The sequence below is a fragment of the Nocardioides ungokensis genome (genome assembly GCF_013466985.1).
Classification (GTDB): domain Bacteria; phylum Actinomycetota; class Actinomycetes; order Propionibacteriales; family Nocardioidaceae; genus Nocardioides; species Nocardioides ungokensis.
Genome location: NZ_CP059164.1, coordinates 1,992,877 through 2,105,981, shown reverse-complemented (window position 1 = coordinate 2,105,981; position 113,105 = coordinate 1,992,877). Strand labels below are relative to the sequence as shown.

Annotated in this window: 113 protein-coding genes and 5 pseudogenes (2 of these 118 only partly in view); 67 read left to right on the top strand and 51 right to left on the bottom strand. The window is 71.2% G+C overall.

Features of this window, described 5'->3' with window-relative positions; all coding sequences use genetic code 11:
* The 17 genes from H0S67_RS10405 to H0S67_RS10330 all read left to right on the top strand — a co-directional run.
* Positions 1-630, top strand: partial view of an ABC transporter permease subunit gene (locus tag H0S67_RS10405; RefSeq protein WP_180936516.1) — the 3' portion only. The gene continues 114 nt to the left of window position 1, outside the view; 630 of the gene's 744 nt are visible here — the last part of the coding sequence; its start codon lies off the left edge, out of view; the stop codon is at positions 628-630.
* Between the two features lie 110 nt (positions 631-740).
* Entirely contained in the window at positions 741-1,640 is a 900-nt protein-coding gene (locus H0S67_RS23530; RefSeq protein WP_219635626.1) for a serine/threonine-protein kinase, read from the top strand.
* Positions 1,637-2,329 (top strand): hypothetical protein, encoded by a 693-nt coding sequence (locus H0S67_RS23525; protein ID WP_219635625.1) that lies wholly within the window; start codon positions 1,637-1,639, stop codon positions 2,327-2,329. The genes H0S67_RS23530 and H0S67_RS23525 overlap by 4 nt, the downstream gene beginning before the upstream one ends.
* Before the next feature lie 147 nt (positions 2,330-2,476).
* Positions 2,477-2,794 carry a hypothetical protein gene (locus H0S67_RS23520; protein WP_219635624.1) on the top strand — a complete coding sequence of 106 codons (318 nt, stop codon included), beginning with the start codon at positions 2,477-2,479 and terminating at the stop codon, positions 2,792-2,794.
* Positions 2,795-3,260: 466 nt separating this feature from the next.
* On the top strand, positions 3,261-3,542 hold the full coding sequence (locus tag H0S67_RS10395; protein ID WP_180936515.1) for a pyrophosphorylase: 282 nt from the start codon (positions 3,261-3,263) through the stop codon (positions 3,540-3,542).
* 115 nt (positions 3,543-3,657) lie between these two features.
* Entirely contained in the window at positions 3,658-4,605 is a 948-nt protein-coding gene (locus H0S67_RS24965) for a hypothetical protein (protein ID WP_180936514.1), read from the top strand.
* Complete coding sequence (locus H0S67_RS23515; RefSeq protein ID WP_246355356.1) at positions 4,551-5,072, top strand: DUF6531 domain-containing protein; 522 nt, start codon at positions 4,551-4,553, stop codon at positions 5,070-5,072. The genes H0S67_RS24965 and H0S67_RS23515 overlap by 55 nt, the downstream gene beginning before the upstream one ends.
* A 589-nt stretch (positions 5,073-5,661) precedes the next feature.
* Positions 5,662-6,081 carry an RHS repeat domain-containing protein gene (locus H0S67_RS10380; protein ID WP_180936512.1) on the top strand — a complete coding sequence of 140 codons (420 nt, stop codon included), beginning with the start codon at positions 5,662-5,664 and terminating at the stop codon, positions 6,079-6,081.
* Between the two features lie 235 nt (positions 6,082-6,316).
* On the top strand, positions 6,317-8,359 hold the full coding sequence (locus H0S67_RS10370) for an RHS repeat protein (protein ID WP_180936511.1): 2,043 nt from the start codon (positions 6,317-6,319) through the stop codon (positions 8,357-8,359).
* A complete protein-coding gene (locus H0S67_RS10365; protein WP_180936510.1) occupies positions 8,302-9,033 on the top strand; it encodes a hypothetical protein in 732 nt (243 codons plus the stop codon). Before H0S67_RS10370 ends, H0S67_RS10365 begins: the two co-directional genes overlap by 58 nt.
* A 77-nt stretch (positions 9,034-9,110) precedes the next feature.
* The gene (locus H0S67_RS10360) at positions 9,111-9,275 is read left to right on the top strand and encodes a hypothetical protein (RefSeq protein ID WP_180936509.1); all 165 of its coding nucleotides are present in this window, start codon (positions 9,111-9,113) and stop codon (positions 9,273-9,275) included.
* Positions 9,276-9,694: 419 nt separating this feature from the next.
* Complete coding sequence (locus H0S67_RS24950; RefSeq protein ID WP_246355276.1) at positions 9,695-9,832, top strand: hypothetical protein; 138 nt, start codon at positions 9,695-9,697, stop codon at positions 9,830-9,832.
* A gap of 329 nt (positions 9,833-10,161) precedes the next feature.
* Positions 10,162-11,349, top strand: coding sequence for a DUF6531 domain-containing protein (locus tag H0S67_RS24945; RefSeq protein ID WP_425489910.1), 1,188 nt, complete (start codon positions 10,162-10,164; stop codon positions 11,347-11,349).
* On the top strand, positions 11,268-11,759 hold the full coding sequence (locus H0S67_RS28070; RefSeq protein WP_219635621.1) for a hypothetical protein: 492 nt from the start codon (positions 11,268-11,270) through the stop codon (positions 11,757-11,759). Before H0S67_RS24945 ends, H0S67_RS28070 begins: the two co-directional genes overlap by 82 nt.
* A gap of 1,023 nt (positions 11,760-12,782) precedes the next feature.
* Positions 12,783-13,448, top strand: coding sequence for an RHS repeat domain-containing protein (locus H0S67_RS10340; protein ID WP_180936506.1), 666 nt, complete (start codon positions 12,783-12,785; stop codon positions 13,446-13,448).
* A complete protein-coding gene (locus H0S67_RS10335) occupies positions 13,445-15,346 on the top strand; it encodes an RHS repeat-associated core domain-containing protein (RefSeq protein ID WP_180936505.1) in 1,902 nt (633 codons plus the stop codon). The genes H0S67_RS10340 and H0S67_RS10335 overlap by 4 nt, the downstream gene beginning before the upstream one ends.
* The gene (locus tag H0S67_RS10330) at positions 15,346-15,615 is read left to right on the top strand and encodes a hypothetical protein (protein ID WP_180936504.1); all 270 of its coding nucleotides are present in this window, start codon (positions 15,346-15,348) and stop codon (positions 15,613-15,615) included. The genes H0S67_RS10335 and H0S67_RS10330 overlap by 1 nt, the downstream gene beginning before the upstream one ends.
* A gap of 22 nt (positions 15,616-15,637) precedes the next feature.
* Here the strand turns inward: H0S67_RS10330 and H0S67_RS24940 are convergent, their stop codons facing one another.
* The 5 genes from H0S67_RS24940 to H0S67_RS10310 form a co-directional block, all read right to left on the bottom strand.
* Positions 15,638-16,135: a hypothetical protein gene (locus H0S67_RS24940; RefSeq protein ID WP_246355460.1), complete on the bottom strand. Its 498-nt coding sequence runs from the start codon at positions 16,133-16,135 to the stop codon at positions 15,638-15,640.
* Positions 16,017-19,910, bottom strand: coding sequence for a type VII secretion EssC family protein (locus H0S67_RS10325; RefSeq protein ID WP_246355275.1), 3,894 nt, complete (start codon positions 19,908-19,910; stop codon positions 16,017-16,019). The genes H0S67_RS24940 and H0S67_RS10325 overlap by 119 nt, the downstream gene beginning before the upstream one ends.
* An 80-nt stretch (positions 19,911-19,990) precedes the next feature.
* The gene (locus H0S67_RS10320) at positions 19,991-21,286 is read right to left on the bottom strand and encodes an ABC transporter substrate-binding protein (protein WP_180936503.1); all 1,296 of its coding nucleotides are present in this window, start codon (positions 21,284-21,286) and stop codon (positions 19,991-19,993) included.
* Positions 21,283-23,052, bottom strand: a complete 1,770-nt coding sequence (locus tag H0S67_RS10315; RefSeq protein ID WP_180936502.1) for a hypothetical protein — start codon at positions 23,050-23,052, stop codon at positions 21,283-21,285. Before H0S67_RS10315 ends, H0S67_RS10320 begins: the two co-directional genes overlap by 4 nt.
* Positions 23,049-24,023, bottom strand: coding sequence for a hypothetical protein (locus H0S67_RS10310; RefSeq protein WP_180936501.1), 975 nt, complete (start codon positions 24,021-24,023; stop codon positions 23,049-23,051). Before H0S67_RS10310 ends, H0S67_RS10315 begins: the two co-directional genes overlap by 4 nt.
* A 181-nt stretch (positions 24,024-24,204) precedes the next feature.
* On the opposite strand from H0S67_RS10310, the gene lipA reads away from it, so the two are divergent.
* Together lipA and H0S67_RS10300 are read left to right on the top strand one after the other, a co-directional pair.
* Entirely contained in the window at positions 24,205-25,146 is a 942-nt protein-coding gene (lipA, locus tag H0S67_RS10305; RefSeq protein ID WP_180936500.1) for a lipoyl synthase, read from the top strand.
* 53 nt (positions 25,147-25,199) lie between these two features.
* Complete coding sequence (locus H0S67_RS10300) at positions 25,200-25,916, top strand: DUF4191 domain-containing protein (protein WP_180936499.1); 717 nt, start codon at positions 25,200-25,202, stop codon at positions 25,914-25,916.
* A 79-nt stretch (positions 25,917-25,995) separates the two neighbouring features.
* Here H0S67_RS10300 and H0S67_RS10295 read toward each other — a convergent pair whose 3' ends face one another.
* A complete protein-coding gene (locus tag H0S67_RS10295; RefSeq protein ID WP_180936498.1) occupies positions 25,996-26,832 on the bottom strand; it encodes an SCO4651 family lipoprotein in 837 nt (278 codons plus the stop codon).
* A gap of 45 nt (positions 26,833-26,877) precedes the next feature.
* Positions 26,878-27,300 (bottom strand): RDD family protein, encoded by a 423-nt coding sequence (locus tag H0S67_RS10290; protein WP_180936497.1) that lies wholly within the window; start codon positions 27,298-27,300, stop codon positions 26,878-26,880.
* A 191-nt stretch (positions 27,301-27,491) separates the two neighbouring features.
* On the opposite strand from H0S67_RS10290, the pseudogene glnA reads away from it, so the two are divergent.
* Positions 27,492-28,914 (top strand): annotated as a pseudogene (gene glnA, locus H0S67_RS10285) (type I glutamate--ammonia ligase).
* Between the two features lie 129 nt (positions 28,915-29,043).
* On the opposite strand, the gene H0S67_RS10280 reads toward glnA, so the two are convergent.
* Positions 29,044-30,105, bottom strand: coding sequence for an AI-2E family transporter (locus tag H0S67_RS10280; protein WP_180936496.1), 1,062 nt, complete (start codon positions 30,103-30,105; stop codon positions 29,044-29,046).
* A 601-nt stretch (positions 30,106-30,706) separates the two neighbouring features.
* On the opposite strand from H0S67_RS10280, the gene H0S67_RS10275 reads away from it, so the two are divergent.
* The 8 genes and pseudogenes from H0S67_RS10275 (at position 30,707) to H0S67_RS23490 (ending at position 40,120) form a co-directional block, all read left to right on the top strand.
* The gene (locus H0S67_RS10275) at positions 30,707-31,330 is read left to right on the top strand and encodes a phosphatase PAP2 family protein (protein ID WP_180936495.1); all 624 of its coding nucleotides are present in this window, start codon (positions 30,707-30,709) and stop codon (positions 31,328-31,330) included.
* 544 nt (positions 31,331-31,874) lie between these two features.
* A complete protein-coding gene (locus H0S67_RS10270; RefSeq protein ID WP_180936494.1) occupies positions 31,875-32,198 on the top strand; it encodes a three-helix bundle dimerization domain-containing protein in 324 nt (107 codons plus the stop codon).
* 290 nt (positions 32,199-32,488) lie between these two features.
* The gene (locus H0S67_RS10265) at positions 32,489-34,114 is read left to right on the top strand and encodes a YfcC family protein (RefSeq protein WP_281369001.1); all 1,626 of its coding nucleotides are present in this window, start codon (positions 32,489-32,491) and stop codon (positions 34,112-34,114) included.
* A gap of 80 nt (positions 34,115-34,194) precedes the next feature.
* A complete protein-coding gene (locus H0S67_RS10260) occupies positions 34,195-35,364 on the top strand; it encodes an arginine deiminase (RefSeq protein WP_425489930.1) in 1,170 nt (389 codons plus the stop codon).
* A gap of 22 nt (positions 35,365-35,386) precedes the next feature.
* Positions 35,387-36,380 (top strand): annotated as a pseudogene (gene argF / locus H0S67_RS10255) (ornithine carbamoyltransferase).
* Between the two features lies 1 nt (position 36,381).
* Positions 36,382-37,338: a carbamate kinase gene (gene arcC / locus H0S67_RS10250; RefSeq protein WP_180936491.1), complete on the top strand. Its 957-nt coding sequence runs from the start codon at positions 36,382-36,384 to the stop codon at positions 37,336-37,338.
* Positions 37,335-38,558, top strand: a complete 1,224-nt coding sequence (locus H0S67_RS23495) for an HAD-IC family P-type ATPase (RefSeq protein ID WP_219635620.1) — start codon at positions 37,335-37,337, stop codon at positions 38,556-38,558. The genes arcC and H0S67_RS23495 overlap by 4 nt, the downstream gene beginning before the upstream one ends.
* Complete coding sequence (locus tag H0S67_RS23490) at positions 38,555-40,120, top strand: HAD-IC family P-type ATPase (RefSeq protein WP_219635619.1); 1,566 nt, start codon at positions 38,555-38,557, stop codon at positions 40,118-40,120. The genes H0S67_RS23495 and H0S67_RS23490 overlap by 4 nt, the downstream gene beginning before the upstream one ends.
* Here H0S67_RS23490 and H0S67_RS10240 read toward each other — a convergent pair.
* The 3 genes from H0S67_RS10240 to H0S67_RS10230 all read right to left on the bottom strand — a co-directional run bounded on the left by H0S67_RS10240 (position 40,117) and on the right by H0S67_RS10230 (position 43,293).
* The gene (locus H0S67_RS10240; RefSeq protein ID WP_246355353.1) at positions 40,117-41,271 is read right to left on the bottom strand and encodes an APC family permease; all 1,155 of its coding nucleotides are present in this window, start codon (positions 41,269-41,271) and stop codon (positions 40,117-40,119) included. The two genes, H0S67_RS23490 and H0S67_RS10240, sit on opposite strands and share 4 nt — an antisense overlap.
* 302 nt (positions 41,272-41,573) lie before the next feature.
* Positions 41,574-42,941, bottom strand: a complete 1,368-nt coding sequence (locus tag H0S67_RS10235; RefSeq protein WP_180936490.1) for a cation:proton antiporter domain-containing protein — start codon at positions 42,939-42,941, stop codon at positions 41,574-41,576.
* Positions 42,892-43,293, bottom strand: coding sequence for a SulP family inorganic anion transporter (locus tag H0S67_RS10230; protein ID WP_180936489.1), 402 nt, complete (start codon positions 43,291-43,293; stop codon positions 42,892-42,894). Before H0S67_RS10230 ends, H0S67_RS10235 begins: the two co-directional genes overlap by 50 nt.
* Before the next feature lie 178 nt (positions 43,294-43,471).
* On the opposite strand from H0S67_RS10230, the gene H0S67_RS10225 reads away from it, so the two are divergent.
* Positions 43,472-46,120, top strand: a complete 2,649-nt coding sequence (locus tag H0S67_RS10225) for a winged helix-turn-helix domain-containing protein (RefSeq protein WP_180936488.1) — start codon at positions 43,472-43,474, stop codon at positions 46,118-46,120.
* On the opposite strand, the gene H0S67_RS10220 is transcribed toward H0S67_RS10225, so the two are convergent.
* The 11 genes and pseudogenes from H0S67_RS10220 to H0S67_RS10185 form a co-directional block, all read right to left on the bottom strand.
* The gene (locus tag H0S67_RS10220; RefSeq protein ID WP_180936487.1) at positions 46,090-46,293 is read right to left on the bottom strand and encodes an SHOCT domain-containing protein; all 204 of its coding nucleotides are present in this window, start codon (positions 46,291-46,293) and stop codon (positions 46,090-46,092) included. The genes H0S67_RS10225 and H0S67_RS10220 overlap by 31 nt on opposite strands.
* 9 nt (positions 46,294-46,302) lie before the next feature.
* Positions 46,303-46,800 carry a DUF6325 family protein gene (locus tag H0S67_RS10215; protein WP_180936486.1) on the bottom strand — a complete coding sequence of 166 codons (498 nt, stop codon included), beginning with the start codon at positions 46,798-46,800 and terminating at the stop codon, positions 46,303-46,305.
* Positions 46,801-46,830: 30 nt separating this feature from the next.
* Positions 46,831-47,226, bottom strand: a complete 396-nt coding sequence (locus H0S67_RS10210; RefSeq protein ID WP_180936485.1) for an SHOCT domain-containing protein — start codon at positions 47,224-47,226, stop codon at positions 46,831-46,833.
* A gap of 810 nt (positions 47,227-48,036) precedes the next feature.
* Positions 48,037-48,615, bottom strand: coding sequence for an FAD-dependent monooxygenase (locus tag H0S67_RS26620; RefSeq protein ID WP_281369000.1), 579 nt, complete (start codon positions 48,613-48,615; stop codon positions 48,037-48,039).
* Positions 48,616-48,662: 47 nt separating this feature from the next.
* Positions 48,663-49,571, bottom strand: coding sequence for a bifunctional 3-(3-hydroxy-phenyl)propionate/3-hydroxycinnamic acid hydroxylase (locus H0S67_RS26615; RefSeq protein WP_281368999.1), 909 nt, complete (start codon positions 49,569-49,571; stop codon positions 48,663-48,665).
* A 46-nt stretch (positions 49,572-49,617) separates the two neighbouring features.
* Positions 49,618-49,920: pseudogene (locus H0S67_RS28065) on the bottom strand (DoxX family protein); the annotation flags it as partial.
* On the bottom strand, positions 49,917-50,561 hold the full coding sequence (locus H0S67_RS26610) for an AMP-binding enzyme (RefSeq protein ID WP_219635616.1): 645 nt from the start codon (positions 50,559-50,561) through the stop codon (positions 49,917-49,919). The gene H0S67_RS26610 and the pseudogene H0S67_RS28065, both read right to left, overlap by 4 nt.
* A gap of 58 nt (positions 50,562-50,619) precedes the next feature.
* Positions 50,620-51,075: an AMP-binding protein gene (locus tag H0S67_RS23470; RefSeq protein WP_281368998.1), complete on the bottom strand. Its 456-nt coding sequence runs from the start codon at positions 51,073-51,075 to the stop codon at positions 50,620-50,622.
* On the bottom strand, positions 51,072-51,794 hold the full coding sequence (locus H0S67_RS24930) for a hypothetical protein (protein WP_246355274.1): 723 nt from the start codon (positions 51,792-51,794) through the stop codon (positions 51,072-51,074). Before H0S67_RS24930 ends, H0S67_RS23470 begins: the two co-directional genes overlap by 4 nt.
* On the bottom strand, positions 51,794-52,732 hold the full coding sequence (locus H0S67_RS10190) for a fumarylacetoacetate hydrolase family protein (protein ID WP_180936484.1): 939 nt from the start codon (positions 52,730-52,732) through the stop codon (positions 51,794-51,796). The genes H0S67_RS24930 and H0S67_RS10190 overlap by 1 nt, the downstream gene beginning before the upstream one ends.
* Positions 52,729-53,862: a VOC family protein gene (locus H0S67_RS10185; protein ID WP_180936483.1), complete on the bottom strand. Its 1,134-nt coding sequence runs from the start codon at positions 53,860-53,862 to the stop codon at positions 52,729-52,731. The genes H0S67_RS10190 and H0S67_RS10185 overlap by 4 nt, the downstream gene beginning before the upstream one ends.
* Positions 53,863-54,006: 144 nt before the next feature.
* Between H0S67_RS10185 and H0S67_RS10180 the strand changes: the two genes are divergently transcribed.
* From H0S67_RS10180 to H0S67_RS26605, 9 genes and pseudogenes are all read left to right on the top strand, one after another.
* Positions 54,007-54,657, top strand: coding sequence for a TetR/AcrR family transcriptional regulator (locus H0S67_RS10180; RefSeq protein ID WP_180936482.1), 651 nt, complete (start codon positions 54,007-54,009; stop codon positions 54,655-54,657).
* Between the two features lie 207 nt (positions 54,658-54,864).
* A pseudogene (locus tag H0S67_RS24925) lies at positions 54,865-55,581 on the top strand (hypothetical protein); the annotation flags it as partial.
* Positions 55,582-55,658: 77 nt separating this feature from the next.
* Positions 55,659-56,549, top strand: coding sequence for a PHA/PHB synthase family protein (locus H0S67_RS23460; protein WP_246355273.1), 891 nt, complete (start codon positions 55,659-55,661; stop codon positions 56,547-56,549).
* On the top strand, positions 56,546-57,070 hold the full coding sequence (locus tag H0S67_RS23455; RefSeq protein ID WP_219635613.1) for an alpha/beta fold hydrolase: 525 nt from the start codon (positions 56,546-56,548) through the stop codon (positions 57,068-57,070). The genes H0S67_RS23460 and H0S67_RS23455 overlap by 4 nt, the downstream gene beginning before the upstream one ends.
* Positions 57,070-57,375 carry an alpha/beta fold hydrolase gene (locus H0S67_RS23450; RefSeq protein WP_343050496.1) on the top strand — a complete coding sequence of 102 codons (306 nt, stop codon included), beginning with the start codon at positions 57,070-57,072 and terminating at the stop codon, positions 57,373-57,375. Before H0S67_RS23455 ends, H0S67_RS23450 begins: the two co-directional genes overlap by 1 nt.
* A gap of 278 nt (positions 57,376-57,653) precedes the next feature.
* Complete coding sequence (locus H0S67_RS10165; protein WP_180936481.1) at positions 57,654-58,028, top strand: hypothetical protein; 375 nt, start codon at positions 57,654-57,656, stop codon at positions 58,026-58,028.
* A gap of 113 nt (positions 58,029-58,141) precedes the next feature.
* Complete coding sequence (locus tag H0S67_RS10160) at positions 58,142-58,501, top strand: DUF308 domain-containing protein (protein ID WP_180936480.1); 360 nt, start codon at positions 58,142-58,144, stop codon at positions 58,499-58,501.
* Positions 58,498-58,725, top strand: coding sequence for a DUF308 domain-containing protein (locus H0S67_RS10155; protein WP_180936479.1), 228 nt, complete (start codon positions 58,498-58,500; stop codon positions 58,723-58,725). The genes H0S67_RS10160 and H0S67_RS10155 overlap by 4 nt, the downstream gene beginning before the upstream one ends.
* Positions 58,726-58,829: 104 nt before the next feature.
* A complete protein-coding gene (locus tag H0S67_RS26605; protein WP_281368996.1) occupies positions 58,830-58,955 on the top strand; it encodes a hypothetical protein in 126 nt (41 codons plus the stop codon).
* Between the two features lie 4 nt (positions 58,956-58,959).
* Here H0S67_RS26605 and H0S67_RS10150 read toward each other — a convergent pair whose 3' ends face one another.
* The 3 genes from H0S67_RS10150 to H0S67_RS10140 form a co-directional block, all read right to left on the bottom strand.
* Positions 58,960-59,904, bottom strand: a complete 945-nt coding sequence (locus H0S67_RS10150; RefSeq protein WP_180936478.1) for a diacylglycerol/lipid kinase family protein — start codon at positions 59,902-59,904, stop codon at positions 58,960-58,962.
* Between the two features lie 367 nt (positions 59,905-60,271).
* Positions 60,272-60,979, bottom strand: a complete 708-nt coding sequence (locus H0S67_RS10145; protein WP_246355272.1) for an ABC transporter permease subunit — start codon at positions 60,977-60,979, stop codon at positions 60,272-60,274.
* Between the two features lie 101 nt (positions 60,980-61,080).
* Positions 61,081-61,980, bottom strand: coding sequence for an ABC transporter ATP-binding protein (locus H0S67_RS10140; RefSeq protein WP_180936476.1), 900 nt, complete (start codon positions 61,978-61,980; stop codon positions 61,081-61,083).
* Between the two features lie 131 nt (positions 61,981-62,111).
* Here H0S67_RS10140 and H0S67_RS10135 point away from each other — a divergent pair, with 131 nt between their 5' ends.
* The gene (locus H0S67_RS10135; protein ID WP_180936475.1) at positions 62,112-63,254 is read left to right on the top strand and encodes a sensor histidine kinase; all 1,143 of its coding nucleotides are present in this window, start codon (positions 62,112-62,114) and stop codon (positions 63,252-63,254) included.
* On the top strand, positions 63,251-63,907 hold the full coding sequence (locus H0S67_RS10130; RefSeq protein ID WP_180936474.1) for a response regulator: 657 nt from the start codon (positions 63,251-63,253) through the stop codon (positions 63,905-63,907). Before H0S67_RS10135 ends, H0S67_RS10130 begins: the two co-directional genes overlap by 4 nt.
* Before the next feature lie 122 nt (positions 63,908-64,029).
* On the opposite strand, the gene H0S67_RS10125 is transcribed toward H0S67_RS10130, so the two are convergent.
* Positions 64,030-64,836: a helix-turn-helix transcriptional regulator gene (locus tag H0S67_RS10125; RefSeq protein ID WP_246355271.1), complete on the bottom strand. Its 807-nt coding sequence runs from the start codon at positions 64,834-64,836 to the stop codon at positions 64,030-64,032.
* Between the two features lie 138 nt (positions 64,837-64,974).
* On the opposite strand from H0S67_RS10125, the gene H0S67_RS10120 reads away from it, so the two are divergent.
* On the top strand, positions 64,975-65,298 hold the full coding sequence (locus H0S67_RS10120; protein WP_180936473.1) for a hypothetical protein: 324 nt from the start codon (positions 64,975-64,977) through the stop codon (positions 65,296-65,298).
* Positions 65,299-65,307: 9 nt separating this feature from the next.
* Here H0S67_RS10120 and H0S67_RS10115 read toward each other — a convergent pair whose 3' ends face one another.
* The 4 genes from H0S67_RS10115 to H0S67_RS10100 are packed head-to-tail and all read right to left on the bottom strand — an operon-like array spanning position 65,308 to position 70,159.
* The gene (locus H0S67_RS10115) at positions 65,308-66,654 is read right to left on the bottom strand and encodes a DUF2254 domain-containing protein (protein WP_180936472.1); all 1,347 of its coding nucleotides are present in this window, start codon (positions 66,652-66,654) and stop codon (positions 65,308-65,310) included.
* Positions 66,655-66,665: 11 nt separating this feature from the next.
* Positions 66,666-67,469 carry a trimeric intracellular cation channel family protein gene (locus tag H0S67_RS10110; protein ID WP_219635611.1) on the bottom strand — a complete coding sequence of 268 codons (804 nt, stop codon included), beginning with the start codon at positions 67,467-67,469 and terminating at the stop codon, positions 66,666-66,668.
* 27 nt (positions 67,470-67,496) lie between these two features.
* The gene (locus H0S67_RS10105; protein WP_180936471.1) at positions 67,497-68,597 is read right to left on the bottom strand and encodes a hypothetical protein; all 1,101 of its coding nucleotides are present in this window, start codon (positions 68,595-68,597) and stop codon (positions 67,497-67,499) included.
* Positions 68,594-70,159, bottom strand: a complete 1,566-nt coding sequence (locus tag H0S67_RS10100; RefSeq protein WP_180936470.1) for a sulfatase-like hydrolase/transferase — start codon at positions 70,157-70,159, stop codon at positions 68,594-68,596. The genes H0S67_RS10105 and H0S67_RS10100 overlap by 4 nt, the downstream gene beginning before the upstream one ends.
* 139 nt (positions 70,160-70,298) lie before the next feature.
* Here H0S67_RS10100 and H0S67_RS10095 point away from each other — a divergent pair, with 139 nt between their 5' ends.
* On the top strand, positions 70,299-71,207 hold the full coding sequence (locus H0S67_RS10095; RefSeq protein WP_246355270.1) for a formylglycine-generating enzyme family protein: 909 nt from the start codon (positions 70,299-70,301) through the stop codon (positions 71,205-71,207).
* 41 nt (positions 71,208-71,248) lie between these two features.
* Here H0S67_RS10095 and H0S67_RS10090 read toward each other — a convergent pair whose 3' ends face one another.
* Together H0S67_RS10090 and H0S67_RS10085 are read right to left on the bottom strand one after the other, a co-directional pair.
* Positions 71,249-71,752, bottom strand: coding sequence for a hypothetical protein (locus tag H0S67_RS10090; protein ID WP_180936469.1), 504 nt, complete (start codon positions 71,750-71,752; stop codon positions 71,249-71,251).
* A complete protein-coding gene (locus H0S67_RS10085) occupies positions 71,722-72,042 on the bottom strand; it encodes a hypothetical protein (protein ID WP_180936468.1) in 321 nt (106 codons plus the stop codon). The genes H0S67_RS10090 and H0S67_RS10085 overlap by 31 nt, the downstream gene beginning before the upstream one ends.
* Positions 72,043-72,332: 290 nt before the next feature.
* Between H0S67_RS10085 and H0S67_RS28060 the strand changes: the two are divergent.
* The 7 genes and pseudogenes from H0S67_RS28060 (at position 72,333) to H0S67_RS23440 (ending at position 79,597) form a co-directional block, all read left to right on the top strand.
* A pseudogene (locus tag H0S67_RS28060) lies at positions 72,333-72,748 on the top strand (cytochrome ubiquinol oxidase subunit I).
* Positions 72,664-73,695: a cytochrome ubiquinol oxidase subunit I gene (locus H0S67_RS10080; RefSeq protein WP_219635610.1), complete on the top strand. Its 1,032-nt coding sequence runs from the start codon at positions 72,664-72,666 to the stop codon at positions 73,693-73,695. The pseudogene H0S67_RS28060 and the gene H0S67_RS10080 overlap by 85 nt, the downstream one beginning before the upstream one ends.
* A complete protein-coding gene (locus H0S67_RS10075; RefSeq protein ID WP_180936467.1) occupies positions 73,692-74,735 on the top strand; it encodes a cytochrome d ubiquinol oxidase subunit II in 1,044 nt (347 codons plus the stop codon). Before H0S67_RS10080 ends, H0S67_RS10075 begins: the two co-directional genes overlap by 4 nt.
* Positions 74,736-74,845: 110 nt before the next feature.
* Positions 74,846-76,711: a glycoside hydrolase family 15 protein gene (locus H0S67_RS10070; protein ID WP_219635609.1), complete on the top strand. Its 1,866-nt coding sequence runs from the start codon at positions 74,846-74,848 to the stop codon at positions 76,709-76,711.
* Positions 76,708-78,051 (top strand): NAD(P)/FAD-dependent oxidoreductase, encoded by a 1,344-nt coding sequence (locus H0S67_RS10065; RefSeq protein WP_180936465.1) that lies wholly within the window; start codon positions 76,708-76,710, stop codon positions 78,049-78,051. The genes H0S67_RS10070 and H0S67_RS10065 overlap by 4 nt, the downstream gene beginning before the upstream one ends.
* A complete protein-coding gene (locus tag H0S67_RS23445) occupies positions 78,044-78,334 on the top strand; it encodes an NAD(P)-binding protein (RefSeq protein ID WP_219635608.1) in 291 nt (96 codons plus the stop codon). The genes H0S67_RS10065 and H0S67_RS23445 overlap by 8 nt, the downstream gene beginning before the upstream one ends.
* A gap of 498 nt (positions 78,335-78,832) precedes the next feature.
* Positions 78,833-79,597 carry a GMC oxidoreductase gene (locus H0S67_RS23440; protein WP_219635607.1) on the top strand — a complete coding sequence of 255 codons (765 nt, stop codon included), beginning with the start codon at positions 78,833-78,835 and terminating at the stop codon, positions 79,595-79,597.
* A 38-nt stretch (positions 79,598-79,635) separates the two neighbouring features.
* Here the strand turns inward: H0S67_RS23440 and H0S67_RS26600 are convergent, their stop codons facing one another.
* Both H0S67_RS26600 and zwf read right to left on the bottom strand, forming a co-directional pair.
* Positions 79,636-81,750, bottom strand: a complete 2,115-nt coding sequence (locus tag H0S67_RS26600; protein WP_281368995.1) for a winged helix-turn-helix domain-containing protein — start codon at positions 81,748-81,750, stop codon at positions 79,636-79,638.
* 223 nt (positions 81,751-81,973) lie between these two features.
* Positions 81,974-83,383 (bottom strand): glucose-6-phosphate dehydrogenase, encoded by a 1,410-nt coding sequence (gene zwf, locus H0S67_RS10050; RefSeq protein WP_180936464.1) that lies wholly within the window; start codon positions 83,381-83,383, stop codon positions 81,974-81,976.
* A gap of 173 nt (positions 83,384-83,556) precedes the next feature.
* Here zwf and H0S67_RS10045 point away from each other — a divergent pair, with 173 nt between their 5' ends.
* The 4 genes from H0S67_RS10045 to H0S67_RS10030 all read left to right on the top strand — a co-directional run bounded on the left by H0S67_RS10045 (position 83,557) and on the right by H0S67_RS10030 (position 86,441).
* Positions 83,557-83,949: a hypothetical protein gene (locus H0S67_RS10045; RefSeq protein WP_180936463.1), complete on the top strand. Its 393-nt coding sequence runs from the start codon at positions 83,557-83,559 to the stop codon at positions 83,947-83,949.
* 91 nt (positions 83,950-84,040) lie between these two features.
* Positions 84,041-84,943, top strand: a complete 903-nt coding sequence (locus tag H0S67_RS10040) for a helix-turn-helix transcriptional regulator (protein ID WP_180936462.1) — start codon at positions 84,041-84,043, stop codon at positions 84,941-84,943.
* Positions 84,927-85,337: a (R)-mandelonitrile lyase gene (locus tag H0S67_RS10035; protein ID WP_180936461.1), complete on the top strand. Its 411-nt coding sequence runs from the start codon at positions 84,927-84,929 to the stop codon at positions 85,335-85,337. Before H0S67_RS10040 ends, H0S67_RS10035 begins: the two co-directional genes overlap by 17 nt.
* 63 nt (positions 85,338-85,400) lie before the next feature.
* Positions 85,401-86,441, top strand: coding sequence for an NAD(P)-dependent alcohol dehydrogenase (locus H0S67_RS10030; RefSeq protein ID WP_180936460.1), 1,041 nt, complete (start codon positions 85,401-85,403; stop codon positions 86,439-86,441).
* A 76-nt stretch (positions 86,442-86,517) separates the two neighbouring features.
* Here the strand turns inward: H0S67_RS10030 and H0S67_RS10025 are convergent, their stop codons facing one another.
* Both H0S67_RS10025 and ctlX read right to left on the bottom strand, forming a co-directional pair.
* Positions 86,518-87,276, bottom strand: a complete 759-nt coding sequence (locus H0S67_RS10025; protein WP_180936459.1) for a GH12 family glycosyl hydrolase domain-containing protein — start codon at positions 87,274-87,276, stop codon at positions 86,518-86,520.
* A gap of 193 nt (positions 87,277-87,469) precedes the next feature.
* Entirely contained in the window at positions 87,470-88,507 is a 1,038-nt protein-coding gene (ctlX, locus tag H0S67_RS10020) for a citrulline utilization hydrolase CtlX (RefSeq protein WP_180936458.1), read from the bottom strand.
* Between the two features lie 400 nt (positions 88,508-88,907).
* Between ctlX and H0S67_RS10015 the strand changes: the two genes are divergently transcribed.
* From H0S67_RS10015 to H0S67_RS09995, 5 genes are all read left to right on the top strand, one after another.
* The gene (locus H0S67_RS10015; RefSeq protein WP_180936457.1) at positions 88,908-89,627 is read left to right on the top strand and encodes a hypothetical protein; all 720 of its coding nucleotides are present in this window, start codon (positions 88,908-88,910) and stop codon (positions 89,625-89,627) included.
* Positions 89,628-89,712: 85 nt separating this feature from the next.
* Complete coding sequence (locus H0S67_RS10010; protein ID WP_180936456.1) at positions 89,713-89,871, top strand: hypothetical protein; 159 nt, start codon at positions 89,713-89,715, stop codon at positions 89,869-89,871.
* Positions 89,868-90,572: an aspartate/glutamate racemase family protein gene (locus H0S67_RS10005; RefSeq protein WP_180936455.1), complete on the top strand. Its 705-nt coding sequence runs from the start codon at positions 89,868-89,870 to the stop codon at positions 90,570-90,572. The genes H0S67_RS10010 and H0S67_RS10005 overlap by 4 nt, the downstream gene beginning before the upstream one ends.
* Positions 90,573-90,632: 60 nt before the next feature.
* Complete coding sequence (locus H0S67_RS10000) at positions 90,633-92,312, top strand: formate--tetrahydrofolate ligase (protein WP_180936454.1); 1,680 nt, start codon at positions 90,633-90,635, stop codon at positions 92,310-92,312.
* A 93-nt stretch (positions 92,313-92,405) separates the two neighbouring features.
* On the top strand, positions 92,406-93,812 hold the full coding sequence (locus H0S67_RS09995; protein ID WP_180936453.1) for a DUF2252 domain-containing protein: 1,407 nt from the start codon (positions 92,406-92,408) through the stop codon (positions 93,810-93,812).
* A 30-nt stretch (positions 93,813-93,842) separates the two neighbouring features.
* On the opposite strand, the gene H0S67_RS09990 is transcribed toward H0S67_RS09995, so the two are convergent.
* Positions 93,843-95,057 (bottom strand): hypothetical protein, encoded by a 1,215-nt coding sequence (locus tag H0S67_RS09990; RefSeq protein WP_219635606.1) that lies wholly within the window; start codon positions 95,055-95,057, stop codon positions 93,843-93,845.
* 355 nt (positions 95,058-95,412) lie between these two features.
* Between H0S67_RS09990 and speB the strand changes: the two genes are divergently transcribed.
* Positions 95,413-96,381 carry an agmatinase gene (gene speB / locus H0S67_RS09985; RefSeq protein WP_180936452.1) on the top strand — a complete coding sequence of 323 codons (969 nt, stop codon included), beginning with the start codon at positions 95,413-95,415 and terminating at the stop codon, positions 96,379-96,381.
* A gap of 68 nt (positions 96,382-96,449) precedes the next feature.
* Complete coding sequence (locus tag H0S67_RS09980) at positions 96,450-96,974, top strand: RDD family protein (protein WP_180936451.1); 525 nt, start codon at positions 96,450-96,452, stop codon at positions 96,972-96,974.
* Here H0S67_RS09980 and H0S67_RS09975 read toward each other — a convergent pair.
* Positions 96,890-97,504 carry a hypothetical protein gene (locus tag H0S67_RS09975; RefSeq protein ID WP_180936450.1) on the bottom strand — a complete coding sequence of 205 codons (615 nt, stop codon included), beginning with the start codon at positions 97,502-97,504 and terminating at the stop codon, positions 96,890-96,892. The two genes, H0S67_RS09980 and H0S67_RS09975, sit on opposite strands and share 85 nt — an antisense overlap.
* Before the next feature lie 107 nt (positions 97,505-97,611).
* On the opposite strand from H0S67_RS09975, the gene H0S67_RS09970 reads away from it, so the two are divergent.
* Together H0S67_RS09970 and H0S67_RS24910 are read left to right on the top strand one after the other, a co-directional pair.
* Positions 97,612-98,631, top strand: a complete 1,020-nt coding sequence (locus H0S67_RS09970; protein WP_180936449.1) for a 5'-3' exonuclease — start codon at positions 97,612-97,614, stop codon at positions 98,629-98,631.
* 197 nt (positions 98,632-98,828) lie between these two features.
* Positions 98,829-99,386, top strand: coding sequence for a helix-turn-helix transcriptional regulator (locus H0S67_RS24910; protein WP_180936448.1), 558 nt, complete (start codon positions 98,829-98,831; stop codon positions 99,384-99,386).
* Here H0S67_RS24910 and H0S67_RS09960 read toward each other — a convergent pair.
* The 6 genes from H0S67_RS09960 to H0S67_RS09935 all read right to left on the bottom strand — a co-directional run bounded on the left by H0S67_RS09960 (position 99,367) and on the right by H0S67_RS09935 (position 104,599).
* Positions 99,367-100,779, bottom strand: coding sequence for a toll/interleukin-1 receptor domain-containing protein (locus H0S67_RS09960; RefSeq protein WP_180936447.1), 1,413 nt, complete (start codon positions 100,777-100,779; stop codon positions 99,367-99,369). The two genes, H0S67_RS24910 and H0S67_RS09960, sit on opposite strands and share 20 nt — an antisense overlap.
* Positions 100,780-100,789: 10 nt before the next feature.
* On the bottom strand, positions 100,790-101,680 hold the full coding sequence (locus H0S67_RS09955; RefSeq protein ID WP_180936446.1) for a DUF4231 domain-containing protein: 891 nt from the start codon (positions 101,678-101,680) through the stop codon (positions 100,790-100,792).
* Between the two features lie 90 nt (positions 101,681-101,770).
* Positions 101,771-102,751, bottom strand: coding sequence for a patatin-like phospholipase family protein (locus tag H0S67_RS09950; RefSeq protein ID WP_180936445.1), 981 nt, complete (start codon positions 102,749-102,751; stop codon positions 101,771-101,773).
* Positions 102,748-103,341, bottom strand: a complete 594-nt coding sequence (locus H0S67_RS09945) for a GAF domain-containing protein (RefSeq protein WP_180936444.1) — start codon at positions 103,339-103,341, stop codon at positions 102,748-102,750. The genes H0S67_RS09950 and H0S67_RS09945 overlap by 4 nt, the downstream gene beginning before the upstream one ends.
* Before the next feature lie 157 nt (positions 103,342-103,498).
* Positions 103,499-104,026 (bottom strand): COG4315 family predicted lipoprotein, encoded by a 528-nt coding sequence (locus H0S67_RS09940; RefSeq protein ID WP_180936443.1) that lies wholly within the window; start codon positions 104,024-104,026, stop codon positions 103,499-103,501.
* Between the two features lie 99 nt (positions 104,027-104,125).
* Entirely contained in the window at positions 104,126-104,599 is a 474-nt protein-coding gene (locus H0S67_RS09935; RefSeq protein ID WP_180936442.1) for a hypothetical protein, read from the bottom strand.
* Positions 104,600-104,984: 385 nt separating this feature from the next.
* Here H0S67_RS09935 and H0S67_RS09930 point away from each other — a divergent pair, with 385 nt between their 5' ends.
* Positions 104,985-105,713, top strand: coding sequence for a response regulator transcription factor (locus tag H0S67_RS09930; protein ID WP_180936441.1), 729 nt, complete (start codon positions 104,985-104,987; stop codon positions 105,711-105,713).
* Between the two features lie 46 nt (positions 105,714-105,759).
* Here the strand turns inward: H0S67_RS09930 and H0S67_RS09925 are convergent, their stop codons facing one another.
* Positions 105,760-106,113 carry a hypothetical protein gene (locus H0S67_RS09925; protein ID WP_180936440.1) on the bottom strand — a complete coding sequence of 118 codons (354 nt, stop codon included), beginning with the start codon at positions 106,111-106,113 and terminating at the stop codon, positions 105,760-105,762.
* A 175-nt stretch (positions 106,114-106,288) separates the two neighbouring features.
* Between H0S67_RS09925 and H0S67_RS09920 the strand changes: the two genes are divergently transcribed.
* Genes H0S67_RS09920 through H0S67_RS09910 form a run of 4 tightly spaced genes read left to right on the top strand, consistent with a single transcriptional unit; the run spans position 106,289 to position 108,838 of the window.
* Positions 106,289-106,816 carry a DUF2231 domain-containing protein gene (locus H0S67_RS09920; protein WP_180936439.1) on the top strand — a complete coding sequence of 176 codons (528 nt, stop codon included), beginning with the start codon at positions 106,289-106,291 and terminating at the stop codon, positions 106,814-106,816.
* A gap of 39 nt (positions 106,817-106,855) precedes the next feature.
* Positions 106,856-107,413, top strand: coding sequence for a response regulator transcription factor (locus H0S67_RS09915; RefSeq protein ID WP_246355269.1), 558 nt, complete (start codon positions 106,856-106,858; stop codon positions 107,411-107,413).
* Positions 107,322-107,519: a helix-turn-helix domain-containing protein gene (locus tag H0S67_RS24905; protein ID WP_246355268.1), complete on the top strand. Its 198-nt coding sequence runs from the start codon at positions 107,322-107,324 to the stop codon at positions 107,517-107,519. Before H0S67_RS09915 ends, H0S67_RS24905 begins: the two co-directional genes overlap by 92 nt.
* Complete coding sequence (locus tag H0S67_RS09910; RefSeq protein WP_180936438.1) at positions 107,516-108,838, top strand: sensor histidine kinase; 1,323 nt, start codon at positions 107,516-107,518, stop codon at positions 108,836-108,838. Before H0S67_RS24905 ends, H0S67_RS09910 begins: the two co-directional genes overlap by 4 nt.
* Positions 108,839-108,856: 18 nt before the next feature.
* Here H0S67_RS09910 and H0S67_RS09905 read toward each other — a convergent pair whose 3' ends face one another.
* The 6 genes from H0S67_RS09905 to H0S67_RS09880 all read right to left on the bottom strand — a co-directional run.
* Positions 108,857-109,639, bottom strand: a complete 783-nt coding sequence (locus H0S67_RS09905) for an isocitrate lyase/PEP mutase family protein (protein ID WP_180936437.1) — start codon at positions 109,637-109,639, stop codon at positions 108,857-108,859.
* 34 nt (positions 109,640-109,673) lie between these two features.
* Positions 109,674-110,567 carry a hypothetical protein gene (locus H0S67_RS09900; protein WP_246355267.1) on the bottom strand — a complete coding sequence of 298 codons (894 nt, stop codon included), beginning with the start codon at positions 110,565-110,567 and terminating at the stop codon, positions 109,674-109,676.
* A gap of 45 nt (positions 110,568-110,612) precedes the next feature.
* On the bottom strand, positions 110,613-111,035 hold the full coding sequence (locus H0S67_RS09895) for an ATP-binding protein (protein WP_219635605.1): 423 nt from the start codon (positions 111,033-111,035) through the stop codon (positions 110,613-110,615).
* Positions 111,032-111,319 (bottom strand): methanogen output domain 1-containing protein, encoded by a 288-nt coding sequence (locus H0S67_RS09890; RefSeq protein ID WP_180936436.1) that lies wholly within the window; start codon positions 111,317-111,319, stop codon positions 111,032-111,034. Before H0S67_RS09890 ends, H0S67_RS09895 begins: the two co-directional genes overlap by 4 nt.
* On the bottom strand, positions 111,316-111,921 hold the full coding sequence (locus H0S67_RS09885; protein WP_180936435.1) for a hypothetical protein: 606 nt from the start codon (positions 111,919-111,921) through the stop codon (positions 111,316-111,318). Before H0S67_RS09885 ends, H0S67_RS09890 begins: the two co-directional genes overlap by 4 nt.
* Before the next feature lie 144 nt (positions 111,922-112,065).
* Positions 112,066-113,105, bottom strand: partial view of a bifunctional [glutamine synthetase] adenylyltransferase/[glutamine synthetase]-adenylyl-L-tyrosine phosphorylase gene (locus H0S67_RS09880; RefSeq protein ID WP_246355266.1) — the end only. The gene runs 1,951 nt beyond the window's last position; the window shows 1,040 of its 2,991 coding nt (coding positions 1,952-2,991); its start codon lies off the right edge, out of view; its stop codon occupies positions 112,066-112,068.

Sequence of the window (113,105 nt, the reverse complement as noted above, 5' to 3'; positions counted from 1 at the left end):
GTCGGTGTCGCGATCGTGCTCACCATGCTGATGCTGCTCCTCGGCACGACCTTCGTCGGCCACGACTGGAACAGCGGGTCGATGAGCAACCAGCTGCTCTTCGACCCACGCCGGGTGCGGGTGTGGGCCGCCAAGGGGCTGGTCGTGCTGTTGGCCGGGCTGGTCGTCGCCGGGGCGGTGCTGGCGGCGTACTGGACGGGTCTGTGGGCGCTCGCCGAGCATCGGGACGTCCCCATCCGCGACGGCGTCCTCTCCGACATCTATCGGCAGGCCTGGCGTGCCACCCTGGTCGCGGGCTTCGCCGGGCTGGGCGGCTACGCGATGACCATGCTGTTCCGCAGCACGGTCGCGACGCTCGGCGTCCTGTTCGCGGTCGCGATCGCGGGTCCGCTGCTCATCACCCTGCTCGGCTTCCCGGGCAACGAGCGCCTGATGCCGCAGAACAACTACGCGGCGATCGTGCTCGACGGGTTCAACTACTTCGTCCCTCCCGACACCTGCGCGCCGGACGCCTGCAACGCGGTCCACAAGCACCTCGGCGCGGTCGACGGGGCGACGTACTACGGGTTCCTGCTGCTCCTCGCGGCGATTCCGTCGGTGCTCTCCTTCCGCCGTCGCGACGTGCCGTAGGTCGGGTAGCCTTCGCACGGTCGCCGCGGACCGGGCTCTCGACGAGCCCCCGCGGCGCCCGTGCCAGGGATGTGACAGACCATCCCCACCAACGCCGATCGGGAGTCATCGTGGTGCAGACGGAGGGCTTCGAGGACGCCCTCGGCGCCGGCTACCGCCTCCTGGACCGACGCGGGCGGGGGGCCGCCGGCGAGGTCTGGCGAGCCGTCGACCGGCGTACGGACGAGGTCGTCGCAGCCAAGCTGCTGCGCAGCGAGCACGTCGCCGACCGCGACCTGGTCGGGCGCTTCATCCGTGAGCGCTCGATCCTCACGACGCTGCGCCACCCCAACATCGTCGCCGTCCGGGACCTGGTGGTCGAGGGCGAACGGCTCGCGATCGTCATGGACTTCGTCGACGGTGGCTCGTTGCGCGACGTGCTCCGCGAGGACGGACCGCTACCCCCCGCGCTCGCGGTCGGTGTCGCCGCCGCGGTCCTCGACGGCCTCGCGAACGCGCACGGCCAGGGCGTCCTGCACCGCGACATCAAGCCCGACAACGTCCTGCTGACCGAGCAGTGGCGCCAGCTGCGCCCCGGCGACCTCAGGCTGACCGACTTCGGCATCGCCCGCATCGTGGCCGACGGCGCCGGTACGACGACGGGGCTGCTCGGCACCCCCGAGTACATGTCGCCGGAGCTGCTCACCACCGGTGAGTGCGATCTCTCCACCGACGTCTACGGCGTGGGCATCCTGCTCTACGAGCTCCTCGCCGGACGGACACCGTTCGCCGGGCCGGGCACCGACTACACCGTCGCCCACCGCCACGTCTCCAGCGAGCCGCCCCGGCTTCCGGTGCCCGACGCACTGTGGGCCGTCCTCGAGTCCCTGCTGGCCAAGGACCCGTCCGCCCGTCCGTCCGCGGCCCGGGCCGCCGCGTCCCTGCGGGGCCTGGCCGACCAGCTCGCCGACCTGCCGGCCCTCGCTCCCCAGAACGCCCCGGGCGACTTCGCCTCGGCACGCGGCCCGTGACGATGGTCAAGGGCATGCCGCTGGTCGAACCGACTGCGGACGACGGGCGCGCCGCCGACGGGTCCGACCCGATGCCGGTCGAGGAGATCGACCTCGGCCCGGCGGGGCCCGAGACGACGCTGCGGCCCATGCAGCGGGTCCCCATCACCGAGCGGTCCGCCACGACCGATCGGACCGCGACCCCCGCCGCCGGACCGCGGCCCTGGTGGCGCGACCCCCGGGTCCTCGCCGTCGTCGCCGGTGCCGCGCTGCTGGTGGTCGGTGCGGTGGTGTTCGGCACCCGGGGCAGCGGCAACGACCAGGCACCCACCGGGGACACGCAGGCGGTGGCGGCCACGGTCACCCAACAGGACCCGCCCGCCCCCACCGGTCTCACCATCAGCCGGGCGGCCGACTACGACCCGCAGTCGCAGACCGTCGAGCTGACCATCACGTACGCCGCGCAGAACGCGGCGCTGGCCGGGCCCTTCCTCGAGGTCATCCCGGGCAATGGCGGCACCTGCCCGACCCCGCAGTGGGACGGCGTGGAGCAGGAGCCGAACCTCCCGTCCTCGACCGGCGTGACCACCGCGTGTGCCTGGAGCGTCGACCCCGGCCGGTGCCCGCACAGGGCAACGTCTCGGTCACGGCCCGGGTGCCGCTGTCCCTCGACGGCTCGGACCCGAGCACCGCCCTCCAGTCGTGGCTGAACGAGGCAGCCGACAGGACGAAGTCGGCCGTGCAGGACCCTCAGCTCACAGCACGGCCTACCCCGTGCAGCGCCTGCAGGGCATCGACATCGTGGCCCCGGCCCGCACGGTCACGCCAAGACGCTGCACCTCGGGGTCTTCCACGGTGTGGCCCAGTGGCGAGGACGCCCTCAACCCGCTCTACGCAGCCCGTCCGTCGGCGACGCGTCGAGCCTGCTGACCGCGGTCGCCGGCGGCGAGAAGGGCGTCCGGTTCAGCGACGGATGCGGCTCCCTCAACGTCTCGCAGGACGGGCTGCTCGTGACGGCTCTGACGGTCACTCCCGAGTGCCACGTCGCGGCCCAGATCGGCAACTTCACCAACCTGTCGAGCAACTCGTTCGCGATCGTGACCGCGGCGGCTGAGCCCTCGATCTTCGGCTGGGCTCAGCAGGACTGCGTGAACTTCTGGAAGTCCTTGTGCTGAAGATGTTGCCGCCACCCTTGCTCTCGCGGATCGTGTCGCCCGGGACGGCGTACCACCTGTCGTCGTAGCTGCGTACGTCGCCCCACTCGGGCACTGCTCCGGGCTGAAGACCGCGACCGAGCTGCCCTTGATGACGCAGCCCTCGTAGTCCTTCGGCAGCGTCTGGCCGGCCTGCCACACCGTGTCGCAGGACGGCCACGTCTCCGCCGGTCCGCTGGGCTGAGGTGTGCTGTCGGAGCTGGAGGAGTCGCCGCCCCCGCAACCGGTGACTGAGATGGCCAGGAGCGTGGCTGTGAAGATCACCGAGATTTCATGCGCGCATGGTAGTTCCGCATCCGGCCGACCTGATGACGGCATCGGTCTGGACAGGGTAGTTTCGGCGCGACTGCTCGGGGTAGTCCCTCGGCGGTTGTACGTATCCATCGTTACGGCCGGTCGCTCGACCGGCGATTCGAGGGGGACCTGAATGTCTCGAGTTCTTTCCACCGAGCAGGCGAAGTCGTCGATCCAGCAGATGCAGGCGATCATCAACGGTGGTTTCACCGACCAGATCAGCCAGCTGGACTCCCAGGGCCGCACCCTGTCGGACCCGAATGTGTGGGACGGGCCGTTGGCCGAGAAGTTCCGGGGCTCGACCTGGCCCGAGACCCGGGCCGCGCTGGAGAAGGCCAAGGCCGAGCTGGAGGACCTGCGGGGCCAGCTGAACCAGATCTCGCAGAACATCTTCAGCGCCGGCGGCGGCGCCTGAGCCGGGTGTCTCTTCACTGATCACCCACCCGTGCGGGTGGGTGGTCGGTGTGGTGACGCGCGTGCGCCAGGGCCGGCAGTGGTGAACACAGCGGTGAACACAAGGGGGAAGTCTCGTGGGTGATCTGGGGGCGATCGAGGAGGATGTCCCGTTCGACAACGGGGTGGCCGATCGGTTGATCGCGGTGTGTGACGGTGCGGCCTCGACGGTCTCGGGGCAGTCGGGATCGCGGGCCTCGTGGCAGGCCACCGCCGCGAAGGACTTCAAGGGACACTTCGCGGACCTGTTCCGCGACAACCAGTCCACCGCCCGAGCCGATGCCGCCGAGCTCGCCGCCCGGCTGCGTGAGGTCGCCACCGGGGCGCGCCGGCTCAAGGAGGAGGCCGCCAAGGAGCAGCAGCGCCGCGAGGTCGCCCGCGCCTGGAAGAAGGAGCACGACGACCGCAACCTGCTGGAGAAGGGCTGGGACTCGGTCTTCGGCGAGGACGCACCCCCGGTCGGCCCACCGGCCGAACCGGTGCACATCCCGGTCTCCCCGCCCCAGTCCGGACACCGACAGACCCCCGCCCCCGGCTCGGGTGGGGGTGGCGGCGGGGGCACGTCCTCGGCCCGGCCCGAGGACCTGCGCAGCTTCGCCACCGGCTCCCGCGGCGCCAACGACGTCCTGCGCTCCAAGCCCGGCACGCTGCGCTCGGCCTACCACGACTTCCAGGCCTCCTGCCGCTGGGGCACCCTCGCGGCCGAGGGCGTGTTCACCGGCTTCGACAAGTACCTCGCCGCCAACGACGAGGACGTCCGCTGGGCCGACACCGTGGCCGCGGCTTCGAGAAGGCCGGCGGCTCCGGTGCGGTCTCCACCCTGGCCAACTCCGCGATCCTGGCCGCGCTGCGCGCCGCCGGCGTGGACGCCACCCGCGACGACATCGTCATCGACCCGCCCACCGCCTACGGCAACCCACCCACCACCGGCTACGCCGACGACCCGGTCAACACCGCCACCGGCAACTTCCTGGAGAACGAGTCCGACCTCGCCTTCACCGACGCCACCAGCCACCTCGCCCTGACCCGCACCTACAACTCCTTCAACCCCGACACCGGCGCCTTCGGCCCCGGCTGGTCCTCCATCACCGAGGCCCGCCTCGACCTCACCGACGACGCCGCCCGCCTCACCCACCCCGACGGCCGCGTCACCCTCTTCCCCCGCCTCGGCAACGGCTGGGACCGCGCCACCGGCCAGAACATGTGGCTCGAGCAGACGACCGGCGAGGGGCTCGGTGGGCCGACGGCGTTCTCCGGGTCACGGACAACGACGGCCGGTGGTGGGACCACTCCCCCGCCGGCGACCTGCTCGCCTTCGGCGCCGGAGCGGGCACCACCGTCCGGCTCACTCATCTGGACGGCCGACTCGCTCGACTCGAGCACGAGCGCGGCCGCAGCGTCGACCTCGTCTGGGACGGGGACCGGGTCACCGTTGCTCGTGCCTCGGACGGCCGCGAGGTCACCTATGCCTACGACGACGCCGGACGCCTGACCGGGGCAACCGGCCCGCTGGGCACCCGCAGCTACCACTGGAACGACGCCGGCCTGGTCACCGCCGTCATCGACGCCGACGGCGTGGTCGAGGTCGAGAACACCTACGACCAGCACGCCCGCGTCACCACCCAACGCTCCCCTTCGGCCGCACCACCCGCTACGCCTACCCCCCGGCCGCGTCACCGTCGTCTCGGATCCCGACGGCACCCGCTCCAACACCTGGCTCCACGACCCCCAGGGCCGCCTCATCGGCATCGTCGACGCCCACGAACACCGCCAGTCCACCAGCTACGACACCCACGGCAACCCCGTCCTCATCACCGAACGCGACGGCGCCACCACCATCCACGAGTACGACGCCCGTGGCCGGCTGGTGCGCACAGTCACCCCCACCGGTGCCGACCTCGCGCGCACCTACGACGAGTCGGACCGGCTGCTGAGTGTGGCCACCTCCGAGGGGGCCACGACGACGTACACCTACGAGGGCGCCAGCCGGCACCCGGCGGTCATCGTGGACCCAGAGGGCGGCCGCACCGAGCTGACCTGGACCGACGGCCTGCTCACCCGCGTCGTCGACCCCACCCGGCGTGACCGTGCGGTTCACCCACGACGCCCATGGGGACCTGGTCGCCACCACCGACGCCGAGGGCAACACCGCACGGCTCGAGCGCGACCACACCGGCCGCGTGGTCGCCGCGATCACCCCCTCCGGGCACCGCACCACCTACACCTACGACCCGGTCACCGGCCTGCTCGCCTCCCGCCGCGACCCCGACGGCGCAACCTGGCGCTACGAGCACACCACCGCCGGCCGCCTCGCCGCACCACCGACCCCACCGGCGCCCTCACCGAGATCGAACACGGCACCCACGGCCACGAGACCCGCACCATCGACCCGCTGGGCCGATCCATCACCCGACACCTCGACGACCTCGGCAACCTCGCCACCGTCGAGCTCCCCGACGGCACCACCTGGCGCTTCACCCACGACGCCCTCTCCCGCCTGACCGTCACCACCACGCCCGACGGCGCCACCTGGACCCGCGACTACGACGAGAACGGAGACCTGGTCGCCACGACCGACCCCACCGGGGTGCGCGTCGGCGTGGCTGCGGACCCGATCACCGGCATGGTCACCGTCGACGACGGTGACTCTCCGGTCTCCACCCGCCTCGACCCACTTGGCCGCGTCACGTCTGCGGGACTGGCCGACGGCTCGTCGGTCATGGCGTCCTACGACCGTTGCGGACGGCCGGTCGAGCTGCTCGACGCCGAAGGCAGTCTGACCCGGATCGTCCGCGACGCCGCCGGACGGCCGGTGTCCGTCACCTCCCCACGGGCGCCACCACCACCCGCGAGTACGACGCCTGCGGCCGGCTCGCCGCCGTCACCGACGCCACCGGCACGCGCACCACCAACACCTACGACGCCGACGGCCGGCTGGTCCGCCAGACCCTGCCCACCGGCGAGACCGCCTGGACCGAGTACGACCCCTGCGGCCGAGTCACCGCCCACCACCAGCCCGGCTCGGGCACCGCCCGCTACGCCTACGACCCCGCGGGACGCCTCAAGGAGTCCAGCGACACCTGGTACGGCCGACGCAGCTACCGCTACGACGCCGCCGGCCAGCTCGTCGAGGTCACCAACGGCAACGGCGGCACCACCCGCTACGACTACGACGGCAACGGCCGGATGGTCGCGGTCACCGATCCACTGGGCCACACGACCCGACGGGCGTTCAGCGCGATCGACCGCTGCGTCGCCGAGGTCGATCCGCTCGGTCGCACCACCCGGGCGGGCTACGACGCAGCCGGCCGGCAGACGTGGCAGGAGGACCCTGAGGGCCACCGCACCGAGTGGACGTACGACGCCGCCGGTCGACTCGCGACCATGGCCGTCGACGGCCGCACCGTCTCCTCGATCGAGCGCAACCTGCGAGCCCGCCGCATGCGGGTCGAGGACCAGGTCGCGGACCGACCTGTCACGCACGAGATGGAGTGGAACCGACGCGGCCAGCTGGTCCGCCGCGCCCGCGACGGACAGGTCGTCGCGTGGGAGTACGACGCCGACGGCCGCCGCACCGCCATGACGACACCCGACGGCACCCGCACGACGTACACGTGGGATGCCGCCGGACGCCTGAGCGCGTTGGACCACCCGCTGCTGGGCCGCGCCGCCTTCGAGCGCGACGCCTCCGGCCGCCTGGTCGGCGCCACCGCCGACGGGATCATCCAGACCTGGGAGCACCGCGACGGCTGGGTCGTCGCCCACACCGTGGGCGACAGCGACGGGTTCACCCGCACCACCATCGACCGCGACGACGAGGGCCGCGTGGTCCGCGTCGACCGCGACGGTGCCACCACCGGCTACGCCTACGACGAGGCCCGCCAGCTCATCGAGGCCCACACCGGCAGCTCGACCACTCGGTGGCGCTACGACGCCGCAGGCCGGCTCGTGGCCGAGTCAACGGACACCACCAGCATCGAGCACACCTACGACGAGGCGGGCCAGCTCGTCACCAGCACCGCGACGGACGGTCGCGCGCTGACCTACGGCTACGACCGGCTGGGGCGGCGCACCCGGGTGGACAACGCGGACGGCTCGTCGCGCGAGCTCGAGTGGGGCCCGACCGGCTGGCTGGCGCGTTCACCGAGTCCGACGCCCGCGGCACCCGGCGCACCGCCGTGCACGTGGACGCCCTGGGCGAGCTGGCACACCTCGACGACACCGAGGTGTTCTGGGACTCCGCCGCTGCCTACGGCGCCACCCCCGTGCAGGCCGGCCCAGTGTCGGTGCTGGCGGCCGGCCCGGTCACCGGGATCGGCTCGGCCTGGACCGCCCCGGGCTGGCGCACCGCCCGGTCCGCGGACGGCGCAGCCGCGGACCCGTGGACCGTCGGCGCCGCCACCGACCTCCCCGGCACCCTCGCCATCGGCGCCGCCGGAGAGCTCACCGTCGGCGGCCTGGAATGGCTCGGCGCCCGCGTCTACGACCCCACCACCCGCGGCTTCCTCTCCGTCGACCCCCTCGACCCCGTCCCGGCGCCGGCTGGGCCGGCAACCCCTACTCCTACGCCGGCAACGACCCCCTCCACGCCCTCGACCCACTCGGCCTGCGCCCCGTCACCGACGCCGAGCTCAAGGCCTACGCCGCCGCCCCACCAAGGCGCACTCCACGCCGCCGGCGACTGGCTCCACGACAACTGGGAGTACGTCGCCGGCGGCGCCATGGTCATCGCCGGCGGCGTCCTCATCGCCACCGGCGTCGGCGGACCCGCCGGCATGATGCTCGTCTCCGCAGGCGCCGACACCATCATCCAGAAGGCCACCACCGGCCACGTCAACTGGGGCGAGGTCGCGGTGAGCGGCGCCCTGGGTGCCGTGGGCGGCGCCGCGGGCATGTGGGCGAGCAGGGCCAGCACGGCCGGGACGGCTGCCCTGCGCACCACGATGCTCGTCAACGCCGGCGTCGGCGCGAGCGGCCAGCGAGGCGACGTACCTGATCAAGAACCACGACCACCTGTCGGTGCAGGGCGCCTGGGTGCTGCGGCCGGCGGCGGTGTCGGTGGGGCGATCGGCGGGGCGGCCGGGCCCATGGGCGGCACCATCGCCAGGCAGCTCGGCCAGAAGGCCACCGGCCTCCTGGCGACCAGCGTCACCGGGGGCATCAACTTCGCCGGCGGCTTCGGCGGATCCGTCGTGGCGAGCACCGTCGCGGGTCAGCCGGTGAGCCTCTCCGGTGCTGCGTTGTCCGGCACCGTCAATGCGGGCGGTGGCTACGTCGGCGGCCACTTCTTCCCCGGGCGTGGTCAGACGACCCTGAGCCAGATGTCGTACTTCGGGACGCGCACCGGCGGCGGTGTCATGAACCTCGGCGCCGTGAACACCCAGGCGCTGTACGGCTCGGCGTTCACGGGTGCCGCCATCGGCGGCACCGCGGACCTGACTGTGATGCCCTAGGGTCGCGTGGTGACGACTCCTCACGAGAAGGCGACGCGCAACCGTCCCGCCGAACGCGTCGCCGCCCCGAACCCGTCATGGACGTGCTGCTTTCTGCCGCCGCCATCGGCCTCGGTCTGGTGCTGCCGCTGGTCAGGGGCAGCAGCCCGCTGGCGGTGGTGGGAACCTTCGTGGTCGGTGCGGCACTGCCCGTGCTCGGGTACCTGCTGCCGCCGCGGCCACGCTGGATCCTGCTACTGTAGCGGCCTTCGCCGGCATCGTCGTGCTGTCGGCCTTCGCGTCGGACACCTACCTGTTGTACGCGTGGTTCATGTCGTTGCTGCTCGGCGCCATCGTGCTCCTGCGACTGCTCTACCGGAGCCAGCAGCGGCCCGCCCGCTGACTTCGGACGCGTCAGTGCCGGATCGGGCAGGCCTGCGGTAGTTTGCGGGGTGGCTGCTCGGGTAGTCCCCTGATCGGTTGACCCATTTTTCATCCGTGCACAGTCCCGGCCCTCCGGGGCCGATGAGGGGGATTCAGATGTCTCGAGTTCTTTCCACCGAGCAGGCGAAGTCGTCGATCCAGCAGATGCAGGCGATCATCAACGGTGGTTTCACCGACCAGATCAGCCAGCTGGACTCCCAGGGCCGCACCCTGTCGGACCCGAATGTGGGACGGGCCGTTGGCCGAGAAGTTCCGGGGCTCGACCTGGCCCGAGACCCGGGCCGCGCTGGAGAAGGCCAAGGCCGAGCTGGAGGACCTGCGGGGCCAGCTGAACCAGATCTCGCAGAACATCTTCAGCGCCGGCGGCGGCGCCTGAGCCGGGTGTCTCTTCACTGATCACCCACCCGTGCGGGTGGGTGGTCGGTGTGGTGACGCGCGTGCACCAGGGCCGGCAGCGGTGAACACAGCCGTGAACACAGCGGTGAACACAAGGGGGAAGTCTCGTGGGTGATCTGGGGGCGATCGAGGAGGATGTCCCGTTCGACAACGGGGTGGCCGATCGGTTGATCGCGGTGTGTGACGGTGCGGCCTCGACGGTCTCGGGGCAGTCGGGATCGCGGGCCTCGTGGCAGGCCACCGCCGCGAAGGACTTCAGGGGACACTTCGCGGACCTGTTCCGCGACAACCAGTCCACCGCCCGGGCCGATGCCGCCGAGCTCTCCGCCCGGCTGCGTGAGGTCGCCACCGGCGCGCGCCGGCTCAAGGAGGAGGCCGCCAAGGAGCAGCAGCGCCCGAGGTCGCCCGCGCCTGGAAGAAGGAGCACGACGACCGCAACCTGCTGGAGAAGGGCTGGGGACTCGGTCTTCGGCGAGGACGCACCCCCGGTCGGCCCACCGGCCGAACCGGTGCACATCCCGGTCTCCCCGCCCCAGTCCGGACACCGGCAGACCCCCGCCCCCGGCACCGGTGGGGGTGGCGGCGGGGGCACGTCCTCGGCCCGGCCCGAGGACCTGCGCAGCTTCGCCACCGGCTCCCGCGGCGCCAACGACGTCCTGCGCTCCAAGCCCGGCACGCTGCGCTCGGCCTACCACGACTTCCAGGCCTCCTGCCGCTGGGGCACCCTCGCGGCCGAGGGCGTGTTCACCGGCTTCGACAAGTACCTCGCCGCCAACGACGAGGACGTCCGCTGGGCCGACACCGTGGCCGCGGCGTTCGAGAAGGCCGGCGGCTCCGGTGCGGTCTCCACCCTGGCCAACTCCGCGATCCTGGCCGCGCTGCGCGCCGCCGGCGTGGACGCCACCCGCGACGACATCGTCATCGACCCGCCCACCGCCTACGGCAACCCACCCACCACCGGCTACGCCGACGACCCGGTCAACACGCCACCGGCAACTTCCTGGAGAACGAGTCCGACCTCGCCTTCACCGACGCCACCAGCCACCTCGCCTGACCCGCACCTACAACTCCTTCAACCCCGACACCGGCGCCTTCGGCCCCGGCTGGTCCTCCATCACCGAGGCCCGCCTCGACCTCACCGACGACGCCGCCCGCCTCACCCACCCCGACGGCCGCGTCACCCTCTTCCCCCGCCTCGGCAACGGCTGGGACCGCGCCACCGGCCAGAACAGCTGGCTGAGCCGCACGGACGACGGCTACCGCGTCACCTCCAACGACGGCCGCCGGTGGGACTACGCCCACGACGGCAGCCTCACCGGGCAGTGCACCTCCCCCGGTGCCACGCTCCAGTTCGTCCGCGACGAGGGACGCCTGATCCGGGTGGAGCACGAGCGAGGCCGCTCGATCGACCTGGAGTGGCACGACGACCGGGTGGTGGCCGCGGTCGCTCGGACGGTCGCCGCATCTCCTACTCCTACGACGACGCCGGACGCCTGACCGGGGCCACCGGCCCGCTGGGCACCCGCAGCTACCACTGGAACGACGCCGGCCCGGTCACCGCCGTCATCGACGCCGACGGCGTGGTCGAGGTCGAGAACACCTACGACCAGCACGCCCGCGTCACCACCCAACGCTCCCCCTTCGGCCGCACCACCCGCTACGCCTACCTCCCCGGCCGCGTCACCGTCGTCTCCGACACCGACGGCACCCGCTCCAACACCTGGCTCCACGACCCCCAGGGCCGCCTCATCGGCATCGTCGACGCCCACGAACACCGCCAGTCCACCAGCTACGACACCCACGGCAACCCCGTCCTCATCACCGAACGCGACGGCGCCACCACCATCCACAAGTACGACGCCGTGGCAGGCGCACCCACACCGTCACCCCGACGGGGGCGGACCTGACCTTCGGCTACGACGACGCCGACCGGCTGACCACGGTCGTCGCCGAGGCCGGCGCGGTCACCGAGTACGCCTATCCGGAGGGCGACACCGCGGCCGGCACCCGGCGGTCATCGTGGACCCAGAGGGCGGCCGCACCGAGCTGACCTGGACCGACGGCCTGCTCACCCGCGTCGTCGACCCCACCGGCGTGACCGTCCGGTTCACCCACGACGCCCACGGCGACCTGGTCGCAACCACCGACGCCGAGGGCAACACCGCACGGCTCGAGCGCGACCACACCGGCCGCGTGGTCGCCGCGATCACCCCCTCCGGGCACCGCACCACCTACACCTACGACCCGGTCACCGGCCTGCTCGCCTCCCGCCGCGACCCCGACGGCGCAACCTGGCGCTACGAGCACACCACCGCCGGCCGCCTCGCCGCCACCACCGACCCCCACCGGCGCCCGCACCGAGATCGAACACGGCACCCACGGCCACGAGACCCGCACCATCGACCCGCTGGGCCGATCCATCACCCGCCACCTCGACGACCTCGGCAACCTCGCCACCGTCGAGCTCCCCGACGGCACCACCTGGCGCTTCACCCACGACGCCCCTCCCGCCTGACCGCCACCACCACCCCGACGGCGCCACCTGGACGCAGGACCACGACGAGAACGGCCACGTCGTCGCGACCACCGACCCGACCGGGCTGCGCCGTACCCTCGCCGCCGACCGGTCGCTCGGACGGCCCGGGCCGAGGACGGGCTGTCGAGCGCGGCCACCCGCTTCGACCGCCTCGGTCGCCTGATCGCCTCCGAGCAGGCCGACGGTGCGGAGTCGCTGATCACCTACGACCGCTGCGGCCGCCCGGTCGAGCACGTCGACGCCACGGGGGCCCTGACGACCGTGCGTCGCGACGCCGCCGGTCGTGTCGTCGAGGTGATCCGCCCCTCGGGCGCGACCGTCCGCCACGAGTACGACGCCTGCGGCCGGCTCGCCGCCGTCGTCGACGCCACCGGTGCTCGCACCACCAACACCTATGACGCGACGGCCGGCTGGTCCGCCAGACCCTGCCCACCGGCGAGACCGCCTGGACCGAGTACGACCCCTGCGGCCGGGTCACCGCCCACCACCAGCCCGGCTCGGGCACCGCCCGCTACGCCTACGACCCCGCGGGACGCCTCAAGGAGTCCAGCGACACCTGGTACGGCCGACGCAGTTCCGCTACGACGCCGCCGGCCAGCTCGTCGAGGTCACCAACGCCAACGGCGGCACCACCCGCTACGACTACGACGACAACGGCCGGGTCACCACCATCACCGACCCGCTCGGCGGCGCCACCGGCGCGAGTACGACGCCCGGAACCACGTGGTCGCCGAGACCGACCCCTCGGCCGGACGACCCGCGCCGGCTACGACCGGCCGGGCGCCAGACCTCGCAGACCGATGCGACCGGTCGCACCACGACGTGGGCCTTCGACACCTCCGGCCGTGTCGAGTCGGTCAGCGTCGACGGCGCCGTCGTCTCCTCGATCGAGCGAAACATCCGGGCGCGTCGGGTGATCATCTCCGACCACACCCGGACGGGAAGCCCCGCCCGCGAGCACGTCCTGGAGTGGAACCCCCGTGGGCAGCTGGTCCGCCGAGCCCGGACGGCCGAGCCGTCTCGTGGGAGTACGACGCCGACGGCCGCCGCACCGCCATGACCACCCCCGACGGCACCCGCACGACGTACACGTGGGATGCCGCCGGACGCCTGAGCGCGTTGGACCACCCGCTGCTGGGCCGCGCCGCCTTCGAGCGCGACGCGTCCGGCCGCCTGGTCGGCGCCACCGCCGACGGCGTCATCCAGACCTGGGAGCACCGCGAGGGCTGGGTCGTCGCCCACACCGTGGGCGACAGCGACGGGTTCACCCGCACCACCATCGACCGCGACGACGTCGGCCGGGTGCTGCGTGTCGACCGCGACGGCGTCACCACGTCCTACGCCTACGACGAGGCCTGCCAGCTCATCGAGGCCCGCAGCGGCGGTGCGGCCGTCCGATGGCGCTACGACACCGCCGGCCGCCTGGTCAGCGAGTCCTCGGACGCCACCACAACCGAGCACACCTACGACGCCGCCGGGCAGCTGGTGTCGAGCACCGGCGCTGGCGGACAGACCCTGGCCTACACCTACGACCCCCTCGGCCGGCGCACCCGCGTCGACGGCGACGACGGAACGTCTCGCGAGCTGGAGTGGAGCCCCACCGGCTGGCTCGGGTCGGTCACCGACCGTGACGCCCGCGGCACCCGACGTACGGCCCTGCACGTGGACGCCCTCGCCGAGCTCGAGGACGTCGACGGCACCGAGGTGTTTTGGGACACCGCCGCTGCCTACGGCGCCACCCCCGTCCAGGCCGGCGACGTCTCCGTCCTGGCCGCCGGCCCCGTCACCGGGATCGGCTCCTCGTGGACCGCCCCGGGCTGGCGCACCGCCCGGTCCACCGACGGCGCAGCCGCGGACCCGTGGACCGTCGGCGCCGCCACCGACCTCCCCGGCACCCTCGCCATCGGCGCCGCCGGAGAGCTCACCGTCGGCGGCCTGGAATGGCTCGGCGCCCGCGTCTACGACCCCACCACCCGCGGCTTCCTCTCCGTCGACCCCCTCGACCCCGTCCCCGGCGCCGGCTGGGCCGGCAACCCCTACTCCTACGCCGGCAACGACCCCCTCCACGCCCTCGACCCACTCGGCCTGCGCCCCGTCACCGACGCCGAGCTCAAGGCCTACGCCGCCGCCCACCAAGGCGCACTCCACGCCGCCGGCGACTGGCTCCACGACAACTGGGAGTACGTCGCCGGCGGCGCCATGGTCATCGCCGGCGGCGTCCTCATCGCCACCGGCGTCGGCGGACCCGCCGGCATGATGCTCGTCAGCGCCGGCGCCGACACCATCATCCAGAAAGCCACCACCGGCCACGTCGACTGGGTCCAGGTCGGCATCAGCGGCGCCCTGGGCGGCTTCGGCGGGGCCGGCATCGCCGCTCGGGCAGGCCTGACGGGCACCCGCGCGGCGGTGGTGGCCGGGATGTCCTCGGGTGGCATCAGCGGAGGCATCCAGGGCGGCTATTCCTACGCGAGCGGGCCCGGCCCCCACACAGCCGGCGGCCTCCTGCAGGCCACGGCCATCGGCGCAGGAACAGGAACGGTGTTCGGTGCGGGCGGCGGCGCAGCGGGCCACGCGATCGGCGGACGCGTCATGGGGACGCTGACCACGAACCCCTCGTCGGACACCATGGTCATGGGACGGATCATGGGATCGCGGGTCATCCCCTACGCGGAAGCACACGGCGGTGGTTACTACAACGGGACCCCGACGTTCCTCCACGACGGGTTGGAGCGCGTGCCCGGGTTGCAGCAGAAGGTCGATGTCTGGGTCAACAAGAAGTGGATCAACTACCAGATGATGGAGGGCAAGAACCTCTTCGACGTCGGAGGGCCGGGCTCTCTGCCGCCCAGCGACTTCTACAACATGGAGCTCAACCAGGTGGCGAGCTACCCGCACTACTCACAGGCCGGTCCCGACATCCAGAGCTCCTTCGACCTGAGTGGAGGCGTGCCCCACTGATGACAAGTGCCGGAGACCTCGGCTGGCCCAGGATCCGCGTGCGGCGGCTGCCGGACAGCGGCCTGCTCGGCTGGCGTCACAACTACGAGGTCGAGTTCACCGAAGTGGGCGCGAGCTCGCCCACGTGGACGAAGACGACCCGCACGCCCCGCCCGCTGATCGAGCCGTACCTCGGCTGGGACGAGGCGCCGACGGTCATCCAGGCTGCCGACCGGGCATGGGACGGTGGCGTCGGGCCATGGGCGACCTTGTTCCCGGGCGACGCCTGAAGGGCTGCGCGACCGGGGCCGCTCAGCCCACCGGCGTCTTCGGACCGGCGGCCTGCAGGAACTCCATGTTGCCGCCGGCGACGACGTACCCACGCCCGACCGTCAGCGCCACCGGTGCGCGGCGCGGCAGGGTGACCCCGAGCAGCTCGCCGTCGTAGTCGATGTTGGGCTGGAGCAGCACCCCGCTGCGTGACTTGCGGACCGTCCTGGTCCAGTGGCTGTAGAGCCCACGCAGGTCGTCGGAGCGGCCGGACGCGATCACCTTCAGGTCGGTGGTCCGGGACGCCAGCAGACCGGTGAAGGCCTGGTCGGAGTCCTCGAACTGCTCCGCGTCGTCGACCAGCAGCACCAGCCGACCGCGGTGCACGCGGGCGGAGGCCAGCAGGGCAGCCAGCCCGTCGTCACCGATGACGCAGCGGTCGAGTCCCGCCTCGCCGAGCGGTGAGCGGCGGCCACCGACGCCCCAGACGGCCAGGTCCACGCCGTCGGCGGCGGCCCCCGCGCGCAGGGTCTCGGCCATGGCGATCAGCAGCGTGGACCTGCCCGAGCGGGCCGGGGCCGGCCACCAGCACGTGCTCCCCGTCGTAGGTCTCGAGCACGGCAGGCGCCAGGTCGGACTCGCGAATGCCGACCGGGATCCGCCACGGCTCCCCCGCCACCTGGGCGTCGACGCCCAGCTCGGCCACCGTCACGGACTCCGGCAGCTGGCCGACCACGGTCGCCTTCGGCTGCAACGGTCCCCAACGGTCCGCCACCTGCGAGACCGCCTCGGTGAGCGAGGTCGACGGTGTCGCGACGTGCGCCTGCAGCCGGGTCTCGGCCAGCACGCAGCGCCCGGCGACCGCCGCCGGCGCGAACTTGGCCGGCACCCCGGCGGCCGCGTAGTCGTAGGCGTCGGCCAACCGGAAGAGCCACTTCTGCGTGGTCACCTCGTCGATCGCCGACGGCACCGCCTTCGCGCGCGTGGTCGTCGCCGCGCACCACAGCCCCACCTCGGGCCCGTCGGACCAGGCCCGGTAGAGGCCCTCGAGGAGCTTGATGCCCTCGAAGTCGTCGTACTCGTCCTTGAGCGTCGCCAGGCCGTCGATGAGGACCACGGTCTCCCGGTGCGGGCCGGGGTCGGCCCGGCGCCGGTCGAGCTCGGCGCGCAGGTACTTCAGCAGCCGAACCTGCTGTTCGCGGGAGGCCGAGCCGGAGCCGACGTACGCCGCGGTGTGCGGCAGCCCGGTCAGCGGTGCGAGGTCGCGGGACCCGAGGTCGAGGACCAGCAGGTCGAGGTCCTCGGGGGGGTGCTCCGCCGCCAGGGTCAGGGCGAGGCTGGCCAAGGTGGTGCTGGTGCCGCTCCCGGGGATGCCCATCAGCAGCAGGTTGCCTCGCTCGAGGTCCCAGCCGGCGGGGATCTGCCGCTGCCGGTCGGGGTCGTCCGCGAGTGCGACCTGGATCGTCGAGCCGGCGACCCGGCCGACCGATGGCTGCTCGTTGCTTGATGCTTCGGACGTCGCGGCCAGCGCCACCCGCTCGCCGAGCGGCTCGGGCCAGACGGGCCTCGGCGGGGCGTAGCCCGCGTCGTCGTTGGCCGCCACGATCGCGTCGATGAGGAGGTCGAGGTCGGCAGGGGCGTCATCGTCGACGACGGCCGCGCGCCGCTGGGCGTCCTGCCCGAAGACGACCGGGTGGAGGTCGACGAGCAGCGACGACTGGGCTTCCGAGCGCCCGGTCACCAGCGCGGTCTGCACCGGGGTGATGTCGTCCTGGCCGAGCTTCACGAACGCGCGGCCCATCTGGGTGCGCCCGATGGCCGCGGCCGCGGGCACGCCGACGACGTTGACCGAGTCGTCGCGGCTCTGCACGCGCAGCGCGACCCGGAGGTTGGTGTTGGCGAGGATGTCCTCGTTGACGACTCCGGCCGGCCGTTGGGTCGCCAGGATCATGTGCACGCCGAGGGTCCGTCCGACCGCAGCGACGCTGACCAGCGACGACAGGACGTCGGGGTACTCCTTCGCCAGCATCGCGAACTCGTCGACCACGAGCAGCAGGCGCGGCATCGGCACCTCGGGATTGGTCGCCAGGTAGGCGTCGAGGTTGTCGATCCCCTCGCCCGCCGCGGCGAAGACCCGCTGGCGGTAGTCCATCTCGGCCTCGAGCGCCCGCAGGGCGCGGTCGGCGAGCTGCTCGTCGAGGTTGCTGACCGTGCCGATCGTGTGCGGCAGCCGCTCGCAGGTCGCGAACGCCGCCCCGCCCTTGAAGTCGATGAGGATGAAGGTCAGCCGCGTGGGGTCGTTGCGGGCCGCGAGGCCGGCGACCAGGGACCGCAGGAACTCGCTCTTGCCGGAGCCGGTGGTGCCGCCGACGAGGCCGTGCGGCCCGTCCCGCACGAGGTCGAGCGCGAAGGCCCCGTGCTCCCCCACGCCCACGGGCGTGGAGATGCCGGTGGCCGAGGACCAGCTCTTGCGGATCGCCTCGGGCGTCATCTCGTCGATGCCCAGGAGCCCGGGCAGGCGGACCAGGCCCGGCAGCGCCGCCCCGGGGACGATCAGCTCCGGGTCGTCGAAGCGGGCCAGGTCGGTGGCGCAGCGACGCGCCGTGTCGACGTCGAGCCCGGCCAGCACGACGTCGTCGACGGTCGTGAGGTCGTCGGGGCGGGTCACGGTGCCCTCGGCGTCGTTGCGGACCCGCACGATCACCGTGCACGCTGCCGGCAGCTGCTCCTCGTTGGCGGCGATCACGATGCCGGAGACCCGGGTCACCGGCTTGGAGAGCGACGACTCGCCCAGCGGGCGGCCGTGGCCGAGCAGGCTGCGCGCCGGGGCGTCGCGACCCTCGGTGAGCACGTCGGAGTCCAGGACCAGCAGCACCGCCGGCGTCGGGTGCCCGTCGATGCCGTCGCGAAGGCCGCGCAGCAGTCCCTCGCTGCGGGCCCGGGTGGCCGACACCCACTGGCCGTTGGAGCCGTCGCCGAGGCGCCGGACGTGCGGCAGCCACGTCGTCCACGACCAGGCCTCGTCGCGGCCGGGGTCGCAGAAGACGCCCACGGTCAGGTCGGCCGGGCCGCAGTGGACGGCGGCCTGGCAGACGAGGCTCCTGGCCACCGCCAGGGCGCCCTCACGCTCGCCGACGATGCCGACGACGCCGGCGCCGGTGAGGTCGACCTCGACCGGCGCGGAGGGCATGTGCGCGGACGCGATGATCTCCTTGACGGCGCCGTCGAGCCGGGCGCCGGACTGGCTCTCCACCGGCGGGGTCCACGGCACGTCGCCGACGCCGGCGTGCAGCGCCAGGAAGTCGGCTGCGCCGGGGCGTCGCTGCCACAGCCGGGTCGTCGGCAGCGCGGCACGGCGCAGCGCGGTCGCCGGGTCCGGTACGTCGTCGCGCCGACGGGCCCGCTCGGCGGCCGCCGCCTCCCCGAGGTCGTCGCGCAGGGTGTCCTGGGCGTTGGCGAAGCGCACGTCCTCCTCGGCCATGTCCTGCTTGCGGCGGCGCTTCTGCTCCCACCACGTGCCGACGCCGAGGACCGGGCTCAGGGCGGCGAGCAGGGCGTACTGGGCGCTGTGCATCACCACGACCATGACCGCGGCCAGCACGAGCGGACCGACGATCGTCGCGAGGCTGAAGCGGGAGGGCGGCGGCGGGTCCTTGCGCACGGGCGGCTGGATGGACTCCGGCCCCGGCGGTCGCCCGGGGCGCGGCGGCCGGTTGAAGGGCGCGGTGCCGGCGGGGGTCAGGTTGTGCAGCGAGCCGGGTGCGGGTGCGGGCGTCTCGGCGAGGTCGCGGCGCAGCGTGATCGACGTACCGCCCGCGAGGACGACCGCCTCGTCGGTGACGAGGACGCCCTCTTCAGGGACCTCCACGCCGTCGACGAGGGTGCCGTTGGTGGACCCGGCGTCCTTGACCCGGACACCCTCCTCCTCCCGCTCGACCGTCACGTGGCTCCACGAGGCGCTCGGGGAGTCGAGGGTCAGGTCGGCCTGCGGCGAGCGGCCCACCGCGAGCGGGCGGGACGCGGGCACCGCAACGGTGCGCCCGGCGTGGAGGCCGCCGGAGACGGTGGCCGACCAGCCGCGCACCGGCTCGGGACGGACCAGGCTCTCCCGACCCACCCGTGACCCCTCGAGCAGGGTGACCGCCCGTAGCTGCTCACCGGCCTCGTGCCGGCGCTGGTCGACCCACAGGGTCTCGTCGTCCGCGAGCGTGACGCCGACCGCGGCCGTGACGAGGTCACCCAGCGTCGCGACCTCGGCGAACTGCGCGACCTCGACCTCGCACGGGTTGTCGTCCACGTCGATGACGAGCCGCACGGCCGTCTCCTTCTCTCGTCGCTTCGATACGGTCCGGCGAGACCCGACCAGACGGGCACGCTACCCGTCGCGTGGGCCGCTCAGCTGCTGGGCGCCGTGAACCAGAACAGCTGCGGAGCCGGTGGCCCCGGCGTCGCGGCGACCGGGCGCAGCCCGGGGCTCTGCGTCGAGGCCTGCAGGACGGCCACCTCGTCGTCGGCGAGCGCGTCGGGCGAGCTGAAGTCCAGGCTCGGGCCGGCCAGTCCGTCGGCATGGGTCACCTGGAGCCCCGCGAGGGCGTCGGCCACGTCCGCCGGATCCACGCTGCCGGCCTTCGCCGCGGCGGCGACCAGGGCGACGACCGCGTCGTGGCTCCTGGTGTCGGCGTCGTCGCTCACGGTGGCGAACGGCTGCCCGTCGAAGAAGTCGGTGACCTTGCTGTCCCCCGCGGTCGCGCGCAGCGCCGCGAAGTACGCCGACAGCGCCTGGCCGTCGTCACCGGAGCCCATGGCCGCGACGTCGCCCGCGTCCGGACCGACGGTGGTGAGGCTGCCGGAGAGCGTCCCGTCCAGCCCCGCGAGGGTGGTGGCGAAGGCCGGGCTCAGGGCGTCGGGGGTGAGGAAGACCGGGAGGGTGACGTTCGCACCCTGCAGGGCCTGCACCACCGTCGCCTGGAGCTGCGCCGGACCCGAGACGAGCACCGAGTCGGGCCCCTTGCCCGCGCCGGCCTGCTTCGCGATCGCGTCGGCCAGCTTCGTCGGGTCGTCACCGGCGTGGAACCGGTAGGAGGCGGACGGTGACATGCCGTCCGGCTTGCCCCCGCCGGCGTCGACCAGGGCCGGTCGGCTCACGCCGCGGTCCGAGAGCGCCGAGGTGAGCGCGGAGGCGACCTGCGCACGGTCCGGGCCGGTGACCCAGGCGTGGTCGGGCAGGCCGGCCGCGTCGGTCTCGTAGGGCAGCAGCACGGGGATGCCGGCCTTCGAGGCGGCGTCCACCGCCGCCCGGACGTGGTCGCCCTCGCTGGCGACGACGATGCCCGAGACCCCGTCGGAGGCGAGCCGCTGGACCGCGGCCGCAGCCCCCTTCGAGGTGCCCTTGTCGTCCATCGGACGCAGGGTCACGGAGACGTCGCCCAGGCCGAAGCGGTACGCCGCGACCCGGGCACCCTCGGCGGCCTTGCTCCAGTCCGAGCCCTCGCCGGGGGCAGAGGTCAGGCTGACCAGGACGCCGACCTTCACCTCGTCGGGTGCCTGCACCGCGTCGAGCGCCACGGGGGCGGGTCGGGCGGGCGCACCCTGCGCCTCCTCGGAGGCCGAGGACGAGCAGGCCGTCAGGCCCGCGGCCAGGGCCAGGGTGGCCAGTCCGGCGACGGGCAGACGGACGCCGGGGCGGGTCACGAGGCGCCTCCGATGTGGAAGGTGTAGACGGTCCGGTGCGCGGTGCCGCTGGGCAGGTCCATCCCGAAGGCGGGGAGCTCGGCCTCCATCTTCAGCGCCGCGTCGCTCTGCGCCTGGCGCAGGAGGATGCCGCCGATGTCGGCGCTGCGGACGTTGGCGTAGGACGTCGTCTTGTCCGTGGCCAGCGCCAGCTGGTAATCGGCCGACCGGGCGGTGGCCGCCCCGGTGGTCATCGCACCGAGCAGGCCGGAGCCGTGGACCTTGCGGCTGCCGAGGTCGAGCAGCACCCGGTTGAGGTCCTGGGTCAGCAGCGCGCCGGCGGCCTCCATGTCGCGCGTCGAGGACGACACGCCCTGCGAGATCGAGGCGAGGCCGTCCTGGACCTGCGCCGTGATCTGGGCGCCCGCCGCCTGCTGCTCGCGGGCGAAGCTCGCCTTCTGCTCGTTCAGCGTCTTCGCACCGTTCGACGCGATCGACCCTGCGGACGAGGCCAGCCCCGAGGCCGACTTGTCGAACATCCGGCCGAGCGCCTCACGGCTGTCCTCGGAGTTCTTGGTGACCTGGCGGATCTGCGGGTCGACCGTGCCGGCGACCTGGGTCGTGGCGTCGTCCGCGGCGGCCTTCAGCGCGTCCTTCACGCCCGCGATGGCAGCCGCCTGCTGCTCCTTGACGTTGGCGATGCGCTCCTTGACGGCCGCGCGTGCCTTCTGCAGGTCCTTCACGGCACCGTCGAGGGTGCCGACGGACGTGCGAGTGTCGCGCGAGTCGTCGTCGACGCCGACGCGGAGCAGGTCGATCTGGTCCTGAACGCCCGTGACCGATGAGGTGAGCGAGGCGGTCGCCTGGTCGTCGCTGGCTGCCGCGACAGCGGCCCACGCCTGGCCCTGCTCGTCGATCAGGGCCGACATGGGGGTGGTCGCGCCGCCGATGGGGTGGGTGTTGCCGTTCGCGTCGGGGCACGACGTCGGAACCAGGTAGGAGCGCAGCTCGTCGACCTTCTGCGGGGAGAGGGTGTCCGGCTGGGAGCCGTCGCCGACCATGTTGCACAGCTGGGCCGCCAGCGCGACGTTCTGGCTGGTCATGGTGCCGACGCGACCCTGCGCGGCCACCGCGTTGTCGTGGATCCCGCCCAGGACGGTGCCGAGGTTCCCGGAGGTCGCCTTGACGCTGTCCAGCGCGCTCTGCAGGTCGTGGAGCTTCAGGTGGATGCGGTTGTACGGCGTCGCGGACACCAGGCTCTGCGTCGCGGTCGTGACGGTGTCGACCTCGGCCGAGAGCGCGTCGCTGGCCGCGACGGCGTCGTCGATCTTCATCGGGTCGAGCGCGGAGAGGGCAGCATCGCCGTCGGTCACCAGCTTGGTGGCGATGTCACTGAAGCTCGTGCGCGCCCCCAGGAGTGCACAGGTCACCGACTCGCTGTCGACGCAGCTCTTCGCGGTGGGGTTCTCGGGGCCCACGCTCTTCAGGATCGAGGCCTGGAGGGCGGTCTTGCAGGCGCCCGTGGCCTTGGCGTAGCCGTCGAGCTGGCCGGCGACCTGGATCAGGTTGCCGTAGACGCTCGAGGCGTTCTGCGGCGGAGCCACGGTGGTGTCGCAGCCCTCGCCCCTGACCGTGGCCGGCTGCGGCTTGACCGAGGTGTCGCCCAGCATCTGGTCGAGCGCGTCCACCGTCTGGAGGAGCTGCTGCACGGCCGCGGACCGGGTCGACTCCAGTGAGGTGGACAGGTCCTGGCCCAGCGACTTGACCGAGCCGTCGAGGCCCTTCATCGACGCCGCCACCCCGGTGGCGCTGGCCTGCAGGTCAGACGCGGCTTGGTGCCGAGGGTGTCGGCCGAGGAGTCGAGGGTGGTGCGGACCTTCGAGATGGTCTCGCCGGCGCGGGCGAGCACGGTGTTGACCTCGCCGACGAGGCCGATCGTGCGAGCCTGCAGCTTCAGCTCCGAGGAGCTGCCGGGCTGGAAGGCGGCGTCGACGAGCGCGCCGACGGACGGGTCGGTGACGAGACCGGGCTGGACGCTGAGGTCGAAGGCCGGGGCCTTGAAGTCCTTGGCATCGAGCACCAGCTTCAGCGTCGCGCTCGGGCCGATCTGCGGCGGCGCGAGGATGGTGGCCCACTGGACCTGGGTGGTGCCGTCGAGGCTCTGGCTGAGCACGCCGTTGGTCGCCGCGTCGTGGTTCGCCGAGTCGGGGGTCACGACCGACGACGCGTCGATGCCGTCGAGGGCCGTCGAGGCGACCACGGTCAGCGGGGCGCCGACGAGGGCCGCCTGGGAGCGCGAGCTCCCGTCGACGTCGTAGCTCAGGTTCTGCGGCTGGATGGTGAGGTTCTGCACCGTCAGGTCGATCTCGACGCGCCCGGTGTAGCCGGAGAGGTCCGAGAGGTCGGTGCCCGTGCCGTCCTCGGTGCGGTACGCCGTGAGGACACGCACCGGCAGGTCAGAGACGGCGTCCTGCGGGGAGTAGGACTTGCTGCTCGACGTGGCGTCGTCGGAGCCCCCGTTGGTCGAGACCGTCGTCCCCTTGACCGCGGTGAAGGTCCCGTCCGGGGCCATGTCGACCTGGACCGACTGGAGGACGCGCTGCCCTGCCGTCGTGTCAGCCGTGGCGATCCCGGTCCCGGCCGTTGCCAGCCCTGGGGCCGCCGCAGCCGTGACGAGCGCACCGACTGCGGTCATCGCGGTGGCGGCCAGTGCTCGCCGGTGGGCGTGCAGCAGCGTCCATGGTGCCGACCTGATCATGTGAGTCCCCCTTGTGAGCATGGGGGTGACCCGATCTCGACCCCCATCGCAGCGCACATACTAGAAGGGGCCCGTCGATAGCACCACCCGTGGCCCGTGTCCCTTCTTTCGGGGAAGCAGCCGCCGAGGGCGGTCGGGAGCGAATTGGGTGGCCCCCGCCCCGCGCGTACAGTTGGGCGACGTGACTCAAGCGCCCGCACCCGAAGGACGAAAGCTCCTCCGCCTCGAGGTCCGCAACGCCGAGACCCCCATCGAGCGCAAGCCGGAGTGGATCAAGACCCGGGCGAAGATGGGCCCGGAGTACAAGCACCTCCAGAACCTCGTGAAGTCCGAGGGCCTGCACACCGTCTGCCAGGAAGCCGGCTGTCCCAACATCTTCGAGTGCTGGGAGGACCGCGAGGCCACCTTCCTCATCGGAGGTGACCAGTGCACCCGCCGCTGCGACTTCTGCCAGATCGACACCGGCAAGCCGCAGCCGCTGGACCGCGACGAGCCCCGCCGCGTCGCCGAGTCCGTGCAGAAGATGGACCTGCGCTACGCGACCATCACCGGTGTCGCCCGAGACGACCTCGAGGACGGCGGCGCCTGGCTGTACGCCGAGACCGTGCGCGCCATCCACGACCTCAACCCCGACACGGGCGTGGAGAACCTCATCCCCGACTTCAACGGGAAGCCCGACCTGCTCCGCGAGGTCTTCGAGTCCCGTCCCGAGGTGCTGGCCCACAACGTCGAGACCGTGCCGCGGATCTTCAAGCGGATCCGGCCCGCGTTCCGCTACGAGCGCTCGCTGGACGTCATCACCCAGGCCCGCGACTTCGGGCTGGTCACCAAGTCCAACCTGATCCTCGGCATGGGCGAGACCCGTGAGGAGGTCAGCCAGGCGCTGCGCGACCTGCACGCAGCCGGCTGCGAGCTGATCACGATCACCCAGTACCTCCGCCCCTCGGCGCGGCACCACCCCGTCGAGCGCTGGGTGAAGCCGGAGGAGTTCGTGGAGCTCAAGGACGAGGCGGACCAGATCGGCTTCTCGGGGGTCATGTCGGGACCGCTGGTGCGTTCGTCCTACCGGGCCGGTCGGTTGTACCGTCAGGCCATGGACGCCCGCGAGGCCTCCCCCGCCTGATCCACCCCGCACCACCCACCCGAGTCACGTCGCGAAGAAGGCAGCAGACCGCCATGGCCAAGGCCCCGAAGACCCCGGACCCCGAGAAGACGAGCCGCCGCACGCAGTTCGTCGAGACCTACCGGATGGCCAAGAAGTCCGACCCGAGCATCGGGCTGTGGATCGGCGGCGCCTTCGTGCTCGCCGCCCTCGTCGGCTTCCTGCTGTTCTGGCTGCTGCCCGGCGAGGGCACCCTGGGCACGATCATCTCGATCGTCGGCGCCCTGCTCTTCGGCTCGCTCGCCGCGATGATCGTGTTCGGCAGGCGCGCCCAGAAGGCGGCGTACGCGCAGATGGAGGGCCAGCCCGGAGCTGCGGCCGCCGCCCTGCGGATGCTGCGCCGCGGCTGGAAGACCGACCCGGTGATCGCGTTCAACAAGCAGCAGGACGTGGTGCACCGCGTGGTCGGCCCGCCCGGCATCGTCCTGATCGGCGAGGGCAACGCCAACCGCCTGCGCCAGCTGATGACCAGCGAGCGCCGCAAGCACGAGCGGGTCGTCGCCGACGCGCCGATCCACGAGATCGTCTGCGGCAACGGCGAGGGCCAGGTCCCGCTGCCGAAGCTCGTGCGCCACGTCAGCAAGCTCAAGCGTCAGGTCAAGCCCGCCGAGATCACCGACATCCTCGGTCGGCTCCGCGCGCTCGATGCCAACCGCTCCAACATCCCGCTGCCCAAGGGTCCGATCCCGACCAGCATGAAGGGCATGCGCCAGAACATGCGCGGTCGGTGAGCGAGGACGCGTCAGCGGACCCTCTCGTACGACAAGGGCCCGGTCCCCCTGGTGGGGCCGGGCCCTTGTCGACGGCGAGTCAGCTCATCGGGGTGGGGCTGCCCATGCCGGGCATCTGGGTGACCTGGCTGGACGGCGGCGCCTCGACGCTCACGTCCTGGCCGAAGTCGGAGAGCGTCATGTCCATGGTGCCGGTCTTGCCGAGGTCGATCTCCATCTTGTTGACCCGGTCCTCGCTGTCGAGCCAGGCGTCGTAGGTCAAGGTGGCGGGCATCCCGGCTGCCGAGGCCGCGGAGCCGGTCTGGCCCATCTTGGCGAGCATCTTCTTGGTGTCGACGGTGACCTGGTAGTGGTCGAGGCCGTCCTCGGCGCCGACGTAGGTCACCGACTTGATCCCGGCCTCGAAGGACTTGAAGGCCTCCTGCGGGTCGAGCTGGGTGGCCAGCGAGCCGAACGGGCTGTTGGGGTCGTTGAGGTCGAACTTCACGAACTTGCCGCCGGCCATCCCCGGGATGGTCATGTACATGACCCCGTCGACCAGGCGCATCTCGATGCTGCCCGTGGCGCCGGTCATGTCGGTCTTCATGGTCATCTGCATGGCGGGGCTGTCACTGCTGTAGTCGACGTCTCCCTCCCCGGTCAGCGTGCCGGTGGTCCCCATCGACATCTTCAGGGTCTCGTGAGCCGTCGTGGTCTTGGTGAACCCGGACTCGAACCGGTCCACGAAGTCGGCCGGGGCGACGGTGTCCCCGGCGCTCGGGGTGTCAGCGGACGAGGAGCTGCTGGAGGACGACGAGCCGGACGAGGGGTCCTGGGCCTTGGCGTCGTCGTTGGAGCCGCACGCGCTCAGCGAGGTCAGGGCCAGCGGCAGGGCCGCGGCGGCGAGGGCACGGCGTACCGTGACGGGTCGGGACATGGGCTGGGCCTTCCGAGTCGTGGGGGTGCTGACCCCCAGCATCTCCTACGTGTCCAGATCAGAGACCCGACGCATCCCGCGTGCGGTCTCGAGGGTCACCGTCGCGGTGCCGGTCATCATGTCGTGCAGCCCGCGGCCGTCGGGGCGGAAGATGAGCGGCGGGATGACCACCGCGACCAGGATGCTGCGCGCCAGCGACGGCAGCAGCCCGACGGGGCGTCCACTGCCGTCCGCGCGTACGACGCGGAGGCGGGTCGCGACCTTGCCGAACGAGCCGCCCGAGAACGCCGTCAGCACGGCGGTCTCGAGCACGAAGACCAGCAGCACCCACCACTGGCCGGTCTGGTTGCCGACGCCGTACACGGGGACGAACAGCGACACCGCGGCCGTGCACGCGAACCAGTCCACGAACAGCGCCAGGATGCGGCGGGCCCACGACGCGGTCTCGAGTGCGGGCGTGCCAGTCACGCGCAAAGCGTAGACAGCCGGCCCGGACGCCCGTGGACCGGCCACCTGTTACATGGCCGAAACAAACCGGATACGGTCAAGAAACTGCCTCTGCCTACGTTGGCGGGCAGGTCCGAGGCAGCGTCGCCCCGGTTCCCTCGTTTCGCACGACTTTGCCCGGTTGCCCCCCGTGCGGCAGCCAAGGAGGACGAATGTTCCAGAACAGCGACGAGCTGCTCGCGTACATCAAGGACGAGGGCGTCGAGATGGTCGACGTCCGCTTCTGCGACCTGCCCGGCGTGATGCAGCACTTCACGGTCCCGGTGTCGTCGTTCGACCAGTCCGTCTTCGACGACGGCCTCAACTTCGACGGCTCCTCGATCCGTGGCTTCCAGGCCATCCACGAGTCCGACATGTCGCTGTTCCCGGACCCGACCACGGCGTACCTCGACCCGTTCCGCGCCGCCAAGACGCTGGTCGTGAACTTCTTCATCCACGACCCGCTGACCGGTGAGGCCTACTCCCGCGACCCGCGCAACATCGCCCGCAAGGCGATGGCCTACCTCGCCAGCACCGGTGTCGGCGACAAGGCGTTCTTCGCCCCCGAGGCGGAGTTCTACGTCTTCGACAACGTGCGCTTCGAGACCAAGGCCAACGCGGGCTACTACAGATCGACTCGCAGGCCGGCGCCTGGAACACCGGTGCGGCGTTCGAGAACGACAACCGCGGCTACAAGGTGAAGTACAAGGGTGGCTACTTCCCCGTCGCCCCGACCGACCACTTCGGCGAGCTCCGCGACGAGATGGTGATCGAGCTCGAGAAGGCCAACCTCCAGGTCGAGCGCGCCCACCACGAAGTCGGCACCGCCGGCCAGGCCGAGATCAACTACCGCTTCGACGAGCTGCTCAAGGCCGCCGACGACGTGATGAAGTTCAAGTACATCATCAAGAACGTCGCCTGGCGCAACGGCAAGACCGCCACCTTCATGCCGAAGCCGATCTTCGGCGACAACGGCTCGGGCATGCACGTGCACCAGTCGATCTGGAACGAGGGCGAGCCCCTGTTCTACGACGAGACCGGCTACGGCGGGCTCTCCGACATGGCGCGCTACTACATCGGCGGCATCCTCAAGCACGCCCCGTCGCTGCTGGCGTTCACCAACCCGACGGTGAACTCCTACCACCGTCTGGTGCCCGGCTTCGAGGCCCCGATCTCGCTGGTCTACTCCCAGCGCAACCGCTCGGCCTGCGTCCGCATCCCGATCACCGGCTCGAACCCGAAGGCCAAGCGCATCGAGTTCCGCTGCCCCGACCCGTCGGCCAACCCGTACCTCGCTTCTCGGCGCTGCTGCTCGCCGGCCTCGACGGCATCAAGAACAAGATCGAGCCCGCTGCCCCGATCGACAAGGACATCTACGAGCTCCCGCCGGACGAGATGGCCGACATCGACCAGGTCCCGACGTCGCTGGGCGCCGTGCTCGACTCCCTCGAGTCCGACCACGACTTCCTCACCCAGGGCAACGTCTTCACGCCGGACCTGATCGAGACCTGGATCGACTACAAGCGCCAGAACGAGATCCTGCCGGTGCAGATGCGCCCGCACCCGCACGAGTTCGAGCTCTACTACGACATCTGAGTTTCGGGCCCCATTGCGGGTCTGACCTGCACGAACGCACGGCCCCTGGCCGGTTTCCCCGGGTTCCCCCCGGCGGTGACCGGGCGGGGGCCGCTGCGGTGCCCGTGGCCTGGGTTCGACCGGACTTGACTAGCCGCGGGGGGCGCCGGCGAGGAGGGGGTCGAGCCAGCGCAGGCGCGCGTCGGAGTCGACGAGCAGGGCCTTGACGAGCAGGGTGAGCGGCACCGCCATCAGGGCCCCGATCGCACCGAGGGTGAAGGCCCAGAAGACCAGGGAGATCATCGTCAGCGTTGCGGAGAGGCCCACGCTGTCGCCGACTATCTTGGGCTGGATGACCGACTGGATGACGAAGTTGATCACGCTGTATGAGATCACCACGGCGAGGGCCATCTTGGGTCCACCCTCGAGGAGTCCGATGACGGCTGGGGGCACGACCCCGATGATGAAGCCGATGTTCGGGATGTAGTTGGTGATGAACGACAGCAGGCCCCACAGCAGCGCGACCGGGACACCGATGACCAGCAGGGCGCCTACGTCGGCGATGGCGACGATGAGTCCGAAGACCGTGGAGACGATCAGGTACTTGCGGGTGGTGGATGCGAAGTCGCTGAGGGCGCCGACCAGGAGCTGGCGCTCGGGCGGGAGGTGGGTGAGCTTGCTCGGGATGTGCACCGCGTCCATCACCATGAACAGCACCAGCGTGACGACGAAGAAGAAGCTGGAGATGACGCCGATCAGGGCGTTGATGAAGCTGCCGGCGAGGGTGACCAGCTTGTCGGGGCTGAGGCTGGCCTCGATCGAGTCGATCTGTTTCCGGTCGATGCCCATGTGGCTCAGCCAGTTGGTCAGGTTGGCCAGCTGGTCGTCAATCTGGGACTTGTAGTGCGGCACCAGGGTCGCGAACCGGGCCACGGCCACGATCAGGGCTACGGTGAGCGCAATCAGCACCAGGTAGATCAAGACGATGCCGAGGACACCGCCGACCCAGGCGGGCAGCCCCTTGCGTTCGGTCCAGCCCCGCAGCGGATGCACCGCGACGGTGAAGACCAGCGCCAGGAACGTGCCGCCGATCAGGCCGGACATGCTCCGCATCCCGAACACGGCGACGAACGCGCCCGCAAGCCCCAAGAGGAGCACCACCACACGGGGAAGGATCACGACCGGGTCTGCCTGCGTACTCTCGCTGCTCATGGTGCGGCCTCCCGTCCGTCCTTTCCATGCTGGCCACCTGCACCGCCGCGTGCCTCATCCCCCGGGCTGAGCCGGGCCGGTCGACCGCACGCCCGTTCGAAAATGCAGCCCCGCCCGTGGCGGCCACGGCGTGAGCGGGGCGGGTGCAGCCGACCGCCTCGGGGTTGACGCCGCCACCCGGGGGGTTGGCTGCTGTGCGTGGTCGCGGTCATCTCGGTGAACTTTCTCGGCTCCGGAGTTTGGCTCGTCAAGGAGTGGTCGCGGCCCACGAAACGCAGGAGACCGGAGTGGGCACGACGGCTCTGATCTGAGACTTCTCCGCGCCGGGCTCCGAGGTGCACTCAACTGCCGCATTGAGTTCGTGTGCGGTGAGCCCTCAGGTCCCTGAGGCCATGTACGACGCCAGGACGAGGATGGGTGTCGGTCCAGGCTTTCCCAGCGCGGTCTTAACGCATGGTGCTCCTCGATTCGGCATGTCGCCGGGCCGCGTCCTTCGCGCGTAGGCTCTGGAGACATGGCCGTGGATGGTGGTAACCCGGCGAGCACTACGCCCGATCACTTCCCCGAACGGCCCAAACGCCCCCGACCCATCATCGCCGTCATGCTGGGCGGACTGGCACTGGTCGTGATCGTGGTGACGGCCTGGCTCGCGGTGCAGCCCGGGGCAATGACGGCACAGACCGACCTTGTTCTGTGGTTCAACCACCCCCCGCAGCCGTTCGCCGCGGTCTTCGCCGCCGTGAACCCGCTGCTCCGACCGGCTCCTCTGGCCGTAGTCACGCTCGTGCTCGCGGGCTCCGTCGTGTTGACGGCCCATGGGGCGCAGCGCCTGGAGGTCGTGCGCGCACTGTTCATCTCGCTCACCCTTGGCGAACTCGTGGCGCAGGTCATCAAACGAGTGGCCGACCAGCCGCGCCCTCTGGCGGTGATACCGGGCCTGGACACCCACGCTTACCCAGTCAGCCCGCACGGCAACGCCTACCCCTCCGCCCACACGGCTCTGGTCGTCGCCGCGGTTTCGGCACTGTGGCCCTGGATGCACTGGCCCCACCGCATCGTCGGTCTGGTGTTCGCGGTGCTCGTCGCGTCCAACAGGGTCTACATCGGAGCCCACTGGCCCATCGACGTCTTGGGCGGGGCCGCCATCGGCCTGCTCTGCGGAGCCCTCACCTGGCTGCTCGCGACGCGATGGCCTCTCCGTCGAGCAACTCCCGCCATCTGCTGATTGCCTGCGCCACAGCACGATTCCTGCCTGTCCTCGAACACACACACTCATGCGACGCGTCGTGTGCGGTCTTGCTGATGAGGGGATGCCCTGTCGACCCTCAGTCGACCCCCACCCCATTGGCGTGACTCGTATCCTCGCCCAGTGTTGCGCTGTCTCTCGCGCTGTCTCGGACCGGCCGATGAAGAACCAAAGCAGCCCGCCGGCGCCTGGCCAGTGTTGCGACCCTGATCACCGGGACCGTCCGTGCCCCCGGGTCCGGTGAGCCGATCGGGACCCTGGGGCGCAGCCGGCAGGCACCCCGTGCGCTGGTTCGACCGCGGAAGCCCTGGCCGCCCCACGCGGGTCATCTTCCGCGGAGGATGTGCCCGGCCGGGCGCCGGCCCCACGCTGGCGCGATACGCCAGGAAGTGAACCGCACGCGGCATCGGGAGCACTTGCTTCCCCGCCGGGAACCCGGTCCGTGACCTCAGCACGCGCGGCAGGCAGGGCTTGCCGACGGCAGAGCAGCTCGGACATCGTCACCTCCGAGAGGGGCCGGCTGATGGATCCGACGTCGGACGAGGCACGGCTGGTCGGCCAGGTCGAGCGCGACCTCCGCGACGAGTTCCCGCAGGTCCCGCCGAACCAGATCGAGACGCTGGTCGAGTGCCTGTGGGCCCACTATGACGGCGCTCGCATCCGGGACTTCGTGCCCCAGTTGGTGTTCAGACAGGTGCGGGAGGAGCTGCTCGAGGACGTCGGCGCCACGCAGCCGGCCCCGCCGACAGCACCCCCGGAAGCGACCCTCGCGACGTCCAGCAGGTGGTCGAACGACGCGAACACCTCGGGCAAGTCGGGCGCCGGGATGGTGACGCCCACGATCTGAAACCAGGTGGCCGCAGACAGACACAGCCATGGCTCTCATCTCGGCGTCCACCGCGGCGGGCCAACCGCCCCACGACGTGCGGGTGGGCCGTGCTCTCGAGTCGGTCCGAGCCGACCTGGAGCAGCCGCGCCCGGCGGTGCTGGACGGTGACGAAGCCATCCAGCGGCAGAGGTGCTGACCGAGGGCCGCTGCTCGCATGGACAAGGGCTGACCCACCCCGGCCGGGGTGGTTACAAGCCACCCCGCGCCGAGCGACTGTCGAGCTGCCGCGCTAGTGGAAGGTGAGGGGCATGCCGTCCGAGGAACCACACCGCAAGTTCAGGTTCCCGACAGCGTTCACTGTCTTGGCCGGCGTGCTCCTGCTGGTCTGGCTGCTGTCGTTCGTTGTGGCCGCGGGCCGCTACCAGCTCGACAAGAGTGGAGCGCCGATCCCCGGCACGTACGAACAACTCCCGTCGTGCTCCGCGCCGGCCGCGACTGCCCCGTCCCTCCAGGTCGAGTCGCCCACCGAGAGCGGGCAGGCCCCCGCGGACGCCTTGAACGCTCCTGGTGCGACGGTGGCCGACCTCGGCATCCCCTGTGTGGACGACTCGCTGTCGTTCCGCTTCAAGCAACTGTGGGACTCGCCTGCGAACGGCCTGTACGGCGTCGAGAACGCACAAGGCTTCGTGGGTCCGTGGGAGGAGGGCTTCATGTACGGCTCGGCGGCGATCTTCCTGTTCGTCCTCGCCGTCGGCGCCTTCATCACCGTGACCATGAAGACAGAGGCGATCCAGACCGGGATCGGCCGGCTCGCGCTGCGGTTCAAGAACAGCGGATCGGTCCTGGTCGCACTGCTGATGGCCGTCTTCGCCCTCGGCGGGACGAGCTACGGGATGTGGGAGGAAACGCTGGGGTTCTTCGTCCTCCTGGTGCCGCTGGCGCTGGCCCTGGGCTTCGACCGCATGGTGGCGGCCGCGGTGATCTTCCTCGGGGCCGGCTCCGGGGTGATCGCCTCCACGGTCAACCCCTTCGCGACCGGCGTGGCGTCCGACGCGGCTGGCATCAGCATCGGCGACGGGATCGCGCTCCGGATCGCCATGTGGGTCGTGATCGTCAGCATGGCGATCGCGTACGTGCTCTGGTACGCGCGCCGCGTCCGGCGTGATCCGACCAAGTCGGTGGTGGGCGTGTCCGAAGCCGACGCCACAGACGCTCAGCGGCTTGTCACCGACGTACCCGCCCTGACGGGGCGCCAGGCCATCATCCTGGTGCTGTTCGGCGGGACCTTCCTGCTGATGATCTACGGATTCATCCCGTGGAACGACATCTGGCAGGAGTCGTTCAGCACCGACTTTCCCCTGCCCACGTTCTACGACTTCTACTTCCCCGAGGCGGCGACTCTCTTCCTCGTGATGGCCGTCGTCATCGGCCTGATCGCGAGGCTCGGCGAGGAGGGCACCGTGACCACGATCGTCGCGGGCGCGTCGGACTTCCTCGGCGCGGGCCTCATCATCGTGGTCGCCCGCGGGATCACGGTCGTGATGAAGAACGCGTACATGACCGACACGATCCTGCACAAGATGGAGAGCGCCGTCTCCGGCACCAGCAGCGGAACGTTCGCGATCGTCGCCTTCGCCGTCAACATCCCGATCGCCTTCCTGGTCCCGTCCTCCTCCGGTCATGCGGCGCTCGTGATGCCGATCCTGGCGCCGCTGGCGGACTTCGCGGGGGTCTCACGCTCGATAGCGGTGACCTGCTTCCAGTCGGCATCCGGGTTGGTGAACCTGCTGACCCCCACCTCCGCCGTGATCATGGGCGGACTTGCGCTGTCGAAGATCGGCTACGACCAGTACCTGAAGTTCGTGCTGCCATTTGTCGTGGCCGTCTTCGTCGTCATCTGCGCGTTCGTAGGGATCGCGGCCGCAGTCGGTTGAGCACAAGGAGTTAAGCCATGACCAGTGCGACATCTCTCGCCCCGGGTGCCAACTCGGAGACCGGGAAGCTCCGGACCGTGATGGTCCACCGCCCGGACCTCGCGCACGAGCGCCTGTCGCCCTCCAACTGTCACGAGCTGCTGTTCGACGACGTGATCTGGGTGCGCAGGGCGCGCCAGGAGTTCGACGCCTTCGTGGACCTGATGCAGTCCCGGGAGGTCGAGGTGCTGCTCGTGCACGACCTGCTCACGACGACCCTGGAGGATCACGAGGCGCGCGACTGGCTCCTCACCCGACGGGTCCGGCCCGAGAACGTGACGGTGATGTTCTCGGATCCGCTCAGGGACTGGCTCGGGGCGATGGCTGCCGATGAGCTCGCGACCAGCATGACCGGGGGCGTCACCGTGCGTGAGCTGCCGACGGAGATCAACGCCGCCATCGGCAGCGCCCTCAAGCAGACCGACTTCGTCCTGCCGCCCCTTCCCAACCAGCTGTTCACCCGGGACACCAGCGCCTGGATCTACGGCGGCGTGTCACTCAACCCGATGTACTGGCCGGCCCGGCAGCTGGAGACGCTCAACGTCGAGGCCATCTACCGCTTCCACCCGCGCTTCCGCGACGCGGACTTCAAGATCTGGTTCGGTGGCGCCGACCACGACTGGGGCCTCGCCCGGATGGAGGGCGGCGACATCATGCCGATCGGTGACGGCGTCGTGCTCGTCGGCCTGGGCGAGCGCAGCACCGCCCGGGCCGTCAGCATCCTCGCCAAGAACCTCTTCGAGGCGGGGGCCGCACGCCTGGTCATCGGGGCGCAGATGCCGCGCGAGCGGGCCGCGATGCACCTCGACACCGTCTTCACGTTCTGCGATCGCTCGGTCGTCACGCTGTACGAGCCGGTCGTCTCCCAGATCCTCCCGATCCTGTTCACACCGGGAGGCCCCACGGGGGTCCGGGCAACGCTGTCGGAGCGCACCTTCGTCGACGAGGTCAAGGACGCCCTGGGCCTCAGCGACCTGACGATCGTGACGACGGGCGGCGACGAGTTCGAGGCGGAGCGCAACCAGTGGGACGACGGCAACAACGTCGTCGCGCTGGGACCCGGTGTCGTCGTCGGCTACGAACGCAACGAGGCGACCAACGCCAAGCTCGCCAAGGCCGGCATCGAGGTGCTGGCGATCGCCGGTCAGGAGCTCGGCCGGGGCCGGGGCGGCGGCCACTGCATGACCTGTCCGATCGTTCGTGACGCCTGAGGAGGCCGACGTGACCCAGACCATCGACCTGAGGGGTCGGCACCTGCTGCGGCTGGCCGACTTCGCCCCGGACGAGATCCGCTACCTGCTCGATCTCGCCGCCGAGCTGAAGGCCGCCAAGAAGGATGGCCGCGAGGAGGAGCGCCTGCGCGGCAAGGAGATCGCGTTGATCTTCGAGAAGGACTCGACGCGCACCCGGTGCGCCTTCGAGGTCGCGGCGCACGACCAGGGCGCCCACGTCACGTTCATCGGTCCCTCCGGCTCGCACATGGGCCACAAGGAGACGGTGAAGGACACCGCGCGCGTGCTCGGTCGGATGTTCGACGCGATCGAGTTCCGCGGCTTCGAGCAGCGAGCGGCCGAGGAGCTCGCGGAGTGGGCCGGGGTGCCGGTCTACAACGGGCTGACAGACGAGTGGCACCCCACCCAGATCCTCGCCGACTTCCTGACCTTCCGCGAGCACGTCCGGAAGCCACTGGAGGAGGTGGTCTTCTGCTACCTCGGTGATGCCCGGTTCAACATGGCCGACTCCTACCTGGTCGGTGCCGCCAAGCTCGGCATGGACGTCCGGATCTGCGCCCCGCGGGCGCTGTGGCCGCGGAGCGAGATCGTGGACCTTGCTCGCGAGACGGCTGCTGGTACCGGCGCCTCCATCACGCTGACCGACGACGTCGCGGAGGGCGTCGGGCTGCGACGTCCTGCTCACCGACGTCTGGGTGTCGATGGGCGAGCCCGACGAGGTATGGGCGGAGCGGATCAGGCTGCTCGGGCCGTACCAGGTCAACGCCGAGGCGATGGCCGCGACCGGCAACCCCGACGTCATGTTCATGCACTGCCTGCCCGCCTTCCACAACGCCGATACCCAGGTCGGACGCGAGATCGCGGACAAGTTCGGCAGGCAGGCGCTCGAGGTCACCGAAGAGGTCTTCGAGTCCCCCGCCTCGCTCGTCTTCGACGAGGCCGAGAACCGCCTGCACACCATCAAGGCGGTCCTCGTCGCAACGCTGGCCGGCTGAGATGAAGGTCGTCGTCGCGCTCGGCGGCAACGCCTTGCTGCGTCGGGGCGAGCCGATGACAGCGCAGAACCAGCGGGCCAACGTCCGCGCCGCCTGCCGGTCGATCGCGCCGCTCGCCGCGGACCACGACCTGGTGATCTCGCACGGGAACGGCCCGCAGGTCGGGCTACTGGCGCTCCAGGGTGCGGCCTACAAGGGGGTCGACCCCTACCCGCTCGACATCCTGGGTGCGCAAACAGAGGGGATGATCGGCTACCTCATCCAGCAGGAGCTCGGCAACCTGCTGCCGGCCGGCCGGCGCATCGCCTCGCTGCTCACGATGGTCGAGGTGGACCGGGAGGACCCTGCCTTCGCGAACCCGACCAAGCCGATCGGGCCGATCTACACGGCCGCTGAGGCCGAGGCGCTCGCGCGGGACAAGGGCTGGGTGCTCAAGCCGGACGGCGAGCACATGCGGCGGGTCGTCCCCTCCCCCGTCCCCCGGCAGATCTTCGGGGTGCAGCCGATCGAGTGGTTGCTCGAGCACCGGGCGGTGGTGACCTGTGCGGGCGGGGGCGGCATGCCGGTCATGTACACCGACCACGAGGTGCCCGCGGGGCGAGAGCTCGTCGGTGTCGAGGCAGTCATCGACAAGGACCTCGCCAGCGCACTGCTCGCGATCGACCTCGGCGCCGATGTGCTGCTGATCGTGACCGACGTGGACGCGGTCTACCTCGACTGGGGAACGCCACAGCGTCGAGCGGTCCGCCGGGCGACACCGCAGGCCTTGGCCGCGACCGGGTTCGCCGAGGGTTCGATGGGACCGAAGGTGGGCGCGGCGTGCTGGTTCGTGGAGCAGACGGGACGACCCGCCTCGATCGGGTCGATCGACGACACGGCCGCGATGCTGCGAGGCGATGCAGGCACCACGATCACGACGAAGGCGACAGGACTCGAGGCGGAGGGAGACAACCCGTGACCGAGAAGAACGTCGGCGGGCCGTCAGCGACCGAGGTCCAGACGCCTCCGTATGCGCTCCCCGCCGACCAGGTCGTCGCCGCAGCCGGGTCTGACCAGCTGCAGGGCCTCGCCGGCACGGAGGCGGCGGCCCGGCTCTCGTCGCACGGCCCCAACGAGATCGCGGCGGAGCCGCCGCCGTCCATGTGGGTCGTCGCCTCCCAGCAGCTGCGCGACCCGATGAACATCATGCTGGTCGCAGTCGTGCTTGTGAGCCTGCTGATCGGCGAGATCTCGACGGGCATCATCGTCGCCCTGCTCATCCTGCTGAACGTCGGACTCGGTACCCGCCAGGAGCTGACCGCCCGGGCGAGCGTCGATGCCCTCGCCAAGATGCAGGTGCCGCAGGCGCGGGTGGTCCGTGACGGGGACGTGATGCTGGTCCCGGCCACCGAGGTGGTGCCGGGCGACATCGTCCAGCTCGAGGCGGGCGACATCGTGCCCGCGGACGGGCGCATCATCCAGTCCGCCACGCTCGAGGCACAGGAGGCGGCGCTCACCGGGGAGAGCGCCCCGATCCCGAAGGACCCCGGAATGCTGGGCCCTGCCGACGTGGCCCTGGGCGACCGGACCAACATGCTGTTCCAGAACACCTCGGTGACCCGCGGCACCGGCACGGTCGTGGTGACGGCGACCGGGATGCAGACGCAGATGGGCCAGATCGCGACGATGCTCACCTCGGTGACGCGCACCCGGTCGCCGCTGCAGCGGGAGCTGGACTCGCTGACGAAGGTCCTGGGGGTGATCGCCTGGGGAGCGGTCGCGGTGATCGTGGTGGCGGGCCTGATCCGCGGGACGCCGGCCAAGGACCTCTTGCTGCTCGGCACCGCGATGGCCATCTCGGCCATACCGACCGGCATGCCCGCGTTCGTCTCGGGCCTGCTGTCACTCGGCGCCAAGCAGCTCGCCGACGCGAAGGCGGTGGTGAAGAACCTGACTGACGTCGAGACCCTCGGCGCGACGAGCGCGATCAACACCGACAAGACGGGGACGCTCACGCTGAACCAGATGATGGTCTCGACGCTCTACGCGGGCGGGTCGTGGTTCGCCGTCGAGGGAGAGGGCTATCGCAAGAGCGGCGCGATCCGTTCGGTGGCCGGCGTGCCGGTCCCGGACTTCACCCGTCTGGGCTGGGGCTGTCCCTCGACAGCGACGCTGTGGTCGGTGACGACGGGACCGTGATCGGCGACCCGACCGAGGCGGCCCTGGTGGTGCTGGCCGCGAAGCTCGGGGTCGACGCCGAGGAGACGCGACGTGCCTACCCGCGGCTGTCGGAGGTCCCCTTCGACTCCGAGTACAAGTTCATGGCGACGTTCCACCGGGTCACGGTCGACGGCGTCGAGCAAGTCATCGAGCTGGTCAAGGGAGCGCCGGACGTGGTCATCGCACGATGCAGCCAGGCGGGAGGACCGCTCAGCGGCTCGCAGGTCCCGATCGCGGACGCACGCGCCGGGATCGAGGAGGCCAACGAGCGGATGGGGCAGAAGGGCCTACGCGTCCTGGCGTTCGCGGCCCGCCTCGTCGCGGACGACGAGCTGGCGACGATGACGGAGGACCCGATGGTCCTGACCCAGGGGCTGTCGTTCGTCGGGATGTCCGGAATCATCGACCCGCTGCGGAACGAGGCGCGCAGCGCGGTCAGTACGGCGCTCACGGCCGGCATCGACGTCCGGATGATCACCGGTGACCACGCCGTCACGGCGCACGCGATCGGCGAGGAACTCGGTCTCGGTCCGGGCGCGATCAGCGGAGCGGAGCTGCAGGCGCTCACCGACGCGCAGCTCAAGGAGCGGTTGCCGCAGCTGCACGTGTTCGGACGGGTGACGCCCGAGGACAAGCTGCGGTTGGCCCGGGCCATGCAGGAGGAGGGCATGATCGTCGCGATGACCGGCGACGCCGTCAACGACGCAGCTGCCTTGAAGCAGGCCGACATCGGGGTGGCGATGGGAAGCGGGAGCGAGGTCACCAAGCAGGCCGCGCGCATGGTGCTGACCGACGACAACTTCGGCACGCTGGTCCACGCCGTGGAGATCGGCCGCCGGGTCTACGACAAGGTGGTCGCCTACGTGCGATACCAGATGACCCAGCTGCTGGCCCTGGTCTTCCTCTTCCTCACCGCCACCCTGTTCGACATCAACCAGGGCGTGGCCATGACGCCGTCCATGGTGCTGTTCCTGCTGTTCTTCGCGACGGCGGTCGGCGTCATCATCATCGCGGTGGACCCCGGTGACCCCGACGTCATGCACCGTCCACCACGGGACCCCGCCGTCACGATCACCAACCGGACCGCGGTGGTCATGTGGGTCACCTACGCCCTCGTGCTGTTCCTCGCAGCGCTCGCACCGCTGATCGCAGGACCGGACGAGCCGAGCACCGAGCACGCCAGCGTGTCGATGACGATGACGTTCGCCGTCATGGGGCTGGGCACGGCGTTCAACGCACTGGTCAACCGGCGCGACCCCACCAGTGGCCTGGTTCCCCCGATCGGGAAGGCCCTGCTGATCGCCCTGGTGCCGGTGGCCATGCTCTTCCTCGCGACCCAGCTCCCGACCCTCCAGAAGGGCCTGCTCACCGTCCCGCTCACTCCGCACGAGTGGTTCGTCTGCACCGGCCTGGCTGCCTTGCTCCCGATCGCCGTCGAGCTGGGGAAGGTTCTCAGGAGGCGCCGGCAACCCGAGCAGACGACCGTGAGCGCGGAGTACGCCGTCGCACCGGCTCGCGCCAGGACAGCCCCTCAGGACTAGCGGCCGGCCGACTCGTCAGGCCGGCCCCCGACCGGTGTTCCGGTCCGCCGGGCTCGCCACCACCACAGCTCGAGGCCGAGGCTCAGGGCGAAGATGACGACCAACGCGACCGCCGATGTCGGCTCGTCGACCAATGTCGTGGTGACGAAGGTCAGGAAGGCGATCCCGGCGGTGCCGATGGCAAGGATCAACAGCCACAGGTGGGCACCTGTCTCGGACCGGACCCGCAGGTGGGCCGCCGTCACGAGCATGAAGATGAGCAGCGCGACCGCACTGCCGATCGACGCGATCGCCGTGAGGTTGAAGCCCAGCACCAGGACGACGCCGGCGGCCGCCATGATCAGCAGCCCCATCGGCATCCGGCCACCCACACGTCGGGCCATGACCGGCGGGAACTGACCGGTCTCCGCCAGTCGGTCGCACAGGCCCGTCGCCGGGTACAGACCCGCGTTGGTGGCCCCGGCCGTGGAGAACAGCGCGGTGACCGACATCATCCAGTAACCCACCCGGCCGAGGACGGGCTGAGCCGCGACCGCGAGGGCGGTCGGGCCCGAGGACACGACCTTCTCGACGGACAGAGTGCCGAACACGCCGAGCGCGATCGCGACGTAGACGACCGTCGCAATGCCGAGGGCCAGGAACATCGCCTTCGGGAGCTGGGTCGACGGCGACGGCAGGTCCTTGGCGGTGAACGTGACGACTCCGAAGCCGAGGAACGCAAAGAACGTGAGCGCCACGCTCGACGTGATCTCGCGCCGCGACGGGTACCCCGAAGGATCGAGCAGGGACGGGTCCATGTTGAGCAGCGTGGCGATGGCAAAGACCACCAGGGTGGTCAGGACGACGTACACGATGACGCTCTGGGCGCGTGCCACGTACGTCGAGCCGCTCACGTTGAGCAGGGTCATCGCCACGATCAGCAGGGCGGCGAAGATCTTCACCCACACGGCCGAGTCGTCGGTGAACATCGTGCTGGCGTAGCTCCCGAACGACACCGCCACCATGGCGGTGACCAGGAGGTTGGCCGAGTACGTGAGCCACGCGGTCAGGCCGGTCACCATGCCCAGGCCGAAGCCAGCTGCCACGTACTCGAGGAGACCGCCCGCGGAGGGGTACCTGGCCCCGAACTTGGCGAAGGAGTAGCCCTGCAGAAGGGCGATGCACCCCGCGCGCGAACGACAGCCAGACCGCGGCGCCGGCGACCTCGCCCGCCGCCCCGAGCAGGGAGAAGATGCCGGCCCCGACCATCGCGCCCACGCCGATGAAGGCTGCCTGGCGCACCGTCAGGCGGGCGGGGGAATCGTGGTCAGGGCGCTCCGCCATCTCGTGTCCGCCTCGGGGAACAGTGCCGTTGCTTCGGGCAACTGTCGCAGTCCACGAGGTGGGCAGGAATCACCCCGCGCGGGGTGGTTCTGTGAGCGCGTGGGCGCGCCCCGTGACGGCTGCCTCGCCATCACGTCGACCCTGTCCGGTCGTGGTGCACGAGTCCGAGCCGGCGGCGCCTCGGCGGGGCATCAGCGGAGACTGCGTGCGGGCCCGCGCGCCGCTCCGGAGACGCCTCGGTCCGCGCGAACCAGGCGCTCATCGGCCCGGCGCTCACCCCGTGCAGGAGGACCGACAGGGCGATCGTCCAGATGACGGTCTGCACCGCCAGGCCGCCGACGTCCTCGCGGCTCAGGTGCAGGTCGTCCGCGGCCAGGATGAGGAAGACCACGGATGCGAGCCCACGCGGTCCGAACCAGCCGATGAAGACGGTGCCGGACCGGCCGAGGCCCGAGCCCAGCAGCGCCAGTGCGACGGGGAGCATGCGGATCACGGTCAACGAAGCCACTGCGTACCAGATCGCACGCAGGTCGGCTCCGTTCCGGAGCACCGGACCCAACAGCACCGCACCGAACATGGCCCAGACGCCGTACGACATGAACAGCCCCGTGGACTCGGTGTAGTCCGTGGCGGCGGCCACCTCGTGCCGGGTGACCGCGCCGAAGGCCAGACCGGCGACGAAGCTGGAGACGAAACCGTTGCCGCCCATCCAGACCGCACCTCCGAAGCTGACGAGCGCGAGCGTCAGCACCACCAGCTGGTCCGACAAGGGTGTCGTCCAGCCCCGCCGCCGCGCCCACGCGGCGAGCCAACCGCCACCGCCGCCGAGGACAAGTGCCACCGCGACGGCGATACCGAGCGCCTTGACCGCGCTGGCCACCCACCCGTGACTCAGGGACTCCTCGCTGGCGACGACCGCGATGAGGACCGTGATGACGGGCGTCGCGATGCCGTCGTTGAGGCCGCTCTCCACGTTCAGGGTCGTCCGCACCAGGGATGGCACCGACGGGTTGGTCACCACGGGCAGGCTCAACGCGGCGTCGGTGGGGGCGAGGATGGTCGCCACGAGCGCCGCCAACGCCCAGGTTGCCGCGGGCTGCACGAGGTGGAAGACCACGGTGCCCAGGATCATCGTCGACGGGAGCCCGACCGCGAGCAGGCGGAGCGGGAGCCCCGCGTGGCGGCGCAGCTCGCCGAGACCGATGGTCGAGGCGTCGGCGAACAGCAGCAGCGCCAGCGTCAGCTCGGCCAGGACCCGGACGTCGAACCCCTCGGGTTGAGGGTCGAACACGTCGAGAGCGAACGGCCCGAGGAGCAGGCCGGCGACGGTGAAGACGAAAGGACCCCCCAACGAGTCGCGCTCCAGCCTCCCCGCGACGAGCGCGTACCCGATGGCCACGAGTCCCAGGAGCACCAGCCCATCGGTGTGCATGTCCCAGCGCCCTCCCCTACCGCTCGAGGTGCGCCGCGACGGCTCGGTGCACGTTCCCGTGAACACGGTCCGGTCCGAGGCGCTCGACAAGGCCGATGTCGGCCTGCCCCGTGAGCCCCGCGGTGGCGACCGCGCTTCCGGCGACCGCCGCAAGGCCCGAGCTCGGTCCCATCGAGATCTGCCGGCAGCTGCCGAAGACTGCGTACAGGAAGGCGCCAGATGCCGCGGCGTAGAGCCCGTTCTGCAGCGGGATGCCGGCATACCCGAGGTTCTTCGACACGATCAGAGCGGCCACGGTGACGCCGGCGATCAGGTTGCCACACAGCCAGGCTCGGTCGTGTGTCCTCAGCCATCCGACGATGGGCAGCAGTCGTTCGACCCGCCCTGGTGACCCACCCGGCTCGACCGCGGTCGTCATCGCCCAACCACCACCGTCCGTGCGGCCCGCGCGCCTCGTTGACCATGACGCTGTCAGAGAGCGGGGTGGTTGGAAATCACCCCCGCTGGGGTAGGTCCGCAGAAAGACCCTGTGGTGGTCTGGGTTCATTCGTCGTGGACACTCGGATGCTCGCGACTCACCGCTGTAGGAGGCGGCCATGTCCTCGATCCCGGACACGTCTCGCGACGTTCGCCGGGCACCCGCGGTCTCGCCGTACTTCCGCTCCAAGCTGCGCAAGCCCAAGCCCTCCGCCCGTCACGTGCGACGGGCCCGGCTGGTCGACCTGCTGGACCATCTGGGCGAGCTTCCGGTGACCCTGGTCGTGGCACCGGCCGGATCCGGCAAGACGTCACTCGTCGCGGACTGGCTTGCGCAGGCACCCGGGCCGGCGGCCTGGTTGTCCGTGGACGACGCCGACCGGGACATCGTGCGGTTCTGGACCGGCTTGGTCAGCGCACTCGAGGAATGCGTACCGGGATGCGGTGCGAAGTCCCTGTCGCTGCTGAAGCGCACGCACGGGGTGACCGACGCCGTCCACTGCCTCCTGGCCGGGTTCGCGGACGCCCGACCAGGCCCGGTTCGGCTGGTGGTGGACGACCTGCACCGAATCGACTCCACGCCTGACGTCGTCGACTCGATCGGCACCCTTGTCGAGCACCTGCCACCGGACCTGCACCTGGTCCTGGTCAGCCGTCGTGTGCCGGGCCTTCCCGTGGAACGCCTGCAGGCATCCGGTCGGCTGGCCGAGGTCCGCTTCCCGCAGCTGCGGTTCTCGCAGGCCGAAGCCATCGAGATGCTGGGCCGGCTGACACCGTCGATGGCCCCGGCCGACGTCGAGGCGGCAGCCGAGCACGCCGGCGGGTGGGCCGCGGCGCTGCAGCTCAACGCACTGGCCGCGCGGGTCGTCCATGCCCAGCCGGTGGCGACCTCGGACCGGGTCGAGCAGGACCGACTGGTCGACGACTACCTGTGGCGCGACGTGCTCCGCGCCGAGGACCCACGGGTGATCGACGTGCTGCTCGACATCGCCACTGTCGTACGTGTCAACCCGAGCCTCGCGGAGGCCCTCACCGGCCGACCCGACGCCCTGGACAGGCTGCTCGAGGCCGAGGCGCGCGGGCTGTTCGTCCACCGGCTCGACGCGGCCCCGTGGTTCGAGGTGCATGCCCTCGTCCGCCAGTCGCTGCTCAACGAGCTGGGCAAGCGTGGTGGCGACCGACTCCTCGAGCAGCACGCCCGAGCCGCACGCTGGTTCGAGGAGGCGGGCGACTGCACGATGAGCATCGAGCACTGGCTCGCCGCAGACAGGCCGCGCGATGCGCTGCGCGTGCTGGCCGCTACCACCACAGCCCTGTACGACACCGGTCGGGGAGCGACCATCGTCCAAGTCCTGGAGCAGATCCCGTTGAGCGTCGCGACCAGCGACCTCGAGGCGATGATGGAGCTCGCGTGGTGCCATCTGCTGGTCGACCTCGACCAGTTCGTCGAGTCGGTGAAGCACACCGCGGTCGCGGCAGCACGGATGGAGGTCGGGCCAGCACCGGGGGCGCGGCTGAGGATGCTCGAAGCGATCTCCTCGGTGGTCACCGGCGACTGGGACCGTGGCCGGGCGCAGGCGCCGGAGGCGCTCGCGGCGTTGGGCGACGCCTTCTCGACGGATCCCGTCGTCCGCTTCGGACGGGACATGATCGCTCGCGGCCACGCACTGTCGGAGTCGTGGAACGAGCTCGGACCCGACATCGACGAGCTACGCCGGTCGTCGACCCTCGACCCGGAGCGCCACGTCGCGTTCGAAGGCACGCGCGCTCTCGGCCTCGCGCTCGCCGGACAGCCGGTTGACGCGCTACGCGTCGCAGCCGGCGTCCGCCGGACCGCGGATGTGGGGAACCTGACGATCCTGCGGGCCGAGCTCGCGATCGCCGAGGCAGTGGCTCTCCGCGAGCTGGGCGACCGCCCGCGCGCGGATGAGGCGCTGGCCACTCTCGCGACGACGTCGGCCGGACCGGTTGCGTACTCACCGATCCTCGCCCGCATGGCTGTGGTCGAGCAGCACCTGGGTCACGGCGATCTGGACCCGGCGAGGACTCGGTTCGCAGAACTGGAGAGCGCGGTTCGCCGGCAGTTCCCCGGTCGGGGCGCGCAGTCCTGGCTGGCACGCGTCGGGACCCGGGTAGCGCTTGCCGACGGGCAGGTCGAGCAGGCCCGTGCGTGGGCCGAGCGGGTCGACGATGCGTTCTGGGGGCCAGTGAGCCTGGCTCGCATCGACTTCGAGAGCGGCGATCCGGAGTCGGCCACGGCCCGGCTGGAGGGCGCCGAGCCACGGTGCGTTCGTCACCAGGTCGTCCGCGACCTCCTCTTGGCGCGCGCCGCGGCATCGACGGCCGTTTCGGACAAGCTCGTTGCTGCGGCGATCGGCACGGCGGCGGCGTACGGGCTCGTGCAGACGGTCACCGACGAAGGCCTCGACGTCCTGGAGATGGTGGAGCGCGCGGCCTGGAGCGCGCCCCAGGAGTGGCTCGACCGGCTGCGGCGGCTGGCGACGAGCGAGGCGGCGTTGCCGCGCCGGGTCAGTGGGCTGGTCGAGGTGCTGACGGAGCGCGAGCGCGAGGTGCTGCGACTGCTGCCGAGCCGGCTGACCCTGCGTGAGATCGCCGACGAGCTCTTTGTCTCGCGCAACACGCTGAAGTTCCACCTTCGGGTCATCTACCGCAAGCTCGGCGTCAACTCGCGGGCCGAGGCGGTCTCAGCCGCGCGGGCGCTGCGCTCCTCACCCGCTCACGGCGACACGTTCACCTTCGCCCACTGACGCTCGAGATCCTCACGAGACAGCAGCCCACGGTCGTACAGGTCGATGAGCTCGCGCAGCTGGTCGACCGGGTTGACCCCGGGGCTGGGATCGGCGGCGAAGCTGCGGTCGATCCACGGCCTCCGCGCCAACAGGTCCGGGCTGTACTCGCGCGTGTGTGCCACACGCTTCATCTGTACCTCCTACGTCGACTCCCCCGCCGACCTTCCCGGACGCCCGTGCCGCCGGGTCGCGTTGAACGTCGCCTCGATCCGGTACCGGGGAATGCGCTCCCCTCCGACGATACGACCGCCGGACTTGCGGGCGGCACCGGCCAGGATGTCGGCCCAGCGGTCCTCCGCGACGAGGATGACTGCGGCCGTGCCCGCCGGCAGGTCGCCGCACGCCATCGCGATGTCGTCCTCGCTGAGCAGCCCGCCGACCTCGCCCTTGACGTCCCTGAGCACGGCCATGCCGGCGACGGCCTCAGGCTCGACGGCGACGTGGGCGCCGTCGGCCGAGATGACGACCGCCACCAGGTCGAGGATCCGCATCCGGTCCGTCCGCACCAGACGTCGAATCGCCTCGGCGATGTCCCCGACGCTGGCCAGGTCCGGTACCGCGATCACTAGGTACTCGACCAGGTCGAAGTCGATCTCATGGTGCTCCGCGTCCGGACGCTCTGGCCGTTCCGTGGCCATGATGCGCTCCTGCCTGCGCCGCTGCCGGCGTCAGGCCAGGAGCTTCGCCTTGGCCTGCTGGTACTCCTCTGGGGTGATGGCGCCCTGCTCCTGCAGGTCGTGCAGACGTTGGATCTCGTCCGAAACGTTCGAGGAGCCGGTCACGCTCTGCACGTACTGCCTCATCTGCGCATCCTGTGCCTGGGCCTGCTGCGCCGCGTGCTCGCTCATCTTGTGGCCGCGCGCGATGACGTACACGAGCACACCGAGGTACGGAAGAACCACCACGAAGATCGTCCAGAGTGCCTTGCCCCAGCCCGAGAGGTCCCGGCTCCGGAAGATGTCGCTGAAGACGACGATCAGCAACCAGAACCAGATGACCCACAGAAAGAACCAGAGGAGCGACCAGAAGACCTGGGCGGTCCCGAACTCCCACACAGAGACCACGACTCAACCTCCTACGTTGCCCGGTATCTGCCGATACCGCTGCCGAGCACGCCCCGGTCGGACGAGCACCAGCAGCCTCTCGACAACCCGGGTGGTTCGTCCCCACCCTGAAAGGGGTGGACCACGCCGGCGCACGATGCGTCGCGGCATTCGCAACCGCTCGGCGCGCCCCTGCTGGCATCCGGGGATGCGCAGCCGGGCAACGTCATCGAGAATCTCGTCACAGCTCGGCAACCGGTTCTCTGAGAGCGCGGACCCGTCCGAGGTCCACTCCACCTTGCTCGCTGCGATCAGGGCGGCCGTGAGCACGACGCCGGCCCACAGGATCGGCCGCTGGGTGAGCCACACGGCTGACTGCGGACTCGCATGGCGGCCGAAGGTGATCACGATGAACGTTCGGCCCGTCGCTCAGCTGCATGTCGGCTCACGTCCTTCCGATTGCGACGCTCCCAGCACGCCAGCCGGTGCTCGCGCATGAGAAACTGCGGCCATGAAGCCCCGCCTCGACTCGCTCGTGCTGCGAGCGCGCACGCTGCTCGTCGGCGCGTTGGCGTTCGGGCTCGGGTGATCGGTCACGTGACGGCCGACGGGCCTCTGCCATTCATGACGGGCAATCGCACCTGCGGAGCCCCCTCGGGGGGGCCCGGCGGTCTGGCTGGACGCTCCAGCCACGGCAACCGGGGTCGGGCCTGGGCGGGACACTCCCCCACGAACTGGTGACCGGGACGCCGGGTGCCATGAGACGAGGGTCAGCCCCTCCCAGCGCCCAGGCCGCGCCGGTAGCGGCCGTCGTTGGGGCGCGGACCCGTCTCAGGCAACCTGGAAGCTCGGTGTCGCCGCACAGAGCTGGGCGACGTCGCGGCCGGCCCGCATCACCGTGAAGTCCGGCCGCACGAGCGCGGCAGCAGCCTTGCCGTCGGCGAGCCAGCTGTGCAGCGGCGAGCCGGGTTTCGCCTCAAGCACCTGGGTCCCGCGGACCGCCAGCATGGCTCGTTGTTCGGGCGAGGGTGGTACGCCGGTCACGAGCACGAACCCGCCTCGAGTCGCGTCGTCGTACCGGATTTCGTCCGTCAGGAGAGCGTTCGGGCACAGCCGTCCGTTGAGGGACTTGCGTGGTCCCCGGCCCTCCACCAGTGCGGATCGAGACAGCGGTGGTGTCTCGCCATCGAGGAGGCGGTCGCGCAGGGTGGGGATCCAGTGCAGTCGCGGTGCGAGGGCCTTGCGGAGCAGGTCACCGGCCCTGCCGCCCTGCGTCATGGAGACCCCGATGAGCTTGGCGAGCCGGATCATGGCTCGTGCGTGTGGCTTGCGCTCCACCTCATAGGTGTCGAGCACCGAGGGGGGAAGGTCGCCGGAGAGAACTCCTGCAATCTTCCAGCTGAGGTTCATGGAGTCGCGAACGCCGGCGCAGAGCCCCTGTCCGATGAAGGGTGGCGTCAGGTGGGCGGCTCGCCGAGCAGGAACAGGTTGCGATCGCGCCAGCGGTCCGCCAGCTGCGCCCGGAAGGTGTACTCCGCGACCCGGACCAGCTCCAGCTGGTCGCAGGAGATTCCCTCGATCCACGGTCGAATGAGGGGCTGGAGGGTCTCGATCGACTCGAAGTCCGCTGCGGTCTCGCCGTCGAGGAGGCGGAACTCCCAGCGGTAGCGGGTGTCCCCGATGCGCATGTACGTCGCGGCGCGGTCGGGGTCGCAGACCTGGTGCACGCCTTCCCACTGTTCGAGCTCGACCGGGCTGGCCACGTCGATCACCAGCCAGCGTTGCTCGAACTCGAGGTCCTCCATAGTGGATCCGATTGCGGTGCGGACCACGCTGTTGGCCCCGTCGCAACCCAGGACGTAGGTGGCCAGGACGGACTCCTGCTCGCCGGTGAGCCGGTCGGTGAAGTCCACCAGTACGCGACCCTGGCCGTCCTGGGCGACGTCGGTGACCTCGACGTTGCCGCGCAGGCTGACCGTGGTCTGGTCCTTGAGGTTGGTGCGCAGCAGGTGCTCGAGCTCGGGCTGGTCGAACAGGTTGGCCTGTGGGTGCCCGTGACGGCCGTGGGTGCTGCGCCGGTCGAACACCGCGAAGACCCGGTGGTTGCGGTCGAGCAGCTGCAGGCCGCTGGTGGGTCGGGTCACGGCGGCAAACTGCTCACCGATGCCGAGGCGTACGAGGATCCGGTAGATCTCGTCGTCGAGGTGCACCGCCCGGGGCTGGTGGTAGACGCCGTCCCAGCGGTCCAGGACGAGGCACTCGACGCCGTACTGCCCGAGGAGGGTGGCGGCGGTGACGCCGACGGGGCCGGCCCCCACGATGACGACGGGGACAGGGTCGTCGTGCGGGCGATGCGAACCGTTCATCGAGGTCTCCGAGCACGAGGAGGAGGAAGCTCAGGGTCGCCAGACCTAGAACGAGGGCCGGGGCGACCTCGCGCACGCCGTCCCCGCTGCGACGGTGGGCGACGATCGCCCCACCGAGCAGGATCAGCAGTCCCGCGGCGGCCAGGGCGCCGATCGCCGGGACGAACGCGCCGACGAGCAGCCCGAGGACGGCGGTGACCTCGAGCAGGCCGATCCGCCGGTACGCCGCGACGCTGAAGCCGACGTGTTCGGCTCGGGCGCGCATGGTGGGCACGGCCGCCAGCTTGGCCGAGCCGGCGGCCGCGAACGCGACGACCAGAAGGCCCGCGAGAATCGGTGTTGGGGTCATGACAGTTCCAATCTCCAGGTGATGGCGAAGCGGTTGAGCGCCTCCTTGACCGCGCTCTCGTCGGCGCCACGGGCCAGGCTGACGATCGCGACGACGACCCCCTCATCGAGCTCTCCCCGCACACCCGTGATCGCGGGCATGTCCCGGAGGGCGTCGGCGATGGCTTCACCGGTGGCCGCAGCGCGCAGGGCGGGTTTGAACGGCTTGCCCACCGGGGTGACGGGAAGCGCGTCCAGCACGGTGACTGCCCTGGGTGCCGCGGCCTGCTCGGGCACGCGATCGCACGCCCAGGCCCGCAGGTCCACGGGGCGCACGTCGGCGCCGGGGGCGAGAGTGACGAACGCGACCGGCACCTCTCCGGCGTGGACGTCGGGACGACCCACGGCCTGCGCGGCCGTGACCGCCGGGTGTGTCATCAACGCGTTCTCGATCACGGCCGGGTCGATGTTGTGACCGCCTCGAATGATCAGGTCCTTGGCGCGGCCGGTGAGGTGGACGAACCCGTCACCGTCGATCCGGGCGAGGTCGCCGGTGTCCAACCAGCCCTGGCGCAGCTTGCCCAGCCCGTCCAGCACCGGCCCGTCGGGACCCCGGTCGACCACGTAGCCGGGGAAGACGGTCGGCCCGCCGATCGCGAGCACCCCGATCTCACCGGTCGGCAGGTCGACCCATTCCCCTCTGCAGTGACCTCGATGGTCTTCACCTGCTGGTAGGGCAGACGCTGGCCGCCGTCCCGGGGACGGGGTGCTCCACGAAGCTGCGGGCGCTCGCGCAGGTCGCCTCGGTCAGGCCGTAGCCCTCCAGGAGAGGCACCCCGGTAGCTGACTCGAACCGCTCGCGGACCGCCTTCGGCAGGGCGGACGCGCCGACGAGGGCGAATCGCAGGCTGGCGATGTCGGCATCGACGGGGCGGTCGGCGAGGACCCCGTAGATCGTCGGGACGCCGCTCATGAAGCTGATGCCGTACCGCTCGACCACCTTCCAGAAGCTGGCGAACAGCGACGTGTCGCGGTACCCGAGGGGTCCCGCCCACACCCCCCGCTGCCCCTTGAACAGCGGCGCGAGCAGGGTGACGACGAGGGCGTTCACGTGAAAGAGGGGCAACGCGGCAAAGGCCACGGACTCAACGTCCAGGACCCCGATCGCCGCGATCATCCAGGCGTCGGCGACCTCGTTGGCGTGGGTGTGCGCCGCGAGCTTCGGCGTGCCGTCGTACCACCGGTGTGGAAGAGGGCGGCGAGGTCGGTGGCCGAGGGCGGCTCCCCCACGAAGCACTCGTGCGGCTGCTCCGCCGCCAGCGCCGACAGGTGGCCGACCCGGACGCCGTCGAGCGGGGGCAGTCCCGCTCCCCCGCGCCGCCCCCGGTCGGACACAGGGCGAGCAGCGTCTCGATGCCGGCCTCGCGGGCGATCCCCCGGGCCTTGGTCCAGACCTCGGGTGCGAGGTCGGGGCCTGCAGCGACGAGGACCCGCGCGCCCGACCTGCGCAGCAGTTCGACGATGTGCTGCCCGGCAGGCCACCGTTGATCGGCGCGGCGATGCCGGCGAGCTCGGCCGCGAGGGTCGCGGTGATGAGCTCGTCACAGTTCGGAGCCAGCAGGCGACCCCGTCCGTGCGGCGCACATCGAGTGCGTGGAACGCGTTGGCGTAGCGGTGCACGTCGGCCAGCAGCTCGGCGAACGTACGTTCCGTCGGCTGCTCCCACCGCTCGCCGTCCGGCAGCACGGACAGGGCGACCCGGTCCGGCCACAGACGGGCGGCCCGCACCAGCAGGTCGTACGTCGTGCCGGGCAGGCCACGGTCGGTCAGGGCCACCTCCTCGATGGCGGCGAGGTGGCGTGGGCCGTCGTACGTTGGCCACAGCAGGTCATTCATCAGGCGCTCCTGACGACGGTGCGCTGGCGGCCGAGGTCGATGGCGCCGTCGTCGGTCCCGATCGCGAGCTCGACGAGGTCGCCGGCCTTGAGGTACTTGGGGTTCCGTTCCTGGCGCTGGAAGAAGAGCTTCCACTTCAGCGCGGGCGGCAGCAGCGCGGCGATGATCTCGACGGGCTTCGGCGGCGCGCTCAGGGCGGTCCCTTCCGGGGTCCCGGTCAGGAGCAGGTCGCCCACGTCGAGTCGCTGGAACCGGCTCAGCGCCTGCAAAGCCACCACCGGGGGGTAGATCATGTCGTCATCGACCAGGGAGTCCTGGCGCAGCTCGCCGTTGACCCACAGGCGGAGGCGCAGGTCACCGAACCGCTTCAGCTCGTCCTGGTCCAGCAGCACGAGCGAAGGTCCGACGGGGGTGAAGGTCGGGTAGGACTTGGACTCGAAGAACTGGGTCTTCGGCAGCTGCACGTCGCGGGCCGACACGTCGTTGGTCACCACGAGGCCGGCGACGAACGAGGTCCAGTTCTCCTCGGTGACGTGCGTGCCGACGGGCAGCTCTCGGCCGAGCACCAGGCCGATCTCGACCTCGTAGTCCAGGCAGCGGACGTGGTCCGGGCGGACGATGTGGTCGAGCGGGCCGCTGATCGAGCCCGAGGTCTTGCGGAAGAAGGTCAGCGGGATGGTCTCGGGGTCGAGACCTGAGTCCTTGACGTGGCTGGCGAAGTTCGTCATCTGGGCCACCAGGCGGCAGGGTGCCGTCACGGGAGACTGCAGAGCGAGCGTGGCCTCGTCGACGGTCGTCGGGCTGCTCGACGCCGTGTGGATCTTCTCCGGTGCGGCGAGGAGCTCGCGGGTGGTCCTGGCGTCGGTCTCGACGCGGGCCGCGCCGCGGGGCGTGCGGACCCACCAGGCGTCGGCGGTCCGAAGGAGGGTGATGCTCATGAGGTGGCTACTTTCAGGAGGCCGCGAAGGCGGGTCAGATCGAACTCGTTGTCGTCGCGCAGCGCGTGAGCCATGGACACCAGCTCGCGCAGGGCCTCGGGTCCGGGGGCGAGGCCGAGGAAGTCCTTGGTGACTGGCGGTCCCCACTGCGCCAGCCCCGAAGCCGTCATCGGGGACCAGCCGGGCTCCAGGGTGGAGTCGAACAGGTCGCCGTCGGCAAAGTGCTCGACCAGGAGGCCGTCCGGGTCGCGCCAGTAGTCGAAGATCTGGCTGCCCTCGATGTGCCGGCCGATGCCCCAGGAGTGTTGGAAGCCCCGCTCGCGGAGGTACTCCCCGCCGGCCGCCAAGGCGTCGAGGTCGCCCACTTGGTAGGCCGAGTGCACGTACCGGTTCCGCGGGCCGAGCGTCATCGCCAGGGTGTGATGGTCGGTCGCGGTCGCGCCACGGTCACAGCGGATGAAGCCCATCGTGGGCCCCCGTTCACGCTGGCCCTCGTAGTACTTGAAGTCGCTGACGATGAGACCCAGGTGCTGCAGGTACCAGTTCAGGGTCTCCATGTAGGCCGTGGTCTGGAGCACCACGTGCCCGAGTCGCTGGATCCTCGCGGGCTCGCGGGGCGGGCGCTGCGGGCGATTCGCCCGGGGCGTCTCGTCGCCGAAGTTGAACACCTGCGTCGGCTGGTCCGGCAGGGCGGCGAGCTCATGGGTGTCGGCGACCACCCGTGCCAGCAGGCCGGTCGGGTCGGTCAGGTCCACGGCGAGCCCGCCGATGCTCTCCGGCAACTTCTCGACCTTCGCCCCCGTGGCGTCGGCGAGCCGGACCACGTCGGCGGAGTCCGCGGCTCTGAAGGCCGCACCCAAGTACCTCGAGCGCGGTCCACGGCGGACGATCACGCACGCCGCTCCGGTGCCGGTCCCGCGCAGCTGCAGCTCGTCCGCGGTCCGGCTCACGGTGGTGAAGCCGAACGCCTGCGCGAACCGCTCCGAGGCCGCAAGGTCGGGCTTGGTGAACTCGAGCCAGGCCAGGTCGAGCACCTTGATGACGGGGTTCTTCGCGCGTCCCGGGTGCTCGCCGCGCCGCGCGCCCTGCTCGCTGTGCAGGTCGTTGTGGGTCCCGTGGTGACTGGTCATCTGTCGCTCCTCGAAGTGCGTTAGTGACGAGATCGTCACTTACGAATATATGTTCAGTCAAGAGTTTTTGAGGAAATCGTCATTGCTGACTGCGCTGCGCTAGAATGCACGCGCACCATCCACCGAGGACACCGAGGAGCGGTCATGAGCAACGCAACAACCCAGGAGCCCAACCGGCTGGACCGCCGCAAGGCCCAGACCCGGGCAGCTCTCATCCGGGCTGCTCAACTGCTCATCGCCGAGGGCCGGACGAACGCGCCGATCCTGGAGATCACCCAGGCCGCCGACGTCGGGATGGGCTCCTTCTACAACCACTTCGCGACGAAGGAAGAGCTCTTCGAGGCCGCCGTCGAGGCAGTGATGGACGGTTACGGCCAACTGCTCGACCAGTTGACCAAGGACATCGAGGACCCCGCAGAGGTGTTCGCCTGCAGCTTCCGCCTCACCGGACGGCTGCAACGCAGGGAGCCCGAGCTCAGCCGGGTCTTCCTCAACAACGTGCTCCGGTTGCTCAGCGCAGACAACGGTCTGGCGCCACGAGCCCGGCGCGACATCAAGGCCGCCATGGATGCCGGCCGCTTCCACGTCGAGGACCTCGAGGTCGCGGTGACGATGGCCGCCGGAGCCCTCATCGCCCTTGGCCAGCTGCTGCAGGACCAGCCGGAGCGCGATGCCGAGGAGACCACCGACCGGGTGACCGAAGAGCTTCTGCGCATGTTCGGCATGCGGGCCACGACGGCTCGGCGCATCTGCAACCTCCCGCTACCCGACCTCACCGTCCCCACAGCTTCCTGACCACGGCCGCGCCGACCCGGGTCGGAGGTCGGCGACGGCCATGCCCGGCGCTCTGGTGCCCCGTGACGTTGCCAACGTTTCTGCCTCAGGAGTGGTCTCACCCTCATACTGACGTTATCGTCAGACATGAGGCTTTCCTCAGCCACGCGGCTGGACCGGGAGGCCCGGCTCGACTTCGCCGCCCCCCAACCATGAGGAGCTCCTCCCATGACCGCCACCACCCCCCTCCCCGAGAGGGCCGCTCCCCTCGATGTCCTGCTGGTCGACTCGGCGCTCGGCCCGGTCCGACGTTTCGTACCCGACAGGTCGACGGCGAAGTGGGCGGTCTCCCTTGCCCGCAGACCGGGTATCACGGCGCGACGGCTGGGCGGGTTGGGCGCCGAAGCCGGGCGCATCCTGACCGGCACTTCCACGGTCGCACCGCTGCGCGGGGACCGCCGGTTCACCGACGTCGCGTGGACCTCGAACCCCCTGCTGAAGCGGCTGGTCCAGCTCTACCTGGCCAGCGGCCGGACCCTCGAGCAGCTGGTGCTCGATGCCGACATCGCGCCACGCGACCGAAAGCGGGTGCAGTTCTGCCTGGAGAACCTCATCGAGGCGACCGCTCCCAGCAACGTCCCGCTGGTCAACCCGGCCTCGGCGAAGGCGGCGGTCGACTCCGCGGGGCTGAGCCTGGCGCGCGGAGGCAGGCAGCTGGTCAAGGACCTGACCTCGGCACCGCGCATCCCCGAGATGGTCGACGGCACCGGGTTCGCGGTGGGCGACAACGTCGCTGCGACGCCGGGCGGGGTCGTGTTTCGCAACGACGTGCTGGAGCTGATCCAGTACGCGCCGCAGACCGACGAGGTCTACGAGGTTCCCGCGTTGGTGGTCCCGCCCACGATCAACAAGTTCTACGCGATCGATCTCGCCCCGGAGCGCAGCCTCGTGGAGTTCGGCGTCCGGCAGGGCAGACAGATGTTCGTCATCTCCTGGCGCAACCCCGACGCTCGACACGCCTCATGGACTTCGACACCTACGTTCGTGCGGTGCTCGAGGCCCTGGACGCCGTTGAGGAGATCACGGGCAGCCACCGGACGGTGCTCGGCGGCGTGTGCTCCGGTGGCATCCTCGCGAGCATGGCAGCGGCGTACCTCGCCGGCACCGGCCGGCAGGACCGGCTGGCCGCGCTCTGCCTGGCCGTGACGGTCATCGACAACCACGATGCCGGGTCGGTCTCCGCCCTCGTCGACGAGCAGCTGGCGGGCCGGGCCAAGGCGAAGTCCGCGCGCAAGGGCTACCTCGACGGCCGGGCGCTGGCCGAGGTGTTCGCGTGGCTCCGGCCCCGCGACCTGGTGTGGAACTACTGGGTCAACAACTACCTGCTGGGCAAGCGACCTCCCGCCTTCGACATCCTGTTCTGGAACTCCGACACCACGCGAATGACCGCCGCCCTGCACGCCGACTTCGTCGACCTGGCGATGGAGAACCTGCTGACCCGCCCGGGCGAGCTCACCGTCCTCGGCGTTCCGATCGACCTCGGCGCCGTCACGGTGGACTCCTACCTCGTGGCCGGCATGGCCGACCACATCACCCCCTGGGAGAGCTGCTATCGGAGCGCCCAGCTCTTCGGCGGCACGACCCGATTCGTGCTGTCCACCAGTGGACACATCGCCGCCCTGGTCAACCCACCAGGCAACGCCAAGGCGTCCTTCCACACCAACGACGATCTGGCGGCCGACGCCGAGGCCTGGCTCGACGGCACCGAGGTCCACCCGGGCACCTGGTGGACCGACCTCGGCCTGTGGCTCGACGAACGCAGTGGCGCCCAGCGTCCGGCGCCCCAGACCCTCGGGTCGCACCGCCTGAGCGTGCTCGCGGAGGCGCCCGGCACCTACGTCCTGGACAAGTGACCAGGCACCTCCGGCTCCGGGTCCTCGGCCACGACGTCCGGGTCGCCGTCCGGCCGGGCACGGCCCCCGGGCCGCCATTGGTGCTCTGCAACGGCATCGGCGCCCGCCTCGACCTGCTCCAGCCGTTCGTCGACGAGGTCGACCCACGGATCGAAGTGATCCGGTTCGACGTACCCGGCGTGGGGGGCTCGCCGGCACCCAAGGTGCCCTACAACTTCGCGTTGCTGGCCTGGCTGGTCGGGACCCTGGTCGACCGGCTGGGCCACGACCAGTTCGACGCCCTCGGCATCTCTTGGGGCGGCGGCCTGGCCCAGCAGCTGGCGTTCCAGTACCCGCGTCGCTGCCGGCGTCTGGTGCTGGCCAGTACCGGGACCGGCATGCTGATGGTGCCCGCCCGCCTCAGCGTGCTCAGCAAGATGCTCACCCCGAGGCGCTACCGCGATCCGACGTACGCCCGGGCCATCGCAGCGGAGATGTACGGCGGCCGAATGCGCCGACAGCCCGACGAGGTTGGCACGTGATGCACGAGCAGGAGCGCCTGGGGCCCACAGCCGGGTACGTCCTCCAGCTCCTCGCCGGGATCGGCTGGTCGAGCCTTCCCGCGCTGCCGCTCATCCGGCAGCCCACCTTGATCCTCGCCGGGAACGACGACCCGATCATCCCGCTGGTGAACGCGCGGATCATGCGCTCGCTGCTCCCCCACGCGTCCCTCCACGTCTTCGACGACGGCCACCTCGGGCTGATCACCTCAGCCGACGAGCTCGGCCCCCTCGTCTCGCGGTTCCTGGCCTCTCCCAGCAGCGATAACGCCTCGAAGAGCAGCTGACGACTCGCTGTCCCGCTCCGGCCATGACGACGGCGGAGGGCTCGATCGAGCAGACCCGCCCACCGCGACCGGCCGCCCGGCGGGGCTGACGCACTAACTGAGATTTCGTCATTAACCTCTTGCGCTGTCCGCAGTTCTGACGTTATCGTCAGAACTGCGGAACAATTCCACGTGCCCTTCGGGGCCCGACCAAGAAGGTGGTTACACATGAAGCAGCACACGATTTCTCTACGCGACTCGACGAGCTGCAGCAGCGCGTCGCGACGGCCAGGTCGGCGGTGCAGTCTGCCGCCGCCGAGTCCGATGCCCAGCTCAGGCAGCGGATCGATCAGGCCCAGGCCGAGCTGGACCAGTCAGTCGAGAACGCACGCGACGAGGCCTCCCAGGCCGCCGACAGCGCTCGGGCGAAGTGGGCGCAGATGAAGACTGACGCGGCGGCCAAGATGAGCGACGTCAAGGCGAACATCGACAAGCGGACCCGCCAGGTGGACGCCAAGGTCGCCGCATCCGACGCGGACTGGGCGGAAGCCGACGCGGCCGAAGCCCTCGACTTCGCCGACTGGGCGGTCGAGAGCGCCCAGCTGACGATGCTCGATGCCATCCACGCCCGTGCCTACGCCGACACACTCGCCCGGGCCGCGGCCAACTCGTAGCGCCCCGAGCGGCTGGTGGCCATCAGGCCCCACGCCCGTCAACACTCGCGCCGCGGCAGGCAGGGAATGGTGGACGCCTTGCCTGCCGCGGCCCACACCATAGGAGATTTGTAATGACAAGTGACTTGAAGACCCCGGACCTGCTCCGCGAGACGGTCCGGGACGCGTCGGCGACCTGGTGGTGGCTCGTGGCCCTGGGGGCCCTGTGGGTCGGGTTCGGCATGTTCGTGCTGTCCTTCAAGGTGGGCAGCCTGGTCGCGGTGGCGACATTTGTCGGAGTGGCATTCGTGTTCGGCGGCATCACGCAGCTGGCGGTGGCCAGTCGGGTGCCCACCCTGCGCTGGCTGTCCATCGTGGGCGGGACATTGGGAGTGGCCGCCGGCGTCGTCACCATTGTCTGGCCAGGCGTCACCCTCTATGCCGTCTCGATCCTCGTGGCGTGGTACTTGATCGTGTTCGGCACGATCACGTGATCAACGCGCTGGCCGGCGCCAAGCTGCCCTGGTGGTGGACCGGGCTGCTGCTCGGCATCTCCGAGCTGGTGCTCGGGGTGTGGGCAGCCCGCTCGTGGGAGCGCTCGCTGGTGACACTGGTGACCCTCGTCGGAGTGTGGGCCATCTGTCGTGGGGTGATCGAGATCTTCGCCGGTTTCACCCTGCGGCAGGTCGGCGAGCAGGCGGACCGACTGGCCGCGTGACGCGCCCGAACGGCAAGGTCCGCCGCCGGCCTCTCCGGTCAGGCGGCGGTGGCCTTTGGCGCACCCTCGCAGGTGGCCTTGCTGCGGGACCCATGGGCGCCTTCATGGCCATGCCCCTCGCGGCCCTGATCACCGCGATGGTGAAGAACAGTGGCAAGAGGTACGAGGTGGTCTACCAGTCCACGCATGGCGAGGTGGCACCGGAGGAAGGCACGCGCCGACCCACGTGAGTACCTAGGGCTTGGGGGGCCGCGGCATGGGGAGGCGCGGGGCAGCCCGCGACAGGGCTGCCGAGGGTGAGGCGCCGGGATGGCGGCTCGAGATTCGGACGCGCAGCGCCTTCGGCCGGATCGCGAAATGCAGCGGTGGGTCGAGATCGACCGCCTCGCCGTCCGTACCGGCATGGACTGGCGCCGTGGCAAGAACCTCCAGGTGCGGTGCGCTCCAGGCCCGCCCCGGAGCGTGCGGGCCGCCCCCCGGAGCGTCGAGAGCGATGACCCCGAGCCGGCCGCTGTCAAGAGCCGGGCGGGTGCCCACGGGAGGCCGGTCCAGCGAGTACGGGTTGTTCGACACCAGCACGACGGCGAGCTGAGCGTGCTCCCGTCCGGCATCGTCGACGAGGCGCAGCGAGGGTACGTGCCCGTGCGGACCGAGCACCTTGTCCGCGGTCGCGACGAGAGTGCGCGCCTTCGCATCGCGGTAGGCCGATCGGCGGACGGCCTCGCCGTAGACCCCGAGCGAGACGTTGTTGAGGAACAGGCGACCGTTCACCTCGGCCACGTCCACCTCGCGCTCCACTCCCTCGGTGAACGCCTCGAGCGCGCCCAGCACATCACGCCGGTCCACGCCCAGGTCGAGCGCGAAGTGATTACGCGTCCCGGCCGGAACACAGATGAACGGCAGCCCGTGCGAAGCTGCCACCTCGGCCACGACCGAAAGCGACCCGTCGCCACCAGCCATCCCCAGTGCGTCCGCTCCCCTCTCCACGGCCGAACGGACGAGCGCCACCAAGCTCTGACGGGGAGTCAGGATGACCACCTCGATCCCCAGGTCCCGTGCCCGCTCAACGACCTTGACGCGGGCCGCCGCGCCATCACCCGACCTCGGGTTCACCACCAACACCGGCCGTCGTGGCGGGTCGACGGGCCGCCAGCCAGGGTGCTGCAGCTGCTGCTCCATCACCGCGCTCCCCTCCCGTCACCGAAACCCCGGGCTGGTCCGTCTTCACTCTGCTTACTCACGCTACGTGCCCCACGTGGGCGGTGGAACCGCCGTGGACCTATCTACGTCGAGAGGTTGGACGCTGTCCCCTGGCCGAGCCCCTTGGCCAACGGGCTGGTTTGATCCCACGGAGGTCCTCGACTCGTTGTGTGAGACCTGGGACCGACACTCAGAGAGGGCCGAGACGACTTTCCTGGCGTCGGATCGCCATAGACACTCCTCAGACCGTCACCACCTTGCTCTGGCTGAAGACGCATCACTGCCGGTGGAGGTTGAACCCAGAACGCGCTCATCTGGCGCGAGCGGTCGCCTGTCCACGTGTGGGCTACTTGACCTCGGAGCGGCGCAGGGCGAGCAGCCCGACGACGAGGGGAATGACGATCCAGATCATCGTGGTCGAGCCGAGCATCGCCCACTCCTTACCGGTGTTCGTGGCGCCATCGAGGAGCACCACCTGCGTGTAGTGCCAGTCGATCCACGGCTGCAGGTCCTCGAACCACGAACGCACCTGAGCCAGGAGCGCGAGAATGCCGGGCATGACTAGTGAAGCGACGAAGTAGCCCACGATCGCGGCCGCGGAGTTGCGCAGCACGACACCGAGTGCGAAGCCAAAGGCCATGCCCACCAGGTTGTAGAGCACCATCTGGAGTGCCATGGACAACGAAATGTCCCACGCGGTGTCGACGCCTGCGAGTGCTGACCCGGCCACGTTGCCGAGGGCGCCAACCGCAAAGGCGACGGAGACGGCGCCGAGGCCCACCAGGAGGGTCGCGATCGCCTTGGCGCCGATCACGCGTTCGCGGCTCGGCACCAGCGTGAACGTGGTTAGCCCACTTCGCTGGCTCCACTCACCCGTGACGGCCAGGATCGCGATGATCGGCAAGATCACTGACATCGGGAACCCGCTCGCCCTCACGAAGTTCTGATAGGTGACGTCGCTGTTGAGGCCGAGGACGAGGAGCGACCCGGCCGAGATGGGCGACAGGGCGCCGATGCTGATGAGCATCCAGAATCCCGAGCGGGTGTTGAACATCTTGCGCAGCTCGACCTTGACGAGTCGGGTGGCCGGGATGGGTTGGGCGGTCCGTCGGGCCGGCTCGGCCTCGATGGTGTCGGGAGGGATGATCGTGGCGGTCATGCCGCAACTCCTTCGCGTTGGGTGTCGGCGGTGAGCGAGAGGAACATGTCTTCGAGCCCGGTGCCCTCGGCGGACCGGAGCTCGGTCAGAGGGATCCCGGCGGTCAGGGCCACGGATCCGACCCGAGCGGGGTCGGCGTCCGTGCGGACCGAGCCGTCTCCTGCGAGCGTGCTGGGGATCCCTGCCTGTTCGAGGGCGTGAGCGAGGTCGCGCGGTGACGTCGAGCGGGCGAGCGTCCCGGCCGCGGCCAGCAGCTCTTCCTTGGTGCCGGCCGCGACGATCTTGCCGTTGCCGATCACGACCAGGTCGTCGGCGATGACCTCGATCTCGTGGAGCAGGTGTGAGGACAACAGGACGGTGCCGCCCTGGCTGGCGAAGTCCGTCAGCAGGTCGCGCATCCACCGGATCCCCGCGGGGTCGAGCCCGTTGGCGGGCTCGTCGAGGATCAGCACCTTGGGGTCTCCGAGGAGTGCGGTGGCGATGCCGAGGCGTTGACGCATCCCGAGGGAGTAGTTGCGCACCCGGCGCTTGGCCTCGGTGGGGGTCAGACTCACCAGCTCGAGCATCTCGTCGACCCGGGTGCGGGGCAGACCCATGGTGTCGGCGGCGATCGTGAGGATCTCGCGTCCGGTGCGACCGACGTGCTGGGCCGAGGCGTCGAGCAGGACGCCCACCTCGAGGCCGGGGTTGGGGAGGTCGGCGAACCGTTCTCCGTTGATGGTCGCGGTGCCGGACGTCGGGACGGTCAGACCCACCATCACGCGCATCGTGGTGGACTTGCCGGCACCGTTCGGACCGAGGAAACCGGTGACGCGACCGGGCAGGGCAGTGAAGGAGACGTTGTCGACGGCGGTGAAGCCGGCGTACCTCCGGGTCAGTGACTCAACAGTGATCATGTGAAAACCCTCGCCGCGTCGCGGCGTGCGCACATCGGCGTCGAGGCCGGACCCTCCTCGGCCGTTGGGAGGAGCGGGGTCTCGTTCTTTCGGTCGGTCCCCGAGGCCTCGGCGGTCCCTAGGCTGGGTGTGTGATCACCAACGCCCTGCGCTCGCTGTGGGCCGAGCCCCGCGCAGCCGATGCTCCCGAACGGGTGTCGCGCGACTGGGTGCTGGTCGGCGCGTTGATGGTGACGGCGCTGCTCGAGGGAGTCCTCCGGGACGACGTCGCCTGGCGGCCGTTCGCGACGATCGTGGCGGTCGGGCTCGCGCCCGTGCTGCTCTGGCGGCGTACCCGGCCGTTGGCCTGCGTCGTGGTGGCCTGGGGTACCGCGATGGGGTTGGGGCTGGCGACCCTGGCGGGCGGGCCCACCCATATCGGCCTCACCACGATGATCTACGTCCTGGTGCTCGTCTACGCGCTGGTCCGCTGGGGCTCAGGGCGCGAGATCGTGGTCGGGCTGGCGGTGGTGCTGGTCGCTGCGGTCATCGGTACGGTCGCCGACTACACCGGCCCGTCCGACGTCATCGGCGGGTTCGGCATCACCGTGGCGGCGGCGGCGGGCGGAGCGGCGTTCCGCTACCGCGCCGAGAGCTGGCGCCGGGCGTTGGACCAGATCCGCAGCCAGGAGCGGGTCGGCCTCGCGCGCGAGCTGCACGACATGGTCGCCCACCACGTCTCGGCGATCGCGGTGCAGGCGCAGGCGGGCCGGGCGATGGCCGGGCAGCGACCCGAAGCGGGGCTCGAGGCACTGGCGGCCATCGAAGGAGAAGCGTCGCGGACGCTCGCGGAGATGCGGGCGATGGTCCGGGTGCTGCGCGACGGAGCGCCGGCGGAGTACACCCCCCAGGCTGGCGTCGCCGACCTGGTGTCCCTCGCCCGCCGCGAACCGGTGCCGGTAGTCGACGTGGAGGTGCCGGGTGACCTGGACGGACTGCCGCTCCAGGTCGACGCGGCGGTCTACCGGCTGGCGCAAGAGGCGCTGACCAACGCGCTGCGGCACGCCCGCAACGCCTCGCGTGTGGAGATCCGGGTCGTCGAGGGTGGAGGAAGGCTGCGGCTGCGCGTGACCGACGACGGCCAGATCGACCCGGGGCGGTCGGCGAGCCACGGCTTCGGGCTGCTGGGGATGACCGAGCGGGTGCAGCTGCTGGGAGGCACGCTGCTCGCGGGGCCGGCGCCCGAGGGCGGGTGGGCGGTCGACGCCGAGCTGCCGACCGAGGTACGCCGATGACGGTGCGGGTGCTGGTGGCCGACGACCAAGATCTGGTGCGTACCGGCCTGTCCATGATCCTTGACGCGCAGCCTGGCATCCAGGTCGTCGGTCAGGCCGCCGACGGCCACGCCGCGGTCGAGCTGGCGCGTCGGCTCCACCCCGACGTGTGTCTGGTCGACATCCGGATGCCCGGGCTCGACGGCATCGAGGTGACCGAGCTCCTCGCCGGGCGGGGCGTCCCGGACCCGATGGCGGTGGTGGTGATCACGACCTTCGACCTCGACGAGTACGTCCACGGCGCGCTTCGTGCTGGCGCCCGAGGCTTTCTGCTCAAGGACGCCGGGCCGGAGCTGCTCGTCCAGGCCGTGCATGCCGCCGCCGTCGGAGATGCCCTGATCGCGCCGAACATCACCCGGCGGCTGCTGTCGACCTTGGCCGCCAGGGAACCGTCGAAACGACGTACCCAACCGATCGATCCGCTCACCGACCGCGAGGAGGAGGTGCTGGCGTTGGTCGCCCGTGGCCGCACGAACGCCGAGATCGCCGCCGATCTCTTCATCGGCCAGACGACCGCCAAGACCCACGTCGCGAGCCTCCTGGCCAAGATCGGCGCCCGCAACAGGGTCGAGATCGCGATGTGGGCCTACGACACCGGCCGGGTGGGGGACTGAAGCCGCGTCCAAGGACTCGGAGAAGCCGTTCCGCGAAGCAAGCAGGATGCGATGAACGCGGTTTCACCGTGCAGCGTCAGTCGCCGTTCTGCGCTGCGGGTGTCCCCGGCTGTGTCGATGTCCTACGGCACGTCGGGAGGCAGTTCCACCCTGACGAGTCCCGACTCGTAGGCGGCGACAACCACCTGGGTCCGGTCCCGCAGCCCCAGCTTGCGCAGGATGCTGGCGACGTGGGTCTTGACCGTCCACTCGCTGATCACCAGCGAGGCCGCGATCTCCGCGTTCGTCATCCCGGTCGCGATGGCCCGCGCCACTTCGAGCTCCCGACTGGTCAGGTCCGCCAGGCCACTGTGGGCTGCGGCCGGCGCGCCGGTGGTCCGGCGCTGCTCCGCCTCGGCGAGCAGCGCCGTCGCTTCGGAAAGGCGTTCGGCCAGCTCGCGGTTGTCGCCCGAGGCCCGCTGCAGCTGCCCGGATCGCTGCGCCACGACGAACCCCATCAGCCACGCCGACCCGAACACGATCGCCATGAAGGCGCCATCACCCTCGGCCAGCCCGAGCAGCGCGACTGCCACCACCATCGTCGCGGCACTCACCGCCGCCCTGCCGACGGCGGCGAAGGCGCTGCTCGAGTAGGCAGCGACCAACATCGCCGCCATCGTCGACAGTCCTTCGGTCGGTGTGGTGAGCCAGCTCTGGAGCACCGCCGCCCCGAACACCACCATGAGGACCAGGAGCGGCGCGGTGCGGCGCAGCACCAGCGGCAGGGTCATCGCGAGAGTGGTCACCGTGAGCACCGGACGTGACCCCGTCACGTCGCCGACCCCCGGCAGCAGCCGCGGCGCCCAGATCTCGGCCTGGCTCGCCAGCGTCAGCGCGGCCGCCAGCACCATGTCCACGGTTGTAGGCCGCCGACCCACGATCGCCCTCATGGACGGACGGTACCCATCAAAAGGCTGCTCGGGGCCTCACTCTCGAGAGTGAGCTGAGCAGAATCGCTCGCCGGAGCGATGTGCCGGCCCTCCGTCCTGACCGAGGTTGGGAGCCCGCACACCGCCACGGAGGTCACCATGTCCCGAATCACCAGCAACCTCGTCCTCGCCGCCGTCCTGGGCCAGCTGGTCGCGCAGCTCGGCTGGATCGACGCGCTGTTCATCCCCCTCGTCCTCGCCGCGCCACCGGTGACCGGGGCGATCCTCGCCTCCCGCCGCGTCGGCTACCCGTGGGTCGCCGTCCTGTGGGCGAGCACCGGGCTGGGCATGGCGTGGTCCGACTGGATCGTCAACCACGAGGACGTCATGTTCCACCTTGCCCTCGCCGTCATCATGCCGCTCCTGGCAGGCATCGGGTGGGGTGCCGTGCGCCTGACCCGCCGCCGGGTGCCCGCGGCCTGACGGGAGCCTTCACCAACGACGCACAGCGTCCTCGGACGCGGCGCGGTCGCCCGTCGGAGGGGGCCCCTGCGAGGCGATGTGCACGGCCGTTGGACCGCCGATGCCCTGCGGGTCGCCGGTCTGCGCGCGGTCCTTGTCCACCGACCCGGCGAACCCGCTGGCGACGGTCGCATCGAGTCGGGCGAGCTCGGCCGCCACCGCAGGGCGGTGCTCGGGGAGGACAGCTTCCTGCAGGTCCTCGAGCATCGCCCGCAGGCGCCGCACCACCTGGATGGAGCTGGCGCCGTACTCGCGGATCTCGGTGACACCCAGCGTGAGGTAGTCCTCCCAGGTGCGTCCCGGCAACGCCAGCCTCGGGGCGCCGTCCCGGTCGACGAACATGAGCGGTCCCTTGAGCGGGGTCGAGCCGAGGAGCTTGAGCACGTTCGAGAGGTGGTCCATGGCCTGTACGGCCGTGGTGGGGTCGTTGATGGCCGCGGACAGGGCCTTGACCGCGACGTCCACCATGATCCGGATGGCGAAGGCCGGGTCCTCCTCGATGGTCCGCTCCGTCCCGACGGCCAGCAGCCCCTGCAGCCGGCGGCCGGCCTGCGGCGGGACGTGTCCCTTGCCGTGGACCGCGATCACGGTCTGGCCGGCGGCCACGGAGTCGCCGACACCGGCCGTCATCACGAGGAAGAGGTCGTGTCCACCAGCCCACTCGACCAGGCGATGGACGTTGACCGCCTGAATGGCGCCGTCACGTGGGCTCTCCACGGTGAGCACCGGGTCGCCGAGAGGGGCGAGGACGGGTTCGACCGTGTCGGTCTCGGCCTGCCGGGTGACGTCGGTGATCACCCGCTTCGCCATCTGCCCGACCAGGGCTGCCACCGCCACCGGCCTGAGACGGCGGATGAACCGCCCGAAGAACAGCAGGAAGCAGCCGAGGCTCGACACCAGGCAGAGGCCGACGACGCTGACCCCGATGTTCGGCACCCGGGTGCCGTCGACCTGCCGCAGCAGCGAGAACGACAGTGTCAGCGTCCCGGCGAGGACCGCGAGCGTCGCGTTGAGGAGGTGGTCGCGGTACAGGATCCTCATGTACCGGGCGGAGAACGTCCCGGTGGCCATCTGGATCGCCAGCACCGTCACGGTCACGACGAAACCGGCCAACCCCACCGCCGCGCCGACCGTGGTGCTCAACACCGCGGTCGCGGTCGATGGTGCGTACTGCCAGGACTTCGGAACGTCGAGATTCCTGTCGGCCTGTCGGGTCAGCAGCGCCACGAGCGGCCCGAGCACGGCCCCGAGAAGGGCCATGGGCCAGACGCTCTCCTTGAGGTTCTGGCGGATCCTGAACCACCCGGCCCACGACATCTCACCGTCTCCTAGTCCGGGGCACCCGTTGCCGGCTTGTCCACGACAAGCCCCAGGTCCCGCATCTCGCGCTGGGACTTGCCGGCGATCTTGCGGCCCAGCAGCGGTCGGCCGTCCGAGTGCTTGTAGACGCCGGCGGGCTCCCTCGCCAGCGGTTCTTCCCAGCCCCGGTAGAGGGCGATGAGACGGACGGTGAAGCCGACGACGAAGGAGATCGCGGCCGACAACCAGGCGGCCAGGCCGGCGGCGTCACAGAGCACCCAGACCAGACCGGTGAGCGCGGCGATCGCGACGAACCATTCGCCTCGGACGAACTGTTTGGGCGGCACGCCGCTGGTCACGTCGATGTAGTAACGGCCCGCGGTGGGGCCGATGACCGCGAGCGCGAGCACTCCCAGGACGGGCAGGTGGGCAGCCTCGGCGGCCATCGCCCCCGAGATGGCGTACCAGGGCAGGGAGAAGGAGGTCATGAACTGGAACAGGCCCTCGCGGAACAGCTGGCCGGAGGCGAAGGCAATCTGGTAACCGACGAAGCCGGCCACCAGGCAGAGCAGGATGTAGGCCGGATTCATGAAGGCGCCCGGGACCTTGTTCAGGATGACGTCGCGGGTGACCCCGCCTCCGATGCCGCCCAGCAGTGCCATCAGGTAGATGCCGACGACGGTGAAGTTGCGGTAGTGGTCAGGCCGACGGGCCAGCAGCGCGCCGTTCAGCGCGTTGGTCGACGCCGCGATCAGGTCGATCGTGGTGAAGTCACCGGTCCACTGGAAGTCACCCATGGTGATCCCGGCGGTCACTATTTCGGGGCTTGTCACGACACCTCCTCCGAAAGGGTCCCGCGCCTAGGCCGCCTCGAGGACGGCGCCGCCGTCGACGGGATTGAAGCGCAGCACCAGTCGCTGAGAACCCGGCAGGGCGAACTCGCCCAGGGTCTCCGGGCGAAGGGGCCCCTCGGCCCAGGCCACCAGCATCGAGCTTCCGGGCGTGAGCAGGCCACGGAGGCCCTTGAGCCGACGGGCGGAGACGGCTCGCCCCGCCCACAGGCCGTACAGGGCGCCCGCCACCAGGCCGAATGCCGCCCAGGCGAGGCCGGTGACAACCGCATCGCCGACAGTCCCCAGGGCGCCGTCGCCGAGGGCGCCGGCCAGGCCGCCGACCACCACGCCGAACAGCCCCCAGCTGACCACGTCGGCCTTCGCCCACGCCTTCACGCCCTGGCTGGGGTCGGCCACGTGCCGTCGACCGTGCCCGTCGTCGCGGATCACCAGCTCGACCTGGACCGGGCCGGCGGCCTTCTTCCCGGTGGGGGCCGCCCGGGAGGCGACCTGCCGGGCCGTCTCGGGGTCGGGGTAGCGCAGCAGGATCATGCTGGTCAGCGCGCTCTCGTTCGGCGTCGCCTCAGCTCCTGCGGGGCGGGCCGGCTGCTCGATGGGGTCGGTGGCGCCGTTGAAGACGTGCGCGGCCAGGTCGTCGCCGATGCCGGCCACGCTCGCGGTGGCAGGCTCGTGCCCGGTGGTGGCCTTGACGAGGCTGCGGGGATCGCTGGTCTCGACGAAGGTGAGCAGTGCCGAGGAGTCGGCCGGGAGCCGGGCGCCGATCCGGGTCAGCTCGTCCTTCCTGAGCAGGTGCTCGGTGTAGTACGCGTAGAGGCCACCGCAGAGCGCGCCGATGACGGCCCAGAGAGCCAGGCTCTCGAGCCCGCCCGCCACCAGGCCGAACACCCCCCAGGTGAGGGCAGCGGTCAAGGTGCCCTGCACGACGCGGCGCGGGTCGTGCACGGACGCGTGGTGCTTCGCGTCGACCTCGAGGACGACGCTGTCGAGCAGCTCGTCGCCCTGGGACTTGAGCTGCTCGTCCAGGCCGTGGCGCGCCTTCTCGGCCGCCGCGCGCTCGCCGAAGCACTCCAGCAGCATCCCGACCTGCAGCTCGTCGTGCCCGCTCATGCGCCCGATGCGTGGCTGAGCCCGTGCTCGGGCTGGTGCTCTCGTACGTCGGCCGCCTGGCCGTCCGGGTGGTGGAGCGTGGTGACGTACTGGACGATGGGGCCGATCTGCACGTGCTCCTGCGGGACCAGCTGGCCGGGCGCGGGCGGGGTGTAGGGGTCGGGTGTCCCCGGCTTGATCGGCGGCTCCATCGCCAGGCTCTTCAGGAAGGCGCCGGCGGCGGCGGCCATCGGGTGCATGACCCAGGCGTGCGGGAAGTCGACCTCGTTCTCCTCACGGGGATCCCACTCCAGGTTGTAGAGACGAGGAATGCTGTACGGGGCCCAGGTCGAGTAGAAGTCGTCCTGCTGGAAGAGGTGCACCTTCCACTGCCTCCACTTCACCGCCTGCAGCCTGTTGCCGTTCATGCACAAGACGACCTCGCGACCCGATTCCTCGGCGTCGCCGAGCAGGAATGTGCGCATGTCCATGCCGTCGATCTGCCGGTCGGTGGGCACGGTCCCGCCGCCCGCGAGGACCAAGGTGGTGAACAGGTCGACCTCGTGCACCAGCTCGTTGCTCACCTTGGCAGCGGGCACCTTGCCTGGCCAGCGGATGATGCAGGGGGTCCGGTTCGAGCCCTCCAACGAGGTGAACAGCGAGCCGCGCCACGGGCCACCGAAGCCGTTCCACAGCCCGCCGAACGGGTCCGGGTCGCCCGCGGGCATCCGGTAGGTCGAATCGCCGCCGTTGTCGGACGCCCACACCACGATCGTGTCGTCCGCCAGCCCGAGCGTGTCCAGCTCGTCGAGGACCTGACCGGTGAAGTCGTCCATCTGGGTCAGGATGTCGGCCCAGTTGCCGTGCTTCGTCCTGCCGACATATTCCGGGTCGGGAATGGTCGGGATGTGCGTCTGGGTGTACGGCAGGTACAGGTAGAACGGCTTGCCCTGCTCGTGCGAGCTGCGCATGAAGTCGATGGCCCATCCGGTGATCTTGCGGTCGAACCCGGCCCGGAACTCCGCGTCGTACGTGGCTACGACCTCGTGCTTGCCACCCTTCTTGCGGGCGTAGATCGGCTCGGGTTCGAGAGGGATCTCGGTCTTCCCGGCGTACGGCGCCGCGGTGACGTTCCCGTTGGGGAAGTAGGACTGCATCGTCCACAGCACCTCGTCGGCGGTCCGGGGCGACCACACCGCCTCGTCGAAGCCGAAGTCGACCGGGCTGCGCTGCTCGGGGTCGCTGCCCAGGTGCCACTTGCCCCACATCCCGGTCGCGTAGCCCGCATCCGACAGCGCGCGGGCGATCGTGAACTCCCACTGGGTCAGGCCATCGGGGCCGCCAGCGAGCGGTACGGAATGCGTGCCGGAACGGATCGGGTGCCGGCCGGTGAGGATCGCAGACCTGCTGGGCGTGCACTGCGCCTCGACGTTGAAGTTCAGCAGCTTCAGGCCCTCGTCGGCGATGCTGTCGATCCGGGGCGTCGGCGCCCCGCGGAGCACCCCGCCGCCGTAGCAGCCGATCTCACCCCACCCGAAGTTGTCCCAGAAGAACACCACGATGTTCGGCTGCTTGTCGGCCATCTCGTCTCTCCTCACCGTGCGACGGCAGTCGTCCAACCTCCATGCTGGGTTCGGCTCGAGCGATCGTGGATCACCCCATTCGGGTGATTCCCGACCGCGGTCGGTGCCCGGTGCGCACCTCGCTGCCTACAGTGGGCGTGTGTTGCGCAAAGGCATGACCCTGGTCTCCGGCGGGGTCTTCCGGATGGGCGGCACCGGGTTCTACCCGGAGGAAGGTCCTGTCACCACGGTGGCCGTCGACAGCCTGTGGGTCGACGATCACCCGGTGACCAATGCCGCCTTCCGTCGGTTCGTCGCGGACACCGGGCACGTGACCACCGCGGAGACCGCTCCCGACCCCCGCGACTTCCCCGGCGCGGACCCGTCGCAGCTGGTGCCCGGGTCCCAGGTGTTCACGCCCACCCCGGGGCCGGTGCCGCTCGACGACTGGAGGCAGTGGTGGCGCTGGGTGCCGGGCGCCGACTGGCGCCACCCGGACGGCCCCGGCTCAACCCTGGACGGCAAGGAGCTGCACCCGGTGGTGCACGTCGGCCTCGAGGACGCGCTCGCCTACGCCGCCTGGGCGGGCAAGCGGCTGCCCAGCGAGCCCGAGTGGGAGCACGCGGCCCGGGGCGGCCTCGACGGCGCCACGTACGCCTGGGGCGAGGACTTCATGCCCGACGGGCGGGTCATGGCCAACACCTGGCACGGGCGGTTCCCGTACGAGAACACGTCCCCGCACGGCTACACCCGGACCTCCCCGGTCAAGAAGTTCCGGCCCAACGGCTACGGCCTGTACGACGTGACCGGCAACGTCTGGGAGTGGACCGACTCCCGCTGGACCGAGCGGCACACGGCCGAGGAACCCGAGTCCGCACAGCAGGCAACGGCGGCGCCCTGCTGCGGGCCACACACCGCGCTCGGCGAGCACGACCGGTTCGTCGTCAAGGGCGGCTCACACCTGTGCGCTCCGTCCTACTGCCACCGCTACCGCCCCGCCGCGCGCCAGGCCCACGGACCCCGCGACACCACCAGCCACGTCGGGTTCCGCTGCGTCCAGTCTCCCTAGCGCCACCGCACGGACCCTCGGGTCAGCGTCAGGCACGGGTGTCACTGGGACACGCCCGCGACAGGGGGCTCGTTCATGGACGCTCGGAGATCGGTCAAGGGCGTGTCCGGGATCTCGATGAAGCCGCGCGTGGGGCGGTCCAGGTCGAACGTGGCGAAGAGCAGGAAGGCGACCAGACCGGCCGCGAGCAGGAGAGGTGTCAAGCCGCGACCGAGAAGGCCCACATGGAGTCCGACCAGGAACATGGCGATCGCCGAGCCGACCAGCTCGAGCAGCAGCACCTCGGTCGGCACCCGGTTGGAGAGTCCGGTGACGCGCACCGTCTGCTCGTCGATCATCGTGTTCAGGCTCTCCTCGTACAGGCGGGGGGCGCTCGCCGTCGGCTCCTCCCGGACGGCCCGTACTGCCGAGGCCCAGAGCCGTCGCTGCAGGGCCGAGCCCTCGGCGACGGTCGCGTCGGCGGCGTCGCTGCCCGGTTCCTCGTCGGTGAGCCGAAGCTCGGCGTCGGCGTACTTCACCAGCAGGCGCAGGGAACGACCTCGCATGGGCTCCGACAGGGTCTGTGCGCGCAGATAGGTGGTCCGATGCTGTTCGCGTCATCCACGACCGCGGCCCGCCGCGCTTCGTAGCGGCCGAGTGCCAGCGACAGGCCGAACGCCAGGAGGAGCCCCATGAATCCCAGCAGGGCGCCCTGCAGCACGCCCGAGGACTCCCTGAGGCCGCCGTGGTGCTCCTGCGCCCGCTTCCCCAGGAGCAGGCCGGCGACAGCCGACCCTTCGATGAGCACGAGCAGGCCCACCATGAGTAGCGCGGTGGGAATCAGGAACAGCACCACGGCAGCCTCCTCGAGGAGACCGGCGACACCGGACCTCCACCCGGTACGACGGGGCGCAGGTGCTGCCGGATGTCCGCAGACTACTGCCGCGAGCACGGATGAGCACCTCATCCCGATGGGGCGATGCTGGCGCGGGGAGCCACCGGTGAGACTCGGTAGGTGTCGCCGGACACTGATGGGACCGGTGCAGAGAGCGAGGCACCCGGGAGGAGGCCGATGAGGTCGTGAACCCCGTCGTCCACGCCCTGAGCGCGCTCACCGTCGACCCGGTCCCGTGGGCCCGTTCGCAGATGGCCTTCACGCTGGCCTTCCACATCATCCTGGTGCCGCTGGGGGTCTCGTGGGCCTTCATGACGCTGATCGCCAACTACCGCGCGATCAAGCACGACGATGCGGACGCCCTGCTCCTCGCGCAGCGCTGGTCGAAGTACATGGCGGTCACGTTCGCAGTCGGCGCGGTCACCGGCACGGTGCTCAGCTTCGAGTTCGGTCTGCTCTGGCCACGGTTCATGGGTCAGTGGGCGAGGCGTTCGGGGTGCCCTTCGGGTTCGAGGGCCTGTTCTTCTTCACGGAGGCGATCTTCGTCGCGATCTACATCTACGGCTGGCGGCGGATGCGGCCGTGGGCACATTTCTGGACCGGCGTACCATCGTGCTCGCCGGCATCCTCGGCGCCGTGTCCGTGGTCGCGGCGAACTCCTGGATGAACGCGCCGACCGGCTTCACGCTGGACTCCTCGGGCAGGGTCGTCGCCGTGGACCCGGTCGGGGTCATCTTCAACAAGGCGATGCCGCTCGAGGCCGCCCACATGCTCGTGGCGGCCTACCTCGTCGGGGGGTTCATGATCGCCTCGGTCTATGCCGGCGCCATGCTGCGGGGCCGACGCGACCGTTACCACCGCCTCGGGTTCGTGATCGCCTTCACCGTCGCGGCGGTCGCGACCCCGGTCCAGATGGGGGTCGGCGACGCATTGGCGCGTTGGGTCTACAACGACCAGCCCGAGAAGTTCGCTGCGATCGAGCTCGTCCCCCAGACCTCGAGCGACGTCCCGGAGACCCTGCTCGGAAAGCTCAACAGCAATGGCACCGTGCAGGGTGGGATCCCGATCCCCGGCCTCGCGTCGTGGCTCTCCGATCCCGCGACCGGCAAGTCGACGGTGGTGAAGGGGATCGACAGCGTCCCCGCAGGAGATCGCCCGACCGTCTCGGAGGTCAACATCGTGCACCTCTCGTGGGACATCATGGTCGGCCTCGGCACCCTGCTGTTCCTGCTCTCGCTCTGGTACGGCCTCACCTGGGCCCTGCGAAGACGGATGCCCACCAACCGGGCCTTCCTGACCCTGGCCGCCGCCTCCGGCCTGCTCTCCGTGATCGCCATGGAAGCCGGCTGGGTCGTCACCGAGGTCGGTCGCCAGCCCTGGATCGTCTACGGCTACATGAAGGTCGAGGACGCGGCGACGGCCAACACCGGAGTCTGGATCACGTTCATCGCCGTCACCGTGCTCTACCTCGCGCTCGGAGTCACCGCGATCCTCGTGCTGCGTGGGATGAGCCGACGGTTCCGGAGAGCCGGCGGGTTCAACGACGTCGAGAGCCCCTACGGGCCTCCCGCGTCCCCCGCCGCGGAGCCACAGGTCGAGGAGGCAACCCGATGAGTGACACCGTCGCCGTCGTCCTGCTGCTCGCGCTCACGACGTACGCCGTCTTCGGCGGCGCCGACTTCGGTGCCGGGCTCTGGGACCTCATCGCCGGTGGCCCCGAGCAGGGACGGCGACCCCGCGAGCTGATCGAGCACTCGCTCGGGCCTGTCTGGGAGGCCAACCACGTCTGGCTGATCTTCGTCTTCGTGGTGACGTGGACGGCGTTCTCGGAGGCCTACGCCTCCATCATGCTGACGCTGTTCGTCCCGCTGACCATCGCAGCGCTCGGCATCGTCCTGCGCGGAGCCAGCTTCGCGTTCCGCAAGTCCGTGGTCAGCCTCCGCAACCGCAGGCTCTTCGGCGCCGCGTTCGCCGCCTCCTCCGTCCTCGTGCCCTACTGCATGGGGGCTGTCGCGGGCGGGATCGCCTCCGGCCGTGTCCCTGCCGGTGGGACGGCCGGCGACCCGGTCGACAGCTGGATCAACCCGACCTCCGTGGTCACCGGCGTCCTCGCCGTGACCTCGGTTGCCTACCTCGCGGCCGTCTACCTCGTCTGGGAGGCCAGGCGCGACGACGACGCCGAGATGGCCGACTACTTCCGTCGCCGCGCGGTGGTGTCGGCCGTCGCGGTCGCGGTCGTCGGCGCGGTGGGCATGGTGGTGCTGCACAGCGACGCGCCGTACGTCTTCGACGGCATGACCGGGCGAGCGCTCCCGGTCGTCATCGTCGGGGTCGCCTTCGGCCTGGGCGCACTGGTCCTCCTCGCCCGCGACGCGAGCCGGGCAGCGCGAGTGCTCGCGGTCCTCGCCCAGGCCGGGATCGTCCTCGCGTGGGGCGTCGCGCAGTGGCCCTACCTGCTGCCCGAGAGCCTCTCCGTCTCCGCAGCCGCCGCGCCGTCCGGCACGTTGCGGGTCCTGATCGTCAACGTCGTGCTCGCGGTGCTCATCGTGCTTCCCGCGTTCGTGCTCCTGTACGTCCTGGCGCAGCGGCGCCTGCTTCCGGAGGAGGGCGTGCCGGACGCCGCCGATCGGGTGGCGGATCGCCCCGCCGACTGAGGCCGCCACGACAGTTCATCTCATCGGGGTGATGTCACGCGGGGTTCGCCCCGCTGACCGTGGAAGTACGGCGATGCGCCGGCTCGCCGATGGATCCGAAGGACGGCGTCGTGAGCCCTACCACCTCTCCCTTCCCACCGATAGCGGACTACGGCTTCCTCTCGGACTGCCACACCGGCGCCCTGGTCGCTCCGGACGGTTCGGTGGACTGGCTCTGCCTTCCCGCGTTCGACTCGGCAAGCGTCTTCGGCAACATCCTCGACCGGGGGGCGGGCTCCTTCAGGTTCGGTCCGTACGGCATCAACGTGCCGACGGCGCGCACCTACGTGCCGGGCACCAACGTCCTGGCCACCACGTGGCACACCCCGAGCGGCTGGCTCCTGGTACGCGACGCCTTGGTGGTCGAACCGCGCCAGGGACCGGACACGGTGACTCCTCACACCAGGCCACCGGCCGACGACGACGCGGCGCACCTGCTGGTGCGCACGGTCGAGTGCCTCGAGGGTTCGGTCGAGGTGGAGGTGATGTGCGAACCGGCGTTCGACTACGGCCGGGTCGAGGCCACGTGGACCCTGGCCGACGCCACGGGCCACCAGGCGGACGCGGCCGACTCCGGCGGCCCGGTCTTCCGGCTCAGCACGGACATGCTGATCGGCATCGAGGGCGGAACGGCTCGCGCCCGCCACGTGCTCTCCAAGGGCGACACGGCGTACTGCGCCCTGTCCTGGGCCGAAGGACTCACGACGCCCGCCGATGCCGCCCAGGCCGCCGCGCACATCGACGCCACCGTTCGGTTCTGGCGGAGCTGGCTGGCTCGCGCACGGATCCCCGACCACGCCCTGCGTCACCCCCTCGAGCGGTCAGCCCTCACGATCAAGGGCCTCACCTACATGCCGACGGGCGCCACCGTGGCGGCCTTGACCACCTCGCTCCCCGAGACCCCCGGAGGCGAACGCAACTGGGACTACCGCTACACGTGGATCCGCGACACCACCTTCACGCTGCAGGCGCTGCACTACCTGAACCTCGACTGGGAGGCCGACGAGTTCATGCAGTTCGTCGCCGACCTCGCGCCCAACTCGGACGGCAGCCTGCAGATCATGTACGGGATCGACGGGCGGCGCGACCTCACCGAGTCCACCCGCGACGAGCTGTCCGGTTACGAAGGCGCCCGACCGGTACGACTCGGCAACGGCGCCTTCGACCAACGCCAGAACGACGTGTTCGGCGCAGTCCTGGACTCGCTGCTCCTGCACACGCGGCGGAGCCAGCACCTGCCACGCAGGCTCTGGCCGCTGGTGGAGTCTCAGGCGACCGGGGCCATCGCCGCCTGGCGCGAGCCCGACCAGGGGATCTGGGAGGCGCGCGGCAAGCCCCAGCACTACGTCTCGTCCAAGCTGATGGGCTGGGTGGCGCTGGACCGCGCAGCGAAGCTGGCCGCGATCCGCGACGACCCCAAGCGGGAGAAGGAGTGGACGGAGATCGCCGAGGAGATCAAGCAGGACATCCTCACGCGTGGTGTGAGCGACCGCGGGGTCCTGCGCCAGCACTACGACACCGATGCGCTCGACGCATCGACGCTCCTCGCGCCGCTCTTCGGGTTCCTTCCCGGCACCGACGAGCGGATCCGCCACACCGTGACCGCGATCTCGGAGGAGCTGACGGAGAACGGCTTCGTGATGCGCTACCGCACCGACGAGACCGACGACGGGCTCTCGGGCAAGGAGGGGACCTTCCTGATCTGCTCGTTCTGGCTGGTCTCGGCGCTCGCCGCGACGGGCGACATGGAGCAGGCCAACAACCTGATGCAGCGGCTGCTCCGGATCTCGTCGCCGCTGGGCCTGTACGCAGAGGAGTTCGAGGTGGAGCGGGCTCGCCACCTCGGGAACTTCCCGCAGGCGTTCTCACACCTGGCCCTGATCGAGGCCGCCGGCCGGATCATCCTGGCCGATCGCCTGGAGGAGCTCTCGCTGTGACGGTCGTGGTGCTCGGCGGCGGACTCGCCGGAGTCGCCTGCGCTCACAAGCTCGGGGACGAGGGCGTGGACGTGGTGCTGGTCGACCGCAACGACTACCACCAGTTCCAGCCCCTGCTCTACCAGGTGGCCACCTCGCAGCTGCCCGCGGAGGACATCGCCCGGCCGCACCGGACGATCTTCCGCGACTACCCCTCCGTGGAGGTCGTCACGGCCCACGTCGAGGAGGTCTCGCTCGCCGACCGCACGTTGAGGCTCGCGGACGGGCGTACCCTCGCCGGCTCCCACCTCGTCCTGGCCGCCGGTTCGCGGCCGAACTTCTTCGGCGTCCCGGGAGCGGACGAGCACGCCTTCCCGCTCTACTCGGTCGCCGACGCAGAGCGGCTGCGTCTCCATCTCCAGGAACAGGTGCGGGCAGCCGGGTCGGGGGCGGCCGAGGACGACGGGACATTGGACGTCGTGGTCGTCGGCGGCGGGCCGACCGGGGTCGAGACCACCGGCGCCCTGGCCGAGCTCATGACCGCGTGGGCAACGACCGGGCTGACGCCGTACCGGGGGCAGATCACGCTGGTCGACCGAGGCGACGCGCTACTCGGTGCCTTCAACAAGAAGGCCCACCGGTACTCCCTCGAGAAGTTGTCCGAACGCGGGGCGACGGTCAAGCTCGAGGCGGGCGTGGCCGCCGTGCACGTCGATCGCGTGGAGATCGACGACGGGACCAGCATCCGTGCCCGGACCGTGGTGTGGGGTGGCGGGGAGTCGGGATCGGCCGTCGCTCAGGGCTCCGGCGCACCGACCGGCCGCGGCGGACGTGTCGACGCGCAGCCCGACCTCACCGTCGAAGGCTTCCCCGGCGTGTACGCGGTCGGCGACGTCGCGAACATCCCCGATGCCGACGGCGCAGCACTCCCCCAGCTCGGATCGGTCGCCCAGCAGTCCGGGACGTGGGCCGCGGAGAACATCCTGCGTGAGCGGCACGGCAGTGGCCCGACGCCGTTCCACTACAAGGACAAGGGGATCATGGCGATGATCGGTCGCAACGCGGCGGTGGCCGAGGTCGGGAAGGGCCGGCACCAGGTCGAGGGTCCGCTCGCCTTCGCGGCCTGGCTGGGCGTGCACGCGAGCCTGCTCAGCGGTGCACACAGCAGGACCGACGCCTTCCTCACCTGGGCGTGGGACTACTTCGACCGCGACCACGCGGCCACCGTCGAGGCCTCCTCGACGCCGAAGCGGATCGCGTGGGGTGACCGGGAGACGGACGTCCCCCACATCTCACTGGACGAGCGACCCACCACCACGACGCCCCGTCAGGGCGACCGAGGAGGAGCGACACATGAATGACCACTACGACGTCGTCATCGTCGGCTCCGGGGCCGGTGGCGGCACGCTGGCCCATCGGCTGGCACCGTCCGGGAAGCGCGTGCTGATCCTGGAACGCGGTGACTGGCTCCCCCGCGAGATCGAGAACTGGGACGCCGAGGCGGTCTTCGTCGACAACCGCTACGTGTCCACGGACCGGTGGCTCGACGCGAAGGGCAGGGCCTTCCAGCCCCAGGTCCACTACTTCGTCGGTGGGGGCCACGAAGTTCTACGGTGCCGCGCTGTACCGGCTGCGGGAGCGTGACTTCGGCGAGCTCAAGCACCACGGCGGGATCTCGCCGGCGTGGCCTGTCGGCTACGACGTCTTCGAGCCCTACTACACCCAGGCCGAGGAGCTGTACCAGGTGCACGGCGCCCGGGGTGAGGACCCCACCGAGCCGCCGGCGTCGGCGCCGTACCCCCATCCCCCGGTGTCGCACGAGCCGCGCATCCAGCGGCTGTTCGACGACCTCACCCAGATCGGGCTCCATCCGTTCCACTCCCGTCCGGGATCATGCTCGACGAGGCCGAGCCCGCGTTTCAGCCCGTGCATCCGATGTGCCACCTGTGACGGCTTCCCGTGCATGGTGCACGCCAAGAGCGACGCCGAGGTGGTCGCCGTCCGGCCGGCGCTGCAGCACGACAACGTCGACCTGGTGCGCAAGGCGGTCGTGCGACGCCTGGAGACCGACACCTCGGGCCGCACGGTCACCTCGGTCGTCGCAGACGTCGACGGGGAGGAACACAGCTTCTCGGAGACATCGTGGTCCTGTCCGCCGGCGCTGCCAACTCGGCCAGGCTGCTGCTCGCCAGCGCGAACGACCACACCCGCACGGTCTGGCCAACGGCTCAGACCAGGTCGGACGCAAACTACGTGTTCCACAACAGCCGTGCGTTCCTGGCGGTGTCGAAGGAGCGCAACGACACCAGGTTCCAGAAGACGCTGGGGCTGAACGACTACTACTTCGGCGACGCCGACTTCGAGTTCCCGATGGGCAACCTGCAGATGGTGGGCAAGTCGTCGGCGCCGATGTACCGCGGGGAGAAGCCCATCGAGACCAAGCTCGCACCGACCATCGCACTCCGTGACGTCGCCGGCCACGCCGTCGACTTCTGGTTGTCGGTCGAGGACCTGCCCGATCCCGACAACCGGGTCACGCTCGACGGCGACGGCAACATCGTCCTGAGCTACACACCCAACAACCAGGAGCCCATGGAGCAGCTCTATCACCGGGTGAAGAAGCACCTGAGCCACCTCGGCATGCACCCGCATCACTTGATCCCGCGGGACGTCTACATGAAGAACGACATCCCCGTGGCCGGCTGCGCCCACCAGGCCGGCACGGTGCGCTTCGGGAACGATCCCGCGACGTCGGTCCTGGACACCGACTGCAAGACCCACGAGCTCGACAACCTCTACGTCGTCGACACCAGCTTCTTCCCGAGCATCGGGGCGGTCAACCCGGCACTGACCGCCATCGCCAACGCACTGCGGGTCGGCGACCACCTCTTGGAGCGGCTGCGCTGAGCAGGGCCACGTCGGGGCCGCACCGACCACGATGATCGTCAGACCAGCCCGAGCTCGATGATCCGCTCGACCGCCTCTGCGCGCGACGAGACGCCGAGCTTGCGGTACACCGAGCCGGCGTGGGTCTTGACCGTGTGACGGGAGATGAAGAGCCGTTCCCCGATCTCCGGGTAGGTCAGGTGCGTCGGCAGCAGCGGAACGAGTCGGAGCTCGGCAGCTGTCAGCGACGACGCTCCCAGGGGTGTGGCAGCCGTGATCTGGCCCACCCGCTCCTCCAGCTCGCGCACAGCGGTCGCGAGGGTCCCGAGGTCGGGGCGCTGCAGCAGGATGCCGTGGGCCTGCTCCAGCACGGCCCTCGCTCCGGACGGGTCGACGAGGGTCAGGTAGGCGCGTGCGAGCTCCGCCAGCGCCTGCACCGCGACCACCGGCAGCGCGTAGGTGAGCAGGGGCCGCAACCGAGCGGCGCGCTGAGCCTGGCGTCGCGCCTCAGGCATGTCGCCCCGACGGGCCGCTGCACGGGCGGCCGACGCGAAGACGAGGGCGCTGGTCCAGTACTCGGCGTACGGGCCACGGGCGACCACCTCGAGCGCCCGCTTGACCAGTGACTCGGCAGTGGTCCAGTCGTCGTGCGCCGCAGCGACCTGGACCTGCTCGGCGAGCACCAGGGCGGTCACCGGCGAAGCGTCGAGGCTGGTCGCCAGGTCGTAGGCATGGGCGAAGGACGCGTCGGCCTGCTCGAGGTCGCCGTCGAGCAGGTACGACAGCCCCTGCGTGTGGATCATCGTGGCTCGGTAGGGACTGGTGGGGCCGAGACCCTCGAGCGCCTCGCCCGCATCCCTGCGCATCGCGGCTGCCCCGTGTCGGCACAGGTTCGCCCGCAGGTAGGCCAGCGTGCCCTCCACGGTGTCACCGTCCGGGAGCGTGCCCGTGGCCGGCAGCTCCTCGGCGACCGCCGCCCAACGCTCCGCATCACCCGGACGGCCGAGCAGCGCAAAGATCAGCGCACCGTGCGCGAACATCGCCGGCGTGTGGGGTTGCGGTGAGCGACGACCCAGCAGCTCCATCCAGCGTTCGACGGTGTGGATGTGGCCGCTCGCCCAGACCGGTTCCATCGTCTCGAGGACCAACCGTTCGAACGCCTCGGTGTCGCCGGCGAGATAGGCGTGGTCGATGGCCCGCTCGGGGTCACCCTGCGCTTCGAACCAGGCGGCGGCCCGCGCATGCAGCCGGGCGGCCAGATCGGGGCCTTCAGCGCGGAGCGTCGCCCGGAGCAGCTGGCGCAGGAGCGGGTGACAGCGATACCACTCCCCCTCTCCGTCGACCGGTGTGACCAGGAGGGTCCGGCGGTGCAGCGTGTCGAGCTGTCGGGCCGCCCTGCTGCCCCCCGCGACGGCGTCGCCCAGCGGCCCGCTCACCTGCTCCAGGATCGACGTACGGACCAGGAGCTTGCGCTGCGACCGGGAGAGCCGGTCGAGCACTTCGGACCGGAGGTAGTCGCTCATCAGCCGGTCGTTGGCCGAGAACGGCCGACTCGTGCTGCTCTCCGCCGCCTGCCGCGACAGGGCAGCGAGCTGGAGGGCGGCCGGCCAGCCCTCGGTCAGTGACACGAGCTCGGCGGTCTCCGCGTCGGACAGCCCGACCCCGGCGGCGCCCAGCAGGCCGGCGGCCTCCGAGCGGGACAGTGCAAGGTCGTCGGCACCCACTTCGAGCAGGCGACCCTCGACGCGGAGGCGCGCCGCGGGCAGCGGCAGCTCCTCGCGCGAGGCCAGGGCCAGCGTCCACCCGGCGGGGGCGGACGTCGCGAACGCCGCCACTGAGCGCCGCACGTCCGGGCTGGCCAGCGCCTCCAGCTGGTCGAGCACGACGGCAACGGGACGGGGAGGGACGCCAACCAGTGACCCGTTGGGGTGCTCGACCCGGCGACGGTCCGGATCGAGAAGACTCTGGATGTCCGGCATCGCCTGCTCCGTGCCGAGCGCGTCGGTCACTGCTGACCACAACGACTCGGGATCGTCGCCGATCCGGTCGCACGACACCCACGCGACGGGCGACTCGCAGCGTTCCGCCCAGGCGGCCAGCAGGGTCGTCTTCCCGTAGCCGGGCGGGGCGGTCACCGCGATCACCGGCTCCGTGGCCCGGAGCAGCCTGTCCACCCTTGACCCGTCCACCAACTCGGGCGCCGCCGATCTCGGCGGACCCGGTGCAATGTACGCCGGCGTGGTCGGGTGGGGCTCGTGGCCCGACGAGGTCGACGGGGTTGCTCTGTGCTCCCCCTCCACCCTCACGACGCTACGCCCGGCCGGCCACGGGCTCCAAGGAAGCCCGCCTGTCAAGGGCCAGGAGTCCGTCGGTCGCGAAGCGGCGCCCAGCCCGTGCTCACCCCGGCACCCATGGGGTACGCCAGCCGCCCATCCCGGCCGTGACGTCGTTGGCGGCAGACGGCCCCCAGGTTCCCGGGACGTAGGGGTGGATCGGTGGCGGCGCGTCGAGGAGGGGCTGCATGACCCGCCAGGTCTCCTCGACCCCGTCCTGGCGGCTGAACCTCGTGCTGTCGCCCGTCAAGGCGGCGTGGAGGAGGGTTTCGTACGGCGTCGCGCCCTCGCCGCCCTCGGCGGTGAACTCCATCTCGAGCTCGATCGGTCCGATCCGCCCGAGGTCGGTGCGACGCGCGTCGACCTGGAAGCGGATCCCGGTGGACGGGTCGAGCTTGATGACGAGCTGGTTGGGCTCGGGGTCGTGGTTCTTCGGCCAGAACCCCAGCCGGGGCGGACGCTTGAACACCAGTCGCAGCTCGGTCTGGGTGAACGGGAGCCGCTTGCCGGTGCGGATGAAGAAGGGCACTCCGGCCCAGCGCCAGTTCTCGATGTCCAGCCTCAGCGCGGCGTACGTCTCCGTGGTGGAGCCGGGCGCCACCCCCTTGATGTCCTGGTAGCCGTCGTACTGGCCGCGGACGTAGTGGGCCGGGTCCGCTTCCACGACCGCTCGGAACAGCGCGACCTGCGACTCCTTCACCGAGTGCAGGTCGCCGCGAGACGGAGGCTCCATGGCCGCGGCCGAGACGAGCTGCATGAGGTGGTTGACCACCACGTCGCGCAGCGCCCCCACCGGATCGTAGAAGCTGCCGCGGTCGTCGACGCCGAAGTCCTCGGCCATGGTGATCTGGACGCAGTCGAGGTAGTTGCGGCTCCAGATGGGCTCGAGGATCGCGTTCGCGAACCGCAGGTGCAGGATCTCCTCCAGCCCCATCTTTCCCAGGTAGTGATCGATCCTGAACAGCTGCGACTCATCGACGTACTGGTGCAGCTCTGCGGCGAGGGCGCGGGCCGACTGCTGGTCGTGACCGAATGGTTTCTCCACCACGATGCGCGCGTCCTGGCTCAGGTCGGCCCCGGCGAGGCCGGCGACGACATTCCCGAAGAGGAAGGGCGGGATCTCGAGGTAGAAGACCGGCGTCTGAGCGCCCTTGATCGCCTCGCCGACGCGTCCGTACGTCGCGGGGTCGGTGAAGTCGCCGCCGACGTACGACAGCCGGTCCGCGAAGCGCTTGAACACCTCCTCGTCGAGCTGCTCCCCCGTGGCCTCGATCGAGGTACGCGCCCGCTCGACCAGCTGGTCGACCGTCCAGTCGTCGGCCGCGACGCCCACGATCGGACAGTCGAGAAGCCCGCGACCCTCGAGCCGGTACAGCGATCGGAAGGTCATCACCCGCGCCAGGTCCCCGGTGATCCCGAAGACCACCAGGACGTCTCCCGGACGCGGTGTCGTGCTGTCGACGGTGGCTGTCATCGCGGGCTCCATTCGCTCATCCGTGACGATGCCAACCCCTCCCGGCGGAAGAATCCCCCGGTTGGGGTGATTCGGTGGCGGAGGCTGGTTCCAGAGCGTCGCGAGCCGCTCGGCTCGGTTCCGGCCGCGTCCGGTCCCGATGCGTGGCATCTTGACGACATGTCCTCGACGCGATGCCCTTCGCTCGCCGTCGTGGTGGGCTCGATCACCGCGACGGCCGCCACCTGCGCGCTCCTGACGGCCTGCGCCGGCAAGGGGACATCGGCGACTGCGTCGGGCGGGTCCGGTTCGACGACGTCATGTACGCGCCTCGCTACGACGTCACCGTGACGCGGTCGGCACGAGCAGTCGAGATCGACCGCGGCGAGGTCGTCGACTGCGGGACGGTCCACACCGCCCCCGCGGTTGCCTCGGTGCGACTGGTGTCGATCGACGGAGTCGATCCGGCCGTGGCAGTCCTCGTGCCCCATGGTGGGTGGGCGGGCCTGTACGTCGCCGAAGGCGTCGAGCGCTCGGCCTGGCCGACGGCACTCGGCGAGGCGGTCAGACCTCTTCGACCCGGCTGACCGGCCGGCTGGGGGTCACCGCCGATGGGTGTACCAGCAGGGCATCCTTCGTGGCCCCGGTCGGGCGCCGAGGCCGCCTAGTCTCGACGGCGTGGACAACCGTCAGGAAGTGCGCGAGTTCCTCACGACTCGCCGCGCACGCATCTCCCCGGACCAGGTCGGGCTGCCGACCACCGGGACCCGACGCGTGCCCGGACTGCGGCGCAGCGAGGTCGCGGGCCTCGCCGGCCTCAGCGTCGAGTACTACGCGCGGCTGGAGCGCGGTCAGATCGCCGGCGCGTCGTCGAGCGTCCTGGAGGCGCTGGCGCGGGCCTTGCAGCTCGACGAGACGGAGCGCTCCCACCTCTTCGACCTCGCCCGCGCCGCGGACGGCATCCCGACCTCGGGCCGCCGCCGGCGTCGTACGCCGGGCAAGGCCGCCTCGCGACTGAGCCTGCAGTGGGCGCTGGAGGCCATCACCGACGGGGTCGCGTTCGTGCGTGACCCGCACCAGAACCTGCTGGCCACCAACGCTCTCGGCCGCGCGTTCTACTCCCCCGTGATCGGGGACGGCGGTCGGGTGCCCAACCTCGCGCGGTTCCAGTTCCTCGACCCGGCGGCGCGCGACTTCTACCCCGACTGGGACCTGTTCGCCGAGATGTGCGTGGGCGTGATGCGCGCCGAAGCCGGCCGCGACCCGCACGACCGCGGCCTCCAGGACCTCGTCGGCGAGCTCTCCACCCGGAGCGAGACCTTCCGGCGCCTGTGGGCCGACCACAACGTGCGCACCCACGGAGCCGGCACCAAGCGGTTCCACCACCCTGTCGTCGGCGAGCTCACCCTCGCCTACGAGGAGCTGGCCATCACCGCCGAACCCGGTCTCGTGCTCCTCGTCTACACCGCCGAACCCGGCTCTCCGTCCGCAGAGCGGCTCCGGCTGCTCGCGTCATGGGCAGCGCCGGCGGAGATCCCCACCCCCGACAGCCAGAAGGAAACCGATGCAGATCACGCGTAGCTCGATCGACACCGCCAAGGGACCCGGCGACTGGTTCACCGGCGACGTCTACATCGACTCCGTCGCCGCTGCCCCGCCGCCGTCCCGGCTGACGGCCAACCTGGTGCACTTCATGCCCGGCGCCCGCACGCACTGGCACCGGCACCCGCTCAGCCAGACCGTGTTCGTCACCGAGGGCGTCGGGCTGTGCCAGCGCCGCGGCGGTCCCGTCGAGGTCATCCGCCCCGGCGACCGGGTCCTGTTCGAGGCCGACGAGGAGCACTGGCACGGTGCCGCTCCCAACCGGCTGATGGTCCACCTCGCCCTCAACGAGGCCGACGCCGAGCACGACGTCGTCCACTGGCTCACCCCCGTGACCGACGAGGAGTACGCCGCCGCGCCTCCCGTCAGCTGACCACCCCTCCCGTTCACAGCACCCAACCGCACTACCCAACTCCCCTGAAGGAGCAGCTCCCGCATGCGCGTCAACGCCTACGCAGCACCCTCCGCCGGCCAGCCGCTGGCCCCGACCACCATCGAGCGTCGTGACGTCGGCGCCAACGACGTCCTGATCGAGATCCAGTACGCCGGCATCTGCCACTCCGACATCCACACCGTCAACGGCGACTGGGGGCCGCAGCCGTTCCCCGTCGTACCGGGACACGAGATCGTCGGCGTCGTGACCGAGGTCGGCCCCGACGTCACGCGGCACCAGGTCGGTGACCGCGTCGGCGTCGGTTGCATGGTCAACTCGTGCGGCGAGTGCACCAACTGCCGCAACGGGGACGAGCAGTACTGCCTGGACGGCATGGTCCCGACGTACGCCGGCACCGACCGCGACGGCACCACCACCCAGGGCGGCTACTCCACCCACGTCGTCGTCGACGCCGACTACGTCCTGACCGTGCCCGAGGGCCTCGACGCGGCCGCCGCCGCTCCGCTGCTGTGCGCCGGCATCACCACCTACGCCCCGCTGCGCACGTGGGGCGCCGGCCCGGGCAAGAGGGTCGCCATCGTCGGGCTCGGTGGCCTGGGCCACATGGCCGTCAAGATCGCCCACGCCCTCGGCGCCGAGGTCACCGTGCTGTCCCAGTCCCTGAAGAAGCAGGAGGACGGCCTGCGCCTCGGGGCGGACGACTACCACGCCACCTCCGACCCGGCCACGTTCGAGCACCTCGCCGGGCGGTTCGACCTCATCGTCAACACGGTCAGCGCCAAGATCGACCTCGACGCCTACCTCGGCCTGCTCGCTGTCGACGGCACGCTGGTCAACGTCGGCGCCCCGGCCGAGCCGCTGAGCCTCAACGTGTTCTCGCTCATCGGCGCGCGCCGGTCCTTCGCCGGCTCGATGATCGGCGGCATCGCCCTCACCCAGGAGATGCTGGACTTCTGCGCCGAGCACCACCTCGGCGCCGAGGTCGAGGTCATCCGGGCCGACCAGGTCAACGAGGCCTACGAGCGCGTGCTCGCCTCCGACGTCCGCTACCGCTTCGTCATCGACACCGCCACCCTCGCCTGACGCACGCGCGCAGAGGCCCCGCCGACAGAACGGATCTGTCGGCGGGGCCTCTGCGTGCCGCGGCTCGTCGGGCAGGTCAGCGGCGGCTCGAGCTGACCGAGAAGTCGTTGACCTTGAACGTCGCGGGTTCGCCACCGGTGGACACGACCTCGAAGCCGAAGCAGATCTGGCCGAGCGTCGAACGGGCGGGGATCCGCCCCTTCGAGGCCAGCCACGAGAGCATGGCCTTGAGGTTGAGGGTGTCCTTGGTGATGCGGTGGGCGGGCTTGAAGGCGAGGTACTGGTTGTCCTTCGTCGCGTACAGCTTCCACGTGTGACCGCTGAACGACAGGTTCTTGGCGACCACGGAGCCGGCAGGCACCTGACGGTAGTTGTCGGTCCAGATCATGACCTCGCGGTTGCCGGGCACACCGTTGAGCCAGATGTCGTAGGCGGCGTTGTAGATGCCGACGTGCGGGGTCCTCGCCGCGAACGAGCTCCTGATCGTCTTGAAGGAGCTCAGCCGGGGCTCCTTGTCGGTGTTCCAGTTGTGGTAGTCCCGGTGCACGTTGGGGTAGGTCTTGACGGCCCCGTCGCCCGAGCTGTTGTTGGCCTTCGCGCGGACCGACCAGTTCCTGTGGGAGCAGGCACTCAGCCTCTCGGAGACGTTGTACCCGGAGGCGTTCCACATGTTGTTGTGCACGACGTAGGCGCCCTCACCCCACATGCCGTTCGGGTCGGAGGTCACGAACTTCGGATCGGAGCAGGTCGAGGCTTCGGCGGGTGCGAGCACGCCGCCCACGGGCGCGAGCAGGCCGACCACCGCAGCGAGCAGGATCAGGATGCGTGTCTTCAAGGGGTCTCTCTTTCGTCGGTATCCCGCAGCAGCGATCCGAGCCGGTGCTGACCGACGCCCGGCCGGTTGGCTCAGGGGAACGCTGCGCCGGGGGGTGGGACACGGGCATGCACGCTACGCGGGGCACCGGCTCACCGCCTAGCAGATATCCCCAAATTTGTCCTTGCGGACAGGAGGACGACCCGTGTGCGGATCAGTCCGCGAGGGCCTCCGCCATCGCGACGTCCTGCCCGTCGAGGGTGTGCGGGTCCTCGTCGATGGCCTCGACGGCAGCCGTGGGCTCGAGCTCCACCGCGCGGCGCCGGTCCAGGTGGACACCGGCGATCATGCACCGCACCGACCCACCCGCCAGCTCGATCGTGGGGATGTCGATGTCGACGATCTCGCACGACTCCTCGATCACCGCCACCTGGTCCGGACGCAGGCTGCGCCGGGCCCGGGCCGACATGGCCATGATGTAGCGGCGCTTGCCCTCCGGCGTACGACCGCACAGCTCCACCGCATTGCCGGCGAACTCGCGGATCTGCTCCTCGGTGAGCTCGACGACCCTGCGGCCGTTGACCGTGAGGCGCTCGCGGACCTGCTCGCGACGCACCGCGTCGGGGATCATCTCCAGGGCGATCATCGCCACGTCGGTGCCGATGCAGGCGATGACGTTGGTGTGGTAGACCGGCACGCCCTCGGAGTCGACCGCGTCGAAGGCCATCGGCTCGTAGCCGAAGTCCGTGCAGAACCGCTCGAGCACATGGGTGTCGGCTCGGTGGCTCACCGCCGTGTAGGCCACCCGGGACACGTGGTCGAGGACCATCGCGCCGGTGCCCTCGAGGAAGATGCCGTCGGGCTCGAGGCCCGAGTAGTCCACGATCGTCTGCACCCGGTACTGAGACTTGAGCATCTCCAGCACGTCGGCGCGACGCTCGTGACGACGGTTGGAGGCGTACATCGGGTAGACCGCGACGTTCCCACCCGCGTGCGTGGAGAGCCAGTTGTTCGGGAAGACGCTGTCCGGGCGCGTGTGGTCCTCGTCCGCGAACACGTGGACCCGTACGCCGGCGTCGCGGAGGGCCTGGGCGACGGCGTCCATCTCGGCCAGCGCCAGGGACTGCGTCGCGTCGTCGGACTGCCCCGCCGGCACGTCACGCTGGAAGGCGTTGTCGGCGGCGGTGGCGGGGTTGGGGATGAACCGTTCCGCTCGGATCAGGATGACAGCTGAAGGGGCCTGCGCACTCACGTTTGGAGGCTAGAGCATCGTCGGTCCGTCTTCCGAAGGCACCCGGGCCCGCGCCGCCGCACGCCTGTCCGAGAAAAGTCCGGATCGCGGCGCAACCTCACCCGCGCCCGCGGAGTCAGTGGGGGGCAGGGCGACCGCTCGGTCGCCCGTCCCTCTCGGAAAGGACCCTCGTGAGCTCTCGTACCGCCCGCCTCCTGGCCCCGGCCGTCCTGGCCCTCGTCACACTCGGCAGCACCACGGCGCCCGCGACCGCCGTCACGGTCAAGCCCGCGGCCCTCCAGCGTGGGGACGACCCCCACATCCCGCAGCTGCTCGGCACCAGCATCCTCGACGGCAACCGCCGCATCGAGGTGGCGGCCCAGGAGGTCGAGCTTTTCGGCACCTCCGGGACGACTACGTCGTGGGCGTCCGGCCCGGCGACGGCACCAGCAGCGTCCAGCGGGTCGCCGCCGACGGCACGACCACGCCGGTCATGGACCGCATCAGGGGCGACATCCTGCTCTCCGACGACGGGCTGCAGCTGTTCGAGGCCGTCCAGCGCAGTGGCAGCTCGGTGGTGACCGTCCGGGACGCGGCGACCGGCGATCGGGTGACCGGTCGAACCTTCCGTGGCTACGTCCGTGTGCTCGACGCCGCCGCCGGACGTGCGGTCCTGGGAGCGTCGGCCCCGAGCCGGACCTTCCGGTGGAACACCGCCACGGACACGACCTCCCGGATCAACGGTGACGAGGGCTACTTCGCCGACATCCGGGCCGACCGCCTCGCCTCCTTCGTCGCAGCCCCGGGAGACACCGCCTGCGGCGACGTCACGACCCTGACGGGAGCGCGCACCACCCTGTGGCGCTCGTGCCGGCAGGCGGTCCTGGCCACCTCGCCGAACGGCCGCCGGCTGCTGACGCAGTCCCTGGTGACGGACGGGCCCGTGGGGCAGCTCTCGATGTACACCGACCACGGTCGCCGGCTCGCCACCTACCGCACCCCCGGCTCCTTCGGCCCCGGCGCCTGGGAGAGCAACCGGTCGGTCCTGATCACTGCCTACGGCACGAGGAAGACGGCCATCGTGCGGTGCGGGGTCGACGCGTGCGAGCGCGCCAGCGAGCAGATCGGCTCGATGGGCTGAGCCCGGAACCCGGCGATCCCACCGGGGCGAGGGCCGGCACCGGCGGCGCACGATGAGGACTCCACCTACCGCGAACGGAGTCGTCATGAACATGCTGAACCCGGACCTGGCCCGCCACGAGATCGACCGCCGCCTCCGGGCCGCCGAGGCGCACGGCCGGCGCCGCCTGGTCCGCCACCACCGCACCGGCCGGGCCACTGCACGCCCGGCCGGCCGCCCGGAGAGCACCGGAGCGGGCCGATGAAGCGGATCGGACTGCTGGGCGGGATGAGCTGGGAGAGCACCGCGCTCTACTACCGCCTCCTCAACGAGGGCGTCGCCGCCAGGCTCGGCGGCCTCCACTCGGCCGACTGCGTGCTGGTGTCGGTCGACTTCGCCGCGATCGCCGAGCTCCAGGCAGCGGGCCGCTGGGACGAGGCCGGCCGGGTGCTGGCGGGCGAGGCGCGCCTGCTGGAAGCCGCCGGCGCCGAGGTGCTGCTCGTATGCAGCAACACGATGCACAAGGTCGCGGACCAGGTCGAGGCCGCGGTCGACATCCCGTTGCTGCACATCGCCGACACCACTGCCACGGCGGCCGAGGGCGCGGGGCTGTCCCGGGTGGCGCTGCTGGCCACGGCGTACACGATGGAGCAGACGTTCCTCCGCGACCGGCTCACGGCCCACGGCCTCGAGGTGGTCGTCCCCGACGCCGCCGGCCGCGCGCTGGTCCACCGGGTGATTTACGAGGAGCTCTGCCGGGGCGTCGTCGACGACACCTCCCGACGGCGGGTCAGCGACGTCATCGCCGACCTCGTGGCGGACGGAGCGGACGGCGTCATCCTCGGCTGCACCGAGATCGAGCTGCTCATCGGGCCGGACGACAGCCCGGTCCCGGTGCTGCCGACCACCCGCATCCACGCCACCGCCGCCCTCGACGTCGCCCTGGGCCACCCCGTCTCGTCCTGACCTGCGGGGCCCTGCCTCGGCTACCGTGCACAACAGGGACCACCAGGGAGGGCGGCGAACGTGCTGACCGACATCGAGATCGCCAATGCCGCGACGCTGCGCCCGATCCGGGAGGTGGCCGCCGGGACGCTCGGCATCGAGGAGCGGCACCTGGTGCCCTACGGCCACTACAAGGCCAAGGTCGACCTCACCTACCTGGCCACCCTCGCCGACCGGCCGCTCGGAAGGCTGGTCCTGGTGACCGCCCTGTCCCCCACTCCCCCGGGCGAGGGCAAGACCACGACCACCGTCGGCCTCACCGACGCGCTGCACGGCCTGGGACACAGCACTGTCGCCTGCCTCCGCGAGCCGTCGATGGGCCCCGTGTTCGGCATGAAGGGCGGCGCGGCGGGCGGCGGCTACAGCCAGGTCGTGCCGATGACCGACATCAACCTGCACTTCACCGGCGACTTCGCCGCCATCGCCGCGGCCAACAACCTGCTGGCGGCGCTGATCGACAACCACGTTCACCACGGCAACGAGCTCGACATCGACGTCCGCAGCGTCACCTGGAAGCGCGTGCTCGACATGAACGACCGTGCCCTCCGCGAGGTCGTCGTCGGCCTGGGCGGGCACATCAACGGCTTCCCGCGCGAGGACGGCTTCGACATCGTCGTCGCCTCGGAGCTGATGGCGATCTTCTGCCTCACCGAGTCGTGGTCCGACCTGAAGCGACGCATCGGCGACATCGTCATCGGCTACACCCGGGGCACCCAGCCGGTCACCGCGCGTGACCTCGGCGCCGACGGCGCGATGGCGGCGGTGCTGCGGGACGCGCTCGCCCCCAACCTCGTGCAGACCCTCGAGGGCGCACCGGCCTTCGTGCACGGGGGCCCGTTCGCCAACATCGCGCACGGCTGCAGCTCGGTGATGGCGACCCGGGCCGGGCTGCGGCTGGCCGACCTGGTCGTCACCGAGGCGGGATTCGGGGCTGACCTCGGGGCGGAGAAGTTCGTGGACATCAAGTGCCGCAAGTCCGGCCTGCGCCCCGACGTCGCGGTGGTCGTGGCGACGGTGCGGGCCCTGAAGTACCACGGCGGCGTACCGCTCTCCGACCTCGGCGCGGAGGACCTCCCCGCTGTCGAGGCCGGGATGGTCAACCTGCGCAGGCACCTCGACAACGTCCGCGAGGTCTACGGCATCCCCTGCGTCGTCGCGGTCAACCGCTTCCCGACCGACACCGACGACGAGGTGGACAAGGTCGTCGAGCTGGTCGCGGCCGAAGGCGTGCGGGCGTTCCCGGCGACGCACTTCGCCGACGGCGGGCTCGGCGCGCAGGAGCTCGCCAAGGGCGTGCTGCAGGCGATCGACGAGCCCTCGCCGTACTCGTTCTCGTTCACCTACGACGACGACCTGTCGCTCACCGCGAAGGTCGAGGCCATCGCGACCCGGCTCTACGGCGCGGGCCAGGTCACCTGGGATGCCAGGGCCCGGAGGCGTCTGCTCCGCATCGAGCGGGACGGGTACGACGCGCTGCCGGTGTGCGTCGCCAAGACGCAGTACTCCTTCTCCACGGACCCGACCGCGCTGGGTGCCCCGAGCGGGCACGAGCTCCACGTCCGCGAGGTCCGGCTGTCCGCGGGAGCCGGTTTCGTCGTCGTGGTGTGCGGCGACATGATGACCATGCCGGGGCTGCCCAGCGACCCGTCCGCGTCACGCATCGACCTGGCCGACGACGGGACCATCCTCGGTCTGTCCTGACGAGCGCGAGGAGCGGCGGGCTGGCCTAGTCTGGAGGCACTGCCGACAGGACTCGGCAGGCCGCTCCACCGGCTCCCACGACCGGAGGTCCGCATGACCGGACACGCGATGGCGAGACTCCAGCCCGGCGAGTCGACCGAGCGCGGTCGGGCGGCGAGGGCATGGTCGCCGCGATCGGCGCACGGTGACTGGGCACCTGCGCCCGGGCGGCCCGACCCGGTCGAGGTCCTGCGGGCCCAGGCCGCCACCCGGGTTCCCGAGCTGGTGCCGATCCGCTACGGGCGGATGCTCGCCTCGCCGTTCGCCTTCTACCGTGGCGCCGCGGCCGTCATGGCGGCCGACCTCGCCGGCACCCCGGACTCCCACGTCGCCGTCCAGGCGTGCGGCGACGCCCACATCTCCAACTTCGGCGGGTTCGCGGCTGCGGATCGCCGACTCGTCTTCGGCCCCAACGACTTCGACGAGACGCTCCCCGGGCCGTGGGAGTGGGACGTCAAGCGGATGGCCGCCAGCGTCGAGATCGCGGGGCGCGACGTCGGGCTGCCCGCGAAGCGCCGGCGCAGGCTCGTGACCGACTGCGTGCGCGAGTACCGCGACGGCATGCACGGCTTCGCGGGCGAGAGCCACCTCGACGTCTGGTACGACCGGCTCAGCGCGAGCGAGCTGGTCGAGCGCTTCGGTGGGCGCCTGGGCAAGAAGGGCCGGATCCTGTTCGAGAAGCCGTTCGCGCGGGCACGCCGGAAGAACAGCGTGCGGGCGGTCACGAAGCTCACGGAGCGCGTCGGCGGCCGCCTGCGCTTCCGCAGCGTCCCACCGCTGCTCGTCCCGCTGCGCGAGCTGATGAAGGGATCCTCCACCCACGAGGAGGAGCGCTACGCCCGCGAGCTGATGGCGGCGTACGCCGCGAGCCTCGATGACGAGCGGCGGTTCCTCTTCCGGACCTACGAGTTCGTCGACATGGCACGCAAGGTGGTCGGAGTGGGCAGCGTCGGCACCCGCGCCTGGATCTTCCTCCTCGTGGGGCGCGGCGGAAGGGACCCGCTGGTCCTCCAGGCCAAGGAGGCCCAGGCCTCGGTGCTCGAGCCCTACCTCGGGGCGAGCGAGTTCCCCAGCCACGGCGAGCGGGTGGTCCGTGGCCAGCGGATCACCAACGCCGCGAGCGACATCTTCCTCGGCTGGCTGGGAGCGCAGGGCCTCGACGGCAAGCAGCACGACTTCTACGTCCGCCAGCTCTGGGACTGGAAGGCGTCCATGGACCTGTCCACGATGTCGCAGTCGGGGCTGCACGCCTACACCCGTGCCTGCGGCTGGTCCCTGGCCCGGGCCCACGCCCGCTCCGGCGACCGGCTGGCGATCGCGGCGTACCTCGGCCGCGGCCACGGATTCGACCGGGCGATCGCCCGCTTCTCCGCGGCCTACGCCGACCAGAACGAGCTCGACCACCAGCGTCTCGCCGACGCCGTCGCCGCGGGCGAGGTCCCCGCCGAGCTCGGCGTCTGACCACACGAGCCCGCGCTGCTGAGTCGAGGCTCAGCTCCGGGAGGCGCCGTAGCCGAGCAGCGCGGCCAGGCCGAGGGCGCTGCGGGGCGCGTACGCCGAGCGCCACAGCCCGCCGTGCACGGCGGCGTGGGCCTCGTCCTCCCAGGGGTGCGCGTGCGTCGGGCCGCCTCCGGTGTTCAGGTCGTGCACGAGGAGCGCCGCCATCAGCACGTTGGCGGTGGCGGGCTCGAAGACCTCGACGCCGAAGCGGTGGGCGCCGGCGTACGCCGCGGCGAGGGCCCGGTTCTTGACGACCGACCGGGTGCGGGTCGGCGGTGCGACGTTGAGCGAGACCGTGGCCCCGGCATCGCGGGCGACAGCGGCACGCCACCGCTGCAGCCGCTTGGCCAGGGCGTAGTTGGGCCCCTGCTGCGGGACCAGGCTGTCGTTGATGCCGGGGTCGGCGTCCGGGACGTACGCCCGGCGCAGCAACCGGCCCGCGCTGGCGGCGCGCAGCGGCCGGCCGAGCAGGCGAGCCCCGCGGGACCGGTTCTCGTAGTTGCGGGTGGCCTGCTCGACGGCCTCGTGCGGGACGACGAACACGTCCGTGGGGGTGGCCAGGAACGCCAGCGCGAGGTCGTCGCGGGCCTCCTGCAACCGCGTGGTGAGCGCGTCGACGGCCGTCGACAGGCGGACGTTGGTGGCGCCGTCGGCGTAGACGTAGTTGCCGAGGACCAGCGGGCCCGGAAGGTCGCCGAGCCAGCCGGCCACCGCGGGAGCGTCGGTGACCAAGTCGGCCCCGGCACGGCGCTCGAGGGAGTCCGATCCACCGGGGCGGGTGGGGACCAGCAGCGTCCCGGCTCCCGCCGCCGCTGTCTGCGTGAGGCGCTCCCAGAGCTCGGGGCGGGGCAGGTCGACGGCGGCCACCCGCGCGCCCCATCGGAGCAGCGCCTGCAGAGGCCCCATCTCGGCAGCGGCTCCGAGGACGGCGACCGTGCGGCCGTCGAGGCTCAACCAGTCGGGGTTCGCCATCACCGCGCGTACGGCGTCGGCGGCCGACGGCTCGAGCACGCCGGACAGGACCCAGCTGTCGAGACGGTCGTGCAGGGCATCCCCGCGCAGCCGCCGCCCGTGGAACGGCAGTGACAGCTCGTGCTCGGGCGAGGCGGTCCCGGTCACCTCCTCGGTCCCGAGACGCTGCTGCGGATCCGAGGCCGCCCACTCCGCGAGCGTGCGGTCGTCGCCGTCCGCGTCGACGACCGTCATCCGGGAGCGGAGCGAGTCGAGGCCCGCGGTCGCGATGCCGAGGCTCGCGTCCCTCGACGCCAGCCCGGCCTCGACGAGGCGACGGAAGTGCAGGAGGTAGCCCGACGCCAGCTGGTCTCCTGCTCGGCATGCCGCGCGCCGGTGGGATCGCAGGTGCGCAGGGCGTCGGCGACGACGGCCCGTCCCACCGACGTGGTGCTGCGCCTGCCGTCGCCGGACAGGGGGAAGACGACTCCGTGCTGGTCGGGGCTCATCGGGTCATCATGCTCCCGCCGGCGCGCGTGTCCGTGGAGGCCGGAGGCGGTAGCGTCGCCCACGCCTGCTGTGGCGAGTCGAGACGTCCCCGAGGAGCGCCGTGGAACAGTCCCCTGTCGGACCGGTCGACGCGACCGTGGTCCCGCGCTTCGCCGGCCCCGCCACCTTCGCCCGGCTCCCCTCCCTCGACGCTGTCGGCCACGCCGACGTCGCGGTGGTCGGGGTGCCGTTCGACTCCGGGGTCTCCTACCGGCCCGGGGCGCGGTTCGGGCCGGCGCACATCCGGCAGTCCTCGCGGCTGCTGCGTCCCTACAACCCCGCCCAGGACGTGTCGCCGTTCGCCGCGCAGCAGGTCGCCGACGCCGGGGACATCGCCGCGAATCCCTTCGACATCCACGACGCCGTCCGCGCCGTCGAGGCCGGTGCGGACCAGCTGCTCGACCGTGCCGACCGGTTGCTCACGCTCGGGGGCGACCACACCATCGCGCTGCCGCTGCTGCGTTCGGTGCACAAGCGCCACGGACCCGTGGCAGTCCTGCACTTCGACGCCCACCTCGACACCTGGGACACCTACTTCGGCGAGCCCTACACCCACGGGACGCCGTTCCGACGGGCCTCCGAGGAGGGCCTCATCGACCGCGACCGGTCCCTCCACGTCGGGATCCGCGGTCCGCTGTACGCCGCGGGCGACCTCGCGGACACCGAGGAGCTGGGCTACGGCGTCATCGCGTGCACCGACTACGACCGGCTCGGCCTGGACGGGGTCGTCACGGCCATGCGCGCGCGGCTCGGCGCCGGAGCGGTCTACGTGTCGGTCGACATCGATGTCGTGGATCCCGGCATGGCCCCGGGCACCGGCACCCCCGAGGCGGGCGGCCTGACCTCCCGGGAGCTGCTCGCCACGCTGCGCGGACTGTCCGGGCTCGACGTGGTCGGCGCCGACATCGTCGAGGTCGCCCCGGCCTACGACCACGCGGAGGTCACCGGCATCGCCGCCTCGCACGTCGCCTACGAGCTGCTCTCGGTGATGGTCCGCCGCCCCGGTCACATCACCCCCGACGGAGGATGACCCCGCCGTCACCCGTCCCTACCGTGGAGGAGCCGCCCGCCGCCGGGGCCGTCGCTCCTGGAGGGACCATGACGAACGAAGGCACGACCCCGCACCGGACCAGCCCGCCTGACCCGTTCCCCCGGGAGCGGCTGAGCAGCGACCCCTACGGCCTGCCGCCCCGCGAGCCGAACCCGTACGCCTCCTGGTTCAAGCGGGTCGTGGCCTTCCTCATCGACGGCCTCCTCGTCACGGTCGCGTACTTCCCGGCGTTCATCGGCGCCATCGTCTCCGCCTCCGGCGGCAGCAACGCGGCGAGCACGACCCTGGTCGTGATCGGCGCGCTCCTGGCCCTGGCCGTCTTCGTCTGGAACACGTGCCTGCGCGCCGGCCGGACCGGCTACTCCATCGGCAAGGGCGTCCTGGGCATCAAGCTCGTCGGGGACGACTCCGGCACCACGATCGGCCCCGGTCGGGCGTTCGTGCGCTACCTCCTGCACATCGTCGACGTGCTCCCGCTGTACCTGGGCTACCTGTGGCCGCTCTGGGACCCGAAGCGCCAGACCTTCTCCGACAAGCTCATGCACACGGTGGTCCGCAACGAGCCCCAGTGACCTTGGACCAGTGACCTCGAGACAGTGACCTCAAGCCGCCTCGGCGCCGGCGGGCGCCGGGACGACGTACCAGGCGGAGCTCGTCGCGGACCCTGAGCCGGATGCGGTGCTCCCGCTGCTGTCGGAGCCGCCCGGCCCACCCGGTGCGCCGAAGCCCTGGCCTTCGCCGTCGTCGTCGTGCGGGAGGCCGCCTGGCGAACCCCGGGCCCGAGCTGGCCGGGACCCGTGTCCCCGTGCGAGGCGGTGGCCCTCCCGATCGCGAAGCCACCGACGCCCACGGCCGCCAGGGCGACCACCGCGGCCGCGCTGCCGGCCGCCCACTTCGCGCCGGTCGGCGCCTCGCGGAGGCGGTCCCTCAGCGGCGGCTTCTGCGCCAGCGCCGGCTGACCGGCGCCGGGGTCGAGGTCGGGGCGTTCCTGGACCACGGTCCCGCCGCCGGGCTCGGCAGGCGCCCGGGCACCCCCCTGCGGGTCGGTGCCGGCCGGGTGGGCGTTCTCCCAGCGGTTGCCGCTGTCGGTGATGTCGTTCACGGTGTCTCCTTCAGGCTGTCGTCGAGGAGAACACTCGGCCGCTGCGCTGAGCGACAGGTCGGACGTCGCTGTCAACCTCCTGTGTGACTAGGGTGAGCCCCACTCCCATGCAGACCTCAGGACTCCCCTCCGCCGAGCGGCCGCTGCTCCTCTCCGTGGACGCCCCCTCGCTCCTCCACCGCAACCACCACGCGCGCGCCGAGACCGAGCTCCGGGACCTCGGTGGCCGGCCCGCGTGGGCGCTGCACGGGATGCTGCGGCAGATCCTGGAGGCGATCGACCAGTTCGCCCCGGACGCGGTCGTCTTCGGCCTGGACGACCGGACCACGTCGGTGCGGGAGCAGGCGTACCCCCTCTACAAGGCGGGCCGGGCCGAGAAGGACCCCGCCCTGGTCGACCAGCTCGAGCGCGCCGGTGCGCTGCTCGACGCCCTCGGCCTGTGCACTGTCACGCCCGCGGGACTGGAGGCCGACGACGTGAACGCGTCCGCGGCGACCTGGGCCGAGCGCTCCGGGTGGAACTGCGTGCTCGTCACCTCCGACCGGGACGCCTTCGCCCACATCAGCGAGCACACCCAGGTGCTGCGCCTGATCAACGGCGGCATCGCCGCCTCGCCCCTCCTCAACCCGGCCCGGCTGCACAGCCTCTACGGCGTCCACGCCGAGCACTACCTGGCGTTCGCCGCGCTCCGGGGCGATGCCAGCGACAACCTGCCCGGCGTGCAGGGCATCGGCGAGAAGACCGCGTCGATCCTGCTCTCCCAGATGGGCTCGATGCCGGCGGTCTGGGCCGACATCGACCACTGCGCCGGCGAGACGCTGGTCGCCACCCTCGACTCCTACTGCGAGGAGATGGGCGTACGCCGGGTGGGGGCCGGGCTGCTCAAGCGCCTCACCGCACCCGGCGCCCGGGAGCGCTACGAGTTCAACCTGTCCCTGATGTCGGGGCGCACCGACCTCGACCTGGGGCTGACCCCCGAGGTCCCCGGCAGCCCCGGGCTGCTCCCCCTCGACGCCGACCGGGTCTCCCGGGTCGTGGGTCACCTCGGGGTCGTGTCGACCACGCAGCTGGCCCTGCGTGTCCTCACCGAGCCGACCGGCTACCAGGCCGCCTCCAGCAGGCGTTAGGGCTCCGCGCCCGAGCCTGCGACTTCCCCGATTTTGGGCGGTTTGACCCCGCGCGCCCGGGGAAGGATCTTCGCCCGACAACGTCTGGTGTTCGCGGATGCATGGGGGAACAGGAGGGATGATCCGTGTCCGTCAGTCCAGTGAGGCTGGCCGTCGCCGGGGCTCGTGACATCGTCACGTGGGGAGTGGAAGCCCTGGTGTCCGATTTCCCGGACCGGCTGCAGATCGTGCCACTCCCCCGCGACGTGTCGGACGTCGAGCCGGACGTCGTCCTGTTCGACGCCATCGCCCTGCACGGCTCCGACGGACACGAGCTCGACCTGCTCGTGAAGGAGTCGGCATCGGCCCTGCTGGTGCTGGCCCGTGAGGGTCGGCCGGACCTCACGACGCTCGCCCTGGCGAGAGGTGCGGATGCGTGGGTCTCGCTGGAGGCACCTGCGGACGAGATGGTCGCCGCCATCGAGGCCGCCGCCGCGTCGTACGACGACGACGCCGACCCGGGCACCGGCAACCCGCCCCGGTTGACGATCCCGGCAGACCTCAGGGAGACCGCGGGCCTCTCGGAGCGGGAGGCCGAGATGCTCGGCTACATCCTGCAGGACCTCCGGAACGCCGAGATCGCGGAGCGCTGCTTCCTCAGCGTGAACTCGGTCAAGACCTACATCCGTGGCGCCTACCGCAAGCTGGGCGTCAACAACCGGGCCCAGGCCGTCCTCTGGTGCGTCCAGCACGGCGTCACCCACGCGCATCGCTGACGCGCGGACGCTTCTCACGCTGACCGGCGCGCACGGCGAGCACCAGGCAGACCACGGCACCGAGCAGCACCACGTCCTGGACAAGGATTCCCCGCACGTGCCGGGGCGTGTGGATCGCAGAGGACCAGGTCAGGCACCGCAGGATCAGGACGTAGACGACCTGCAGGAGCGCTGCGACCCGCAACGTGCGTGCCTGCTCGCGACCGAGCAGCAGCAGCGCGGCAGGAACGCAGATCAACCCGGCGATGAGGACGAAGAGCCACGTTCCGGCGTCGCCGAAGTCGATGGCGCCCGGGGGCAGTCCTGCGGACTTCTTGGCGATCGGCAGGGCGAGGGACCGGAGGACCACCGCGGCAACCATCCAGATCAAGGCGGCGACCATCCGGTCCCATCGGTTGGCGGACGGCCGGGCGCGCAACGCCGGCTCCGCGACCACGACGGCGGCCCCGGCCCCCAGCAGCAGCCCCAGCACCAGCAGGTGCGTCGGCAACGTGGCCAGGTCGGGGGCAGCCGCGAGCACGAGCACCAGCGAGGTCAGCACCCACAGCACAGCCGCTCCGACACAGCCGAGCGTCAGGCCTGGCGCCCGGCGGGCCACCACCAACCCTGCCGCCACGGTCATCGGAGCGATCGGCAGCAACCAGATCAGCGCGCCCGGCCATGCGCCGTCGGGCAGGTTCAGCCTGCTGTCGTGCTCCGGTCCCTGCAGCGCGCTGGTGCGGGCCACGAGGACCAGCAGCGCCAGCACCAGGAGGGCGAGCGCCACCCAGCGCGCGGTCGACATCCGTCCGGTCGCGGCCCGGGCCGGACGTGCCGCGGTGGCGGACGACGCTCCCGCGCCGGCCGTCGCCTGAGGGGTCCCCGAGGACGTGGTCGCCCGGGTCGGCTCGGCCTCCTCCGCCACGTGCGCGATCGCCTCGAGGAGGTGCTCGGCGTCGGGGCGGAACGTCTCGTGCCGCAGCCGCACCGACTGGTGGCGCGACAGCGGCACCAGGGACGGCGGCAGGTCCGGGGTCTTCGGCATCGAGGCGTTGTCCACGAGCACCGGGACCACCCTGGTCCGGTTCCGCAGGCCGGACTCCACCTCGAGCCTCAACCGGTCGGCGGGGTTGTCGATCCGCCGGTTCCCGTCGCGGTCGCGCGCCGTCAGCCACTCGTCGCCGATCAGGACGAGCATGACGACGCAGCTGCTCACGTAGCCGTCGATGGCCTCGACGTAGTCGGTTCCCGGCTCGATGTCCTCGACGTCGACGAAGACCGACCTCTCGCCGAAACGGGTGACGATCATGTCCCGCAGCCGGCCCGCGGCGTGCCCCGTGTCGGCGCGCCGGTAGTTGATGAAGACGCGCACCTGCTGGGTGGGCGTCGCCGTACGACGTGGCCGCTCCGCCATCACTGCCCCCTCAGGTCTTGTCCGCCGACCATCTCGCCATCCAGCCCTTGTTCTGGACCGAGATCACCTGCTCGCAGCGGTCCACCAGCACGTCGGCGCTCGCCTCGTCGCTGGTGTCCGCACCCGCCCACTCCTCGTGGAGCCGGCTCAGCTCGCCGGCGGTGCGGAGGTACTCGACCAGCTGGTACTCCCACCGGGAGGCGGCCACGTGCGAGCTCAGCGCCGCGGTCATCGTGGTCACCACCGCGACCCAGGCCGCCACGTCGAGCCGGAACGTCGCCGCGGTCGCGGCCAGCACCACGCCGACGACGCTGAGCACGAGCTCGGCGCGTCGGGCCCGGGCCAGCCAGCCGGCCAGCTGTCCGGACCGGTTCTCGTACCACCGCACCTGCGGGAGCAGCCGCAGGCTCACGTACGACGACACGTCGGCCACCGCGGGCACCTCCCGGGTCGCCGGCGCCACTCCCGCCGCCGTGTCCACCAGGAGATCGGCGGCCGTGTCCTGCACGGCGTGCGAGCGCGTGGCCAGCACCGCCTCCGGGTCCGGCCCACGGAACGGCTCGACGCCGGCCAGGAACCGGTAGACCTGCGACTTCAGCTCCTCCGCCACCGCCCGCGCGCGGGTCCACCGGCTCACGGCGTCAGCCCCCAGCCGGGCCCGGACCACGGGCACCAGCCCGACGGAGATCCCCGCCGCGAGCAGCAGCACCTTGCCGCTGACCTCGCTGAGCGAGGAGACCTCGGCCGCCAGGGTCGTCAGGGCGGCGGAGGCGATTCCGAGCGCGAGCATCACCAGGCGCAGCCGGTCGATGCGCGCCTTCAACGCGTCGGCAGTCGTGGACCAGACGCTCTGGTGCTGCCAGACCGAGTTGACAAGCTCCCGGGAGCCCGAGTCAGCCATTCTTCGATCGTGACAGTGGACCCCGTCCAGAGATAGGACCTCAGGCCTCTTGCTTCTCTGCTGTCCCGCTCGCCACGCGCGTCGGTGAGGTCAGCGGGGACGGTGCAGTCCGGACGCCGTGAGGAGCGTCCGGATCTCCGGCCGCGCGGCGTAGGCGCCGGCGCCGAGGAACGACTCCTGGACGATCCGGTCCACCCGGTCACGGGCCATGAAGTCGTTGCCCATCGCCGCCAGCTCGGCCCGGCCGGGCCGGAACGTGATCACGGCCGTGCCGCTCTCGCGCAGGGCCCGGGCCTCGCGCCGGGCCAGCCGCGCGGCGTGGCCCCGGGACACGCCGTACAGGTCGGTCAGGAGGCGCACCGGGCCGGACATCGGCGACACGATGATGACGAGGTCGAGCTGGCGCTCCCGCAGGATGGCGGCGTTGGTGGGTGAGTGCGCTCCCCCGTCGACGTAGGTGTGGTCGGCGATCGTCACCGGCGCGAAGTAGCCGGGCACCGCGCAGGACGCGGCGATCGCCAGGTGCAGCGGCGCCGCGGGGGTGCCCGGCCGGCCGAAGACGACCCGACGGCCGTCCCGGCGCCGGACGGCGCAGATCCACAGGTCACGCTTCGGCCAGGACTGTCCCTCCACCTCGCGGAGCATCCCCAGCTGCTCGGCGATGTCGAGACGCCCGGGGGCCAGCAGGGCGAGCCCGGCGGCGAGCGGGCGGAAGGCCCAGGGGCGGACGATCGCGCGCTGCACCATCGCCCGGCCCGGCAGGTCCGGGATCCGGCGCAGCAGGGGAAGCACCCGGAAGGGCTCGAAGGCCGGGATCTCGGAGCCCAGCATGTCGTGCAGCACCTGTCCCTCGTCCGACAGGGGCGCCTGCACGACCCACGCCGCCAGCTCGGAGGCCGGGACCCCCACGCGCAGCAGGGTGCCGGTGATCGAGCCGGCCGAGGTGCCCACGACGACGTCGGCGGTCCGCGGGTCCCAGCCGCAGTCGTGCTCCAGCGCGGCGAGCACACCGGCGTGGTAGGCCTGACCGACGACGCCGCCGGCTCCCAGGACGAGCCCGACCGAGGTCATGCGCCGACCATGGCCCGCGGGCGCGGCCCAGCGACAGGGCCAAGGGCCCCTGTGCCGTTCCCCGTGCCGTTCCCTGTGCCGTTCCTTGGGCCCGTCAGCGGTTGCGGCGGAACGTGGGTGCCCAGGGCGCGTTGTCGAGCCCCCACCCGGTCGATCGCCTCGGCGGCGTGCGCCGCCAGGGCCTCGAGGTTCCGGATCAGGCCCGCGTGCGGGACCCGCCGCACCGACCAGTACACCCCGAGGGCCGCCGACGGCTTCTCCACACCGATCGGGACCACGACCAGGCTGCGCACGAAGGTGGGCCGGTAGGCCTCCATCGGGATCCGCGGGTCGAGGGAGACGTCGGGGACGACGGCGGTGGCGGCGTTCAGCATGGCCCACCCGCTGATGCAGTGGTCCAGCGGGAAGCGCTGCCCCTTCCACAGCGGGGAGATCGCCTCCTCGTCGGCGTAGAAGCAGTCGTCGCCGTCGCGCACGACGAACGTCGCCCCGTCGGCCCCGGTCAGTGCGCGCGCCGCGAACGCGCGATCGCACCCACCTCGGTCACGTCGACGGGCATCACCCAGCGCGCGTTCGGCATCGTCAGCCATGGCACCTCTCCCACCGCGCCCCACGATAGCCCCGGTGCCGTCGACCCGCTCGCATCCCAGACAGTCATCGGTCGGATCGTAGGGAGGACTCCCGCGGGGTGGCGGCCGCGCCGGGGCGGATACCGAAGATGGGGGAGATCCCTGGCCGGCCGGACCGTCAGTAGCCACCCCGCGCACCCGAGGAGCTGCTCGACGAGCTGCTCGACGTCGTCTTCACCCAGGAGCCGTCCGACCCCACGACCCACCACAGGCCGCCCGACAGGTTCTTGCCCTGGCCGTTGGCCTGACCCGGAGCGGAGTCGCCGGCGTAGGTGTACATCGGGTAGCCGTCGACGGTGAGCTGGCTGGACCCGTCCGAGCGCTTGATCGTGCCGAACTTCGCGGTGACGGCCGCCACCGAGCCGTGCGGCATGTCCGAGCCCGGGACCGGGGGCCAGTACACCGCACACGAACCCGTGCACGTGGTGTGCCCGGGGGTGTCGTTGGCGAAGGCGTAGAGCGTCATCCCGCTCGGGTCGACGAGCACCTTGCCCGCCGAGGTGCTCGCCAGGGCGACCGTGCCCGACGTGGAGCTCGAGCTCCCCGACGAGCTCGGTGAGGTGGACGAGCTCGACGAGCTGCTGCCGCCCGATCCACAGGCCGAGATCAGCAGCAGCCCGGCGCCGGCGACGCCGGCGAGTGCCATGGACCGTGACCGCGTGTGCATTGCTTCTCCTTCTGTCGTCCCCGCACCCATGACACGTGTGTCGGCCCGGGTGCGTTCAACGACATCGGGAGCAGCGGCTCAGGGACGGTGCACCGCCACGAGCTCGAACGACTCGTGCCCGCCGGCGACGTCCTCCTCGCTGATGATGCCCACGCCCTTCCCGTAGAACTTCTGCGACACCACCCCGGGCTCGAGGCGCGACCACTCGAAGCCGCGCACGGCGTCGTGGAAGCGCCGGTACGGCGTGCGCACGACAGCGGTCCTCTGCACGATCCAGCCCTGGTCCTCGGCCGAGCCGTGCTGGAACTCCTGGCGGTACGCATCGGTCGGGCGCGGGTCGGCGGGCATGATCAGGCCCGCCTGGGCGCCATCCACCCCCGCCTGCCAGGAGCCCTCGCGGCTCCTCACGTGGCCGTGTCGGTCGTAGGTCGCGGTGTCCTCACCGAAGTACCAGACGTTGCCGTTGTTGTCGCCGGCGTACCAGTCGTGGGTCTTCTCGGCGACGCTGCCGTCGAGACGACGCAGCGTGTCGAGGACGACCCGGGCCCGCACCCCTGGATCGTCTTCGTCCGGTGCGTGACGAGCACCCGCTCGCGGTAGCGCTGCGGGCCGTCGCTCCCCCGCAGCCGGGTGACCAGCCCCGGCTGGAGCGGGTAGTAGGGGTTGCCCGCCGGGTGGGTGAACCGGGACGGGTCGACGCCGGTCGACGCCGTGCGCGCCGGACGGTCTGCACCGTGGGCGGGCAGGGTGGCGGCGACGGCACCGCCGGCGAGGGCCGCCGAGGTGCACAGGGCCGCGATGCTGATGGGCTTCATGTCTCCTCCTCAGGATCAGTCCCGAGCATGACCCGCGGGCGCTGAAGCCCCGCTGAAGTCCGGCAGGACGAAGCAGCGGGAACGGGACCGGAGCAGGGGTGGGTTCTGGCATCATCTGCACCATGTCCACGGCGGCGGGAGAAGACAGGCGAGCTCTCGTCGTCGAGGACGACGAGGACATGCGGTCGCTCATCGAGTTCACGCTGAGCACCCAGGGCTTCCAGGTGATGACGGCCGACACCGGCACGGCCGGGGTCGATGCGGTCCGTGACCACGACCCCGACCTCGTCACGCTCGACCTCGGCCTCCCCGGCATCGACGGCATCGAGGCCTGCCGCCGGATCCGCGAGATCAGCGACGCCTACGTCGTGATGATCACCGCCCGCGACGACGAGGTCGAGAAGCTGATCGGGCTGGAGACCGGGGCCGACGACTACCTGTCCAAGCCGTTCAGCCCCCGCGAGCTGAACGCTCGCGTCAACGCGATGTTCCGCCGGCCGAGGCGCGGACGGGGCGCGGCGTCACCGGCGGCGGACGCAGGCCACGAGGTGCTGCGGCACGGGTCGCTGAAGGTCGACGTCGACGGACGCCGCGCCTTCATCGACGACACCGAGGTCGCGCTGACGCGCACCGAGTTCGACCTGCTCACCGAGCTGATGCGCACACCGGCGCGGGTGTGGACCCGCGAGGCCCTGCTGCGGTCGGTGTGGGACACCGAGTGGGCCACCGACACGCACCTGGTCGAGGTCCACATCGGCAACCTGCGCCGCAAGCTCGGCGAGGGTCGTGACAGCCCACGCTTCATCAGGACGGTCCGCGGCGTGGGCTACCGCATGGAGCAGCCGGCCTGACCGGCCGCTCCCGGCGTTCGGACCAGGCCTCAGCCCGGACTCGACGTCAGCGGGCGAGATAGGCGCCGAGCGCCTGGTCAGCACGCACGGCGGCCGGCCACAGCAACGAGGCCGTGGTCCGCGCCGCGGTCACGTCGTGGTGGCGCACCTCGGTCTCGACCTCGTGCGCGAGGGCAGCCAGCTCGCAGGTGCCGACCGTGGCCGAGGCGACCTTCAGGCTCAGCGCCGCGTCCAGGGCGCCCTCGACGTCGAGTCGCTGGAGCGCGGTCGTGATGCGCGCGACCCGACCCACGAGCATCCGCCGGTAGCGGTTCGCGAAGAGCCAGGTGAAGACACGGTCGTCGACCTCGTACGACAGGCGGCGCAGCGCCGCCTCGTCGAATGTCGCGAGGTCGGACATTGGGGTCTCCTGGGACGGTGGCGCTCACCTGACGGCTCCAGCCTGTCGGACCGTGCTCAAGGCTCGGGCGGCCACTTGCGCAAGGAATCCTCAAGTGCCGCACCGACGCGCAATCAGGTTGGTTGCAGGTAGCGTCGGGAAGGATGTGGGCGTCCCCCTTTCGTGAGGAGAGCTCGTGTTCGACCTGATCAACGGTCTGCCCATCCACCCGCTCGTCGTCCATGCGGTCGTGGTGCTGCTGCCCCTGGCGGCGCTCGGCACCATCGCCATCGCGGTCCGGCCCGCCTGGCGGCACCGGTACGGCGTGCTGGTCGTCGTCGCTGCCGCCCTGTCGTGCGTCCTGACACCGGTGGCGACGTCGAGCGGCGAGGCCCTCGAGAAGCACGTGGGCGACCCGGGTCAGCACGCACAGCTCGGCGACCAGCTGATCTGGTTCGAGATCCCGCTGCTCGTGCTGGCGGTCGTGCTGGTGTGGCTCGACCGTCGTCACCGGGCCGCCGCTGCCGTCACCGAGCCGTCCCACGCCGCGGGCGGCTCCTCGCCGGCCGTGTCGTCGACGGCCGTGAAGGTCGTGGCCGCCCTCGCCGTGGTCGCCGCGCTGGCGACCAGCGTGCAGGTCTTCCGCGTGGGTGACTCCGGCGCCCGCGCCGCCTGGGGTGACCAGGTCTCCTCCTCCAGCGCGGGGAGCAGCAACGGCAACTGAGAGGCGGCCCGCCCGGGCCGCAGGACGAGGAGGAGGCCCGTGGTCACGGTAGGCCTCTGCGAGGACGACCCCGCCATCCGGCGCGTCGTCACGCAGGCGCTGGAGCTCACGGGTCACTCCGTCGTCTCCGCCCACAACGGGACGGAGGCGCTGCAACGGTTCGGCGCCGACGCCGTGCTCGACGCGATCATCCTCGACATCGGCCTGCCCGACGCCGACGGCCGCGACGTGTGCCAGGCGCTCAGGTCGGCGGGACAGTCCGCACCGGTGCTGTTCCTCACCGCCCTCGGTGCCGTCCACGACCGGCTCTCCGGGTTCAGCGCCGGTGCCGACGACTACCTGCCCAAGCCCTTCGACGTGAAGGAGCTCATCGCTCGCGTCGACGCCCTGTCCCGGCGGGGGCCGACCGGCCGCCGAGCCGGTCGGCGAGCTGGTGCTCGACCCGGCTCGGCACTCACTGCGCCACGGGGACGCGGAGGTGCTCCTGACCCCGACCGAGTTCCGGATGCTGGCCGCGATCACCTCCCGCCCGGGGGAGGTCGTCCGGCGCCAGGTCGTCGTCGCCGCGGCCTGGCCCGACGGGGCCCGTGTCAGTGAGAACACCGTGGACTCCTACATCCGGCGGATCCGCGCGAAGCTCAAGGAGCTCGACTCCCCCGTCACTCTGCGCACCGTGCGCGGCGTCGGCTTCACACTCAGGTGAGAGCGCCCCGCTGGCTCGCGACCAGCTTCCGCTCCCAGCTCGTGCTCACCACCATGGCCCTCACGGCCGTCGGCATGGTGCTGGTCACCCTGGGTCTGCAGCTGATCCTGCACCGCATCATCGAGGGCAACCTCGACCAGGTCCTCCACGACCGGGCCGACTCGGTCACCGCCGTTGTCGACTCGAGCCCGAGCGGGCACCTGAAGGTCCCCGACGACGTCCTCGAGCCCGGCGTCCTCGTCTTCGGCGACCACGGTGACGTGGTCGCCGGTACGGCGTGGCCCAAGGCCCGCTACCAGATGAAGCAGCTCGCCACGGTGACGTCGCCACGCACCGTGGCCGTCGGCGAGAAGTACCGGCTCTACGCCACCCCGTTCACCACCGAGTCGGGGTTGCGTGGCGTGGTCGTGGTCAGCGAGTCGCGGCACGCCTACGAGGAGGCCGAGCTCTACATCATGCTCACCAGCCTGCTCGTCGGCGTCCTGGTGGTGGTCGCCGTCGGGCTGGTGGCACGCCTGGTGACGTCGCGCGCTCTCGCGCCGGTGGCGCAGATGGCCGAGCGGGCCACCGACTGGAGCGAGCACGACCTCGGTCGCCGCTTCGAGCTGGGCCCGCCGACCAACGAGATCTCCGCCCTCGGCGCGACCCTCGACGGGCTGCTGGAACGGGTGGCGATGACGATCCGCGCCGAGCAGCGGCTCACCGCCGAGCTCGCCCACGAGCTGCGCACCCCCCTCGCCGCGATCCAGGGCTCTGCGGACCTCGCGCTGCTGCGCGGCGGGCTGTCGGAGGACGCCCGCGTCGACCTCGAGCAGATCGCGGCGTCGTCCCGGGTGATGGCCGCCGAGACGATCACGACGCTGCTGGAGCTGGCCCGCAGCGCCGGTGAGTCGCCCGAGAGCGCCACCTGCCGGCTCTCCGACGTCCTGGACGCGGTGGTCCCGCTCGTGCCCGACGAGCTGGTCCTCGACAACCGGGTGACCGACGCGGCTTCGCTGCGGCTGGCGGCCCCGCGCGACCTCGTGGTCCGCGCCGTGTCCCCCGTGACGGAGAACGCCGTGCGCCACGCCCGCTCGCGCGTGTGCCTCGAGGCCGTCGCGACGGCGACGTCGGTCGAGCTCCGGATCGGCGACGACGGCCCCGGGGTGCAGGAGTCGGTGCGCGACACGCTGTTCGCGCCGGGCATCGCCGGGCCCGGGGGTGGCACCGGCCTCGGGCTCGGCATCTCCCGCCGGGTGGCTCGTTCGATCGGCGGCGACGTGGAGCTCGCCGACGGGGACGGAGGAGCCGTCTTCGTGGTCCGGCTCCCCCGCCTGTGAGACCTGCCCTACGACCGGTCAGTTGAGGATGCGCATCGTCGGGGGCACGCCGCCGCCGCGGTGGACCTCCTCGACCAGCTCCTGCAGCGCGGTGAGCGCGACGTTCTGCGCCATCGGCCCGTAGGAGACGCGGGCGACGCCGAGCTCCTCGAGCCGTGCCAGCGCGGGCGTGCCGGGTATGCCGATCATCGTGAGGCGCTGCGGACCGAAGGCCTCGACCAGGGTGGCGACCTGGGCCTCGTCCAGCCGGGCCGGCACGAACACCACGGGCGCGCCGGCGTCGAGGAACGCCTTGCCGCGCTCGACCGCGTCCTTCAGGGACTCGGCCGGGTCACGGTCACGGGCTCGGGCGAAGGCGTCGGTCCGGGCGTTGAGCACGAAGTCGACGCCCTCCTGCTCGGCGACCTTCATCATCTTCTCGACGTTGGCGGCGGCCTCCTTCACCGGACGCAGCTGGTCCTCGATGTTGGCGCCGACCACGCCGATGCCGATGGCGCGACGGATGGTCTCGGCGGGGTCGCCGTACCCTCCCTCGAGGTCTGCCGTCACCGGGAGGTCGGTCGCGGAGACGATCCGGCCGACCATCTCCAGCATCAGGTCGAGCGGGATGTTCTCGCCGTCCTCGTAGCCGAAGGTGGCGGCGATCGAGTGGCTCGCGGTCGCCAGGGCGGCGGTGCCCTCGACGGCGGCGACGGTGGTGGCGCTGACGACGTCCCAGACGTTGACGACGGTCAGCAGCTTCGGGTCACGGTGGAGGCGGAGCAGCTCGGCGCCCCGCAGAGAGGTTGCTTGGTCAGCCATGGTCCCGAATCTAGCGGGCGTGCCGTCGTCCACCTCACGTCGCGAACCCGGCGTGCACGTGGTCGTGGTGGGTGGCGTCGGAGAAGTACTGCGGCGCCGGGCCGAGCAGGTACGGACCGCCCACGTTGTAGGAGCCTTCAGCGGCCGCCGCCCGCATGTAGCCGGTCACCAGCCGCTCCGGGGTGCCGGGATCGACGACAGGGTGCCCGTCGATCCGCCAGGTGTCGAACGCCCGTGCCTGCGGGTGGTCGCTGAGCCGGTCCGTGCCGAAGACGTGGATCGGGTGGCCCGACCTGACGACACTGACCCCGATCCGGTAGCTCCTCGACAGCCCGAGCATCGCGGTGAGCACGCTGTCGTGGACCTGGCCCGAGGCGATGTCGGCGCGCGCCGCGGGCGGCAGGTCGATCCGGTGGCTGGCCAGCACCCGGCGGGCGGCCGGTGTGTGGCCCGCCGGTGGCCCTGGCCTCGAGGGGTGGATGGCTGTCACCCGCCAGGCGGGCCCGGGTCCGCGCGAGAGGCGTACGTCGAACGTGTGACCGTCTGTCGTCACCCGGCCGTGCGAGAGCCGCCACGAACGGCACACGACGAGCACGCTGGCGGTGTCGTCGAGGATCCCGCCGTACTGCGCATCGATCACCCGGACTGCGGTCGTCGTGGACCTGCCGTGTCGTTCGACCGTCCGCACCGCGGCCAGCTTGCAGGCCGGGTCGACGTCCGCAGGGCTCGGGACCCAGCGACGCGCCCTCGGCAGACGCACGTCCGGGGTGTCATGCGGGGTCGTGCCGGGCGTTACGTCCGGGGTCGACGAGCCCGAGCTCGCGACGGGGCCGGGAGCGGACGAGTCCGTGCACCCCGCGAGCGCGATCGCGCCCAGCGCCACCAGGAAGCCCCGGCGCCCGGCGGGCTGACTCATCGGGCCGGTCACGGCACCAGTGTCGCTCGCACGGAACGACCCGGCGCCACCTCCGGCTCAGCCGGGTCGCAGCTGGTCGCGCCACAGCGGGTGCGAGGCGTCGTACGCCAGCATCTTGACCATGTGCACCACCGTCCCGGCCTGGGGCTCGTTGGTGAAGGCGAGGTTGTCGACGAGCGCCTGCATGAGGATCAAGCCCCGGCCGCTCTCTGCTGTCGGGTGGGCCTCGTCGAGCGCCGCCGAGTCGTCGAAGCCGCCGCCGTGGTCGACCACGGTGATCGCGCAGCGGTCGGCGGCGAGCTCGACCTGCACCTCGTAGGAGTCGGTGTCGGCGGCGTGGTCGATCACGTTCGCGCAGGCCTCGGAGATCGCCAGCTGCACGTCGTCGATGTCGTCGTCGGCGACCCCGAAGGCACGCAGCGCCTGCGCCGCGAGCCGTCGCACGACCGGGACGCTGACGGTCTCCCGGGGCAGGTTCACCGACAGGTCAGCCGCGGCACGCTGCCGTTCGCCGGTCCGGTCACGGGCGGCCACTGGTGCCGCTCGCCGCGGAGGTCGTCCGGCGAGCCCAGCCACACCTGAAGGTGGCACTCGTCGTCGCCGGCCGCGATCCGCTCGGGCGCGGCCACGGTGGCCGCGCCGTTCACCCGTGCGCCGAGCCGACCGGCCAGGCCCGTCGTGACGTGGCAGAGGGCATCGTTGCCGCCGACACCGCTGCCGAACGGACACCGGCCCACGGCGACCTCGACGACCTCGTCGGTCACCGCGAGGACCTCCAGGTCGCTGCCGAGGGCCCGATGGGTCTCGGCGAGCATCCGGCGACGCCCGCCGCGTCCGTGGGCGGGCTGTCGGCCGCCACCTGGTCGGCCAGTGCGGCGCCGGCCAGGGACGCCTGCTGGGCCGGCTTCGCGCTGGGGTGGTCGGCCGCGGCGCGGGACAGGGCCACCGCCACGGTGGCGATCCCGTCGCGCTGCGGGTGGGAGTCGATCGGGGTCATCGGCGGCGGCCCCTCGGCGAAGGGCTCCAGCACTGCGGGCTCGACCTCGAGCTCCAGCCGCACGACCGACTCGCCGGTGGCGGCGGCCAGCCGGTGGCGGTCCTTCGCCGGCACCGTGGGGCCCGGCGGAATGTCGCCGGCATCCTTCACCGGGCTCAGCTCCACCACGGGCCGGTCGGTGTGCCAGGCCAGGTGCAGGCGCAGCAGGTCCCACCCGTCCGCGCCCAGGCTCTCGACCACGGCACGCACCGAGGCCACGGCCTGGTCCACGCCGCGGTCGGAGCCGGCGTGCCGTCGCAGGTGGGCGTCGAGCAGCGACATGGTCTGCTCGGCCGACCGCGAGCGCTGCCTGTCGATGAGCCAGTCCATGGTGCCGCCCGTCAGAGATCGTTGCCGCGAGAAAGCCCGGTCCAGCAACGGTTCCCGTTCCTGCCCACGGCAAACCGCGGCGAGGCCGGACCTGCGTCACAGCCCGCCACCGACGCCGGCTCGGCCCGGTTCGGCCCGGCTGGGCTACTCCCAGAAGACCTTGTCGACGACGGCGCGGGCGTGCCGGGTGATCCGCAGGTAGTCGTTGACCATCGTGTCGGAGGCGCCGGGCGGGTAGCCGAGGATGGTCGCGACGGCGGCCTTCTCCCGAGGGTCGCGCGGGAGCTGGTCGCCGGGCTTGCCGCGCACCAGCGTGACCGCGTTCCGGATCCGGCTCACCGTGCGCCAGGCGTGGGCCAGCTCTACGGCGTCGTCCTCCTCGACCAGCCCGGCGGCCCGTGCCGCGTCGAGGGCCTCGAGGGTCCGTGAGGTGCGCAGGCCCGGGACGTGCCCGGCGTACCGCATCTGCAGGAGCTGGACGGTCCACTCGATGTCGGCGAGCCCGCCGCGCCCGAGCTTGAGGTGGGTCTGGGGGTCGGCGCCGCGAGGCAGCCGTTCCTGGTCGACCCGCGCCTTGATCCGGCGCACCTCGAGCACGTCGTCGGGGGAGATCCCCTCCTCGGGGAAGCGCAGCGGGTCGATCAGCGTCTCGAACCGTCGGCGCAGCTCGAGGTCCCCGACCACGGCGTCGGCACGGAGCAGCGCCTGCGACTCCCAGACCTTGGACCACTTGGCGTAGTAGGCGGCGTACGCGTCGAGGGTCCGCACCAGCGCGCCCTGCTTGCCCTCGGGGCGCAGGTCGGCGTCGACCTGGAGCGCCGGGTCGGCGCCCGGCAGCGAGAGCAGCCGGCGCAGCTCGTTGGCCACGGCGGTGGCGTACGACGACGCCGCCTGCGGGTCGGCGCCCGGCTCCGGGTCGTGGACGAACAGCACGTCGGCGTCGCTGCCGTAGGACAGCTCGAAGCCGCCGTAGCGCCCCATCGCCACGACAGCCATCCGCGTCGGGGCGTCCTCGAAGCCACGCTGCTCGCGCACCGAGCGGCCGGCGACACCCAGGGTCGCCTCCAGGGTGGCGTCGGTCAGCCGGGAGAGCCCCGCACCCACGTCCGCCACGTCGATCAGCCCCAGCAGGTCGCCCGCGGCGATCCGGAAGAGCTCGCGGCGGCGGATGGCCCGGACGGCCC

Bases quoted from the DNA above. Each gene is read 5' to 3' on its own strand.
- H0S67_RS09980 (WP_180936451.1), top strand. From the start codon at position 96,450: ATGACGAACGAAGGCACGACCCCGCACCGGACCAGCCCGCCTGACCCG.
- H0S67_RS10115 (WP_180936472.1), bottom strand. From the start codon at position 66,654: ATGTCGTGGGCCGGGTGGTTCAGGATCCGCCAGAACCTCAAGGAGAGC.
- H0S67_RS10180 (WP_180936482.1), top strand. From the start codon at position 54,007: ATGAGCAACGCAACAACCCAGGAGCCCAACCGGCTGGACCGCCGCAAG.
- H0S67_RS10045 (WP_180936463.1), top strand. From the start codon at position 83,557: ATGCCCTTCGCTCGCCGTCGTGGTGGGCTCGATCACCGCGACGGCCGC.
- H0S67_RS10105 (WP_180936471.1), bottom strand. From the start codon at position 68,597: ATGAGCGGGCACGACGAGCTGCAGGTCGGGATGCTGCTGGAGTGCTTC.
- H0S67_RS09905 (WP_180936437.1), bottom strand. From the start codon at position 109,639: ATGGCTGACCAAGCAACCTCTCTGCGGGGCGCCGAGCTGCTCCGCCTC.
- H0S67_RS10185 (WP_180936483.1), bottom strand. From the start codon at position 53,862: ATGACCAGTCACCACGGGACCCACAACGACCTGCACAGCGAGCAGGGC.
- H0S67_RS10005 (WP_180936455.1), top strand. From the start codon at position 89,868: ATGAAGCGGATCGGACTGCTGGGCGGGATGAGCTGGGAGAGCACCGCG.
- H0S67_RS10120 (WP_180936473.1), top strand. From the start codon at position 64,975: ATGTCCCGAATCACCAGCAACCTCGTCCTCGCCGCCGTCCTGGGCCAG.
- H0S67_RS23460 (WP_246355273.1), top strand. From the start codon at position 55,659: ATGGACTTCGACACCTACGTTCGTGCGGTGCTCGAGGCCCTGGACGCC.
- H0S67_RS24945 (WP_425489910.1), top strand. From the start codon at position 10,162: ATGCCGCCGAGCTCTCCGCCCGGCTGCGTGAGGTCGCCACCGGCGCGC.
- H0S67_RS10140 (WP_180936476.1), bottom strand. From the start codon at position 61,980: ATGATCACTGTTGAGTCACTGACCCGGAGGTACGCCGGCTTCACCGCC.
- H0S67_RS10230 (WP_180936489.1), bottom strand. From the start codon at position 43,293: ATGACGACCGCGGTCGAGCCGGGTGGGTCACCAGGGCGGGTCGAACGA.
- H0S67_RS10260 (WP_425489930.1), top strand. From the start codon at position 34,195: ATGGTCCACCGCCCGGACCTCGCGCACGAGCGCCTGTCGCCCTCCAAC.
- H0S67_RS10340 (WP_180936506.1), top strand. From the start codon at position 12,783: ATGACGCGACGGCCGGCTGGTCCGCCAGACCCTGCCCACCGGCGAGAC.
- H0S67_RS10275 (WP_180936495.1), top strand. From the start codon at position 30,707: ATGCTGGGCGGACTGGCACTGGTCGTGATCGTGGTGACGGCCTGGCTC.
- H0S67_RS26620 (WP_281369000.1), bottom strand. From the start codon at position 48,615: ATGAACCTCAGCTGGAAGATTGCAGGAGTTCTCTCCGGCGACCTTCCC.
- H0S67_RS10310 (WP_180936501.1), bottom strand. From the start codon at position 24,023: ATGATCAGGTCGGCACCATGGACGCTGCTGCACGCCCACCGGCGAGCA.
- zwf (WP_180936464.1), bottom strand. From the start codon at position 83,383: ATGACAGCCACCGTCGACAGCACGACACCGCGTCCGGGAGACGTCCTG.
- H0S67_RS10030 (WP_180936460.1), top strand. From the start codon at position 85,401: ATGCGCGTCAACGCCTACGCAGCACCCTCCGCCGGCCAGCCGCTGGCC.
- H0S67_RS10270 (WP_180936494.1), top strand. From the start codon at position 31,875: ATGGATCCGACGTCGGACGAGGCACGGCTGGTCGGCCAGGTCGAGCGC.
- H0S67_RS10145 (WP_246355272.1), bottom strand. From the start codon at position 60,979: ATGTTCAACACCCGCTCGGGATTCTGGATGCTCATCAGCATCGGCGCC.
- H0S67_RS24905 (WP_246355268.1), top strand. From the start codon at position 107,322: ATGCTGGCCGCGATCACCTCCCGCCCGGGGGAGGTCGTCCGGCGCCAG.
- H0S67_RS10295 (WP_180936498.1), bottom strand. From the start codon at position 26,832: ATGTCCCGACCCGTCACGGTACGCCGTGCCCTCGCCGCCGCGGCCCTG.
- H0S67_RS10075 (WP_180936467.1), top strand. From the start codon at position 73,692: ATGAGTGACACCGTCGCCGTCGTCCTGCTGCTCGCGCTCACGACGTAC.
- H0S67_RS10090 (WP_180936469.1), bottom strand. From the start codon at position 71,752: ATGCGAGGTCGTTCCCTGCGCCTGCTGGTGAAGTACGCCGACGCCGAG.
- H0S67_RS10360 (WP_180936509.1), top strand. From the start codon at position 9,111: ATGGACGTGCTGCTTTCTGCCGCCGCCATCGGCCTCGGTCTGGTGCTG.
- H0S67_RS09970 (WP_180936449.1), top strand. From the start codon at position 97,612: ATGCAGACCTCAGGACTCCCCTCCGCCGAGCGGCCGCTGCTCCTCTCC.
- H0S67_RS09925 (WP_180936440.1), bottom strand. From the start codon at position 106,113: ATGTCCGACCTCGCGACATTCGACGAGGCGGCGCTGCGCCGCCTGTCG.
- H0S67_RS10160 (WP_180936480.1), top strand. From the start codon at position 58,142: ATGACAAGTGACTTGAAGACCCCGGACCTGCTCCGCGAGACGGTCCGG.
- H0S67_RS10130 (WP_180936474.1), top strand. From the start codon at position 63,251: ATGACGGTGCGGGTGCTGGTGGCCGACGACCAAGATCTGGTGCGTACC.
- H0S67_RS23445 (WP_219635608.1), top strand. From the start codon at position 78,044: ATGAATGACCACTACGACGTCGTCATCGTCGGCTCCGGGGCCGGTGGC.
- H0S67_RS24930 (WP_246355274.1), bottom strand. From the start codon at position 51,794: ATGAATGACCTGCTGTGGCCAACGTACGACGGCCCACGCCACCTCGCC.
- H0S67_RS10395 (WP_180936515.1), top strand. From the start codon at position 3,261: ATGTCTCGAGTTCTTTCCACCGAGCAGGCGAAGTCGTCGATCCAGCAG.
- H0S67_RS10190 (WP_180936484.1), bottom strand. From the start codon at position 52,732: ATGAGCATCACCCTCCTTCGGACCGCCGACGCCTGGTGGGTCCGCACG.
- H0S67_RS10150 (WP_180936478.1), bottom strand. From the start codon at position 59,904: ATGGAGCAGCAGCTGCAGCACCCTGGCTGGCGGCCCGTCGACCCGCCA.
- H0S67_RS10315 (WP_180936502.1), bottom strand. From the start codon at position 23,052: ATGAAGGGCCTCGACGGCTCGGTCAAGTCGCTGGGCCAGGACCTGTCC.
- arcC (WP_180936491.1), top strand. From the start codon at position 36,382: ATGAAGGTCGTCGTCGCGCTCGGCGGCAACGCCTTGCTGCGTCGGGGC.
- H0S67_RS09950 (WP_180936445.1), bottom strand. From the start codon at position 102,751: ATGACCTCGGTCGGGCTCGTCCTGGGAGCCGGCGGCGTCGTCGGTCAG.
- H0S67_RS09995 (WP_180936453.1), top strand. From the start codon at position 92,406: ATGACCGGACACGCGATGGCGAGACTCCAGCCCGGCGAGTCGACCGAG.
- H0S67_RS09960 (WP_180936447.1), bottom strand. From the start codon at position 100,779: ATGGCGGAGCGGCCACGTCGTACGGCGACGCCCACCCAGCAGGTGCGC.
- H0S67_RS09885 (WP_180936435.1), bottom strand. From the start codon at position 111,921: ATGGACTGGCTCATCGACAGGCAGCGCTCGCGGTCGGCCGAGCAGACC.
- H0S67_RS23450 (WP_343050496.1), top strand. From the start codon at position 57,070: ATGCACGAGCAGGAGCGCCTGGGGCCCACAGCCGGGTACGTCCTCCAG.
- H0S67_RS10010 (WP_180936456.1), top strand. From the start codon at position 89,713: ATGAACATGCTGAACCCGGACCTGGCCCGCCACGAGATCGACCGCCGC.
- H0S67_RS10365 (WP_180936510.1), top strand. From the start codon at position 8,302: ATGGTCATCGCCGGCGGCGTCCTCATCGCCACCGGCGTCGGCGGACCC.
- H0S67_RS10225 (WP_180936488.1), top strand. From the start codon at position 43,472: ATGTCCTCGATCCCGGACACGTCTCGCGACGTTCGCCGGGCACCCGCG.
- H0S67_RS10335 (WP_180936505.1), top strand. From the start codon at position 13,445: ATGACCACCCCCGACGGCACCCGCACGACGTACACGTGGGATGCCGCC.
- H0S67_RS10280 (WP_180936496.1), bottom strand. From the start codon at position 30,105: ATGAGCAGCGAGAGTACGCAGGCAGACCCGGTCGTGATCCTTCCCCGT.
- H0S67_RS24940 (WP_246355460.1), bottom strand. From the start codon at position 16,135: ATGGCCGAGACCCTGCGCGCGGGGGCCGCCGCCGACGGCGTGGACCTG.
- H0S67_RS10220 (WP_180936487.1), bottom strand. From the start codon at position 46,293: ATGAAGCGTGTGGCACACACGCGCGAGTACAGCCCGGACCTGTTGGCG.
- H0S67_RS10300 (WP_180936499.1), top strand. From the start codon at position 25,200: ATGGCCAAGGCCCCGAAGACCCCGGACCCCGAGAAGACGAGCCGCCGC.
- H0S67_RS26615 (WP_281368999.1), bottom strand. From the start codon at position 49,571: ATGAACGGTTCGCATCGCCCGCACGACGACCCTGTCCCCGTCGTCATC.
- H0S67_RS09955 (WP_180936446.1), bottom strand. From the start codon at position 101,680: ATGGCTGACTCGGGCTCCCGGGAGCTTGTCAACTCGGTCTGGCAGCAC.
- H0S67_RS23470 (WP_281368998.1), bottom strand. From the start codon at position 51,075: ATGATCGCGGCGATCGGGGTCCTGGACGTTGAGTCCGTGGCCTTTGCC.
- H0S67_RS10265 (WP_281369001.1), top strand. From the start codon at position 32,489: ATGCCGTCCGAGGAACCACACCGCAAGTTCAGGTTCCCGACAGCGTTC.
- H0S67_RS09940 (WP_180936443.1), bottom strand. From the start codon at position 104,026: ATGGCACTCGCCGGCGTCGCCGGCGCCGGGCTGCTGCTGATCTCGGCC.
- H0S67_RS10215 (WP_180936486.1), bottom strand. From the start codon at position 46,800: ATGGCCACGGAACGGCCAGAGCGTCCGGACGCGGAGCACCATGAGATC.
- H0S67_RS09930 (WP_180936441.1), top strand. From the start codon at position 104,985: ATGTCCACGGCGGCGGGAGAAGACAGGCGAGCTCTCGTCGTCGAGGAC.
- H0S67_RS10330 (WP_180936504.1), top strand. From the start codon at position 15,346: ATGACAAGTGCCGGAGACCTCGGCTGGCCCAGGATCCGCGTGCGGCGG.
- H0S67_RS09945 (WP_180936444.1), bottom strand. From the start codon at position 103,341: ATGGCTGACGATGCCGAACGCGCGCTGGGTGATGCCCGTCGACGTGAC.
- H0S67_RS10035 (WP_180936461.1), top strand. From the start codon at position 84,927: ATGCAGATCACGCGTAGCTCGATCGACACCGCCAAGGGACCCGGCGAC.
- H0S67_RS10125 (WP_246355271.1), bottom strand. From the start codon at position 64,836: ATGAGGGCGATCGTGGGTCGGCGGCCTACAACCGTGGACATGGTGCTG.
- H0S67_RS26605 (WP_281368996.1), top strand. From the start codon at position 58,830: ATGGCCATGCCCCTCGCGGCCCTGATCACCGCGATGGTGAAGAACAGT.
- H0S67_RS10100 (WP_180936470.1), bottom strand. From the start codon at position 70,159: ATGGCCGACAAGCAGCCGAACATCGTGGTGTTCTTCTGGGACAACTTC.
- H0S67_RS09990 (WP_219635606.1), bottom strand. From the start codon at position 95,057: ATGACGGTCGTCGACGCGGACGGCGACGACCGCACGCTCGCGGAGTGG.